The organism is Micromonospora qiuiae, assembly GCF_016863555.1.
Taxonomy (GTDB): domain Bacteria; phylum Actinomycetota; class Actinomycetes; order Mycobacteriales; family Micromonosporaceae; genus Micromonospora; species Micromonospora qiuiae.
Genome location: NZ_BOPC01000011.1, coordinates 1 through 114,136, shown reverse-complemented (window position 1 = coordinate 114,136; position 114,136 = coordinate 1). Strand labels below are relative to the sequence as shown.

Here is a 114,136-nt window from a genome sequence, read left to right as displayed (position 1 = left end):
CGATGCGACGCGGTGTTCGGGGCCGGCGGACGGTTCGAACGCATCCAGCGGCGGACCAGCCGGGAAACGGTGGTGCCGTGGTTCCGCGACTGGGCCCGCATCGAGCAGGAGGCGACGGCCCTGCGCTGGTTCGAGCCGGTCTACATGCCGGGCCTGCTCCAGACCGAGGGGTACGCCCGCGCGATCCTGACCGGTGCCGGGCTGTTCGGGGCGGACGAGATCGAGCAGCAGGTGGCCGCCCGGATCGACCAGCAGGGCGTGCTCACCCGTGACCGGCCGCCGCTGCTGAGCGCGGTCATCGACGAGCACGCGCTGCGCCGCCGCATCGGCGGCGCGGAGGTGATGCGCGAGCAGGCGCAGCACCTGGTGAAGCTGGGCTCGACCCTGCCCCGGGTCCGGATCCAGGTGGTGCCGCTCTCCGCCGGGGCCTACGCCGGGCTCGACGGTCCCTTCGTGATCGCCACTTCACCATCTGGTGAGGACGTCGTCTACTTGGACGGGCAGCGGCACGGGCAGGTGATCGATCGCGGCGACTACGTGCGGCAGATGGTCGAGGTTTGGGAGTCGATCCGGGGTGAGGCACTATCGCAACAGCAGTCCCTCGACCTGATGGCGGAAGTGGCGGAGACATGGACCTGACCGGAGCCCGGTGGCGCAAGAGCACCCGCAGCAACGGCAGCGGCGGCGCCTGCGTGGAGGTCGCCGACAACCTCTCCGGCCTGGTGGCCGTACGCGACTCGAAGGACCCGGCCGGGCCGGTGCTGGCCTTCGGGCCGGCGGCCTGGCGTGCGTTCGTCGCGGATGCCCCCGAGCGGCGGTAGCCGACGCCTATCGCATCACCGCCACCATGCCGCGCTGCAGCGCAACGGGCTGCCCTGGGCTTTGTAGGGGAGGTCGGCAATAGGTGGTGGCAACGAGGTGGGCGCTGCTTCTCCAGGCGTGGTGCCTGAGGTTATGGGCGGCGCGGGTTGCGGCGGTCGGGGTGCTGGGGTGCTTGGGCGGGCGCGGGTTGCGGGGTGTCGGGGTGTCCGGCCTCCTGAGTGGCGCGGGTTGCGGCATGTTGGGGTGTCCGGGCCGGTTGAGACCGCGAGTTGCGGAATCCTGTGGACAGGGCCGCGAGTGGGGGTCCGGTGCGCAGGAAGTTGCGGCGCCCTACGCGATGGTGCGGCCCACAAACTCACTACTACGGGTCAGGAGGCAGTGGAGGGGGTAAGGGCGGCGCTGACCCGTTCCCTTCGTCAGCGCCGTGGGCCGACGCCCTCCTCGACCGGCCGATGGTCTCCTGTTAGCGGCAGAACCAGTGGTCAGGTGTTAATAGGGGGCCCTTTCTCTACCGCAGGCGTTAATAAGGGGCCCTTCCTTCGCATGCGCCGTAGGGTGACCGGGGCTGTCGTACCGGTGCGGTAGGAAGGCCGGGTGGACGGGGGAGTGGCGTGACACAACTGACGCGGGAGCAGGCTCGGCCGGCCCTACCGCGAGTGCCGGCGCTGGCGGTGTTCGACTACCACCTGGTGGGCTATCGGCGCACCTGGCGGGCCGGGGCCTTCTCGTCCTTCCTGCTGCCGACGCTGACCGTGCTCGGTTTCGGGTTGGGCGTCGGGGCGTACATCGATCGGGGGGTCGGTGGCGTCTCCTACCTGGAGTGGATCGTCGGGGGGCTGCTCGCGTCGACGGCACTGCAGGTGGCGATCGGCGAGTCGACTTGGCCGGTGTTCGGCAGCCACCAGTGGACGAAAATCTACTTCGCGCAGCGTTCGGCGCCGTTGCGGGTGACCGACATCGTCGCCGGCCACCTGGCGTTCGTGCTGTTCCGGGTGCTGACCGCGATCGCGGCGTTCCTCCTGGTGACCGGCGTGCTGGGGGCACTGCGGTCGCCGTGGGCGGTGTTGGTGCTGCCGGTGGCGGCGCTGCTCGCCCTGGCCGTGGCGGCCCCCAGCTTCGCCTACGCGGCGGTGGTGGACACGGACAGTTGGCTCGCGATGCTCTCCCGGTTCGCCGTGATCCCGATGACCCTGTTCGCCGGGGTGTTCTTCCCGGTCGAGTCGCTGCCGCTGGTGCTGCGCTGGCTCGCGTACGCAACGCCACTCTGGCACGCCGTCGACCTGTGCCGGGCCGCGGTGCTCGGGGTCGCGCCGCAGTGGTCGGTCGCCGGTCATCTGGGCTACCTCGCCGCCTGGGCGGCTGTGGGCTGGTGGCTCGCTCACCGCGCCTTCACGCGCAGGCTCGTCGTCTAGGAGGAGTGTCGTGGTCAGTCTGGTGCTGCCCCGGCTGGTCGACATCTCCGCCGCGTCGCGGCGGTCGGCGTCGGTCACCGAACGCAACATCGCGGCGTTGAAGTCGGTGTACTGGTTGCTGCTCGTCTCCGGCTTCGTCGAGCCACTGCTGTACCTGCTGTCGATCGGCGTCGGGGTGGGTGCGCTGATCGGCGACCTGACGCTGCCCGGCGGCGAGGTCGTCACGTACGCGGCCTTCGTCGCCCCGGCCATGCTCGCCTCGTCGGCGATGACCGGCGCGCTCGCGGAGACCACCTTCAACTTCTTCGGCAAGATGAAGTACATGAAGCTGTACGACGGGGTGATCGCCACCCCGGTGCAGCCGTTCGAGATCGCCCTCGGGGAGTTGGCCTGGGCGATGCTGCGGGGCAGTGCGTACTCGGGCGCGTTCCTGGTGGTGATGGTGGTGATGGACCTGACCGTCCCCGCCCGCGCTCTCGCCGCGTTCCCGGCGGCGGTGCTGGTCGGCTTCGCGTTCGGGGCGCTGGGCATGGCGATCTCCACGTTCATGCGCAGCTGGCAGGACTTCGACCTGATGGGCTCGGCGCAGTTCGTCCTGTTCCTGTTCTCCGGCACCTTCGTGCCCGCCGAGGCGTACCCGGTGGTGCTGCGCTGGCTGGTCGAGTTGAGCCCGCTCTACCGGGCGGTGCACCTGATCCGCGGCGTGACCGTCGGCACAGCGGGCTGGGACTGGCTGCTCGACGTGCTCTACCTGATCGTGGCGCTGGCCGCCGGCCTGCTGATCGCGTCGCGCCGAATGGCCCGCCTGCTCTACCGATGAGCGAGACCGGCAATAGGGCGGGCGGGTCCAGGCACGTCAGGGGGCCGGGCGGGGATCAACACGAACAGGTCAGCCGCCCTGGTAATAGCGGGCGGCGCCGGGGTGCAGGGGGATGGGGTCGGTGGTGGCGGCACTCTGGCGGTCGAAGTTGCGGGCCTCGGGGTGGGCGGCGGCCAGGTCGGCCTGGTACGTGAAGAGCAGCCGGGTCAGGTCGTACGCCAACTGGTCGGGCATGTCCGCGCTGACCAGGATCACGTTGGCCACCGTCACGGTCGGGGTGCCCGCAGGCGTGTCGTACGTCTTGCGGGGCAGCTCGGCGGTGGTGTAGACCGATCCGTGCGTGGCGCTGAGCGGTTCGATCAGATCGGCGACCGGCAGCAGGGCGAACTGGTCCCGTGCGCCGTTGAGCAGGTCGGCGATGCCCGGGGTGGGCAGTCCGCCGGAGAAGAACATCGCGTCCAACGTGCCGGCCCGCATCCGGGCCACCGTCTCCGGCAGCGACAACCGCGCCCGGCGTACGTCCCGGTCCGGATCGAGCCCGGCGGCGGTGAGCAACCGGCCGGCGATGACGTCGGTACCGGACTTCGGTGAACCGGTGGAGACCCGCTTGCCGCGCAGCATCGCCAGGCCGGTGATCTGGGCGTCCACCCGGACGACCACGTGCGTGTAGTTGCTGTAGACCCGGGCCAGGGCCCGCACCGGCTGAGGCCGGCCGGAGAAGGCACCGCGTCCGGCGGTGGCGTCCGCCGCCGTGTCGGCCAGGCTGAAGGCGATCTCCATGTCGCCCTCGACCAGCCGGGTGATGTTCTCTCCCGAGGCGCCGGTCGGTTCGGCGCGGGCCTCGTAGCCGGACAGATGGCGGCTGATGATGTCGGCGTACCCGCCACCGAGCTGGTAGTAGACCCCGGTGGTGTTGCCGGTGGCCAGGAAGATCCGCCCGTCGTGCCACGGCCGGGCTTGCGGGGTCTGCTCAGTGCCGCAAGCGGCGACCAGTACGACCGCCAGCAGCATCGCCACCAATCCAAATCGCTTGCTCATGCGCGCACCGCCGGTTCAAGGGCTTCGGCGACCCGCTGGACCAGCGTGGCCGTCTCGTAGCCGATCTGGCCGAGGTCGCAGCCGGAGGCGGCCAGCACCCCGAGCAGGGCCCGGTCGCCGACCGCCATCACCAGCAGTACGCCGCCGTCCATGTCGACGATCTGCTGCCGGACCCGGCCGGCGGACATCAGGCGTGCGGCGCCTACGGTCAGGCTGGCCAGGCCGCTGATCACCGCGGCGAGCTGGTCCGCCTGGTCGGTGGAGAGACGGGGCGAGGCCGCCAGCCGCAGGCCGTCTCCGGAGACGGCGAGGGCGTGCGACACGTCGGGGACCTGCTCGGCGAAGTTCGCCAGGAGCCAGTCGAGGCCGTGGCTGACGTTGGTCATTTTTCGGGTCCTCCGGTGGGTTTCGTCTGGTTACTTCGCATCGCGGAGGCGACCCCGGCGGAGAGGGCGGACAACCGGGCCCGGACCACCTCGGGGTCGAGCAGGTCGGCGGGGGCCTGCTGGGTCGGCAGGTCGTGCAGTTCGGCCTGTAACCCGCCGCCGCGGATCCGCCGGGGCAGGCCGCCGGTGGTGGTCGTGCCGTGCTGTCGACCGCCGGGCGTCCAGCCCGGCTGACCACCGGTCCCCGGCCCGCTCGTCGCTGGTCCACCCGCCGCCGTGCTGTTCGCCGTCCAGGTCGCGCCCGTCTGGTCCGGACTCGGCCCGGACCAGGTGGCCGTTGCGGGGGTGCCGTTGCGCACCATCGGGAGGGTCATCGTTGGCGCCTGGTGGACGTTGAACCGTTTCGGCGGCGTGGCCACCAGGTCCAACCTGGGCGGCGCCTCAACCGACTCGGCGGCTCGCGGCCGGAACCAGGCACCGGCGGTCGCCGGAGCGGAGCGGGGACCGATCGTGGGCCTACCGTTGACCTCCTCGGCCCGGGTGAGCAGCACCTCCGGCACGTCCACCTGGGCCACCATGCCCGCGCCGGTGCTGTGCAGCCGTACCTGGATATCGTGCCGGGCGGCCAGGTGCGCCACCACGTGCAGACCCATGCTGCCGGCCGCCGCGCTGGAGAGCATGGCGGGCGCTCGCAGCCGTTCGTTGATTTCGGCGAGCCGGCGATCGCGTACGCCGATGCCCTGATCGTGCACGCGCAGGGTGAGCCCGTCGACCGTACGCCGTCCGTCCACGTGCACCGGCGCCTGTGGAGGGGAGTACGCGGTCGCGTTCTCCAGCAACTCGGCGAGCAGGTGCACCAGGTTGCCCACCGCCGACCCGTGCACTGCCACGACGGGCACGTCGATCTCGACCCGGGCGTACTCCTCGATCTCGGAGGCGGCGCCGCGTACGACGTCGGCCAGCAGGTGCGGTCCCTCGTGTGAACGGCCGAGTTCACCACCGGCGAGGACGAGCAGGTTTTCCCCGTTACGCCGCATCCGGGCGGCGAGGTGGTCGAGCGCGAAGAGCCGGGCCAGCGCGTCCGGATCGGTCTCCTCCCGCTCGAACTCGTCGAGCAGCCGCAGCTGCCGGGTGATCAGCGTACGGATCCGGCGGGCCAGCGCCTCCACCATCCGGGTCACGTCCATCCGCAGCTCGGCCTGCTCACCGGCGAGCCGCAGCGCGGCCCGGTTGACGGTGTCGAACGCCTCGGCCACCTGGGCGATCTCGTCCCGTCCGCGACTGATTCCCGCGGCGAGCTGCGACGCCGGTCCCTCCGCCCGGTTGGCGTCGCCGGCCGAGATCGCGGTGATCCGCTCGGGTAGTTCCCGGTGTGCCATGGTGAGCGCGGCCACCCGCAGCCGGCGCAGTCGGCGGCTGGTGCGCACCGCCAGCAGGGCGGCGGCGGCCAGCGAGGCAAGCGCCAGCGTGCCGGTGGACCCGCCGGTGACCAGTGCCCGCTGGCGGGCGTCGGCGGCCAACGCGACGGCGCGGCGGTCGAGTTCCTCGGAAAGTTCCCGGCCCAGCAGGTTGAGCCGGCGAATGGTCCCGCTCTGGGCCACGTACCAGGCGTCGGCGTCGGTGGCGAGCGCGGCGGGCTCGGCCTCGGCGTTCAACGCGCCTTCCCGCATGCGGCGGGCGGTGGAGACGTCGGTGCCGGCGTCCAGGCGGGTGAAGGCGGCTGCCGCGTCCTCCCCGGCGATCCGGGAGAACTCGGCCTGCCGCTGTTCCTGCGCGCCGCGCAGCCTGCCGAGCTGGGCGAGTTCGCCCTCGGCCAGGCTACCCCGACCGAAGACGGTACGGAGCAGGTCGCGTTCCAGCGAGGCCAGATGCTCCTGGGCGGCGACCGCGGCCACCTCACGGGCCCGGTTGGCCAGCTCGGGATCGCGCAGCTGGGCGGGTAGCGCGTCGGCGACGACCAGCAGCGACTCCGCCAGGGCCACGAAGACGCCGTCGGCGGTGTCGGTGCGCAGCGCGGTGCCCCGTGCCTCGTCGAGCTGGTCGAGGTGTTCGGTCACGCCGTTCAGGGGGCGATCCAGGTCGGGCGCCGCGCGGCGGGCGTCGGAGCTGGCGGCGCGGTAGCGTTCGGCGGCCTGGTCCACCCGCTGCCGCTGGGCGTCGACCAACGGCCGGCCGGACGTCCCGCCGCGTAGCCGCAGGGCGGCGGTCTCGCCGAGTTCCCGCTCCAGTTCGTGGACCAGGGACACGGTGGCGGTGGCGGTGCCGGCCAGGGTCCGGGCACGCTGCGCGTCGGCGGAGGCGGCGAGCGCGTTGCCGGTCTGAATCGCGCCCAGCACGACCAGACCGGCGGTGGCGACCAGGATCGGGGCGAGTAGTTGGGTACGCACAGACCACAGCCGGTCGGTGTGCCCGGACGGGCGGTTGTGCCGGCGTACGCGGGCCAGGGTGGACAGCGGCACGGGGTTCTCCCGAGGTCGGGGCGACCGGACCGAACGTCACCACCCGGCCCGGCCACCTTTGGTCAGCTCGCGCCGAGGTCCTGCAATGCCTTGACCGCGCCCCGGTGCAGGCCGACCGGGTCGGTCTTGCGGGCGCTGTCCAGGGCGATGCCGTTGGCAGCGGGGTTTGCCTGGGCCAGCGCGTCCTTGCGTTGGAACACGGTCCGGGTGATGGCGCAGGCCACGTTGGCGTCGAGGTCCTTGCGGACGAGCAACACGTTCGGGACCACGATGGTCGGGGTGTCCGCCGTGGTGGCGTAGACGTCCTTGCCGATCGTGCCGGCCTGGTACGCCGGGTTCAGCTCGCTCATCTTGGGCAGCAGCGGCGTGATGTCGATGAACTTGACCTTGTCCCTGGCGGTGGTGAACAGGTCGGTGACCCCGCCGGTGGGCAGGCCGCCGGACCAGAAGAAGCCGTCCAGGGTGCCCTCCTTGATGCCCTCGACGGTCTTGGTCAGGTCGAGCCGCTGGGCTTGGACGTCGGCGGCCGGGTCGAGGCCGGCGGCCTCCAGCAGGCGGTGGGCGATGACCTCGGTGCCGGACTTCGGGGAGCCGGTGGAGATCTTTTTGCCCTTCATGTCGGCGACCGAGTTGATGCCCGAGTCGGCCCGGACGACCACCTGGGTGTAGTTGTCGTAGATCCGGGCCAGGGCCTCGACCGGTTGCGGTGCGCTGAAACTGCCCTTGCCCTGCACCGCGTTGACCGCGGTGTCGAACAGGGAGAACGCCACGTCGTACTGGCCGCCGACGAGCTGTTCGATGTTCTGGACCGAGGCACCGGTCTCGGCCGCGGTGCCGGTCAGCCGGCCGCCGGTGCTGTCGGCGAGCTGGCCGGCCAGGGCGTTGCCGACCACGTAGTAGACGCCGGTGGCGTTGCCGGTGGCGATGCCCACCCGGGTGTTCTCGGCCACCTCGCAGGTGACGGCGCTCGCGGTGTCGTCCGTGGCCGCGGCGCCCTGACGACCCCCACAGCCAGCGGCTCCGGTCGCGACGAGGGCCAGTGCGCCCAGCCCTGCCGCGAACCGCACGTTGATCCGTCTCACACTTGCTCCTTCCTGAGTGGTGCCGGTGATCCGGCTCGCGTCCCGCCGGTGGGCCCGGCGGATCCGCGTCGTACGAGCACACCCACCGCCATGACGCCGGCCAGCACGGTGCCGATGGCGACGGGCACGGGTTGCAGCCAGAGCAGGGTCAGCCCGGCGACGGCCCCGAGCAGGCGTTCCGGCACCCCGGCCGGGCCGACGCCGGGCAGCCAGCCGCCGGCGGCGACGGCCAGCACCGCCACGCCGAGCGCGGTGATCATGGTGGCGACGACGATCCGCTGCGGGCTGCCGATGCCGAGCAGGCCGAGTCCGGTCGGTGTGATCACGAAGGCGAGCGGGATGAGGTACGCCGGCAGCGCGTACCGCAGGGTGTGCCACATCGTCGGCACGACCCGGCCGCCGGTCACCGCGGCGGCGGCGACCGCGGCCAGCGCGGTCGGCGGCGACACCTCGGACAGGACCGCGAAGTAGAAGACGAACATCGCCGCGGCCGGGGCAGTGACGCCGAGGCCGAGCAGGGCCGGCCCGATGATCACCCAACCGATCACGAAGGACGCGGTGACCGGTACGGCCAGGCCGAGCAGGCTGAGTGCGACGGCGGCGAGCAGGGCGGTGAGCGCGAGCACCACAGCCGGCTCGGAACTGACCGCGCCGGCGGCGTTGACCAGCAGCGCCGCGGTCTGCGGGCCGAGGCCGGTCTTCGTGGTGGTGGCGGTGATGATGCCCGCCGCCGCGCAGACCACGGTGACCGCGAGTACGCCGCGTACGCCGCCGGAGAGCGCGGCGACCAGTCGGGCCGGGGTGAGCCGGTGCTGCCGGTCCAGGATGGACAGGACGATCGCGAGCAGGGTGGCCAGCACCACGGCGCGGGTGGCCGACACGCCGACGACGAGGAGCCCGACGATGGCGAACAGCGAGGCGAAGTGGTACCCGGAGCGGGCCAGCAGCCGCCAGGCGGAGCCGGCCTGCAGGGCCGCCGGCCGTACGCCGGAGCGCCGCGCGTCGATCTCCACCGAGAGCACGATGCCGAGGTAGTAGAGCACGGTCGGCACCATCGCCCAGCCGAGCACCCGCAGGTAGGACACGCCGAGGTACTCGGCGATGATGAAGGCCGCCGCACCGAGCGTCGGCGGGGAGAGGATCGCGCCCACGCCGGCCGCGGCGAGCATCCCACCGGCGCGTTCCGCCGGGTAGCCGGCGCGGCGCAGGATCGGCCAGGTGACCGCGCCGATGCTGACCGTCGTCGCCGCCCCCGAGCCGGAGACGGTGCCGAGCAGGAAGCCGGAGGCCACCGCTGTGCGGCCGGCGGCGGTGCGGGAACGCCGGAACGCCGCGGCGGACAGGTCCACGAAGAAGCGACCCGCGCCCGAGAGGTCGAGCACCGCCCCGTAGATGGTGAACAGCACGATGTACGTGGCCGCCACGTCCAGCGGGGTGCCGTAGAACCCGCTGTCGGAGTTGTAGAAGGCGTCCACGAGCTGCCCGAAGTCCAGCCCGGCGTGGGCCACCGCCCAGTTCTGCGGCAGCAGGCCACCGTAGTAGCCGTACCCGAGGAAGAGCAGGCAGACCGCGGGCAGAATCCAGCCGGTGGTGCGGCGGCAGGCCTCCAACAGCAGGAACAGCAGGACGGTGCCCATCGCCACGTCCATGCCGACGAGCAGGCCCTGCCGGTCGAGGAAGGCGTCGTAGCCGCCGCCACCGCCGAAGAGGGTGACCGGCAGCACCGGGTAGAGGCAGCCGACCAGCGCTGCGGCGGCCAGGGCCCAGTCGAGGCGGCTCGGCCCGGACGGGTCCGGGGCGATCGGACCGTCCGACCCGGCGCCGTCGGTGCGGGGCCGGCGCAGGCGGCGGGGGAGCCGCAGGTCGGCCGGATAGGCGAGGAAGACCAGCGGGAGTACGCCGGCCAGGAAGTAGATCAGGTAGTACTTGCTGCCCTGGGCGAGTGGCCGGAACACCTGCCAGAGCGCCAGCAGGGCGATCGCCAGCGTCGCGGCGGTCAGGACGACAGCGACCGGGCCGGAGAGCCTCCGGCCGGGCTTCTCCTCCTCGAACCGGGCGGTCAGTTCGCGGGGATCCACGACCGGTACCGGTGACCGCTCGGCGCCGGTGTCCGGTGCCGCCGGACGGTCACGGCGCGGGGGCGTCGTCGCGGTGTCCCGGTCGATCTCCGCCACACCGGTGCGGGGGCGGTTCGGCTCGGGTCCGGAATCTTCGGTGAATCGGATAGCCGACACGAAGGGGGACGATACGCGAATTGACTCCGGGTTGGGAACATTGTCGATCATCACTTCGCTGAGTGACTTTCATTTTGTCTTAGTCGCTCAGCGAGGGGATTTTTCAGAATCTATTTCGCGGACCGCGGCGGACGTGCCGATTCAGCCTGCTCAACGGCTGAGACGATTGCCCACCTGGTGTCCGTTATGACCGCGTTGGCGGGCTTATTCGATGGAAGATCAGCGCCGCAATGAGTTGTTCTCATCGTAGCTCTCAGTAACCAAACCGCACCGAACGAGACCGCTGGCCACGACGACCCGCCCGGTTGATCAAGAAGTTTTGGTCAGGACGAGCGCCAATCATGACGCAAACTGCTTGATCAACGGGTCGGGCCGGGGGCGATGTCGAGAGCGACCGGCCGGAAGCCGACCGGGGCACTCCGGAGCGGCCGGCTCACCTGTTCGGCGGAGCGTGGGTGGCGACGCTGCGCCGCACGGCCGATCGCGGGCGGCTGCGCCCGGCCGACCAGGAGCCGTACGTCGAGCTGCGCGACGACCGTAAACTGCGCACGGAGGACGGGTGACACCGGTTCTGACCTCGGCGCCGGGTTTCAGATTTCAATATTGCCCGAGTTGTCGGGGAGGGGTGCTGACCTTTCTGCTGTTCCGGGTGGCAGTTTTATCCCGTGCTCGGGTGTGCGTATTTCGGCGACTGGAGTTACGGGAACACCGAGTGGCCCGGGAGGTGCGTCGCATGTTCCATCGCCGGATTTCGTGGTGGTGCGGCGGCGATTTCCGGCCGGTCTGGAAATGGCGGAAGGCGGGCTGCGGAGGCTGGCGCGGAACGGTTCAGGCGACCGAGGCGTGCGCGCTGAGCCGGCGGTAGATACCTGCGATTTCAGGGCTCGGGCCGACATCCATCTCACGGGTCAGGCGCCGGCGCAGTCTGCGGTAGACGTCCAACGCGTCCCGGTTCCTGCCGTCGCGGTCGAGCGCGAGCATGAGCTGACCGTGGAGTCGCTCGCGGGTGGGATACTCCGCGCACAGCTGGATCAGCTCACTCACGATCCGGCCGTGCCCACCGTGCCGGAGGGTCAGCTCGAAGCACTCCTCGGACGCGGCGAGCCGGAGTTCGGTGAGCCAGGCGGCTCGGGTGGTGAAGACGAGACTGTCCAGGTCATCGAGGACAGGACCGCGCCACATCTGCATCGCGGAGCGGTAGTGCGCGGTTGTCTCCTCGATCTGCCCGGTGGTCGCCAGCCGGCGGGCGGTCGCGACGCGTTCGACGAAGACGGTGGCGTCCAGGGTGCGTGGCTCGATGTTGAGCTGGTAGCCCTCCGGCCTGGTCTCGATCAGCGACTGTGGCGCGCCGGCAAGCACGAGCCGTCGGCGCAGTGCGGCGATGCAGTTCTGGACCTGTTTGCGGGCGGTGGTCGGTTGCTGTCCCTCCCACACCATTTCCCCTATTCGGTGAATGGATGTGCGACATTCGGGCGACAGTAGGAGAGCGGCCAGGACTTTCCGCTGTCGGGCTTCCGGAAGGGTGATGCGATGGCCGCCAACTGTTACCTCAAGCGGACCGAGGATTGAGAACTTCATGCTTGTCCCTCCCCCGGGTCACGGCTTTTGAACCGTGCCGGTGGACCCCGTGGTCGGTAAAGAACACCGATTCTGATCGATACCTCTGTATCAGTCAAGGTGCTGAGACGATGACACCGCAGTGACATCACGATGATCGGTTTTCCTAGTCTGGGCTCGTGTCGTGGCGGAACGGGGAGTGCTTAAGGTGATGTCGCCATACGAACTCGTGCTGGTCATGGTCAACAGCCTGGTGGCGGCGACGCTCATTCAAGCCGGACTCAGCAAGGCCGTGTCACCCGGTCAGCTGCGTGAGGCGTTGACCGAGGTCGGCGTGCCGCAGGTAGCCACCACCGACAGCGTCATCCGTGGATACGCGGTCGCCGAGTGTCTCGCCGGTGTCGCGTTGCTGTTCGCGGTGACTCGCCCCGCCGGTGTCGTCCTCGTCGCGTCGACCGGCCTGGGGATCGCCGGTCTCGGAGTGCTCGGCCTGGTACGCGGTAGCGCCGAGCCGTGCGGATGCTTCGGCAACCCGGCCGGAAGACCACTCGGGCTGCCTAACGTGGCGATCGGTGCGGGGTTGATCTCCGCCGCTGCGGCGAACGCGGCCCTGCCGGCACCGGCCGACCCGGCCGCGCTGCTCAGCGCCTCGCTTGCCCTACTGCTGCTCTGCCTGGCCGTCAACCGCTCCTGGGTCTGGCCGTTGATTCGTCTAGATAGGGGACCGTCACTGTGATCTTGTTCCTGAGTCTCGTCGTCCTCATCCTCACCGGTGCCGTGGTCGTCCTTTTCGCGATGCTCGGCGAGCTGTCGTCCCGGGTTCCCGCCGCGGACGAGGACGCGCGCCGCCGCCTGGAGGCGATCGAGACGGCACGGACCGGACGGCGGCCGGATTACTGGCCGGCCGAGTTGGCGCACGTCGCCGAGCAGGAGTACGCCCTGGTGCTCGTGCTCAGCTCAAGCTGTTCGAGCTGCGAGCAGATTGCCGGGCAGGTGTCGCGCCTGCTCGACCGGGGGCCGGCGAACGTCGCCGTGGTCGTCGCGTGTGGCGACCGCAGCCGAGGCGAGCAGTTCGCCCGTACCCACGGCATTGACCGGGGGGTGGTCTACATCGACGTGGAGGGTGCCTGGAGCACCGGCGAGTTCGGTATCGACACCAGCCCCGCGGCGCTGCTGATTCGGGACGGCCGACTGCAGTCGGCATTGCTGTTCTGGGATTTGCCTGCCGTCCTGGCGGCGGTAGGCGCGATGAGTGTCCCCGACAAGGAGGAGGTAGCGTGAAAAAGCAGTTGACCAAGCTACGCAGCAACCGACGGAGGTTGCTGGCCGGTGCCGGGGCGAGCGGCCTCGCCATGGCGACCGCGGTGTTCGGGCGAAGCACTCCGGCACATGCGGCGAACTGGGCGTGTTGCACTCTCTCCTTCGTACCACCGAACATCACCTACGCGAACTGCACCGGCAGTCCGCACTGGGTGTGGCAGTGCACCTTCGGCACAGTCGGGCCGGTGTACCGCTACAACTGCTGCGAGAAGTACAACGCCGCCAAGACGGCTTACGTCGGCTCCGCCACGAAGTACACCTGCATCTCGAACTGTGGCTGATCGATGTCGGTGATCATCGGGTTCGCGCTGCTCGGCGCGATCCTTCAGATGCAGAGCCCTTGAGGCACGTCGATGGCCGGGGTCTCCGGCCCGATGTTGCGGTACGACCGGGCAGGCGGTGTCCGGTTCCTGGTGGGGCTCCTGTTCGGCGGGTTGGTCGGATCGATGCTCCTCGCGGTCCCCGTCCTCCTGCTGGGCACGTTGGTCGTGTCACTGGTCGCCGACGAGGCACGCTGGCTCATCTTCGGCGTGATGCTGTTCGGATTCGGCATCGCCGACCTGACCCAGCGGACCCCGTTCCTGCATCGTCAGGTGCCGCAGTCGCTCGTGCGGATGCTGAAGCCGGGCAGGCTCGGGGTGGTCTGGGGGCTCGATCTGGCGTTGTTGTTCACCACGCAGAAGACCACGTCGCTGCTCTGGGTGACGCTGGCCGGTCTGGTGCTCGTCGCGCCGCAGGCGGCGCCGGTCGTCCTGCCGGCCGCCTGGACGGCGGCGGTACTGGCGATGGCCTTCCTCGCGGCGCGTAGCCCGACGCTGAACTCCATCGGAGAGGAGGGATTGACATGGCAGGATCTGGTGAAGATCCTCCGGCGCTCGTCAGGGATCGTGCTGATCGGCACGGCGGTGGTCGGCGGATTCGTGATGATCTGAGGGCCGACGAGATCCCTGCCCCCGACCCGGCGGAGGGTCAGGTCGTCATCACCCGGTTCGAGTGCCCGAACCTGGCGGTGCTGCTGTTCCTGGTGGCGCTGCACACGCACATCGGGCGGGACGTACGGCGGCTCGCGCCCGGCCTCGTCACCAGTCACGGCGCGGTGCTGTGGCGGGAACGTACCCTGCTCAGCATCTCGGTGTGGCGTGACCTGGACAGCGTCTACGGCATCGGCTCGGCGCAGCGGCACACCTTCGCCACCCGGTTGCCGATCCGGCTCGGTGTCGCGACGAGCAGCGGGGTCTTCTCGTTCACCGGTGATTCGCGGCGCGTGCTGTTCGGGTCGCCGGTCCCACCGCGCTCACCCCTGTCGCCCCTGAAACGTAACGGGAAGTAAGGAGAGGTTGGCATGCCAATACGAACAGTTCGTGGCCATGTGATCCTGACGGAGGACACCTCGGGCGAGCAGACCGTCATGGTCGGCACCAGCCTGACCGGTAACGAGGTGCAGAACGTGTGGGTTCGCAACGTCGGACCGCGCGCCGTCCGGGTGGACCGTCGGGTGCAGTTCGCCGACGGTCGGGTCGGTAAGCACAGCGTCGACGTCGTGGAGGTCAACTTCAGCCCGGACGGCCTCGTGGAGATCCGCAAGGTCGAGGCGTACGAGGATCTCCGGGCGAGTTAGTAGCTCCACCCCCACCAGGACCCGATCGCCGTTCTCGGCGGTCGGGTCCAGTCTTTGTCGGCCCGCCGCCCGCTGCCGTTCGTCCCGCTGGGCTGACGCTTTTCATGATCCACTACATCTTTCGTCGACAGGGACAAAAGTTGGCGGGATAGCGGCCGAAGCTCTGGACAGGCAGCGCGGAAGACGCCTACTGTGTCGGACACCACGCATCGGCACCTCGTCGATGTGAACGAGCCCGGTGGAGAGGTGAGCCGTGCAAACCGCCGACCCGCTGCACGTCCGGCTGCTGCGGCTGCTGCGCGACGAGGGTTCGTTGTCCCGGGCCGAGCTCGCCGACCGGCTGGAAATGCCCCGCCCCCGGTTGCTCGCCGAGCTGGAGCGGCTGGTCGCGCTCGGCTACGTGGCCGAGGCGGGCAAGGCGGCATCCCGGGGCGGGCGACGCTCCACTCTGGTCGAACTGCGCCCGCAACTGCGCTTCGCCGCCGTCGACCTGGGTGCCAGCTCCATCGACGTCGAGGTGGTCAACGGGCGGCTGGAGCCGGTCGCCGCGTACGCGGAGGCGGCCGACATCAGGTCCGGCCCCAAGGCCATCCTGCAACGGGTCAACGAGTTGCTGTACAAGGCCCGGACCGACGGGGTCTACGACCGGCTCGACGCGGTCGGCATAGGAGTTCCCGGCCCGGTCAGCTTCCGTGACGGGGTGCCGGTCTCCCCGCCGATCATGCCCGGCTGGGATCGCTTTCCCGTCCGTGAGCTGATCACCCGGGAGCACAGCTGCCCGGCGGTGGTCGACAACGACGTGAACATCATGGCCATCGGCGAGCGGCACGGCGGGGTGGCGCACTCGGTCAACGACTTCCTGTTCGTCAAGATCGGCACCGGCATCGGGTGCGGCATATACCTCAGCGGCGAGGTCTACCGGGGCACCGACGGTTGCGCCGGGGACATCGGCCACATCCAGGTCGACCCGCACGGGCCGATCTGCTCGTGCGGCAACGCCGGCTGCCTCGAGGCGCTGTTCAGCGGCGCGGCGCTGGCCAAGGAGGCCATGGCCGCGGCGCGCTCCGGCACCTCGCCGGCGCTGGCCGAACGGCTGGCTGCACAGGGCACGGTCACCGCCCTCGACGTGGCCGCCGGCGCCGGTGAAGGAGACGTGACCTGCATCCAGCTCATCCGCGAGGGCGGGCGCCGGGTCGGCAGCGTCCTGGCCGGGCTGGTCAGTTTCACCAACCCGTCAATGATCGTCATCGGTGGCGGGCTCGCCCAACTCGGGCACATCCTGCTCGCGGAGATCCGCAGCGTCGTCTACCGCCGCTCGCTGCCGCTGGCCACCGGCAACCTCCCGGTCGTGCTCTCCGAGCTCGGGTCGCGTGCCGGTGTGGCCGGCGCCGCCGTGCTCGCCAGTGACCTGGCCTTCGGCGAGGCGGCATGAACGAGCCTGCGCGAGTGAGTCACCAAAGTGGAGGAGCGTGATGAGCGAGCAGCCCGAGAGTGCTCCACTGGTCGAGGCACCCGCCGACACCGTCAAGGGCGAGGTGGTCCTGCGTCTGACCGACGTGGTGAAGACCTTTCCCGGCGTACGCGCCCTCGACGGCGTGCAGCTGGAGGTACGCGCCGGCGAGGTGCACTGCCTGCTCGGGCAGAACGGTGCCGGCAAGTCCACGCTGATCAAGGTGCTCGCCGGGGTGCACCGGCCCGACTCGGGGCTGGTGCAGTGGCGCGGTGAGCCCGTCGCCTTCGCCAACCCGCAGGCCGCCATGCGTGCCGGGATCGCCACCATCTACCAGGAACTCGACCTGGTCGAGGACCTCTCGGTCGCGGAGAACGCCTTTCTCGGCCACGAGCCGCGTGGCTTCGGTTTCATCCGTCGGGGCCAGATGGCCCGGCGCACCCGGCAGATCCTCGGCCGGCTCGGCCATGCCGAGATCCCGCCCAACCGGATGGTCCGGGCACTGCCCGCAGCCGGCAAGCAGGTGGTCAGCATGGCCCGCGCGCTCTCCCACGAGGCCCGGCTGATCATCATGGACGAGCCGAGCGCGGTGCTCGCGCACGACGAGGTGGGGAACCTCTTCCGGATCATCCGAGAGCTGACCGCACAGGGCATCGCCGTTATTTACATCTCCCATCGGCTGGAGGAGATCCGCGAGATCGGCGACCGGGTGACCGTACTCAAGGACGGCCGGACCACCGCGGCGAACCTGTCGGCCCGCGACACCCCGACCCGGGATCTGGTCTCCCGGATGACCGGCCGGAGCATCGAGTACGTCTTCCCGGACCGTCCCGACGACAGCGAGGTCGGCGCGGAACTGCTCCAGGTCGAGGGGTTGACCCGGGCCGGTGAGTTCGCCGACGTCTCGCTCACCGTCCGGGCCGGGGAGATCGTCGGCATCGCCGGGTTGGTCGGTTCCGGCCGCTCCGAGCTGCTGGAGACCATCTACGGTGCGCGTCGGGCCGAGTCCGGCACCGTGCGGATGTCCGGCAGGGCGCTGCGGCCGGGCAGCGTCGGCGCGGCGGTGAAGGCCGGCCTGGGCATGGCGCCCGAGGAGCGCAAGAGCCAGGCGCTGCTGCTCGGCGAGCCGATCTATCGCAACGTCACGCTGGCCACCTTCGGCCGCTACGCCCGATTCGGGTTCACCGACGCCACCCGGGAGCAGGCCGAGGCGGACCGGGTCGCCGAGAGCCTGGAGATGCGACCGCGCGACGTCCGCCGGGCGGTACGCACCCTCTCCGGTGGCAATCAGCAGAAGGTGGTGGTCGGGCGCTGGCTGCTCGGCGGCACGAAGCTGCTGTTGCTCGACGAGCCCACCCGGGGCGTGGATGTCGGCGCCCGGGCCGAGCTCTACCAGGTGATCCGGCAGCTGGCCGCCGAGGGCGTCGGGGTGCTGCTGGTCTCCAGTGAGGTGCCCGAGGTGCTCGGCCTGGCCGATCGGGTGCTGGTGATGCGGGAGGGGCGGGTCGTCCGCACTGCCCCGGCCGCCGAACTTGACGAAGACACCGTGCTCGACCTCGTCATGGCGGGGTCCCTGGAGGTGACGGCATGAGTGATGGCCCTTCGACCACGACCCAGTTGCCGGCGCAGTCGGCGCCGGTGGATCCGGCCGCGACCGAGGCGGCCGGGGGGCGGGCCGCCACCCCGGGCAGCGCCGGCCGGCTCTCCTGGTGGCACGGGGACGGCGGCGAGGGCGCGCGCCGCAACCTCGCCCTGATCGGGGTGCTGGTCGTGCTCTTCGTGATCGGGGCGGCCACCCGCTCGGATCTCTACTCCAACCCGGACTGGGTCTGGGCGAACATGCTCATCATCCTCAAGCTCGCCTCGGTGGCCGGCGTGGTCACCGTCGGGATGACCTTCGTGATCATCGGTGGCGGCATCGACCTCTCGGTCGGCGCGATCGTCGCGTTGGCCGGGGTCTGGTCCACCACGGTCGCCACCCAGAGCTTCGGCGCCGGCGGGATGATCTTCACTGCGATCGTGGTCGGGTTGGCGGTCGGCCTGGTCAACGGGACGCTCATCGCGTACGGGCGGCTGGTGCCGTTCATCGCCACGCTGGCCATGCTGGTGGCCGCCCGAGGACTGGCCGCCGAGATCTCCGACAAGCAGACCCAGATCTCGCAGAACACCACCATCAACGGCATCGCCAGCACCAATCTGCTCGGCATCCCGCTGTTGGTCTACATTCTCGCCGCGGTCGTCGCCGCCGGGTGGGTGCTGCTCAACCGCACCACCTTCGGCCGGCGTACGGTCGCCGTCGGCGGCAACCCGGAGGCGGCCCGGCTGGCCGGCATCGACGTCAAGCGGCACACCTTGATGCTCTACGGCCTCTCCGGACTGTGCTGCGGCATCGCCGCCATCATGCTCACCGCCCAGGCCACCTCGGCCCAGGCGGGGATGGCGAACCTCTACGAACTGGACGCCATCGCCGCAGTGATCATCGGCGGCACGCTGCTCAGCGGCGGGCGGGGCACCATCATCGGCTCCCTGCTCGGTGTGATCATCTTCGCCACCATCACCAACCTTTTCGCCATCAATGGTCTCTCCGTCGAGGCCCAGAACATGGTCAAGGGCGGCATCATCGTCGCCGCCGTCCTGATCCAGCAGGTCCAGTTCGGCACTCTCTCCCAGTTCTTCCGCCGCAATCGGCTGACCACCGGCTGAACACCGATACCACCGGGCCACCGAGCAACCGACGGTGGCCGGGCCTCGCACACCCAAATTTCCTCTCCACCACCGATAACCAGGAGGTCGTCATGACCCAGCACAGTCGCGACATGTCGCGGCGCAGGTTGCTCTTCGGCGGGGCGGCCGTCGGCGCCGGCGTACTGCTCGCCGGCTGCACCAGCAACGAGAAGCAGACGCCGACCGAGGCGCAGACCAAGGCGGCCGACGGCGGTGGCAACGCCGAGCCCGGCAAGCAGGTGACGATCGGTTTCTCCGCACCGGCCGAGAGCCACGGCTGGATCGCGGCGATCACCAACAACGCCAAGGCGCAGGCTGCGGCGTACTCCGATGTGCAGCTCAAGTCGGTCGAGGCGGGCGCGGACGCGGCGGCCCAGCGCGCGGCGCTGTCCACCCTGATCGCCGAGCGACCGGACGTGATCGTGCTGCTGCCGTTCGACGGCAAGGAGCTCAACTCGTTCGGCCTGGAGGCGATGAAGGCCGGCATTCCGGTGGTCAACCTGGACCGGGCCTTTCCGGACGCCAAGGCGTACCGGTTGCAGATCAAGGGCGACAACTACGGCATGGGCGTCGCCGCGGCCACCTTCATCGTCGAGCAGCTCAAGGCCAAGAACGTCAGCAACCCGGTGATCGCCGAGATCGCCGGCATGGACGAGCTGGAGCTGACTCAGGAACGGACGCAGGGCTTCAACGACACTCTGGCCCAGAATGGTCTGAAGGTGGCCAACCGCCGGGCGGCCCGGTTCACCATCGACTCCGGGCAGCAGGAGACCAGCCAGTTGCTGCAGGCCCTGCCGAAGATCGATGCGATCTGGAACCACGACGACGACCAGGGCATCGGCGTGCTGGCGGCGATCAACCAGGCCAACCGCAACGAGTTCTTCATGGTCGGCGGCGCCGGCTCGAAGAAGGCGATGGAGGACATCAAGGCCGACAACACGGTGCTCAAGGCCACAGTCACCTACAGCCCGTCGATGGCCTCCTCGGCCATCTCCCTGGCCCGCCTGATCGGTCAGGGGCGGGGCATGTCCGACCTGGTGGAACTCCAGGTGCCCAAGGAGATCATCCTGGCCTCCGAAACGATCACCAAGGAGAACGCGAGCGACTACCTCAAGCTCGGGTTCTGACACAACCGGGGGGAGACCCACTTGTCCACGAACGACAACCAACTGCGGGTCGGCATGGTCGGCTACGCGTTCATGGGCGCCGCGCACTCGCAGGCGTGGCGCACCGTGAACCGGGTGTACGACCTGCCGGCGCGGGCCCGGATGGCGCTCATCTGCGGCCGGGATCCGGAGAAGGTGGCCGAGGCCGCCGACCGGCTCGGCTGGGAGGAGCACACCACGGACTGGCGGGAACTGGTGACCCGGCCGGACATCGACGTGGTCGACATCTGCACACCGGGTGACAGCCACGCCGAGATCGCCCTGGCCGCGTTGGCCGCCGGCAAGCACGTACTGTGCGAAAAGCCGCTGGCCAACACAGTCGCCGAGGCCCGGGAGATGGCTGCTGCGGCGGCCACCGCCCGCGCCAGCGGGGCGCGGTCCATGTGCGGCTTCAACTATCGGCGGGTGCCCGCGGTGGCGCTGATGCGCCAGCTGGTCGCCGACGGTCGGCTCGGCGAGATCCGGCACGTCCGGGCCAGCTACCTGCAGGACTGGATCGTGGACCCGCAGTTCCCCCTGGTCTGGCGGCTCCGTAAGGAGGTGTCCGGCTCCGGCGCGCTGGGTGACATCGGTGCGCACATCATCGATCTCACCCAGTACGTCACCGGCCAGCGGATCACCGGCGTCAGCGCGGTGACCGAGACGTTCGTCAAGGAGCGGCCGTTGCCGAGCGAGTCGAGCGGACTGGCGGCGCAGGCCGACGGGGGCAGCGCCGCCACCGGTCCGGTCACCGTCGACGACGCGGCGATCTTCGTAGCCCGGCTGGAGGGCGGGTCACTGGCCACCTACGAGGCGACCCGGTTCGCCACCGGGCGTAAGAACGCTCTCCGGGTAGAGATCAACGGGTCGCTGGGCAGCGTCGCCTTCGACCTGGAGCGGCTCAACGAGCTGGAGTTCTACGACGCGACGCGACCCGCCGCCGAGCAGGGCTTCAGCCGGATCCTGGTGACCGAGAGCGAGCACCCGTACCTGTCGGCCTGGTGGCCGCCGGGCCACATCATCGGGTACGAGCACTCCTTCACCCACCAGATGCGCGACTTCATCGAGGCGGTGGCGACCGGGGCCGACCCGTCGCCGTCCTTCGCCGAGGCGTTGCAGGTGCAGCTGGTGCTGGACGCGGTGGTCCGGTCGGCCGAACTGGGGTCATCCTGGACCGAGGTGGAGCCGACACTGGCGACGGTCTCCGCCTGAGCCACCTCCGGCGCCGGCCGGCGAGGGCCGGCCGCGGTTGCGCCCCGCGGCCGGATACGGGTCGGGGCCGGAGGTCGTGCCACCGGTGGCACGAGCGGTTCCTCCGGTGTGGCCGGACCGGGATTCCCCGGCCGCACCGGAGGACCGCCACCCGGCGGCCCTCGGGCCGCACAGAGTCAGCCGCCTTCACGGCGGTCCACTTCCGACGAGTCGTCCGGTCCGGCGCGCAGGTCGCGATCGGCCGGATGCGGAGCAGGCAGGGGCGAGACGCCGACTGCCCCTGCCTGCCAGCCCCGTCCGACCGGACCCGCCCCGGGTCACCGGTGCGGCGGCGTCGCCGCCGACCTCGCCGCCGGCCGGTGAGTCGCAAGCCCTGGGCGGCCGGCGGACGGGGCGCATCCGCACAAAGGGTATCTTTCATAGCTATATCTGTTATATTCATGTAACTCGATGGCCGGATTCCCCGACCGGGAAGGAGCGCCATGCGTACGGGTGTCTGGCTGGTGGGGGCGCGCGGCTCGGTCGCGACCACCAGCATCGTGGGGGCACTTGCCCTGCGGGCCGGGTTGGCCGGGCCGACCGGGTGCGTCACCGAACTGCCCGAGGTGCGCGGTCCGGCCCTGCCGGCCTTCGCCGATTTGGTCTTCGGCGGGCACGACGTGATCGCCACCCCACTGGCCAAGCGCGCCGAGGCGCTCGCCGACGCCGGCGTGCTGCCGGCCCGTCTGGTCGCCGCGCTGGCCGAGGAACTGGCCGCCGTCGAGCGGGAGCTGCGCACGGCGCCGAGCGGCGGCAACCAGGCCGATCGGGCCTTCGCCATGGTCCGCGACCTGACCGAGTTCCGGGATCGACACCGGCTGGCCCGCGTCGTGGTGGTCAACGTGGCGGCCACCGAGCCGGCGTGCCGCCCGCACCCCGCGCACGCCGACCCGGACGCGCTGCACGCCGCCCTCACCGGCCCCGACGAGGTGCTGCCGCCCAGTTCGCTGTACGCGTACGCGGCGGTGACGGCGGGCTGCGCCTACGTCGACTTCACCCCCTCCACCGGCCTGCAGCTGCCGGCCCTGGCCGCGCTGGCCGACGCCCACCGCGTGCCGTACGCCGGGCACGACGGCAAGACCGGGGAGACCCTGCTCAAGTCGGTGCTCGCCCCGATGTTCGCGATGCGTCACCTCGCCGTGAAGTCCTGGTCCGGGATCAACCTGCTCGGCGGCGGCGACGGCGTCACGCTCGCCGAACCAGCGGCCAACGCCGCCAAGGTCCGCAGCAAGCAGCGGGTGCTCGACGAGACCCTCGGCTACCTGCCGCAGGGCGACACCCGGATCGATTACGTCGAGAACCTGGGCGACTTCAAGACCGCCTGGGATCTGATCACCTTCGCCGGCTTCCTGGGCACCGGGATGCGCCTGGAGTTCACCTGGCACGGCTGCGACTCGGCGCTGGCCGCCCCGCTCGTGCTCGACCTGGCCCGGCTCACCGCCGCCGCGCACGCCGCCGGCCACACCGGGCCGCTGACCGACCTCGCGTTCTTCTTCAAGGACCCGCTCGGCGACGGCACCCACTCGCTGGCCGAGCAGTGGACCCGGCTGCGCGCGTTCGCCCGGCGGCTGCACACCGGAGGTGCCGATGACCCGCGTGGCTGACCTCGTCGAGCTGGTCCGGGCCCCGGCCGCGCTTTCGGTGCCGGGTGACGTGGTGGCCGGTGCCGCGGCGGCGGGCGCGCTGGGTCCGCGTACGCCGGCACTGGCCGCATCGTCGGTGCTGCTGTACTGGGCCGGGATGGCCGCCAACGACTGGGCCGACCGGCGGCTCGACGCCGTCGAACGCCCGCAGCGGCCGATCCCCAGCGGCCGGGTCAGCCCCGGCCTCGCGGTCGGCCTCGCCGTCGGCCTCACCGCCGCGGGCGTCGGGCTCGCCACCGCCGCCGGCGGTCGGCGGGCCGCCGCCGTGGCGCTGCCGCTCGCCACGGCCATCTGGGGGTACGACCTGGCGGCCAAGAACACCGCCGCCGGTCCGGCCGTGATGGCCGCCTGCCGAGGGCTGGACGTGCTGCTCGGTGCCGCCGCCGGCCGCCCGGCGCGAGCGCTGCCGGCGGCGCTGACCGTCGCCGCACACACCTGGACCGTCACCGCGCTGTCCCGCCGCGAGGTCCACGGTGCCGACAGCGCGCTGCCGCTGCGTACCCTCGCCGGCACCGCCCTGGTCACCGCCAGCGCCGCACTCCCGGCCCGGCCGCGTCGGCGCATCGGCCCCGCTGCCGTCGGCCGGCCCGGCGATTCGACTGCCGTCGGCCGGCCCGGCGGCAGCGCGTCCGTTCGCACCGGCCGCGCCGATCCGGGCGGCCGACCCGGGGCCGGCCGCCGTGCGATCGGCGCCGTCGCGGTGGCGCTGCCCGCCGTTCTCGCCGGCTGGTACGCCGCCCGCTACGGCGGCGCGCAGGCCCGGGTGGTCGCCCGGCCCGACGCCGGCCGGGTTCGCGCGGCGGTCGGTGCCGGCATCACCGGCCTGCCCGCGTTGCAGGGTGCGTTGACCGCCCGCGCCGGATCCGGCCTGCTGGGGCTGGCGGTGGCGGCGGCCGCGCCACTGGGCCGGCGACTGGCTCGGAAGGTCTCCCCGACATGACCGCCGCGGCCAACACCGCAGTCCCCGGAGCGGGGGCGGGCGGCCTGCGGTTCGGGTACGGCACCAACGGCTTCGCCAACCACCGCCTCGACGACGCGCTCGCGGTCATCGCCGAGCTGGGCTACGCCGGTGTCGCGCTGACCCTGGACCACGCCCACCTCGATCCGTTCGCGCCGGGGTTGGCCCGGCGGGTCGACGCCGTGGCTCGTCGGCTGGCCGCGCTCGACCTCGCGGTGGTGATCGAGACCGGGGCCCGCTACCTGCTCGACCCCTGGCACAAGCACGCTCCGACGCTGCTGCACGACGACCCCACCCGCCGGGTGGAGTTCCTGCGCCGCGCGGTGACGATCGGTGCCGACCTCGGCGCCGAGGCGGTCTCCTACTGGGCCGGGGTCCGGCCGGAGGCCGTGCCACCCGCCGTGGCCTGGGACCGCCTGGTCGCCGGCTGCGCCACCGTGGTCGAGGCGGCCGACGCCGCCGGTGTGCGGCTGGGCTTCGAGCCCGAGCCGGGGATGCTGGTCGAGGACATCGCGGGCTGGCGCCGGCTGTACGCCGCCCTGGGCCGGCCACCGGCGCTGGGCCTCACCCTCGACATCGGACACTGCCGTTGCCTGGAGCCGCAGTCGGTGCCCGACTGCGTCCGCGAGGTCGGTGCGCACCTGGTCAACGTGCAGATCGACGACATGCGGCGGGGTGTGCACGAGCACCTGGAGTTCGGCACGGGCGAAATCGACTTCCCACCGGTGCTCGCCGCGCTGCGCGAGGTCGACTACCGCGGTCTCGTCGCGGTCGAGCTGCCCCGGCACTCGCACGCCGCCCCGGCCGTGGCCGCCCGCTCGCTGGACTTCCTCCGGGCCGCGCGGGAGCACTGATGGCAGCACAGGAAGGGCGGAGACGGGTGATGACACCGAACGAGCTGCGGGCGGCCCTGCGGGGCGTACCCGATCCGGAGTGGCTGGCGGCGGCGGTGCGTGATGTCGCGGCGCAGCCGGCGGCGATCGCCCGGTTCTTCCCGGCCGTCGGCCGGCGCTGCGGTCGGGCCGAGCTGCCCGACCTGCCCGGCTGGACCGCCGACGAGGCGGCCCGCGCGCTGCTGCTGGTCAGCATGACGGCCGACCAGGCCGAGTGGGCCGAGACCCTCTACCGCACCGGGGACGCCGCCGAGAAGCGGGCCGTGCTCAAGGCGCTGCCGCTGCTGCCGATCGGTGCGGTCGGGTTGCCGCTGCTGCACGACGCGCTGCGCACCAACGACACCCGGCTGATCGCCGCCGCACTCGGCCCGTACGCCGAGCATCTCGAACCGCCGGCCTGGCGGCAGGCCGTGCTCAAGTGCGTCTTCAGCGGCGTACCGCTGGCCATGGTGGCCGACCTCGACGCCCGCGCCGACGGGGAACTGGCGGCGATGCTCGCCGCGTTCGCCGCCGAGCGGCGGGCCGCCGGACGGACCATGCCCGCCGACGCCACCGAACTGCTGGACCGGCTCACCACCGCCGCCGGCCGAGAGCACCACAAGGAGGCGTGATGCGCATCTTCGACCCGCACATCCACATGACGTCCCGGACCACCGACGACTACGAGCGCATGGCCGCCGCGGGCGTGAAGGCGGTGGTGGAGCCGGCGTTCTGGCTGGGCCAGCCGCGCACCAACGTCGGCTCGTTCACCGACTACTTCGACTCGCTGGTGGGTTGGGAGCCGTTCCGGGCCGGACAGTTCGGGGTGCGTTATCACGCCACGGTCGCGCTCAACCCCAAGGAGGCCAACGACCCGCGCTGCCGGCCGGTGCTCGACGTCCTGCCTCGCTACCTGGACAAGGACGGGGTGGTCGCGGTCGGTGAGATCGGGTACGACTCGATGACGCCCGAGGAGGACGCCGTCTTCGCCGCCCAACTCGCTCTGGCCGTGGCGCACGACCTGCCGGCGCTGGTGCACACCCCGCACCGGGACAAGGTCCGCGGTGTCGAACGCAGCCTGGCCGTGGTCGCCGAGTCCGGCATCGAGCCGGGCCGGGTGGTGATCGACCACCTCAACGAGGTGACCGTGCAACTGGTCCGGGACACCGGCTGCTGGCTCGGCTTCTCCATCTACCCGGACACCAAGGTGTCCCCGCCCCGGTTGGTCGAGGTGCTCAAGGCGTACGGCACCGAGCGGGTCCTGGTCAACTCGGCCGCCGACTGGGGCCGCTCGGATCCGCTGCTCACCCGGGCCACCGGCGAGGCGATGCTGCTGGCCGGGTTCACCGACGACGACGTCGACCGGGTGCTCTGGCGTAACCCGGTCGAGTTCTACGGGCAGTCCGGACGGCTCGACCTCAGCGACGTCGACGCACCGGAGCCGACCTTCGCCGGCAACTCGATCCTGCGCGGCGGCAGCTGATGCGGCTGCGGCACGCCGGCGGGCGCACCGTGCACCTCGGCTACTGCACCAACGTGCATCCGGCCGAGGACCTCGCCGGTCTCCTCGACCAGTTCGACCGCTACGCGGTGCCGGTCCGCACCCACCTCGGCACCGACCTGCTCGGCCTCGGCCTGTGGCTGGCCGCCCCGGTCGCCGCCGAGCTGGCCGCCGACCCGGACGCCCGTCGCCGGTTGCGCACCGAGCTGTCGGTACGCGGCCTGGAGGTGGTCACTCTCAACGGTTTCCCGTACGCGTCCTTTCAGACGCCGGTGGTGAAGGGCGCGGTGTACCACCCGGACTGGACCACTCCCGACCGGCTCCGGTACACCCTGGACCTGGCTCGGGTGCTCGCTGACCTGCTGCCCGACGACGCCGCCCGGGGCTCGGTCTCCACCCTGCCGCTGGCCTGGCGGACGCCGTGGGACGCCACGCGGGCCGGTGCCGCCCGGCGTCGTCTCGACCAGCTCGCCACCGGGCTGGCCGCCATCGAGCGGGACACCGGTCGGCCGGTGCGCGTCGGTTTCGAGCCGGAGCCCGGCTGCGTGGTGGAGAGCACCGACCAGGCCGTGGCCCTGCTGTCCGGAGTGGACACCGCGCGGCTCGGTGTCTGCCTGGACCTCGCCCACCTCGCCTGCGCCTGGGAGGAGCCGGCTGCCGCCCTGGACCGGCTGGCGGCGGCCGGCCTGCCGGTGGTGAAGGTGCAGGTGTCCGCCGCGCTGGAGGCGGCCGACCCGGCCGGTGATCCGGCCGCGCTGCGCCGCTGGGTCGAGCCGCGTTTCCTGCACCAGACCCGCGCTGCCGGCTGCGCCGCCGCGGCGGACCCGGCGGACCCGGCCTGGGCTTCCGACGACCTGGACGCCGCGCTCGACGCGGAGCTGCCGGGCCCGTGGCGGGTGCACTACCACGTGCCGCTGCACGCCCCGCCCGAGCCGCCGCTGGGCTCGACCGTGCCGGTGCTGCGTGCCGCGTTGGCCGCGCTCCTCGCCGGCCCCGACGCGGGCTGCGACCACCTCGATGTCGAGACGTACACCTGGGGGGTGCTGCCGGCCGCGCGGCGCCCGAGCACCGACGCGGAGCTGGCCGCCGGGATCGCCGCCGAGCTGGGCTTCGCCCGAGACGAGTTGGTCGCCCTCGGGCTGACCCCGATCGAAACGGCGGTTATCCCGTGAGCGCGAGGAGTGAGCCGGTTTTGCGAGCCCCGCAGTCGCGAACAAAAGGTGATGCCGTGTGCGCGAGGAGTGAGCCGGTTTTGCGAGCCCCGCAGTCGTGAACAAAGGCGGTAAGAGCGTGAGTCAGAAACTTCTGGTGCTGGACGTGGTGGGGCTGACCCCGCGTCTGCTGGCGCACATGCCCCGGCTGCGGGCGCTGGCCGACGCCGGGTTCCGCGCCGAGCTGGGCACGGTGCTGCCGGCGGTCACCTGTTCGGTGCAGTCGACCTTCCTCACCGGGGCACTCCCCGCCGATCACGGGATCGTCGGCAACGGGTGGTACTTCCGGGACCTCGGCGAGGTACTGCTCTGGCGGCAGCACAACGCGCTGGTCGGAGGAGAGAAGCTGTGGCAGGCGGCCCGCCGGGTCCGGCCGGACTACACGGTGGCGAACGTCTGCTGGTGGTACGCGATGGGCGCGGACGTGGACTGGACCGTCACCCCGCGCCCGGTGTACCACGCCGACGGGCGCAAGGACCCCGACTGCTACACCGACCCACCGGAGCTGCACGACCAGCTCACCGACGCGCTGGGCACCTTCCCGCTGTTCAGCTACTGGGGGCCGGGGGCGGGGCTGGCGTCGTCGCGGTGGATCTGCCGGGCCGCCGAGCGGATCCTCGCCGAGCAGTCGCCGGACCTGACTCTGGTCTACGTCCCGCACCTGGATTACGACCTGCAACGCTTCGGTCCATCCTCGCCGCAGGCGGCCGCCGCGGCCACCGAACTGGACGGCGTGCTCGCCCCGCTGTTGGACGCTGCGCAGGCGCGGGACACGACGGTGGTGGTGCTGTCGGAGTACGGCATCACCGACGTCTCCCGGCCGGTCGACGTGAACCGGCTGCTGCGTTCCGAGGGGCTGCTGCGGGTGTACACCCAGGCCGGCATGGAGTACCTCGACCCGTGGACCTCGCGGGCGTTCGCGGTCGCCGACCACCAGATCGCCCACGTCTACGTGCGCGATCCGGCGGACGTACCGGCGGTGGCGAAGCTCTGCGCGGCGCTGCCCGGGGTGGCCGAGGTGCTCGACGCCGCCGGCAAGGCGGCCCACGGCCTGGACCACCCGCGCGCCGGTGAGCTGGTGCTGGTGGCCGAGCCGGACGCCTGGTTCACCTACTACTACTGGCTGGACGACGTCCGCGCACCGGACTTCGCGCGGCTGGTCGAGATCCACCGCAAGCCCGGGTACGACCCGGCGGAGCTGTTCTTCGATCCGGCCGCGCCGGGCGCGGCGAAGCGGCGCGCCGCTGTCGCGCTGGCTCGCAAGAAGCTCGGCATGCGGTACCTGATGAGCGTGGTCGGGCTGGACGCCGGGGCACGGGCGGTGCGGGGCTCGCACGGGCGGCTGCCGACCGACCCCGCCGACGCCCCGGTGCTGCTCTGCTCCGACGCGTCGGCGGCCCGGGATCGGATAGCCGCCACGGAGGTGAAGGGGCTGCTGCTGGAACTGGCCGGGTTGGAGAGGTCGTGACCGTCACGGCGGTGCCCACCGACGCGGGCGAGCTGCGTGCTCGGTTCGACGCCGAGCTGACCGCCTTCCTCGACCGTCAGGACCCGGACTGGCCGGACGGCGCGCCCAGGGGGGTGTTCACCACGCTGCACCGCTTCGTGCTGACCGGCGGCAAGCGGCTGCGCCCGCTCTTCTGCTACTGGGGCTGGCGGGGAGCGGGCGGCCCGGACTGCACCCCGATCGTGATCGCCGCTGCCGCGTTGGAGCTGTTCCACGCCTTCGCGCTGATCCACGACGACATCCTCGACGGCAGCGACCGCCGTCGGGGCGAGCCCTCGGTGCACCGGATCTTCGCCGATCTGCACGCCCGCTCGTCCTGGCGGGGCGACCCGGAGGCGTACGGGCGCAACACCGCCCTGCTCTGCGGCGATCTCTGCGCCGCCTGGGCCGATCAGATGTTCCACGAGTGCGGGCTGAGCACGGAGGCGGTGCACCGCGGGTACGGCGTCTTCGCGCTGATGCGTACCGAGGTGATCGCGGGGGAGTATCTCGACCTGGTCTCCGCGGTGGGTGACGGCTCGGTCGCCAGCGCGCTCACCGTGATCCGGATGAAGGGGGCGCGGTACACCGTCACCCGGCCGTTGCAGATCGGTGCCGCGCTGGCCGGGGCGCCGCGCGAGTTGATCGCGGCGTTGGCCGACTTCGGCGACCCACTCGGGGACGCCTTCCAGCTTCGCGACGACGTGCTCGGGGTCTTCGGCGACCCGGAGGTCACCGGCAAGTCCGTCCTGGACGACCTGCGCGAGGGCAAGCCCACGGTGATGATGGCGATGGCCCGCGACGCCGCCGACCGGAGCCAGAGCGCGCGACTGCGGGAGCTGTTCGGCAATCCCGACCTGGACGCGGCCGGCGGCGCCGAGCTGCGAAAGATCATCGAGGACACCGGGGCGCGGGCGAAGATCGAGCAGATGATCCAGGTGCGGGCCGACGCCGCCCTGGCCGCGCTTGAACAGACCGAGCTGGCCGAGGAGAGCCGGGCGGCGTTGGCCGCGTTGGCCGCCCAGGCGATCAACCGCCAGCAGTGAGCTGACGGCCTGCTGGACACGCAGACCGTGCCGGAGCCGGTGCGGCGTCGCCAACTTCCGATCAAATCGACAAAAGTCCATACCGTGTCGGCGGAAGGTATGGACACATAGACATATCTCATTTAGTGTCGTCGTCAACACCGAAATGTTTCGTCGAGGTGAACCGGCGGCGCGGGAACCCATCGACCGAACCCTCTCAACGGCATGGAGCCCGCGCCCTGGCAGAGGCTGCGATGCGGGGTTGAGCGGGTTCAACGGTGACCGCCGAGCATGTGGCCGCCGGCCGTCGGCGGTCACGGCCGACCGGGTGCTGCGCCCGGCGGCCGACGGCATCCCCTGGCACCCGGCGCGACGGCGCGCCCGCCCTGGCAGTCCTCGTCAGGAAGGGACGACAACCCAATGTCCACACCGGACTCACTCTCCCGCCGCACCACGCGGTGGTCCTCCGCCAGCTCGGCGCTACTCCTGGTCGCCACAGCCGGCACGGTCGCCCTCGCCACCGGCCCGGCCCCGCTCGGTGGCCCGACCCCGGCGCAGGCCCATCCCATCGTCGGCAGCGACTTCCAGCAGGTCACCCTCGCCAAGGGGGTCGCCGAGGTCGGGGAGCCGATGACCCTCGCGGTGCTGCCGGACCGCTCCGTCCTGCACACCGCCCGCAACGGGACGCTGCGCCGTACCGACGCGGCCGGCAACACCTCCGTGATCGGCAACATCCCCGTCTACACCCACGACGAGGACGGGCTGCAGGGCATCGGAGTGGACCCGAACTTCGCCACCAACCGGCACATCTTCCTCTACTACGCGCCGCCGCTGAACACCCCCGGCGGCGACGCCCCCGCCACCGGCTCCAACTGGTCCGCCTGGCAGGGCGTCAACCGGTTGTCCCGGTTCACCCTGAACGCCGACTTCACCCTCAACCAGGCCAGCAAGGTCGACATTCTCGATGTCGCCGCCGACCGGGGTAACTGTTGCCACGCGGGTGGCGACATCGACTTCGACGCCGCGGGCAACCTGTACCTGTCCACCGGCGACGACACCAACCCCTTCGCCTCCGGCGGGTACTCCCCGATCGACGAGCGGACCGACCGCAACCCGGCGTACGACGCACAGCGCAGCGCGGCCAACACCAACGACCTGCGCGGCAAGATCCTGCGGATCAAGGTCAACGCCGACGGGTCGTACTCGATCCCGGCCGGCAACCTGTTCGCCCCCGGCACCGCCCGGACCCGTCCGGAGATCTACGCGATGGGCCTGCGCAACCCGTTCCGGATGAGCGTCGACAAGGCCACCGGCATCATCTACGTCGGCGACTACGGGCCGGACGCGGGCTCGACCACCAACCGTGGCCCCAGTGGGCAGGTGGAGTTCAACCGGATCACCGAGCCCGGCTTCTACGGCTGGCCGTACTGCACCGGCACCAACACCGCCAACGAGACGTACGCCAAGTGGAACTTCGCCAACAACACCGCCGGCCCGAAGTTCAACTGCACCGGCGGCGCGACCAACAGCTCGTTCCGCAACACCGGCCTGACCACCCTGCCACCGGCCAAGCCGTCCTGGATCCGGTACGCCGGTGACGCCGGCAGCCCGCCGGAGTTCGGCAGCGGCTCCGAGTCGCCGATGGCCGGCCCGGTCTACCGCTACGACGCCGCCCTGAACTCGGCCACCAAGTGGCCGCAGAGCTTCGACGGGCTGTTCTTCGCCGGCGAGTTCGGCCGGGGCTGGATCAAGCCGATCCACGTCAACGCGAACGGCTCGATAGCCGGCATCGACGCCTCCTTCCCGTGGAACGGCAAGCAGGTCATGGACATGGCGTTCGGCCCGGACGGCGCCCTCTACGTGCTGGACTACGGCACCGGCTACTACAACGGCGACCACAACTCGGCCCTGTACCGCTACGACTACGTCGGCTCCGGCAACCGGGCGCCGACGGCGGTGGCCTCGGCCGACAAGACCTCCGGCGTCGCCCCGTTGACCGTGAACTTCTCCTCGGCCGGGTCGTCGGACCCGGAGGGCGGGGCGTTGACCTACTCCTGGGCGTTCGGCGACGGCACCACCTCGACGGCGGCGAACCCGACCAAGACGTACACCGCGAACGGCAACTACACGGCCACGCTGACCGTACGCGACCCGCAGGGCGCCACCGGCACGGCGAGCGTACGGATCGGGGTCGGCAACACCGCGCCGACGGTCACCATCACCAGCCCCGCCAACGGGCAGCTGTTCAGCTTCGGCGACACCGTGCCGTTCAGCATCACGGTCACCGACCCGGAGGACGGCACCATCGACTGCCGCAAGGTCAAGATGACCTACGTGCTGGGCCACGACAACCACGGTCACCAGATCACCTCGCAGAACGGTTGCTCCGGCACGATCGCCGTGCCGGTCGACGGCGAGCACGACGATGCCGCGAACATCTTCGGCATCTTCGACGCCGAATACACCGACGCCGGCGGCCTGACCACCCACACCCAGCACACCCTCCAGCCCCGCAAGCGGCAGGCGGAGCACTTCAAGACCGCCTCCGGCGTCGACACCTTCGACAAGACGGCCGCCGAGGGCGGCAAGACCGTCGGCAACATCAACAACGGTGACTGGATCGCGTTCGAGCCCTACCGGATCGGCAACGTCACCTCGTTCAGCGCCCGGGTCTCCTCGGCCGGATCCGGTGGCACCCTCCAGGTGCGGGCCGGCTCGGCCACCGGCACCGTGCTCGGCTCGGCGACCGTCCCGGTCACCGGCGGCTGGGACACCTTCACCACGGTCACCGGCAGCATCACCAACCCGCCCACCGGCACCACCACCCTCTACCTGACCTTCGCCGGCTCGGGCACCGGCTTCCTCTACGACCTGGACTCGTTCGCCTTCACCACCGGCAGCAACCCGCCGCCGAGTGGCGACCGCACCGGTCCGATCACCGGTCTGGCGGGTAAGTGTCTGGATGCGCGTGATGGTTCGTCGGCGGATGGTACGCAGATCCAGATCTGGACGTGTAACGGTGCCGCGGGCCAGACGTGGACGGTGACGCCGAACTCGACGATCCGGGCGTTGGGCAAGTGTCTGGATGTCAACGGTGCCGGCTCGGCGGATGGTACGAAGATCCAGTTGTGGACGTGTCACGGTGGCGCTGCGCAGGTGTGGTCGGCGCAGTCCAACGGCACGTTGCGTAACCCGAACTCGGGCAAGTGTCTGGATGTGTCGAACAACAGTTCGGCCGACGGGCAGGTCGTGCACCTGTGGACCTGTCACACCAACGCCAACCAGCGCTGGGTACTTCCGTAGATGCAAGGAAGGGCCCCTTGTTAACGCCTAGTGTTGTAAAAGGGGCCCCTCCTAACACAACGATCGTTGGGAGAGCGACATGCGCAGACTCCTCCGACCCACCCTCGGCCTGGCCACCGCCGTCCTCGCCGTCCTGGCCTGCACCGCACCGGCCACCCCCGCCAGCGCCGCCGACACCCCGTACGACGTGCTGGTCTTCTCCAAGACGGCCGGCTTCCGGCACGACTCCATCCCCGTGGGCATCCAGACCATCCGTGACCTGGGCGCGGCGAACAGCTTCACCGTCACCGCCACCGAGGACGCCAACGCCTTCACCACCGGCAACCTCGCCCAGTACGAGGCGGTGGTCTTCCTCAACACCACCGGTGACGTGCTCAACGCCAGCCAGCAGACCGCCTTCGAGTCGTACATCGGCGCCGGCGGCGGCTACGTCGGCGTGCACTCCGCCGCCGACACCGAGTACGGCTGGTCCTTCTACGGCAACCTGGTCGGGGCGTACTTCCGCTCGCACCCGGCCATCCAGCAGGCCCGGGTCCGGGTGGAGAACCGGGCCCACGCGGCCACCGCCCACCTGCCGCAGACCTGGACCCGCACCGACGAGTGGTACGACTACCAGACCAACGCCCGTTCGGGTGCCCGCATCCTGGCCAACCTCGACGAGTCGTCGTACTCCGGCGGCGTGATGGGTGCCGACCACCCGCTCGCCTGGTGCAAGACGTACAGCGGTGGCCGGTCGTTCTACACCGGCGCCGGCCATACCCAGGCGTCGTACTCCGACCCGGCTTTCCGGGCACACCTGCTCGGCGGCATCCGGTACGCCGCCGGCCGCACCAAGGCAGACTGCCGCCCGGAGACCGGCTACACCACCCTCTACAACGGCTCGACCACCGGCTGGTCCCAGGCCGGGCCGGGCAGCTTCACCAACTCCGACGCCACCCTGAGCTCGGTCGGCGGGATGGGGCTGTTCTGGTACAGCGCCAAGCAGTTCACCAACTTCTCGCTGAAGCTGGACTGGCGGATCCCCGGGGACGACAACTCGGGCGTCTTCATCGGCTTCCCGCCGTCGAGCGATCCGAACTCGGCGATCAACAGAGGCTACGAGGTCCAGATCGACCCCACCGACACGCCGGACAAGACCACCGGCGCGATCTACGGCTTCAAGGCCGCCGACATCGCCGCCCGGGACGCTGCGCTGAACCCGGCGGGGGAGTGGAACACCTACGAACTGTTGGTGGAAGGGTCGCGCCTGCAGGTCTTCCTGAACGGTGTGAAGATCAACGACTTCACCAACACCGACCCGAACCGGTCGCTCGCCGGCCACATCGGCATCCAGAACCACGGCACCGGCGACGACGTGTCGTTCCGCAACATCCGGATCAAGGAACTGGGTGGCACCAACCCGCCGCCGAGCGGCGACCGCACCGGCCGGATCACCGGCCTGGCCGGCAAGTGTCTGGATGTGCGTAATGGTTCGTCGGCGGATGGTACGCAGATCCAGATCTGGACGTGTAACGGTGCCGCGGGCCAGACGTGGACGGTGACGCCGAACTCGACGATCCGGGCGTTGGGCAAGTGTCTGGATGTCAACGGTGCCGGCTCGGCGGATGGTACGAAGATCCAGTTGTGGACGTGTCACGGTGGCGCTGCGCAGGTGTGGTCGGCGCAGTCCAACGGCACGTTGCGTAACCCGAACTCGGGCAAGTGTCTGGATGTGTCGAACAACAGTTCGGCCGACGGGCAGGCCGTGCACCTGTGGACCTGCCACAACAACGCCAACCAGCGCTGGGTACTTCCGTAGATGCAAGGAAGGGCCCCTTGTTAACGCCTGGCGTTGTACAAGGGGCCCTTTTTAACCGAGCGCCACCGGCCTAGAGTGAGGGTGGCGACCGTGAGGTGGCCGGTGAGTCGACGGGAGGCGCAACCCGTCGGCCCCAGGCGCGAGCGCGCCCACCGATCATCCTCGCCGGCCGTCCGCATCCGGCCCCCCTCGCCCCGGTCACGCAGGTACGGAATCCCCAACACGACAGGGGAAATGGACACATGGCGCGACCGATCACGTTGTTCACCGGCCAGTGGGCCGATCTTCCGTTCGAAGAGGTGTGCCGGCTCGCCGCCGAGTGGGGCTACGACGGCCTGGAGATCGCCTGCTGGGGCGATCACTTCGAGGTCGACAAGGCCCTGGCCGACGACTCGTACGTCGACCGGAAGCGGGAGACGCTCGCCAAGCACAACCTCCAGGTCTTCACGATCTCCAACCACCTGGTCGGCCAGGCGGTTTGCGACCACCCCATGGACGAGCGGCACCAGGGCATCCTGCCGGCCCGGATCTGGGGGGACGGCGAGCCCGAAGGGGTACGCCAGCGTGCCGCCGAGGAGATTAAGGACACCGCCCGCGCGGCGGCGAAGCTCGGGATCAACACCGTCGTCGGCTTCACCGGCTCGTCGATCTGGCACACCCTGGCGATGTTCCCGCCGGTGCCGCCATCCATGATCGAACGCGGCTACCAGGACTTCGCCGACCGGTGGAACCCGATCCTGGACGTCTTCGACGAGGTGGGGGTGCGCTTCGCTCACGAGGTGCACCCGAGCGAGATCGCGTACGACTACTACACCACCAAGCGCACGCTGGAGGCGATCGGGCACCGGCCCGCGTTCGGGCTGAACTGGGACCCGTCGCACTTCGTCTGGCAGGAGCTCGACCCGGTCAACTTCATCTTCGACTTCGCCGACCGGATCTACCACGTCGACTGCAAGGACGCCAAGGTGCGTACCGGCGACGGGCGGCGCGGCCGGCTCGCCTCGCACCTGCCCTGGGCGGACCTGCGGCGCGGCTGGGACTTCGTCTCCACCGGCCACGGCGATGTGCCCTGGGAGGACTGCTTCCGGGCGCTGAACGCGATCGGCTACGACGGGCCGATCTCGATCGAGTGGGAGGACGCCGGAATGGACCGGCTGGTCGGCGCCCCGGAGGCGCTCCAGTTCGTCCGACGGCTCGCCTTCGACGCTCCGGCCGCCGCCTTCGACGCGGCGTTCAGCAGCAAGGACTGAACCGACCGATCCCGGGGGTACGGCATCCGCCGGCCCCCGGGAGACCGGCGCGTAGCTGGAAGGGGCGCGCGGAAACTTTGCTCTGCTTCAACCGGCGCAACGTCCCGAAGAGTCAGCCGGCGCTGAAGACGTGCTCGCTGATCAGGCGGGCCGCGCCCACCAACCCGGCCCGGTCCGCCAGATCGGAGAGGACGACCGGCATGGTGCCGGTGGCCAGCGGTGCCGACCGCCGGTAGACCACGCCCCGGATCTCGGAGAGCAGGATGTGCCCGAGCCCGTCGGGAGCGCCGCCGATCACCACGATGCCGGGGTTGACGAAGCTGACCAGGCCGACGAGTACCCGACCGAGGTGACGGGCGGCGTCCCGGATCAGTACCGGCGCGGCCGGGTCGCCGGCGGCCGCAGCTGCGGCGATGTCCGGCACGGTCAGCGTCCCGGCCTCGGCCAGCCGGGCGGCCAGCGCGGCGGAGCGACCCGACCGGGCGATCGCCAGCGCCGCCCGGACCAGCCCGGCGTCGCCGCAGTACGCCTCCAGGCAGCCGACCTCCCCGCAGGCACAGACCGGCCCGTTGTCGTCGAGTGGCAGGTGCGCGATGTCGCCCGCGCCGCCGGTCGAGCCGTGGTGGAGCGAGCCGCCGAGGACCAGCCCGCAGCCGATCGCGGTGCCGAGCTTCAGGTAGAGAAAATCATCGAAGGTACGGCCGATCCCGGCGTGCTGCTCACCGAGCGCGAACACGTTGGCGTCGTTGTCGACCCGTGCCGGGCAACCCAGCTCGGTGGCGAAGGCGTCCTGGACGGGGAAGCGCTGCCAACCGGGCAGCACCGCCGGCGCGACGGAGACGCCGCCGCTGACCGAGCCGGGCAGGGCGACGCCGACTCCGGTGACCTCGGTGACGCCCAGGTCGGCGCGGAGCTTCCCGATCAGCTCGGCAGCGCGGCCGATCACCGGTTCGGGCCCGGCGCGGACGTTCATCGGCTCGCCCGCCTCGGCCAGGACGTTCAACTCACCGTCGGTGACCGCCACGCGAATCCGGTCCGCCGCGACGACGACGCTGGCGAAGCGTACGCCGGCGGCGAGGCGCAGCAGCGAGGACCGGCGCCCGCCGCGGGAGGCCGCCGGTCCGGCGATCTCGACCAGCCCGCGCGCGACGAGCCGGTCCAACTCGGCGGTGAGCGTCGACCGGGACAGCCCCAGATGGTCGCCCAGCTCCACCCGGGACCGGGGGCCGTCGTCGCGCAGCATCCGGACCAGCCGTGCCTGATGCGGGCTCTCCGGTCGGAGCAGCGTCATCACCATCACCTCCGGTCGCGAGTTTTCCACGCCGGTGTTTCGCGCCGACAGCCGGCAGGGGCCGCGCCCGGTGACGGACGCGGCCCCTGCGGTGTGCGAGTTCGGGTCCGTCAGCTCCGCGGACCCGCGGGATGCTCAGCCCCGTAGGCCGGACATGTGCTGGTAGCTCACCTCGGCGTACCGCAGCGAGCGGCCCGGGTCGGCGGCGCCGCCGGGCGCGTTGTCCTGCTCCCACATCGGGTTGTGGTAGCCCTTCGCGCCCATGTTCGCGAAGAAGTTGAGGTAGTCGATGTCGCCTTCGCCGAGCGGCACCATCTCGTAGCCGTTGGTGACGTTCGGGTTGAAGGCGCCGTCCTTCGCGTGGAACAGCGGGAACCGCATGGTCCGGGTGGCGACGGTGGCCAACGGGTCGAAGATGTTCGTCTGCCGGTTGCCGTCCGGGTCGGTGTAGGTGTGCCACCGGTGCTGGGCCACGTGCGCCCAGTAGATGTCCATCTCGAAGTAGACCTTGTCGGCCTCGGTCAGGTCGAAGAAGTACTCCAGCTTGCGGATGCCCGAGGACCGGGTCGGGCGACCCAGGCCGTCCAGCGGCCCGCTGTCGAGCAGGAAGTTGTACGCCGCGTCGTGGTTGTGCGTGTACAGCTTCAACCCTCGGGCGGCGGCCATCTCACCGAACAGGTTCCACCGGTCCGCCGCGGCGTCCCAGTCGGCCTTGTAGTTGCTGTTCGTCGGGTCGCTGCCGGTGCCGATGTGCTGCATGCCGAGGATCTCGGCGGTGTCGAGGGTCTGCTCGAACGCGGCGATGGTGTTCGGCGTGACGGTGCCGGGGATGGAGGTGTGCGAGCCGTTGGCGCGCAACCCGTTGTCGTCCAGGATCTTCCGGAGTTCCACCGGGGTGATCTGCCGGCCCAGGATTCCGGTGTTCTGGGTGTATCCGGCGAATTCGACCTCCTTGTAACCGATCTCGGCGAGCCGGGCGAGCACCCGCTCGAAGCCGTACGGCACACCACTGGTGTCCGGGGCGGCGGTGATCCGGTCCCGGACGCTGTAGAGGATGATGCCGCGCTTGCCGGGCGGCACGAGCACGCCGTTGGCCTTGCCCTTGCCGCTGGCGGCTGCCGCGGAACCGAAGCCGGCGGCACCGATGGCCGCGGCGCCGGCAGCGCCGGCGATGGCGCCGAGCATCCGGCGGCGGCTCATACCGTGCTGACTGTCGTTCATGTTCTGCTGCCTTTCTCGGTGGTGCTGTGAGGTGGTGGGCCGGGGCCGCCGCGCGGCGGCCCCGGCCGGTGGTGGTGCTGGCTAGGGGGCGACGCCGATACCCGCGCCGTTGAACCGAACCCAGTTGAGGTTGCCGAAGCCGCCGGCCGGGCCGCCCGCAACGGTGGTGAACACGAGGTAGAGCCGGAACGTGCCCCCCGGGTCGGTGATCGGCACGGTGGTGCTGGTGAAGGCGTTGTTGCCGGTGGTCGCGTTCACCGTGGCGGTGCTCAGCACCGGCCCGGTCGGCGAGTCCTTGCGGAACTCGACCTTGAACCGCGGCTGCCCGGCCGTGGCCGCACTGCCCCCGGAGGTGCGCAGGGTGACCGAGTCGATGTTCGTCAGGTTGACCGTGCCGTTGATCGCGATCCAGTCACCGTTGTCGAGGCTGCCGCGCTGCTGCCCGCCGCCGGTGTCGGCGCTGTTGCCGACGGTGGTCCCGGACTGGTCCCGGGCGAACTCCACCTGCTGCAACTTGTCCTGGATGACCTGCTGACCGATGGTGGTCAACGGCGGCTGCCCGTTGGCTCCGTTGTCGGTGTAGGTCGCGCTGATCACGCCGTAGATGTAGCCGCCGTGTGAGGCGTCGTCAGCGACCGTGGGCAGCACCCCGGAGCAGCCGAGCTGGTTTGCCCCGCCGTGCCCGTGGTCGTCGTGGCCGAGCACGAAGGTCACCTCGACCCTGCTGCAGTCGATCGGCCCGTCCTCCGGGTCGGTGACCGTCACCGACCAGGGGATGTCGTCACCCCAGCTGAAGAAGCCGCCCTCGATCGGTACGTCCACCCGGACCGTCGGGGCCGTGTTGCCGACCGTGATGGTGGTGTTCGCCGTCGCGGTCTTGCCACTGGAGTCGGTGACCGTCAGCCGCGCCGTGTAGACGCCGTTGACGGTGTACGTGAACGTCGGGTTCGGGTCGACGGAGTCGATCGTGCCGTTGCCGTCGAAGTCCCAGGCGAACGAGATGGAGTCCGCCGGGTCCGGGTCGCGTGACCCATCGCTTGAGAAGGCCACGGTCAGCGGGGCACGGCCGTTGGTCGGGGTCGCGTTCAGCACCGCCGTCGGCGCCCGCAGGCCCTTGACGTAGCTGAACTTCACCATCGCCGCGTCGGGGTTGATGTTGAAGAACCCGTCCCCGTACGTCAGCAGGTAGAAGTTGCCGTCGGGGCCCCACATCATGTCCATCGGGTTGTCGCAGAGGAAGGGTCGGGCCGGGGTGACCGGTCCGCCTCCGCAGCTCAACAAGTCGTTGATCTTCAGGATCTCGCCCTGCGAGTCGAGCCGGATCTCCCGCAGGTAGTCCCGGGTGAACTCGCCGAAGAAGATCGCGCCGTCGTAGTACGCGGGGAACTTCGTCTCCGACCTCAGCTCCGGGTCGTAGTCGTACTTCGCCGCGCCGTGCGGACCCACACCACCGGTGCCGAGTTCCGGGAAGAGCACCGGGCAGGTCTGGGTCGGGGTGGACAGGTAGGACTCCGGGCACGGGGTCGGGGCCTGGAACGAGTACCAGAGCTCCGACTTCTCCACCGGCGGCAGGTCGACCAGGCCGGTGTTGTGCCGGGAGGTGTTCTGCGGCGCCGCGCAGTCGAACGGCGCGATCGGCGAGATGGGGCTGGTGGTCCAGTTCATCTCGATGTACGGCAGGTCAGGCTGCACACACATCGGCCAACCGTAGTTAGCCGGCTTGTCGACCACCATCATCCGTCCGGTGCCCGCAGGCCCCCGGCCGACCGCCGCGGTCGAGGAGTCGGGGGAGTAGTCGGTGACGTAGGCGACGTCGTTCTTGTCCAGGGTGATCCGGAACGGGTTCCGCAGCCCCATCGCGTAGATCTCCGGGCGGGTCTTGTCACCCGGGTACTGCGCCTCGGGGAACAGGTTCCCCTCGGGGATCGTGTAGCTGCCGTCCGGCTGCACGCTGATCCGCAGGATCTTGCCGCGCAGGTCGTTGGTGTTGGCGGAGCTGCGCCGGGCGTCCACGAACGGCGCCTGGTAGACGCCGCTGGCGCTCACCGAGTCGTTGTGCGGGGAGAAGCCGCCCGAACCACCGCCGCCGGCCGGGGTGTCGTCCCCGGTGACCAGCCAGAGGTTGTTCTCCGAGTCGAAGGCGATGTCGCCGGCCACGTGGCAGCAGGCTCCCCGGTCCACCGGCACCTGCATGATCTTCTGCTCACTGGCCACGTCGAGCGAGGGGTTCTCCCCGTCGACGAACTTGAACCGCGACAACTGGAAGTAGCCCTTCCACCCGTCCCACGCGTTCGGGTTGGTGCTGGTGGCCGGGGCGGCACCGGTGGGGGTGTCCAACGGTGGCGCGTAGAAGAGATAGACCCACTTGTTGGTGGCGAAATCCTTGTCGATCGCCGGTCCGTACATCCCGTCCTCGCTGTGGGTGTAGACCGGGATCTGGGCCAGCAGGGTGGTCCGGTTGCCGTCCGGTTCGTGCAGCCGTACGCCGCCGCGGCGGTCGGTCTGGATGACCCGGCCGTCGGGCAGCACGTCGAAGCCGATCGGCTCGCTGACGTTGGGCTGCGCGCCGATCACGGTCATCTGGTAGTTGGCCAGCACCGTCGCGCCGCAGTCGCCGTCGGTGACGCCGGCCGCCCACTGGATCGCGCCGCCCAGGTGGGCGCGCAGGTCGGCACCGTCGAAGCTCGCCGCGGTCGCGCCGAGTCCGGTGTAGAAGGAACGGCCGCCCTGGTAGTCCTTGCACCAGGTGATCGGGTGGTCGAAGCCCATGGTGCCGCCGCTGTACGTCTTCTCGTCCACCGTGGCCAGGACGTGCGAGACGCCCCGGACGTTGGCCGCGAAGTTGTACCACCGGTCGGTCGTGGTCCATCGCTCGGGCAGGCTGGCCGAGGCCGGGTGCACCCGGTCGGCCACGGTCACCCTCGCCTCGCTGGCGGGCGTGGCAGCGCCGACGGCTCGGGTGCCGAGGACCTCGTCGAGGAAGGTCCAGCCCGGCTCCGCCTCGATCGCCGAGTGCACGCCGACGAAGCCGCCGCCGTCGCGGTAGTACCGCTCGAACGCTGCCCGCTGGGCGTCGTTCAGCAGGCTGCCGGCGGTGTTGAGGAAAACCACCGTGCGGAACTGCTTGAGATGCGGCTCGTCGAACTTACGCGCGTCGTCGGTGACCGAGACGGAGAACCGGCGCTCCTTGCCGAGTTGTCTGATCGCTTCGACGCCGGCCGCGGTGGCGGGGTGGCTGCCGTCGGCCGACCGGGTGAAGACGAGGACCTTGTACTGGTTGCCGTTGCTGTGCGGCGCCGGCTCCCCGGACAGGGGCGCGGCCTGTACTGGTGCGGCCTGTTGCGGCTCGGTCGCGACCAGCGTCGCGCCGACGAGGGTGAGAAGACTCAGGTAGGTGAGGGCTCTTCGTCCGAACGGTCTGTGCATCGAACCTCGCTCTGATCGGTCAGGTCCGCCCCGCCGCCGGCAGGGCGGCGAGGTGGTGGGGGATACCAAACGAGCCTGGCCAGGTCTAACGAGGACGATATTTGTGATCGACATCAAAGAGAAGAGGCTGGCGGTCGAAGTTTTAGTCAGAGCGGTCAGACTTTTGCTCAATCCAGGCGAAAGTCCCCTCGTTGGGTCTCCCCCCTCCTTGACCTGGGCACACGGAACGGGCCCGGCGCCAGTTGGCGCCGGGCCCGTTCCGTGTAACTCAGAGGGCGGTGCTGGTGCCGGAGCTGGACGGCTTGCTGCGGGGGGTGGTCGAGCTCGAGGAGCCGGAGCCCGACTTGGCGCTGGCCGTCGCGGGCGTACCGGCGAAGGTGTCGTCGGCGGGGGTCACCCCCTGCTTGCCGTTCTGGCTCAGCTTCTCGCCCAGCTTGGAGTGGCCGAGCTTGTCCTTGCCCTCGTTGTAGAGCCGGCTCGCCTGGGCCTGCGCGACCCCGGCCGCCTCCTGGACGGTCGGGTGGTCGAGCACCTTGCGGCCCCGGACCACCAACTCCTCGTACTTCTCCCGGCCGGCACGGGCGCCCAGGACGAACCCTGCAGCCAGCCCGCCAAGGAACATGATCTTTCCGCGCATGGCGGCTCCTTTCGTACCTGACGCGCCGTCGCCCCGCCCCCGTGTCCGTGGGCGGGACCGACCCGTTCGCGCCTGCGTCCTGTCGTCGGCAGCTAACTACCCATCCTGCTCTCCGCTCATACCTCCTGGTGCCGGGATGGTGATTTGTCCGGGTAATCCTGTCTTCTTGATCTCGGACGGGATGGGTAACCCCCTGGACCAAGACCCCCCGGAGTCCTGTACTCTTGTCCCCGTCGCCTGGTGCGGAGAGATCCTCGCCGGGTGCGGATGATGCGGTCCCCCGTAGCTCAATTGGCAGAGCAGCCGGCTGTTAACCGGCAGGTTTTTGGTTCGAGTCCAAACGGGGGAGCTTCCCCTCATCATGACGCCCATCGCAATCCGGTGGGCGTTTCTCGTGCCTCCGTCTCCTGGCCGGTGTCGCGTTGCCCATCGCGCTCCTGGTGGGGACGATGCCGGTAAAAAAGAGACCCTGGCGCTGTTCGGTGATCAGCCGAGCGGGATAAAATTCCGCCCGGTGCCGGGGCGGTAGCTCAGCAGGTTAGAGCAGGGGACTCATAATCCCTCGGTCGCGGGTTCGAGTCCCGCCCGCCCCACCTGTCGCACGTGCCGGATCGGAGCTGGCGGATGCGGGCATCTGTCGTGTTGGCGGTTCATGATTCCATGTGGACGTGCACAACGATGTCGGACTTACCGCGTACCTGGTCAACGAATCACGAGCGCGACGGGAGGACCTCGCGGCCGATCCGCTGGCGCGAGAGTGGATTTCCGACGAGCAACGCGGCGCGGTTCGACACATGTGGAACGAGTTCGCCGAATCGGTGTATCCGCATGACGACCTGGTCGTGTCATTGCGTGGCCGCATCATCCTGGAAACCCTGACCCAGGCCTTGGAGAAGCGCAGCGACACGGTGCTGGTGGTGTGCGGCGCCGGTTTCTCCTCGTACCCGTGGCTGCTGCCGTTCGCTGCAGCGATGGAGGTCGATCTGCCCGACATCGTGGCGGCCAAGCGGCGACGAGCTGCCGAGCTGCGGGCAGCCGGCCTGCTCGATCAACGAGAGGTCGAGCATGTCGCGGCGGATCTCAACGAGCCGGAGTCACGTCGCCGTCTCCTGGACCGCATCCGGCAGTTCGCCGCCGGGCGGCCCGTCGCGTACGTGGCCGAGGGGCTGGTCTTCTACCTGCCTCCGGATGACGCCAGGGCGGTCATCGGGCTGGGGGTATCGGCGGCACCGGACACCCTGACGGTGGTCAGCTACTGGCCGCTCTCCACTGCGGATCACCCGGTGCTGGCGGCGCAACGCCGGTGGTTCCGGAAGCGGTCGGTGCCCGAGGACGCCACCTATCTGACGACCGGTGACATTTCGACCATCGTGGGCGGCCCGGTGGAGAACCACAGCCCCGAGGACCTTCAGCGCCGGTACCTCGGTGAGGTCGTCGTACCCGAGATCGAGCTGATCCCGGAGCATGTGGCGGTGGCCGGGCCGTGATCGATGTGCTGCACGTCCAGAGCAGGGCCTACCCCCTGCACTACGCGCTCGACCGTGGGGTGAAGCGGGTGGTGCTGCCGGGACGGGGCGAATTGCACCCCGTCCCGGGAACGCTCACTTCGGTGGCCTACAACTCCGAGGAGACGCTCGAGGTCGATCTCACGGACACCGTCCGGGCCGCGGTCAGCCTGCCCGAGGCAGCGATCGTCAGCTGTCGGATCCGGATCCTCCCCGCCGGTGCCGTGCTCGTGGCGTACGCCCTGCACCACCCGACCGATCTCCGCAAGCGCGACGCGCAGGAGTTGGCCGCGCTGGACGCGACGATCAACCGCAAGCTTCGCGAGGCCGACCGAGCGTTGCTGGGGGAGGTGCTGGCCGGCGCGAAGCAGTCCGGGCTTCTCACGCACCTGGTGGTACCGCCCGGCGGGGCCGAGGCCTCCGACTGGACGGAGGTCGACCCCCGCGCCGTTCGATACAACTGCCACTTCATCGCCCGGGAGCCCGCCTGGGAGTCGGATCCTCGGGTGCCCAACCTGGTGCTGGGCCCCCACTGCCAGATCCTGCTGCCATACACCTACGCCTGGGACAGTGATCCGTCCCCGGAACGCATGGACGACATCCTGGCGATGCTGGAACCCGCCGATATCGCCGTCGCGCAGCAGTCGGTGCTGGTCGGCGCCAGCGTCGGCGGGCTCCGGATCCTGACCGAACTGGCCCGCGCGGCCCGCGGACGGCTCGAGGGCCCGGAGTTTCGGCGTTTCCTCGACAGCGTCTGGGCCGACTACCACCGGCTCGACGCCTACCGCGTCGAGTCCGGCCAGGACCACCGCGCCACCTACATCGCCGCCCGCGAGACCATCGGGCTCGACGGTACGCACGAGCGTGCGGAAAAGCTGCTCACCCACGTGAACGCCTCGTTGCTCGCCGAGTCGTCCCTGCGCAGCGCACAGCTGGACGGGCGGCTCAACCGGGTCGCCGCCGCGCTCACCGTGGTCGCGTCCGCGGCGTTCCTGCTGGACATCGCCGCCTTCCTGATGCCGGACGTGAGCGGACAGACCAAGGCGGTGACGGTCTCCGGGGTGACCCTGCTGGCCGCCGGCCTGCTGGGCGCGACGATCTTCTGGTCCCGAAAACGGGACGGCGACGGAAGACAGGGTTCGCAGCGGGAGGCGTGACAGCACGCAGCAACGGTCAGCCGGGTCGCGCGGTGAGTTTGGCGCGTACCGGATCCGCGTCCGGGTGACCGAGTCGATCGAGGATCTCCACGGCCCTCTGCCAGGCCTGGTGGGCGGCTCGGCAGTGACCCGCATCGTGGTGAGCGTCCCCGAGATCGGCCAGGGTGAGGGCTTCGTTGTAGTTGTCGGTGAGTTCTCGGTACAGGCCGACGGAACGTTCATAGCAGGTGACGGCCTGCCGATAGTTGCCGAGGTGGCGGTGGGCGTAGCCGAGGCTGTCCCAGGTGGCGGCTTCGTTGTTCCGGTCGTTGAGCCCCTGGGACACGTCCAGTGCCCGTTCGCAGTAGGTGACAGCCAGCTCGTGTTCGCCGAGCAGTGCGTGGCACCAGCCGACGCCGTTGAGGAGCCTGACCGCCGCGTACCGGTGCTCTTCGGCACCGACGAGCTCCAGGCCGCGTTGCATCATGCTGAGTGCCTCGGCGAGGCGACCCTGCCGCTCGGCAAGCCATGCCAGACCCTCCAGGGCGGTCGCCTGCCCGGCGGGATCGCCGACCGTTTCGAACAGCTCGGCGGCTTGCTGCAGACATGGCAACGCGCTGTCCATCTGACCCGATCGGGAGTAGCCGATACTGAGGTTGAGCAGGGCATTCGCCTGGCCGGTGAGGTCACCCGCGCGGCGTGCGGCGGCCAACGCGGTGGTCTGGGCGGTTACCTGATCGGGCCAGAACCCCTGCCGGACCAGGAAGGTGCTCAGCGCCCAGGCGAGTTGCCACGCATGCGCACCGAAACCGGCTTCGGCGGCGTACTCGACGGCGGCCAGGAGCACGACGCGCTCGGCGGTGAACCAGGCCAGCGCGGCGTCGTCGTCAGCGTGTTCCTCGGTGGTGATGCCGGCCGGCAGCGGCGCCGGGCTGATCGGCGGGGCCAGGCTCGGGCCCAGGAGTGCCGTGGCGGCGTGCGCGGCATGCAGGTAGTGGTCGAGGATCCGGTTCAGCGCGGCCCGTCGGGTGTCCTCGTCGTCGAGGTCGTAGGCCTGTTCTGCGGCGTAGACCCGGAGCAGATCGTGGAAGGTGTAACGGCCGGGGCTGCGCTCGGTGAGCAGGTGTGCGTCGACGAGTTCGGCCAGCAGCAGGCGCGCCGGTTGTATCGGAATGCCGGCCAGGCTGGCCGCGGCCGGTGCGGTGAGGTCCGGTCCGGGGTGTAGACCCAACAGCCGGAACAGCCGTGCGGCGTCCGGGCTCAGCGTGCGGTAGGACCAGGAGAACACCGTCCGGATATCGGTGGCGGCGTCACCACCGCGCAGCGCGTCCAGGTGACCTGCGGTGTCGCGTAACTGGGCGGCGATCGCCGCGAGGGAGAAGGTGTGCTGCGTTGCCGCGCGGGCCGCGGCCACGGCAAGGGCGAGAGGAAGACCGGCGCAGCGGGCGACGATGTCGTCGACGGCCTGCGACTCCGCGGCGATCCGATCGGCGCCGAGACGGCCGACCAGGAGTTCCCGGGCCTCTGCCGGGGACAGCAGGTCCAGGGCCAATGAATGGGCACCCTCGGTCGCGACAAGCGGGGTGAGCCGGTTGCGGCTGGTGATCAAGACCAGGCATCCCGGCGAGCCGGGCAGCAGTGGGCGGACCTGCTCGACGTCGCGGGCGTTGTCCAGCAGAACCAGTACCCGCTTGCCGGCGAGAGTGCTGCGGTAGAGGCTGGCCTGGGCATCCAGATCGGCCGGAATCTGCTGCACCGGTATCCCGAACGCGTCGAGGAACGAGCGGATCGCGGCGGCAGGGTCCAGGACCGACGCGGCGGGGTCGAACCCGCGCAGGTTCACGTAGAGCTGGCCGTCGGGGAAACGTGCCGCGACCCGATGGGCCCAGTGCACGGCGAGAGCGGTCTTACCTATCCCCGCGGTCCCGGAAAATGCAGAGATCACCACGGCCTCCGGGCGCGTCGGGTCCGCCTCAGCCATCTTGTCCAGGATCGCGTCCAGGTGCGCGAGTTCTGCGGTACGGCTGACAAACGTCCGCGTCGCCAGGGGAAGTTGCGCCGGGACGGCCCGGTCGGGTGGGGGAGTCGCCACGGTGATCACCCGTGGCTGGGGATCGAGACCGGGATCCTGGCGCAGGATGGCGACTTCGAGCTGCCGCAACGTAGGGGTCGGTGCGATGCCGAGATCCTCCGCGAGTCGCTCCCGCAGGCGCTGATACGTCGCGAGCGCTTCGGCCTGTCGGCCAGCGCCGTACAACGCGATCATGAGCTGTCGGTGAAGGCCCTCGTCGTACGGCTGCTGTGCGGTCAAACGCTGCAGCTCCGGCACCAGATCGATGTGTTCCCCCATGGTCAGGCGGACCTCGATCAACGCGTGTGCGGCCTCCCGCCGCAGATGCGTCAGGCGTTCCGCCTGTGCCTCCAACCACCCGACGCCGCCGACATCCGCCAGTGCCGGGCCACGCCACAGGGCGAGGGCGGCCCGAAGCCCGGACGCGACGCGGTCAGGGTCCGCCGAGCGCTTGGCTTGCCCGATCAGGCGTTCGGCGGCTGCGGCGTCGGTGGCCTCGGGGCCGATCTGCAGTACGTAGCCGGGCGGCCGGGCCACGATCGCCTCCCGCCCGCCGATGACCTTGCGAAGGTACGACACGTGAGCTTGCAGAGTGTTGCGGGCCGTTGCGGGTGCCCGATCACCCCAGAGGATGTCGATGAGGCGACCCGTGCTCACGATCTCGCCCGCGTGTAGGGAAAGGACCGCGAGCACGGCTTTGCGGCGTAGGCCGGGGACCGACCGCGCGACCGCGCCCACGGCCACGTCGACCGGCCCGAGAAGCCGTACCTGCATACATCCCTCCACCGGTGAGCGGACGGCTCCGGGTCGAGCTTAGGGCCGGATCACGCGTGGCCGACCGTCTGTCGGAACCTCGACCCGACCATGTTCCACGACACTGTCGTCCGCCTGACATCGGCCCCGGGACCACCGTCTTTCAGCTTCGTTTCAGCGCCGCTGCGGTGTGGACCACCACGCTTCAGGAGTCAGTCTCGATCGAGGATTGGAGCGCTTGATGAGGCGCATGACGTACCGATCGGCGGTGCTCGGGGTGGTCAGCGGCATGGTCCTGGCCATGCCCGCCGTCGCCGTGGCCCGGCCCGACGAGCCGCGAAAGGGGGGAACCGACTGTGTCGTCCAGTACCTGAACGAGCGCGGCGAGGTCATCAAGACCGCCACCGAGCCTGAGCGCACGGTGCACAGCCAGTTCCGCTGCGTCGGCGGGCAGTGGGAGTTCGCGTGGGCGCCATCCGACCGAGCGGACGCCATCACCGCCAGTGAAATCCAGATCGATCCGACCGGCAACGTCTCGGTCCGGCAGTTCGCGGGCTCCGCGTTGGCCGGCAAGCTCACGATGGCCGAGATCGCCGGCATCACCGCGGCCCTCACCGGCGAAAAGGAACTGATCATCGACCGCGCGGTCGTGGTGGTCGACGACGGCCGGAAACGAACCCCCGAGGAGATCGAGGCGCTCCTGGCGGGCAAGGACACCACCGGCGCCAAGGTGCTGAAGGTCGTGGACCGGCCCGATCCCGCGAAGACGATGGACGACATCATCGCCGACGTCGGCACGAAGGAGCCGACCGTGGTCTATCTGAGCTTCTGGGGCGCCATCAAGCGGGCCATCGCGTGGGTCGTCGGCGTGCTCGAAGAACTCGGTGAGGTGGTGCGGGACCACTGCCGCTTGGTGCCCGTGCCCGGGCCCAGCCTCAGCGTGGTGTTCACCTGTGAGTGGCGGTTCTGATGAGAGCAGCGTGGAAGGTAGCCGCCAGGCGGGCCGCGATCGTGGCCGCCGTGACGGCAGTCGCACTGGCGGTCGCCTCCGTTCCCTCGGGTGCCGTCGAAACCGTCGTCCCCACCGTGACGGTCACCGACCAGCCCGGTGCTCCCGGGCAGATGCTGTACGAGATGGAGCGGCTGACCGGCAAGCCCCTCGGTGGCCTGGACCAGGTCACGGCGGTCGAGACCGAGGGTAAGGGCCTGACCGTCGACCAGCTGATGGCGCTAGCCGCCGGCGACGATGTCAAAGGCGTCAAGCTGCTGGGCGTGATGCCGGGCGGCAAGGAACTCCTCAACACGACGATGGCCGACCTCGCCGACGGCAGGTACGACGGTTCCCCCACCGACGGGAAACCCACGTCGACCCTGGTCTTCGCCAACTCCGTTCCGGATGGCCGCGACTGGTGCACGACACTGTGCACCGATTACATGGGCAGGTGGATTTGCCCCCAGCCCGTCCGTAGCACGGGCCTCGACCTGTTCGGCCACACCACCTTGGGAGCGGCGAGGACGACCGCCGAGAAGGCCAGCGACGTGTCCCTCGAGGACCTGGAGATGGTGGAGGTTCTCGGCGGCGACAGCGAGCTGTCGGCGGCGGACGCCAGGCGGTTCTTCCTCGGCGGGCGCGTCGACTCGCTCAAGAGCGTGGCCGTGCTGAAGCAGCCGGATCCCGACTGGACCCTTGCCGACCTCGATCACAAATCCGGCGTGAAGTACGGGAAGACCAAGGCCCACATCTACACCTTCAAAGTTCCCTTCCTCGGGAAGTTCCTGATGCGATGCATCTCCCAGGATGGTGGGAAAACCTACGAGTGCTCGGCGAGCGTGTGGAACGGGTTCTAGCTGTCGTCGACAGCTGACCAATCTCGCTCTCCCCGATGGGAGTCCCGCGCGGCCGGACAGTCCGGCCGCGCGGGGCCCGTCAGCGTGGCGATCGGGTCTTCGGCAGGTCGAGCCGGTCGACGCGGCGGCAGTCGCGCTGGTTGCCGATGGCGTCGGGCCCCAGCCGGTCGAGCACCGACCGGGCCCGGTCGCGGCCCAGGTTCCAGGCGTACCACGGGTCCGGCTCGGCCAGGTCGTCGGCGATCCAGCTCAGCGTGCAGCGGCGTACCGGATCGGGCAGCGCGGCCAGGGCCGGCGTGGCGTCGGCGGAGAGGGCACGCAGGTACCAGGCGTCGATCCGTCCGGTCTGCTCGTACCGGGCCACGTTACGCTGGGCCGCGTAGTCTTCCGGATTGAGCACCGCCAACCCGAGCAGCATCGCCACCCCGAGCGCCGCGGCCAGTCGCGGGATCCACCCGCCACGCCAGCGTACGCCGGCCACCAGGATCATCAGGAAGACGGCACCGAGCAGCAGCTCGAACGCCATCACGAAGATCCGCTCACCGGTGAAGCTGTACACCTTTTGGTACGTGTACATCCGGGACAGCGCCGACACCACGATGACCACGCTCAGCGCGCTGAGCAGGCCGAGCAGGACCCGCAGCAGCACCCGGTCGAGCTGACGGTCCCGACGGGCCCACCGGGTCACCGCGCCGAGCACCGCCAGGGTCAGCAGGGTGACGACGACCAGTTGCCAGAAGCCGCTGCGGGCGTACTCGGCGTAGCTGAGGCCGGTGGTCTTCAGCACGTGCCGCTGCCCGCCGAAGAGGACGGTGAACTGCACCGCGACGAAGCCGCCGAACAGGAGCACGAGAGTGGCGATCGGCGGCGCCCACTCGACCAGGCCGAGGCGGCGGCTGGTGGGCCGGTCCAGCGCCGCCAGGTTCGGCGGCGCGGCGATCGTGTAGACGGCGGCCACCGCGACCAGGCCGCCCACGGCCGCGAGGAACAGCCAGCGGAACACGCCGCTGACGCTGATCTCCGGGATGACCGCACCGAGGACCCGGGAGAAGGCGGCGTCGGCGGAGGAGAGCAGCGTACCGAAGACCACCAGGACGACCACGGTGGCGGCGACCGACCAGACGACGCGGCGTGCGGCGCCGGGGCTGCCGGGCGCCCGGACGTGGGTACGCACCCAGGGCAGACCGCGGAACCCGGCGAGCGGGGCGGCGAACAGGCTGAACAGGATCGACCGGAGTCGTCGACCGCCGACGATCGCCAGTGCTGCGCAACCCAGCGCCCCGAGCACGCAGAACGTCACCAGCCACCAGGCGTTGCGGAAGCCGAGCACCGCGAGCAGCGCCAGGGCGCCGCCCGCCCAACCGGCCCGGACCCAGCGCTCGGCGCGGGGCAGCGCGTCGGTGTGGCGCCGTACCGCCATGGTGACGGCGGCGGTGAGCACCAGCCAGCCGAGGAACCAGCCGATGCCGGTGCGGCCGAGCGGCACGAACGCCGCCACGCCCAGCGCGCTGGCCAGGACGGCCAGTACGCTGCCCCGGTCGCCGCCGTCCGGCGCGGGTCCAGGCCACACCCGATCGAAGAACGACGGCGGTGGCGGTGGCCGCCGGAAATCGTACGGCGAGTGGGGCAGCCCGTAGCCAGGCGGCACCGGCTGCGGTCCGCCTGTCGCCGATACCGCCCCGGCCCCAACCGCCACCGGCGTTGTGCCCACCAGCGTTGTGCCGGCTGGCGTCGTGCCCGCTGTCGGCGTGCCGGCCGGCGTTGTGCCGGTTGGCGTTGTGCCGGCCGTTGCCGTGCGGGCCGGTGGCGTGCCCGCCGGCTTCGTCTCCACCGTTGCCGTGCCGGCCGGCGCTGCCGTCGTGTCGGTGCCGGCCCGTGGCGGTGCCGCCTCGGTGGCCCGCGGTGCTGGTGGCGGCGGCGTTTCGGTCCGCTGTGCCGGTGGCGTTTCGGTGGTCGGCTGTGGCGGTGGCGTTTCGTCGGCCCGCTGTGCCGGTGCCGGTGGGGTTTCGGTGATCGGCTGTGCCGGCGGGGGTGGTGCCTCGGCGGTCCGCTGTGCCGGTGGCGTCGCCTGCGCCGAGCCGGGGACGGGCACCGTGACCGTGATCGGCCGGCCGGGTCCCGCCGCCGGCACCGGCGGGGCTTGCGGGGTGGCGGCCGGCTCGGCGCCGGCCGCCACCAGCGGGAGGAAGATGGCGTAACCCCTGGTGCCGGGCGGAAGGGACACCGGAATGGCCCAGGCGGGCTGGTCGGCCGGACCGGGCCAGACGATGGGCGACAGCCCGGCGGTGGCCGGCATGACCAGTAGTTGTGGTGTCGTCTCCTCCGCCGTTGTGCCGGCTTCAGTGGGGACAGACATCTCGCCGGGGTCGCCCGTGCTCGGGGAACGCTCGGCGGGTGGCGGCTCCGACACCGCACCTCCTAGGTCGAAAGGCTGCCGTCACTCTAGGGCTGGCGGCCCGTTCGCGTTGCCCCCTGTCGGCGTCGGCGGTACCGCCGTGCCGGCGGGGTTGTTAAGAAGGGGCCCTTTTACTACGCGAGGCGTTAAAAAGGGGCCCTTCCTTGCGTCCTTCCTTGCGTTCTTACAGCTTTCCGTCTCCGGAGCCGCGGTCGTCGAGAGTCAGGGGGGTGCGGCCGTGCACGGTGTAGCGGAGGTGGGTGACCTGCGGGTCGGGCACGACGCGGGTGGGGGTCAGCTCGATCCCTTCGAACTCGTCGAGGCCGAGGTCGGCGTCGAACAGGCGCATCCCAGTGCCGAGCACGACCGGCACCACGTGCAGTTCCAGTTCGTCGAGCAGTCCGGCGCGCAGCACCTGCCGGACCAGGCTGCCGCCGCCGGCCACCGCCACGTCCTTGCCGCCCGCCGCGGCCCGGGCCTGCGCCACCGCGCTCTCCACGCCGTCGGTGACGTAGGTGAAGCTGGTGCCGCCCTGGCGTACCAGCCGTTCGCGGGGGCGGTGGGTCACCACGAAGACCGGGGCGCGGAACGGCGGTTCGTCGCCCCAGGGCACCTCACCGCCGTCGGCCATCCGGCGGCCCATCACGTACGCCCCGGCCGCGTCGAATGACTCCGCGATGATGTCGGAGTTGACGTCCTGTCGGCCGCCGGCGAATCCCTGCCGTTCCCGCCAGGCCATCGCCTCGGTGATCCACCGGGTCACCCGGAAGAAGCCGTGGCTTTCCGCCGACGCTATCCAGTCGCCGTCGCCGTCGTGCCGTGGGCCGGCGTAGAAGCCGTCCAGCGACACCGACAACTGCGCGGTCACCTTGGTCATGTCCGTACCTCCCGGATCCTGCGGCACCCACGCCGGGTGCCCGCTCACCGGTGGATCGGAGCCGGGCCGGTCGCTTCTACCGGAAGCTGTTGTGACCCCGATCACTCGCAGCGGGCGGCTCGGCGCAGCAGGTGCCGCCGTTCGGGTTCGCTGCCGGCGAGATCGGCCGCCTGCCGCCAGGTCGCTGCGGCGGCGGCCCGGTCACCGGCCAGCTCCAGCAGGTGTGCCTTGACGGCGTGCCGCCGGTGGTGCCCGGCGAGCAGGCCCGATTCCAGCCCGGCAAGCAGGGCCAGCCCGGCGGCGGGCCCGTGCACCATGCCCACCGCCACCGCCCGGTTCAGCGTGGCCACCGGGTTGGGGGCCAGCCGCTCCAGCAGCTCGTAGAGGGCGAGGACCTGCGGCCAATCGGTGGCCTCGGCACTCGGCGCCTCGGCGTGCACCGCCGCGATCGCGGCCTGCACCTGGTACGGGCCGGGCGGCGAGGTGGACAGGCTGTGCGTGACCAGTGCGCAACCTTCGGCGACGGCCGCCCGGTCCCACCGCCGCCGGTCCTGCTCGGCCAGCGGCACCAGTTCGCCGTCCGGGCCGACCCGGGTGGCGGCCCGCGCCTCGGTCAGCAGCATCAGGGCCAGCAGCCCCGTCGTCTCCCCGTCGTCGGGCAGTCGCTCGTGCAGGCGGCGCGTCAGCCGCAGGGACTGCCGGGTCAGGTCGGGCCGGAGCAGTTCGGGGCCGCTGCTGGCGGTGTAGCCCTCGTTGAACATCAGGTACAGCACTTGGCGGACCACCGCCAGCCGCGACCCCCGCTCCGCCGCTGGCGGCAGCACGAACCGGGCGCCCGCCTCCCGCAGCCGCTGCTTGGCCCGGAAGATCCGCTGCCCCATGGTCTTCTCGGGCAGCAGGAAGGCCGCCGCGACCTCGGCGGTGGTCAGCCCGCCCACCGCCCGCAGAGTGAGGGCCAGCTGCGCGGGGGCGGGCAGCGCGGGGTGGCAGCAGAGCAGGAACAGCTCCAGCAGGTCGTCGCGGGGCCGCTCGGCGTCGGGCGGCGGCGCGACCAGCGCGTCGCGCGGGGTGGTGTCGAGCACCGTACGCTCCCGGCGCGCCCGCGCGGCCTCGGTGCGCACCTGGTCGATGTAGCGGCGGCTGGCCACCGTGTGCAGCCAGCCCGCCGGATGCTCCGGTACGCCCTCGCGTGGCCATGTCTCGACGGCGGCGACCAGGGCATCCTGCACCGCGTCCTCGGCCTGGGCGAAGTCGCCGTGGCGGCGTACCAGCGCACCGAGCACCTGGGGCGCGAGCCGACGCAGCAGGTCGACGGCGGCCTCGTCGAGGCTCAGCGCTCTGCTCCGCTCGACGCCATCAGCGGCCACATCTCGATGCCGCCGGCACCGAACCGCAGGCCCGGGTACGACCGGGCGATCTCCAACGCCCGCTGCTCACTGCTGACGTCGACCACGAAGTACGAGCCGACGTACTCCTTCGCCTCCAGGTACGGCCCGTCGGTGACCACGGGAGTGTCGTCGACGACGCGCACCGCCCTGGGGCGGGTGTCGAGCCCTTGCGAATCCACCAGCTCACCGGAGGTGCGCAGCGTCTCGTTGAAGGCATCGACCTCGCCGATCAGGGTGGTCAGATCACCGGCGGGGAGGCTGCCCCAGATCTCCTCGTTGCCGTAGATCAACATCAGGTACTTCACGTGGCGCTCTCCAGCAGGGTCGTGGTGTCTGGCAGGGACCAGGATGACAGGCCCGTCGCGCGGCATCGTCTTGACATCGCCCCCACACTGGTTGCATGGTTAGTTACATGAGTAGCGAACCAGTGAGCCAGGTAGGCGAGCAGCCGTGATGGAGGATGGGCGGCCGATCTTCCTGCAGATCGCGGAGCTGCTGGAGAACTCGATCCTGGACGGGACGCTGGCCGAGGAGGGGCAGGTGCCGTCGACGAACGAGTTGGCGGCCTTCCACCGGATCAATCCCGCGACGGCCGCCAAGGGCGTCAACAAGCTGGTCGACGACGGAACGCTCTACAAGAAACGAGGCATCGGGATGTTCGTCTCCGCTGGCGCCCGCGCCAAGCTGCGCGGCCGGCGCCGTGACGAGTTCGCCCGGCAGTACGTCCAGCCCCTGCTGGCCGAGGCGCGCAAGCTCGGCATCGACCCGGCCGAACTCAAGCACATGATCGACACCTGGGAGGAGACCCGATGAGCCCGGTCGTCGTCACCGTCGCCGACCTCACCAAGCGGTACGGAGATGTCACCGCACTCGACGGGGTCAGCTTCTCGCTCGGCGAGAACCGGATCTACGGCCTGCTGGGACGCAACGGCGCCGGCAAGACCACCCTGATGCAGATCCTCACCGCACAGCAATTCGCCACCTCCGGCGAGGTCGCGGTCTTCGGCCAGCACCCGTACGAGAACGAGTCGGTGCTCTCCCGGATCTCCTTCATCAAGGAGAGCCAGACCTACCCGTCGAACCTGCGGGTGCACCATGTGCTGCGCGCGGCCAGCCTGGTCCATCCCCGTTGGAACGAGGAACTGGCCCAGCAGTTGGTCGACGACTTCCGGCTGCCGCCGCGACGCAACGTCCGCAAACTCTCCCGGGGAATGCTCTCCGCGCTCGGCATCATCGTCGGACTGGCCTCGCGGGCCCCACTGACCTTCTTCGACGAGCCGTACCTCGGTCTGGACGCCGTCGCCCGGCAGATCTTCTACGACCGTCTGCTGGCCGACTTCACCGAGCACCCCCGCACCATTGTGCTCTCCACCCACCTCATCGACGAGGTCAGCGACCTGATCGAGCACGTCCTGCTGATCGACAAGGGGCGGCTGCTGCTGGACGTGGAAGCGGAGGCGCTGCGCGGTCAGGTGCTCACCGTTGCCGGCCCGGTCGCGGCGGTGGACGAGTTCGCCCGGACCGGCGCCGAACTGCACCGGGCGCTGCTCGGCGGGACGGCCCGCGCCACCGTACGCGGCGACTTCGGTCCGGCCGACCACGACCGCGCCCGGGCCCTGGGCCTCGATTTGGAGGCCTCCTCCCTCCAGGACATCGTCGTGCGCCTGACCACCGCCACCAACGGCTCCGCGCCGTCCACCCCCGGTGTCACCCGCAAGGAGGTTCTCCGATGAACCGCGCCCTGACCGTCGCCCGACTGCAGTCCGTCGCCTGGCCCAGCGTGGTCGGCTGGTCCTGGGGAATCCTCGCCTCCAGCTTTCTGATCAACCTGGCGATCTTCGCCACGATCAGAGATGCCGATCTCGAACCCACCACCGGCGGCCTGGCCAGCATCTACATCGTGATGTTCATCGCCTGCATCAACGTGATCACCCAGGACTTTCCGTTCGCGATTGGGCTGGGCATGTCCCGTCGCAGCTTCTATCTCGGCAGCGTGATCCACTTCGGAGCGCAGGCGATCGGCTACGCGGGGGTGCTTTACCTGCTCTCCGTCCTCGAGGAGGCGACCGGTGGCTGGGGTGTCGGCCTGCGCTTCTTCGGCCTGCCGTTCTTCCTGGTGGAGAATCCGGTGCTGCGGTACCTCGCCTTCGCGATCCCGTTCCTGCTGCTCGGCTTCATCGGTTTCGCGATCGCGCTGGTGTTCAAGCGGTGGGGCGTCAACGGCATGCTCACCTTGGGCACCGTGGCACTGGTCCTGTTCGGTGGGGCGGCCGTCCTGGCGACCTGGCAGCGTTGGTGGGCGGCGATCGGCGACTGGTTCGCCGACCAGTCCGGAGGTGCCCTGCTGGTGGGCTGGCCGGCGCTGCTCACGCTGCCGCTCGCTGTCGCCAGCTGGCTCATCATCCGCCGCGCAACCCCTTGAAAGGAAGGGCCCCCTATTAACGCCTGGTGTAGAGCAGGGGCCCCTTGTTAACACCACGACGGGGCGCGTCGCAACGGGGGCGGCCCCTCCCGATCGGGTAGCGGGAGGGGCCGTACGGCACGGTGGCGGGATGCCGGCCACGCTGCCGTACGCGATCCCAGGCCGACCACGGTGACGGCGATTTCCGACACCGCGCCACCCTGGATCCGGGCGACAAAGCCACCGGCTTCCTATGCTCGACCCCATGGAACTGCGGATCTTCACTGAACCTCAGCAGGGTGCCAGCTACGACGATCTCCTCGCCGTGGCCCGCCGCGCCGAGGAAACCGGCTTCGGCGCCTTCTTTCGCTCCGACCACTACCTGAAGATGGGTTCGGTCAGCGGTGATCCCGGCCCCACCGACGCCTGGACCACCCTGGCCGGGCTGGCCCGCGACACCCGGTCCATCCGGCTCGGCACGCTGATGACCGCCGCGACGTTCCGGCTGCCCGGCCCGCTGGCCATCAGCGTCGCCCAGGTCGATCAGATGAGCGGTGGCCGGGTCGAGCTGGGCATCGGCGCCGGCTGGTACGACGCCGAGCACCGCGCGTACGGGATCCCGTTCCCTGGGCTGGGGGAGCGGTTCGACCGGCTGACCGAGCAGCTGGCGGTGATCACCGGTCTGTGGCGGACCCCGGCGGGCGACACGTTCGACTTCGCCGGCCGCCACTACCAGGTCAGCGACTCGCCCGCGCTGCCCAAGCCGGTGCAGCGGCCGCACCCGCCGATCCTGATCGGCGGGATGGGCGCGAAGCGTACGCCGGCGCTGGCCGCCCGGTACGCCGACGAATTCAACCTGCCGTTCGTCTCGGTGGACGACACGGTCGCCCAGTTCGGCCGAGTGCGCGCAGCGTGCCAGGCGATCGATCGGGACCCGGCCGAGCTGACCTGGTCCAACGCGCTGGTGCTCTGCTGCGGGCGGGACGACGCCGAGGTGGCCCGGCGGGCCGCGGCGATCGGCCGGGAGCCCGACGAGCTGCGCGAGAACGGGCTGGCGGGCACGCCCGCCGAGGTCGTCGACAAGATCGGCCGGTACGCGGAAGTCGGCAGCCAGCGCATCTACCTTCAGGTGCTCGACCTGAGCGACCTGGACCACCTGGACCTGGTCGCCGGCGAGGTGATGCGGCAGCTCTGAGGAGTCGCTCGCCGCCCCGGCCGCGGGTTCGCCGCCCCCGGCCGCGGGTTCGGTGTCTCGGTCGAGCGAGCCCGCCCAGGTCACCGTGTCAGTGGGCCGGGGCGTCCATGTGCCGGCTCACGATCGAGCGGGCACCTGTGCCGACCCGGGGCGGCGGGCCGGGAGTGGGCGGGGGTGCGGGTGCCGGTCCAGGCGCGGGGTTCGGCTGCGGGCCGGGCTGGCTGGCGCCCGCACCGCCCGGCAGACCGGCGTACGCTCCGGCCGGGCCGCTGGCCGGCTCCACGCCGATGCCGGTCGGATCGATCTCCTCTTCGGACGGGTAGACGTCGCCGCGAGGGGCGGGATCACGGTAGCTGCTCATCGGCGTAGGGTTCCCCGACAAAGCCGACGGTAACCGTCGGCGCGGAGAGGGGGATCGCAGTGTCGACGCACCGCAACTGGGCGGGCAACGTCCGCTACGCCGCCCGGGCGTACCACCGGCCGTCGTCCATCGACGATCTGCGCGAGCTGGTCGCCGGCAGCGACCGGGTCCGGGCGGTGGGCAGCGGGCACTCGTTCAACCGGCTCGGCGACACCACCGGGGACCTGGTCACCCTGGCCGGACTGCCGGCCACCGTGCGTTTGGACGAGCAGCGCCGGCTGGTCGATGTGCCGGCCGCGATGCGGTACGGAGATCTCGCGACCTGGCTGCACGAGCGGGGGTACGCCGTGGCCAACCTGGCCTCGCTGCCGCACATCTCGCTGGCCGGCGCGGTGGCCACCGGCACCCACGGCTCCGGCGAGACCATCGGCAACCTGGCCACCGCGGTCGCCGGCATGGAACTGGTGACCGCCGCGGGCGAACTGCTCACCGTGGACCGCGACGACCCCGACTTTTCCGGCATGGTCGTCTCTCTCGGCGCGCTGGGCATCGTCACCCGGCTCACCCTGGACGTGGTGCCCACCTTCGACATCCGCCAGTACGTTCACCTCGACCTGCCTCGCGCCGCGCTCGACGAGGCGCTCGGCTCCGCGTACAGCGTCAGTGTCTTCACCGACTGGCGCTCCACCCGCGGCACCCAGGTCTGGTGCAAGCAGCTGGCGGATCAGAGCCCGCCCCCGGCGGGCTGGCTCGGCACGACGGCGGCCGACCGGCCCTGGCATCCGGTGCCCGGAATGCCGGCGGTCAACTGCACCGAGCAGCTCGGCGTCGCCGGCCCCTGGCACGAGCGGCTGCCGCACTTCCGGCTCGGCTTCACCCCGAGCAGCGGCGAGGAGTTGCAGTCCGAGTACCACCTGCCCCGAGCCGTGGCCGCCGACGCGCTCGCCGCGCTGGACGAGATCGCGCACCTGATCGCCCCGGTGTCGCAGACCAGCGAGTTGCGCACCGTCGCCGCCGACGAGCTGTGGCTCAGCCCGAACCAGGGCCGCGACACCCTCGCCGTCCACTTCACCTGGATCGCCGACGCGGCGGCGGTGCTGCCGGTGGTGGCCGAGGTCGAGCGGGCCCTCGCCCCCTTCGCCCCCCGTCCCCACTGGGGCAAGGTCTTCACGCTCACCCCGGAGGCGATCGCTGCCACCTACCCGCACTGGCCCGACTTCGCCACCCTCCTGCACCGCCTCGACCCCACCGGCAAGTTCCGTACCGAGGAGCTGAACCACCTCTTCCCCAACTGACCGGTCTGCTTCCGCAGCCGCCGGTCAGGCGGTGAGTTCCCTGACGATCGTGCGCAGCGCCCGAATCAGATCCTGGGCGGACGGCACGCTGTCCGGGTCAATCAGCCACTGGGCCGCCAGACCGCCGAGCAGCGCCTGATGGACGGCACCCAGCTTCAGCGCGTCCGCCTCGTTCGCGGTGGGATCGAGGCGGTGGAATATCTCGACCAGCCCGAGGCGGGCCTGGTGATTGGCGGCGGCGAAGGCCGAGCGCAACTCCGGGGTCCGGTCCATCTGGGCGAGCAGCTCGAACTGGATGGCCCAGAGCGGCCGTAGCCGGGCGAACGAGTCGATGACCCGCGCCCAGGCCGCCTCGAACCGCTGCTCCGGCGGGTGAGTCGGCGCGTTGTCCGCCGCCAGCGCCTGTTGCAGCTCATCGCCCCACTCCGCCATCGACTCGACCAGCGCCTCGTTGAGCAGGGCTCTGGTGGTGCGGAAGTGGTAGCCGATGGCCGCCAGGCTGGTGCCGGAGGCGGCGGCGATGTCCCGGGCGGTGGTAGCTGTATATCCCTTCTCCAGCAGGCACCGCTTCGCGCCCGAGAGCAGGTCTTCCCGATTCCCCATGCCCGGCAGTCTATCCGAGCCTTTGAACAGATGTCTTGCACAAACGTCTAAAACGTTTGTACGCTACCGGCATGGCGAACATTCTGATCTCCGGTGCCGGCGTCGCCGGATCCGCACTGGCCTGGTGGCTGCGCCGACAGGGATTTCGTCCGACCGTCGTCGAGCGCGCACGCGAGCTGCGCGACGGCGGCTACAAGGTGGACATCCGCGGCGCCGCTCTCGAAGTGATCGACCGGATGGGCCTGCGCGAGCAGGTGCGGCGGCGCGACACCGGCATGCGGCTGGCGCGATTCGTGGACGTCGAGGGCCGCCAACTCGCCACCATGGACGCCCAGCTCTTCGGCGGCCGGGAGGGCGACGACGTGGAGATCATGCGTGGCGACCTGGCCCGGATCCTCGCCGGCGCCACCGACGACGTGGAGTACGTCTTCGGCGACTCGATCGCGACGCTGACCCCGACCGGTGACCGGGTCGAGGTGGCGTTCGAGCGTGGCAAGCGCCGGACGTTCGACCTGGTGGTCGGCGCGGACGGGCTGCACTCGACCGTCCGTCGGCTGGCCTTCGGGCCCGAGTCCGCCCACCTACGGCCACTCGGTCACCACATCGCGATCTTCTCCGTGCCGGCGGAACTGGGTGAGGAGGGCGTCGAGCTGATGCATCCGGCCCCGGGTCGCAGCGTCGGCGTCTACCGTACGGCCGGCGCAGCCCAGTCCCGGGCCCTCTTCCTCTTCCCCTCGCCGACGGACGAGCCCGACCACCGGGATGTGGCCGGGCAGCAGGCGCTGCTGGCGGAGACGTTCAGCGGGCTCGGATGGCAGGTGCCGCGACTGCTCGACGCGATGCCCGAGGCTCCGGACTTCTACCTCGACTCGATGAGTCAGGTGCGGATGGACCGCTGGTCGATCGGGCGGATCGGGCTGGTCGGCGACGCGGCGTACGCGCCGTCACCCGCGTCCGGGCAGGGCACCAGCGTGGGCCTGGTCGGCGCGTACGTGCTGGCCGCCACGCTGACCGAGGCGCAGGGCGACCCGGTGACCGGGCTCGCCGCCTACGAGCGGCGGATGCGCCCGTTCGTTTCGTTGAACCAGCAACTGGCCGAGCGCAACCTGAAGGGCATGGTGTTGGGCTCGGCGGCGCAGATCCGGTTCCAGACGCTGATGCTGCGGATGATGCCGCATCTGCCGGGACGGGAACGCCTGATCCGGCGAGTGACCGAGCCGATTCGGAAGGCGGCCACGGCGATCACCCTGCCGGAGGCGCCGGCCCAGGCTCGTTGAGCCGGCTAACGCCCGGCCACCTGGTCGCGCAGGTGGCTGCGTTGGACGGCGCGGCTGATGTCGCTGGGCGAGACGATGCCGACCAGGTGGCCCTCGGCGACCACCAGCGCCCGGCCGTCGGCGCACTCGCTGAGCCGGGGCAGCAGGTCGATCAGCTGCTCGTCGGGGGAGGCGAGCACCAGGTCGTCGGCCCGGCAGGCCACCGCCTCGAGCGTGGTGCTGGCCCGCTGATCGCTCGGGACGCCGCGTACCCGGTCGAGCGTGACCAGGCCGACCGGCCGCCCGTCCTCGGTGAGCGGCAGCGCCGTGTGCCGGTACGCGAACAGGTAGTTGTCGACGAAGTCGGCCACCGTCATTTCGCCCGAGGCGGTCTGCGGCTGCGGCGTCATCACCTCGGCGACCCGGAGCCCACGCAGCGCGCTGCCCATTCGCGCCTGTCGTTCCTCCAGGCTGGCGGCACCGATCAGGAACCAACCGATCAGCGCCAGCCATAGCCCACCGACGCCGGCGCCGGTGAGGAACCGCCACAGCCCGAACCCGATCAGCACCACGCCGAATATCCAGCCGGCCCGGGCGGCCACCACCGACGCCCGGGTCCGGTCCCCGGTGGCCTTCCACACCGCCGCGCGCAGCAGCCGACCGCCGTCGAGCGGCGCCGCCGGCAGGACGTTGAAGATCGCCAGCAGCAGGTTGATGCCGGCGAGCCAGGCCATCGCGCCCAGCAGCAGCCCGTGCACCCCGGCGAGACCGAGCAGCATCGCGATCGCCCCGAAGAAGACACCGATGATCAGGCTGACCAGCGGACCGATTCCGGCGATGCGCAGTTCCGCACCCGGGGTCCGGGCCTCGCCGCGCAACCGGGCGACCCCACCGAAGAGCCAAAGCGTGATGTCCTCGACGCCCAGCCCGTTGCGCTTGGCCACCACCGCGTGGGACACCTCGTGGGCGAGCAACCCCAGGAAGAAGACCACCGCCGCGGCCAACCCCGCGAGAAGGTACGCGACTCCCGACCGGCCGGGGTACGACCGGGGAAACAGGTTGGCCGACAGCCCCCACCAGATCAGCGCGAAGATGACCAGGACACTCCAGTTGACCCCGACCGGTACGCCCATGATCCGGCCGAGCCGGAAACTCGCCCTCATGTCTCGGTCATACCCCCGCAGCCGGTTCCCATGCCAGGGCGAAGGCCCAGATCAGCCGTCTGCCCCCACCACTCCACGTCCACGACACGCTCTGCTGCTTCAGACGACTCCGGGTAGGTGACTATTGTTTGCTGCGCATCGGAAGCCGGACCGGGCGAGAGGGATGGATGTGGCCAAGCTTGCCCTGACCGAGGCCGAGGCGGCGCTGTACGAGATCGTCGGGACCGGGACCTTCGTCCGTGCCCGGCAGCACCTCGAAGCTGGAGACCTGGTGAAGGTCCGGTGGGATGGCGCCGCCGGTCGAGGGGAATGCGGGCTCGCCGGCCGACGCGACAACTCGGTGACCGCGGCGGTGACCACGGACGCCGACGGCCGTATCACGGCGATGGACGGTTCGTGCACGTGCGGACAGGCCGAATGTGCCCACCCCACGGCGTTGATCCTCGCGGCGCTGCCCGATGCCGGTCGGCCCGATGCCGGCCGGCCCGCCGTCGCATCTCCCGCGCCGCCTCGGGTGCGTAAGGCGGCGAAGCAGGAGTGGGAGAAGGCGCTCTCCAAACTGGTACGCGATGTCACCGTGCCTTCGGTCGCCCCCGACCCGGAACCGGTGGGTGTCGGTCTGCAGTTCGAGGTCGTCCCGTCCAGCTCGGACGCCGACGGCTTCCGGGTGGCGCTGCGGCCGGTGGTGCCGGGGCGGACCGGCTGGATCCGTACCGGGATCAGCTGGTCGAGCCTGAGTTACGCGAACATCGGCAGATCCAAGCGGGTGGAGCGGCACCGCCGGCTGCTCAGCGAGATCGTGCGGCTGGCCGCCCCGGCTCACGACCCGTACGGCTACTACTACGGCGGGCACCGACAGGCCGTCTTCCTGGACGAGTTCGAGTCCCGGCGGATCTGGGACCTGCTGATCGAGGCCGACGAGGCCGGCTTGGCGCTCGTGCAGCCGGGCAAAAACCCTGCGCCGGTGGTGATCAGCAGGATGCCGGCCCGGCTCTCGTTGCGGGTCGACCGAGCCGAGGACGAACTCGTGCTGGAACCGGCGCTGTCGGCCGACGGCACGCCGATCCGAGCCGCGCAGCTGGCCTTCGTCGGTCAACCGGCGCACGGCGTCGCCTGGTGGGGAGAGCCGGATGCTGCCACGCCCCGACCCGGGAAGCCGGCATTGCGGCTGGCTCCGTTGGCCGGGCCGCTGTCGCGGGGCATGACACGGACGTTGTCCCGCCCGGCGATCCGCATTCCGGCCGCCGAGGAGGAGCGCTTCTTCGACCGGTTCTATCCGGACCTGCTCCGCCAGGTGGAGGTGCTGCCGGCCGGTCCGGCGGTCCGCCTCCCGGCGGTCGGTCCGGTCACGTTGGCGATGACGATGACTCCTGAGGCAGGACATCGCCTGCGGGTGGAGTGGGAGTGGCATCGGGTCGTCGGTGGCCGGCGTCATCCCGAACCGTTGCGGGCCGGTGGCCCCGACGCCCATCGCGAGGAGGTGCTCCGCCGGGCCGTCGAGCTGGTCGCCAAGCCGGCACCCGAACTCCTGGAACCGTCGCCGGCCGGGCCCCAGCTGGCCACCACGGCCACCGTCGCCGGCGACGCCATGATCCGTCTCCTCGGCGACGTCGTGCCGAGGCTCGCCGAGCTCGACGACGTCGAGGTGATCGCACCGCCGGACGCGGCGCTGCCCGACTATCAGGAGACGTACGAGGCGCCGGCCATCACCTTCGCGGGCGGCGGCGACTCCGACGAGCGCGACTGGTTCGACCTGTCGGTGCGGGTCAGCGTCGGCGGCGAGCCGGTCGACTTCGCCGAGCTGTTCGCCGCGCTCGCGCAGGACCAGCAATACCTCATTCTGCCCAGCGGCACCTATTTCGCGCTGGACCGTGCGGAGTTCCGCCAGCTCCGGGAACTGATCGCCGAGTCGCGCGCGCTTGCAGACGCCCCGCCCGGAAAACTGCGGGTCGGGCGGTTCCAGGCCGGGCTCTGGGACGAGCTGGCCGACCTGGGGGAGATCACCGGCCAGGCCGCCGTCTGGCAGCAGTCGGTGCGCGCGCTGAGCGAAGCGGACCCGGCCGTCGAGCAACCGGTCCCGTCGGGCGTACGCGCAGAGCTGCGGCCGTACCAGCGCGACGGCTTCCGCTGGCTGGCGACCCTGCACGACCACGGTCTCGGCGGAATCCTCGCCGACGACATGGGGCTCGGCAAGACACTGCAGGCGTTGGCGCTGATCTGCCACGCCCACGGGGAGCAGCCGTTTCTCGTGGTGTGCCCGGCCAGCGTGGTGGACAACTGGGCCCGTGAGGCGGCCCGCTTCACACCGGACCTGGTCGTCCGGGCGATCACCCAGACAGCGGCGCGGCGCGGCGACGCGCTCGGCGAGGCGGTGGCCGGGGCACAGGTCGTCGTCACCTCGTACACCCTGTTCCGGCTGGAGTACGACGACTACCGCACGCTCGACTGGGCCGGTCTGATCCTCGACGAGGCGCAGTTCGTCAAGAACAGCCAGTCCCAGGCGCACCGCTGCGCGAAACTGCTGCCGGCCCCCTTCAAGCTGGCGATCACCGGGACCCCGATGGAGAACAACCTCGGCGAGCTGTGGGCGCTCTGCTCGATCACCGCGCCGGGGCTGCTGCCGCGGGCCGACCGGTTCACCGAGTACTACCGCAATCCGATCGAGAAGGATCGCGACCCGGACCGGCTCGCCCAGCTACGCCGCCGGATCCGCCCGCTGATGCTGCGCCGCCGCAAGGCCGACGTGGTTGCCGACCTGCCGCCCAAGCAGGAACAGGTCCTGGAGATCGAGCTGGACCGCCGGCATCGGCGGGTGTACCAGGCGTACCTGCAACGGGAGCGGCAGAAGGTCCTCGGCCTCCTCGGCGACCTGGAGAGGAACCGCTTCGAGATCTTCCGGTCGCTCACCCTGCTGCGGCAGGCGAGCCTCGACGTCACCCTGGTCGACCCGAATCAGCGTGTGCCCTCGACCAAGCTGGACGTACTCACCGAACGGATCTCGGACCTGGTCGCCGAGGGCCATCGCAGCCTGGTGTTCAGCCAGTTCACCCGCTTCCTCGGCCAGGCCCGGCAGCGCCTCGAACAGGCTGGCATCGGGTGCAGCTATCTCGACGGCAGCACCCGCGACCGGGCCGCCGTGATCGACGAGTTCAAGCAGGGCATCAACCCGGTCTTCCTGATCAGCCTCAAGGCCGGCGGGTTCGGCCTCAACCTCACCGAGGCCGACTACTGCCTGCTGCTCGACCCGTGGTGGAACCCGGCCGCCGAGAACCAGGCCGTCGACCGGGTGCACCGCATCGGCCAGACCCGCAACGTCATGGTGTACCGGCTGGTCGCCAAGGACACCATCGAGGAGAAGGTGATGGCCCTGAAGGCGCGTAAGGCGGAACTGTTCGCCAGCGTCCTCGACGGCGGCGAGTTCGCGTCCGCCCAGCTCACCGCCAACGACATCCGCAGCCTGCTGGAATAGCCGCCGGCTGGACAATTCGTCGAGTACTGGTGCGACGGCCGGTCAAAATTCCTCCAGTTCATGCGGCGATTCCACGGTGATATCAACTTTCCTGATCTTGATATCTGGTTCCTTACTCCGGTGTTGAGGTAAGGAGGGGTCCATGGAACATGAAAGCCATCGACCGGGTCGACACGATCCAGCGCCTCGTCCCACCCGAATAGATTGTTGACGGCTCAGCAGCCCGTTCGTCGGTGTGTCGAGTCGCTGAGCCGTCAACGATCGGGGTCAACGCAGTTCCGACACCGTGGTGAAGTGGTAGTTGCTCTCGCCGACCGAGCGGTTGAGGGTGCGGATGATCCGCTCGGGATTGTCGTGGGGACCCTGCTGGAAGTAGGGCTTGCCGTTCAGGCCGACAGTGATCCGGCTCGGCGGCTCCCAGGTGCCGAGGTACGGCGCGGCGCTGTAGAAGTCACGATGCGGGTCGAAGCCGAGGCCACGGGAGTAGTCCACCGCTCCGAAGATCAGGTGCCGGGCGAGGTCGAGGGGAGCCTGAAGCGGCTCGGCGTCGTACGCGGCGAAGAACTCCGCCACGGTGTCCGCCATTCCCTCCGGCTCGGTGGTTATCGGCGGCAGCGCGCGGTCACCTCGTCGGCCTGGTCCTCCACGGCAACCAGGTCTGATCCGCCGGTCGGTCGCTGCTGTGTTTCGCCCCCGCAGACCACCGCCGCCACCGGCACGAAATCTGCACCGAGCACCGGCAACGCGAGTGCATCCTGGCTGCCATCGAGGTCACCATCGGCTGCCCCGGCGGCGGCGCATGACTCCCACGCCCGATGAACATCAGGCGACCGAAGAGACCGTTGCAGGCTGTCCGAGGCGTGGCCGGCAGGTGCCGTTCCGGCGCAGCCGGCCACCAGCACCACCAAACCGACGAGTAACGCTGCTGCCCGCCCGCCCATCGCAACCCCCAGGCTCGTCGACACCGTCACCGCGTCCAACGCGCATCCGCCGCCTCGGGTTCCGACCGGGTTCCCTCACCCTCAGCGCGCTGGCCTGTAGCAGCAGCAGAATGGGATGGGCTTGCGAGGCTCCGGACCTACATGTACTCCGCAGCGGTCTGTTCTGCTTCGGCGACGAAGGCGTCAAGTTCCTCCTGCGTCAAGCTGACCTTCTGCAAGAGCCGGGTAAGGACGAACAACTCAGAGCCCAACGCAACGTCCGGAGTTATGTTGCCGGCTAGTTCAGGCTCGCCAAGGGCGGCACGGATCAGCCCTTCCATTTCAAGCGCGGGAAGGCTGTCACCCCCGTCGTAGCTCGCCCGAGCTGTGGCCACGAACTTAGCGATGCCGGCAGGTGTGGCGTCCGCTCCGAAGCGTCGGTTGACGGCGATAGCGAAGGCGGCACCGATCACCTGGAGGCCGCCAGCCCATTCGCCGCTCCGGGTTCCCGCACTGTCGCCGATCGGCAGGCATACGTCAGATGCTGGCGCGATAGCCGCTGATGGTGTCGGTGCAGTTGCCGAGCAGACCGGACGAGTCGTGTACGAGACCGCGGGCCGCCGACAGTTGGGCGTCCAAGGCCCGGACCACCTCCGGTCGCCCACCGGCAAGGACCGCGTTGAGCGCGTTCTGACTCGCCCACATCGTCCGGTGAATCTCGGCGAGCTGGCGTGACGCCCGACTGAGCTGAGCCACTACGTTGTCCAGCCCACCAATCACTTGTCCGGCGATGCTGGCTGATGCTCTGGGACGCGATATGGGCGGTAGAGCAGAGCCAGTGCTGCTGCTTCCGCTCTGATGCCGCCAGCTTCGGACAGGTCTGGCACGAGACGCGGTACGGGCACTTCGCTGTTCCCGCCGCTCGCGAAGGTGGTCGAGCCCGGCCGTGACGAAGCCCTTGCCGACGCTACCAATCGCGCCGCCGACGACGGCGCCAGTGACGACTGAAGCAGACGGGGGAAGACCCCAGCGACTGCCGAGCAGACCCACCAGTGCGCCGAGCGCTGCGCCGGCCTGTTGTAGCAGCGTTCCGCCGCCTTCCTTCGCTGTCTCGAAGCCAACCCGGCGGGCGAAAGATCGGTCCGGCGCGGATCGGCGTTGGCCGGAACGGCGGTATCTCATGCGCTCACGGGCTGGTCGAGAAAGCCGCAGCCGGTGGCCACCAGCAACGGAATGTTCTGTGCAAGCTCACCGGCCATCATCTGGGGTGTCAGGCCAAGTGGCTCGCCGCCTTCAGCGATCAACTCCGTGTCGTCCACGTAGTAGACGCATGCCTCCCAGAGATTGGGGTGCAGCGAAGAGAAGCTCCACAGCATGTAGGCGTCGCTACTCAGGGCCAGGATTGGTTGGTTGGCGAGGCCGACGCGGTGGAGGTGGGGTTCCTCAGGGGTGGAGCCGAGTCCTTGACCGAGGGGGAGGAGTTTGTGGCGGCGGAAGACTGGTTCGAGGTCGCCGTCGGTGTCGAACTCGACGAGGAGGCCGCGGGCGATCAGACTGTCGACCAGACGGGTGGCCTGGGGTTCCGGATTCGGGGCGGTTTCCAGGAGCCGGATCAATGACTCTCGATTGACTTCGAGTTTGGCGTGCCGTTCGGCGTCCACGAAGGCGGCTGCCCAGACCGCCGCCTCGGTCTCGGTCAGCTCGATCAGGTCGTCGCCGAGGTGGATTTCGTAGCACTCGGGGATCGGGTCCGGCGGGCGGATGTAGCGGTAGCGCGGACCCATGGACAGCCCGACCGGGACGATGACGCGTGGCATGGGGACCTCTCGGGTGTCAGAAGCCGGCGGCGTATCGCCTGGTGGTGTCGACCGCGCCCAACGCGAGCTGGGATGCCTCGTTGAGCTTGCCCTTGACCTGCTCGATCTGGCTGATCGCCTGGCCGACGGCCGGGTGGTTGGTGCCGGCGGTGACCGCCTGCAACAGCGCGAGGCTCTGCTCCAACGAGTCGTGCACCGCGCGAAGCTGCACGACGCTCTGCTGGGTCTGCTGGCCGAAACGGTTGATGCCGGCCTTGATCTCCTCAATCGACGCCACCGCGACGACTCCTCCCCGTGAGGCATCGAGACATGTCCGCAGGCGACCGTACCGGATCGTGTACGTTCCGTCAGCCCTCGGTCGCTCATCGGTCACGGGCTGGCGCTGTCAGAGAGGGCCGTCGCGGCGAGTGAGGCGTCGGAGGTGATGAACTGTTCGAGCTTCATGTCACTGTGAAATAAGAGCGGTCGGCAATAGGCGAGGTGGTCTGGTGATGCTGTCCCTAGGGAAGGGGCGGCGCGGGTTACGGCATGTCGGGGTGTTCGGGCCGATCGGGTAGGCACGAGCTGCGGCGTGTCGCGGTATCCCGTCCGGTGCGCGGCACGAGTTGCGGCATGCCGGGGCATCCGGGTCCGCTGAGGCCACGAGTTGCGGCATCTCGTGCGAGAACCACGAGTTGCGGCATCCAGCGCGACGATGCCGGATGAGAGCGCCTCAGGCTGATCGGCCGGTCGCTGCACGGGCCAAGGTCCGCCACCGCCCCTATTGCCGGACTCACTAAATATGTCTCTGTGACATCAAGCTCTCGACTGGTTGAGGGCGCGGGCCTGCTCGCCGTAACCGCGGGGTGCTGACCCGCGCCCACCCGCTCAGTCGCCGAAGGTCTCCCGCTTCACGCCCACCAAGAAGGCGGCCCAGCCCGCTGGGCTGAACGTGAGGACCGGTCCGCTCGGATCCTTGCTGTCTCGCAGCCCGACAACGCCGGGCAGGTTGTCCGCCACCTCGACGCACTCGCCGCCGTTATTGCTGCGGCTTGACTTGCGCCAGACGGCACCGGTCAGATCAGGCACGGGAGTACTCCTCTGCGACTTGCTGGATCAGGCTCTTGGACTCGGACTCGTTGAGGGCGCGGCCCGCCATGTCAGCCCAGATCGTGTTGTAGGCGGCGGTCTCGTGCGGCTTGTCGAGATAAATCGCTCCGGTCGCGGCCTCCAGGTATGCCACCGGCGGCTCCACCTCCTTGCCCTTGCTGTCTTCGGGAAATTCGATGATCGAGAAGGCTCCGGACATGGCTCCAGCGTGTAGGCCGGCCGAAAATTGCAGCACGCGAACGGTTACGTTGGGTAGCTCCATTGCCTTCAAGATCTGGTGGAGCTGTTCGGGCATGACGGCCCCGCCGCCGACTGGTCGACGCAGGACCGCTTCGTTAAGTATCACGCTCAGTTGTGGAGCCGCGAAGCGGGTGAGAAGCGCCTGCCGATCGATGCGGAGCTGGATGGCTCGCTCTCGCTCCTCGTCGGCGTCCGCATCGACTGCTCCGCCGGGCATGGCGAACACCTGCGAGGCGTAGGCCCGGGTCTGCAGAAGGCCCGGAACCAGTTCGGGGCGGTAGTGGCGGATGTTGGCCGCTGCCTCTTCGAGTCCGATGTAGAGCTGGAACCAGCGAGGTAGGCCGGAGCCGATGTAGTCGTGCCACCAGTTCTTGTTCTCGCGTGTGGCGGCGGTCATCGCCAGCAGCAGTTCGGTGTCCTCGCCTGACGCGCCGTAGAGGTTGAGCATCTCTTTGACGTCGGCGGCGCGGAAGCGGACGTTCTCGGCGCCGTTCTCGATGCGGTGCAAGGTCGCACGAGCGCGGTCCAGTTCCTCGGCGGCCTGCTCCATCGTGAGGCCGGCTGCCCTGCGTAGCGATTCGAGCTTGCGGCCGATCTGTCGTCGCAACATCGTCGTCCCGGTTACCGCCTGTGACACTCCGCGCCTCCGCTGTCGTGGCCATTGTCGACGTGCCTCTGAGTAATTAAACAGCCACGATGTATAAAAAACAATAGACATTTCACAAGGCGTGTTCGCGTCGCAGTCATCGTTGATCAAGCGTCGATTGTTAGACGTTGCATTTCGCTTTGGCCGGTGCTTCACTCTCCTCACGGCCACTGTGGAAGTGCTGGTCAGGGGCCGTGTCTGCCCTGGTGCCGTACTGCGATGAGGGCTGCGGTGGCAGGTGCGTGGCGGGTCCGTCGGTGCGCGGCGGGCCGATGGGCCCGCCGTTTTCATCGCCCACGCTGACGAGAGCGAGGTCTGTCATGCGCATCCCTTTTCGGCGGCGGCGAGCCGGGCGGTACGACGCCCGGCACACCAGGCAGGCCGCAGAGCACACGAGGCAGGCTGCGGAGAACGCCGGGCAGCTCGACGGGCAGCGAGGCGAGCAGCGTGGCGAAAGCTACGGAATCGGTACCTGTTATCGGGCGGCGAGCTATCGGCCGTGGCAGGTGCGGGATCGACGGTTCCGGTTGGGGCGGCGTGGCTACGACCCGGCGGAGGTGACCGAGTTCCTTGGCCGGGTAGCCGACGACCTGGAGGCCGCGTACCGGCAGGTGGCCGAGTCGCACCGGGAGGCGGCCCGGGTCCGGGACGCGTTGCGGCGGTGGCAGTCCGAGTGGGGCCAGGGGCGGCAGGGCGGCGCGAACCAACGCCCGGCGTACCACCGGCCCGTGGATCAGCGGCCGGTGAACCAGGGGGTGTGGCGGTGAACGGGCGGTATGTGGTGCATCTGCCGGTGGAGGCGGCCGACCTGCTCGCGGCGCAGCGGTTGGCGCGGGTGGTGGCCCGGTGGGCGCGGATGCTGCCGCAGGCCGATCCGGGGGAGACCACCGTGTCGGCCGAGGACGAGCAGGGCGTACGGCATCGGGTTTTCTGCGATCTTCTGCTGCCCGGCGGCGGAAGGTGCCTGCTGCGGGCCGACCACGACGGTGGCTGCGCGCGGCGGTTGGGCGGGCGGCCATGAGCCTCACGGTGGACTGCGACGACTGCGGCGGGCTGGGCTTTCGGGTGCGGCGGTGCGAGTGCACCTGGGGTGGCGACCGGCTCATCGTGGAGGGCGGTGAGTACCGCGACGAGGCGTACGCCGATTGCCGGCTCTGTCAAGGGGACGGCAGCGTGGCCGAGCCGTGCCATCGGTGCGGGCGTGGTGGGCGGCGGCGGGCGCAGCTGGTGGTGACGGTGGTCAACCTGGACACCGGGGCGGCGGCGTCGCGGCGGCTGGTGCCCGGCCGGCTCGACCCACCGCCAGATCGGGAGCGGGTCGGCCGGGCCGGGAAGCTGGTCGCGCGGCTCTGTGACGCCGTCGGGGTACGCGGGCTGCGCCCACGCTGGGGGCGGCGTTCCGCGGAGGAGACGCTGTACTGGCTGCCGCCGCAGTGGCGGCCCGAACTGGCCGCGCGAGAACGGTGGGCGCTGGAGGCCGAAGCGCTCGCCCGGCACGACTACGACCCCTGGTGGGTCTTCGTCGGCCGCAGCAGTGAGACATCGCCGCCGCCCGACCCGCGGGCTGAGCTGTCGCGGCTCTGCGCGTTGGCCGACCTGCTCCAGCTTGACCTGGTGGTGGAGGCTCGCCGCCGCAGCTACCACGAGGTGGTCTGGGACATCCGGTACGAGCTGCCGGGCAGCCCGGTGCCGCTCGACCCGCAGGTGCACGCCCACGCCTGGGATTTGCCCTCGGCGATCGCCGACACGAGTTTCCGGTCCGCCATGTGCGGGCTGGACGAACGAGGGCGGCATGCGCCGCTTCATACGGTGCGACCGGTGGCGGCTGCCGGCGTACCCCCGGAGGTTGACCTTGACCGGCTTGGCCGGGCCGTGCTCGCAGAGCTGGTCGGCGATGCGCCCGGCGCGCAGGCGATCTGGCGGGACGGGCGCTGGTGGAACACGGCGCTGCACCCGACCGGCAGCGTCGAGACCCTGCACGAGCGGGAGACCGGCCAGATCGTCCGGTACGTGGCGGAGTCGCTGCGGCGGGCCACGGAACCACCCGACCCGGCCTGGTGGGGTGAACCGATCCCGCACCGGCCCTGCCCGGACTGCCGGCCCGGCAGCCGGCTGCGTCGCTGCGACTGCCGGCGCGGCGCGTCCGGGCCCGACCCGAAATGCCCGGACTGCTCCGGTGCCGGCCTGGCCCCCACCGGGCGGTGCTGCTCGACCTGCCGGGACAGCGGCCGGATTCCGGCCGCGGTGGCGGTGACCGTGACCGACCTGCGCCGGGTGAGCCACGAAACCTGGCGGCCCGACGTTGACGAGGCCGCCCCGGTGGTCACCCATCAGCCCAACGGCAAACCGGTGCATCAGCTTGGCCCGCACCGGCGGCTGGCCCGCTACGCCACCACCTTCGGGGTACGCCCCGCCGACCTCACCCGTCTCGACTCGGACTGGCCGGTCGACCAGGACCTGCTCGACGGGATCGTGACAGTCGATGAGCCCGGCATCGACCCCGCGCACCGCCACGTCGAGCAACTCGCCGCCAGGCTGCCCGGGGCGCGGCTGTTCGTGCTGGCCGCCGTGCCGGACGCACCGCCGCTGGCCGACCTGCTGCGGCTCGCCCACGCCCTCGACCTGACCGCCGTACTCACCTACCGCGACCACCGGCTCGACGCGGGCGACCCGCTGAAGATCCAGGGAGAGCGGTGGCGCATCCGGCTCGCCGCCCGGGACGCGCAGGTCGGGGCGGAGTTCCCGTTCGGCGCCAGCGTCGAGGCGGCCGTGGCCCGCTGCGTCGAGCACCTCGACAGCCACCTCCTCGCTGCCGTGCCCCGGGAGCCGGACCGGCCGGTGCCGGCCCCGCAGGCCGCGCCCTCGCCGCCGGTGCCGGACCCGGCCGAGCTGCTGCGCCGCGTCGGCCGGCACTACGCGGGGCAGCCGGTGGTGGCGGCCTTCGACCGTACGGGTTGCCGGCTCTGGCTGACCGAGGAGAGCGGCGTCGTACCGCTCGCCCAGGCCGCCACGATCGACGACGCCGTCTCTGCCCTGCGGCTGTGACCCGCCCCGATGCGTCAGACGGCGGTGGTTATCGACCCCGCCCGAACCCGGTCAGGTGTCCGGAATCCGCGTGGCTGGTGTCGCTGAGCATGCCACCCTCGGGCCAGGATGCGCGCACCTCAGCGGGAGGCGGAAGCCACGACCGGGTCAGGCGGTCGGGGGTGGGGTGGGCAACTCGTCGACGACCACGACGGGGGTGCCCGGGTGCAGCTGCTCCAGCAGGAGCCGCTGGCCGCTGCTGGTCAGCCGGATGCAGCCGTTGGTGGTCGACCGGCCCAACTCGCCGTCGTGGTACCAGGTGTGGATGCCGATGTGCGCGCCGCGTAGACCGGTGGGTACGGCGTCGGGATCGTCGGGGACCGCGCCGAGGGCGAAGATGTCCACGCCGCCGTAGACCGGTTCGGGTGGCGGGGTACGGCCGAGGATGAAGGTTCGGCCCAGCGGCGTCTCCTGGCCGGGCTGGCCCAGACTGAGTCGCCAACTACTGTTCGCAACTCCGTCGCGGTACCAGGTCAGCCGGTATGGCCGCCGTTCTACCACGATCTGGTCGTGCAGCGGGACCGTGTGGAAGCCGCCCGGTGGCAGCCAGGCCAGTTTGCGGTTTGCCGAGGGGAGCAGCACCGCCGTCCAGCCGGCCTCGCGTCGCGCGACGGGAACGGTCAGCTCCACTCCGCTGATGGCCGGCATCAGGAAGGCCAGCGGCCGACCACCGGGCGCGTCGTAGGCGGCGAGCCGGCGCTCGGGGCGCAGCCCCTGGGTCAGCGCCGTGGTGTCCAGGGTGTCCGGGTCCTCGGGGAAGCCGGCGGGTGCCGGGTCGTAGTCGATCTCCGGGAGGTCGTCCGGCGCGGGCGCTGCGGGCCTGACACTTTCCGCCTCGGCGGCGCCGGGCCTCGGCACCTCGGCCGCCGACTCTCCCGTTGGTTCGTTCGGCCCGACCACCGGCACCGGCCGGGACGCGGAAGTGCCGGCCCACCCGGTGTACGCCGCCGAGCCGCCCGCCAGTACGGCCAAGCCCACGGCCATGCCAACCCACCACCGCCCGGTCCCACCCCCACCCAAAAACCTCACCCACCCACCCTAACCCCCCCACTCAACACCAAACCCCCCAAACCACCCCCACCCCGACAGGCCCACCCGCGTTGATCATGAAGTTATTGCCCTCGTCGATCTCTAAAACCGACAACAACTTCATGATCAACGCGGGTCGGCGGGGGTGGGCGCGGGTGGGGTGGGTGGGGGGTGGGGTGGGTGGGTGGGGGGTGGGGTGGGTGGGGGTTAGGGGAGGCGGGCGTTGGTGTGGAGGGCCAGGGCGTCGCGGGCGGGGACGGTGGCGGAGAACCAGCCGTTGGCGTCGACCGTGATGACCGGGCCGGAGCAGGTGTTGTTGGTGAAGGTGCCGTGGATGATGTCGCAGTAGCGGCCGGCGGGCAGGCCGGTGTAATAGGAGCGGCCGGTGATCGCGTACGACTCGTTGTTGATGGTGATGTAGCCCTTGCCGGTGCGGCTGAAGGCGATGTGCTGGTAGCCGTTGTCGTACCAGTTGCTGACCCCGGTGCCCTCGGTGGCGTTGCGGAAGCCCACCATGTTCGCGATCACCGGCCAGCGGTGCTCGCACTCCCAGCCGGAGTAGCAGACCGCGTTGAGCGTCCTGTTGTTGCCGTCCGACGGCGGGCCGGCGTCGCGGCTGCTGTAGGTGTAGCTCGACATCACCGTCGGCGAGCCGTACGGCCAGGCCAGCATGAAGGCGTTGGCCAGCGCGTAGGTGCCCCGGTCGCGGTAGGTGAGCACCCCGGCGTCGTCGCGCTGGGTGTCGTGGTTGTCGATGAAGACCGACGCCCGGCCGGTGGGCAGATGGCCCCAGCCTTCGCCGAAGTTGCGCAGGTAGGCCAGCCGCTCGGAGCGGAAGACGCGGGCCAGGTCCTTGCCGTAGCGGAACTCGTGCACGTCGCCGTTGCCGGTGTACTCCTCGGGCCGGATCGGCTCACCGGCGCCGTAGATGACCTCCTGCACGACGTACGCCGGGCGGCTCAACCGGCCGAGGATGGCGGCGATGTCGGCGGCCGGCATGTGCTTGCTGGCGTCCAGCCGGAAGCCGTCCACGCCGAGTGAGAGCAGGTCGTTGAGGTACGCGGCGAGCCGGGACCGGACGTAGTCCGACTCCGTCTTGAGGTCGGCGAGGTTGACCAGCTCGCAGTTCTGCACCTCGTACCGGTCCTGGTAGTTGACGATGTCGTTGTTGCCGTTGCGGCCGCAGTAGTGGAAGTCCTGCGCCTGGTAGATGCCCGGGTAGACGTAGTGCTGGTACGACGATCCGGCCCAGCCGGTGCCGCCGTTGTCCTGCCCGGACATGTGGTTGATGACCGCGTCCACGATCACTTTGACGCCGGCCGCGTGGCACGTGTTCACCATGGACCGGAACTGCTCCCGGGTGCCCTTGCGGGACTCGATCCGGTAGCTGACCGGCTGGTACGCCACCCACCACTGGTTGCCGCGGACGTGCTCCTGCGGGGGTGAGACCTGGACGTAGCCGTAGCCCTTCGGGCCGAGGGTGCTGGTGCACTCGCTGGCCACCGAGGGCCAGTTCCACTCGAAGAGATTGGCGATGACCTTCTTGCCGCCCGTCGGCGCGGCCACGGCCGGGGGCGCCGCCACGAGGGCGGGGGTGAGGAGGCTGGCGATCGTGGCGAGCGCGACGATCGCCGGGCGGAGTCGACGTCGGTGCATCGGGTGCTCCTGGGGGTGCCGGGGGACTGGGGGTGGTGGTCCGCTGCCCAGATCTTGCAATCGGGGCTGAAAGATTTCGGAAAGATTACAAGCGGATTTCATCGACTGTCAATGTATGGGCATGGGTGACTGTTCGCGGCGCCTTTACACGCGCCGGGTGGGAGGACGGTTCGACAACCTGCTGAGATTTTTTCGCCGCAGCTGATCCGCCCGGGGCTCGCAGACGTACTGGTGTGGGGAACAGGGTCGGCCGGCGGTGCGCCGCCGCGAGACGATCGAGGAGCACATGGCCCGGGCTACGCAGAACGAGAAGCCGCCTGCCGTCCGTACCAGCGTCAGCAGCAGAGGGATCCGGGTGCGGTCCCGCGCCCAGATCCTGGCGCTGTCCGCGTGCGGACTCGCCGTGCTGTGGGCACTGATGATGCTCACCACCGGTGGCCAGAAGATGTACGCGATGGGCTTCTTCTTCACGGAGTTCTTCGCCGGAGTCGTCGCGCTCGTCGCGCTGAGCATCACCGTGATGCTGGGGCTGGTCTCCACCGACCGGCTGGTCCTGATGATCCGGCACCGGGTGCTGATGCAGTCCGCGCACCGGGCCACCGGTATCCTCGGCGTCGCCGGCCTGGGCTTCCACGTGATCACGAAGATCGCCAGCGGGCGGGCGGGCGTGACCGACGCCGCCGTGCCGTTCGTCGGTGGCCGGGGCCTCTACGTCGGGCTCGGCACCATCGCCGCGCTGCTCATGGTCGGTGTGCTGTGGACCGGCATCATCCGGGCCCGGTTCGCCGACATCGGTCCGAAGTGGGTGTGGCGGGCGCTGCACTCCATGGCGTACGTCTCCTGGCCGTTCGCCATCTTCCACGGTCTGCTCGCCGGCCGCGCGCCCGCCGGCTGGGTCACCCTCAGCTACTTCCTCTGCGTGGTGCTGGTCGTGGTGGCGCTGCTCGTGCGCCTGTCGGTGACCCTGCAACGGCGCAGCCGCGAGCAGCACCAGGCCGCGGCCCTCAACGAGGCGATGACCGGCAAGGGCAGCGACGAGACCCGGAGCAGGTCGCTGCTCGCCACCCTGACCAGGCGAGGCGGCGAGAACGAGCGGGCCCGCCGCGACATCAGCTGGGCCGACAGCACCTCCGGCACCTGGGCCAGCCCCACCATCCGGCGCAACGACCCGGAGCGCTTCACCGTGCCCGTGGTCCCGGAACCCGGCTCCCTGCGCGACCAGCTCCGACCGGGCCGCACCCGCCGCGACGAGGAGTTGGAGCCGGTCGTCCGGCGGGCGTCGCGCCGCGACGAGGAGGAGTTGGAGCGGGTCGTACGCCGGGAGACCGAGATGCTCGAGCCGGTGGCACGCCGCCGCCGGGACGATGAGCCGGTCGGCCGGCGGACCAGCCGCCGCGACGAGGAACTGGAGTTGGACTGGCGGTCGGCGCGGGTCGAGGACGATCTGGAGCCGGTGAGCCGGCGCACCCGCCGTGACGAGGAACCCAGCTGGCGGCGAGCCTCCCGGCGGGAGGAGGAGCGTGAGCCGGTGAGCCGCCGCTCCACGCGCCGCCGTGAGGAGGAGGAACTGCTGTTGGACGCCGATCGTGAGCCGGTCGGCCGGCGCCGCCGCGACGACGAGGAGTTCCGCTCCCGGCGGTCCCGCGTCGCCACCGACGCCCGCAGCCGCTACTCCGCCCCGCCCCAACGGGTGAACGACGAGGCGGAGGAGCCGTGGGACAGCCCGCGCCGGTGGGAGTCGATTGCCCCGGTCTCCGCTGACCCGGTCTCCGGCGCCCCGATCTCCGGTTCGCCGATCTCGGCGGCACCGCGCAGCGGCGGTGGACGGCACAGCGCCGAGGACGACGTGCCGGAGGCCGAGACCGACTACTGGCGCCCCCCGGCGCGGTACACCCCCGACGACGTACCCGACGACGACACCCCGACCCTGGTCGACCTCGCCTCCCGGCGGGCCCGCCGGGCCTCCTCGGCCGAGAGCCGGCGTCGTCGCCGGGCCGACCCGGACAGCGTCGACGGTGCCTACTGGGCCGGCCTGCGGGGTGAAGCCAAGTGACGATGCGTACCACCGTTCCGCCGGTGGCCTGCATCGGTGAGCCCCGACTCACCGCCGGGTTCGCCGAGTTCGGTCGGCTCGACCTGCGCGCCCACGAGATGGTGCACGGCCCGATCAGCCCGATGGAACCCTCCGCGCTGCTGGGTCTCGCCGAGGGCATCCAGCTCAAGGGCAAGGGCGGCGCCGGCTTCCCGTTCGCCAGGAAGCTGCGCGCGGTGCTGGAGTCCTGCGAACGGCAGGACCTGCCGCCCGTGGTGGTGGTCAACGCCACCGAGGGCGAGCCGGCCAGTTGGAAGGACAAGGTCATCCTCACCCGGGCCCCGCACCTGATCCTCGACGGTGCCGCCCTGGCCGCGTTCGCGCTCGACGCCGAGGAGATCGTGCTCTGCGTGGCCGACGACCTGATCGGCCGGGACTCCCTGATGGAGGCGCTGGAGGAGCGCCGGATGCCGGTGCCGACCAGTGTGGTCACGGTGCCGCACCGGTTCATCAGCGGCGAGGGCGGCGCGCTGGTCAACGGGATCAACGGGTTGCCGCACATCCCGCCCGGCACCAAGAAGCGCTCCAGCGACTCCGGGGTGAACAATCTGCCCACCCTGCTGTCCAACGCCGAGACGTACTCCCAGATGGCGATCGCCGCCCGGCTCGGCCCGTACGAGTACGCGGCGCTCGGCACCGACGACGAGCCCGGCACCGTGCTGCTCAGCGTGACCGGCGCGGCGAAGCGGCACGCGGTGGTCGAGTGCGCCGCCGGCACCCCGCTGCAGGAGATTCTCGAACTCTGCGAGGTGCCCGAAGGGCCGGGCATCCTGATGGGCGGCTACCACGGCAAGTGGATCACCTGGGAGGCGGCGAACAAGGCCGAGGTGTCCCGCAAGGGGCTGGCCGCGGTCGGTGGCACCCTCGGTGCCGGCATCATCGTCCCGCTCGCCAACGACACCTGCCCGCTCGGGGAGGCCGCCCAGGTGGTGCGCTACCTGGCCGGCGAGTCCGCCGGGCAGTGCGGCCCGTGCAAACGGGGCCTGCCCGACCTGGCCCGCGCCGTCGACCTGGCGGTCTCCGGCAGCGCCCCGGTGGAGGTGGTCCGGGCCGCGGCCGGCGACGTCAAGGGACGCGGTGCCTGCAGCCACCCCGACGGCACGTCCCGCTTCGCGCTCTCGGCCATGGAGGTCTTCGCCGACGACCTGAAGAAACACACCACCGGCGAGGGCTGCGGTCGGCGGGTCAAGGGCGTGATGGGGCTGCCCGGCGCCCCCGACCCGGACCCGCAGAAGCTGGTGCTGGACTGGTCGCGGTGCGACGGGCACGGCCTCTGCGCCCACGTGGTGCCGGACTTCATCCGGCTCGACCACAACGGATATCCCGCCTTCCCGTCCACTCCCGTGCCGACCTGGCTGCGGGAGGGCGCGACGAAGGCGGTCAAGGTCTGCCCGGAACTCGCGCTGCGGCTGACCAAGGCTTGAGTGTGCCGCCGGGCGGCCCGATCGGCTGCCGCCCGGCCTGAGCGAACCGAAGGAGACGCGGATGGGGTCGGCAGGTACGACGAGACGGTCCACCGGGGCGCTCGCCGCCGCACTGCTCGCCGGGGTACTGGCCATCTCCGGGTGCGGTCCCGTCCCGGGCGCCGAATCGGCCCCCGGCACCTCGACCCCGGCGCTCGGTGCCGCCGCGTCGCCGCCGGCCGGCCCGGCGCCGGACACCCTCCGGTTCACCGGAAAGACCCTGGAGGGCGCGGCGTTCGACGCCGCCACCCTCGCCGGCCGGCCGGTGGTGCTCTGGTTCTGGGCGCCCTGGTGCGCCGCCTGCGCCAGCCAGGCGTGGACCGTGGCCGAGATAGCGCCCGGCTTCCGGGACAGCGTGCCGATCATCGGCGTCGCGGGGCTCGGCGAGCAGCAGGCGATGAAGGAATTCGTCACCGAGTTCGAACTCGAGCCGGTGCCGCAGCTCGACGACCGGGAGGGGGTGCTCTGGCGGCGCTTCGAGGTCGTCGAGCAGAGCACCTTCGTGATCATCGACCGAGAGGGGCGGGTGATCCACCAGGGTTGGCTGGACGGGGAGGACCTCACCCGTCGGGTCACCGAGTTGGCCGCCTGATGGCGGGGCCGCAGCCCGTCGGCCAACGGGCATCACCGCCGGCGAAGGTCGGCTGATGGAGGCCCCGCTGCTGCTCGCGCTGACCGCCGGCATGCTCGGCGCGGTCAACCCGTGCGGCTTCGCGATGCTGCCGGCGTACCTGTCGCTGCTGGTCGCCGGGGCCGCCGACACCCGGGGCGCGGTGCGGCGGGCGCTCACCGCCGCGGGTGCGCTCACCCTGGGGTACGTCGTGGTGTTCGGTGCCTTCGGACTGGCGCTGGCACCGCTCGCCGGCTGGCTGCGGCCCCGGCTGCCCTGGTTCACCGTCGGCCTGGGACTGCTGCTGGTGGTGCTCGGCGGCTGGCTGCTCGCCGGCCGGCGGCTGCCCACCCCGCGTCCGCTGGCCCGGGCGCCGCGACTGACCCGCACGCTGCCGTCGATGGTGCTGTTCGGCATGGCGTACGCGGCCGCCTCGCTGGGCTGCGCCATCGCGCCGTTCCTGGCCACCGTGGTTACCAGCCTCCAGGCCGGCTCGGCGCTGCGCGGGTTGGCGCTGTTCGGCGCGTACGCCCTCGGTATGGGGCTGGTGGTGGCGGTGGCCGCGCTCGGCGTGGCGCTGGTGCGCGGCGAGGTGGTGGCCCGGCTGCGTGGCGCCGGCGCCTGGGTGCCCCGGCTCAGCGGCCTGGTGCTGCTGCTCGCCGGCGGCTACGTCGCCTGGTACGGCTGGTACGAGGCGCGGCTGGTCGCCGGCCGCCGAGACGCGCTCACCGACCCGGTGGTGACCGCCGCGGCTGGGATCCAGCGCTGGTTGGCCGGCGTCGTCGACACCGCTGGCCCCGCCACCCTCGCCGCCCTGCTCGCCGCCCTCCTCCTCACCGCCCTGCTGCTGCGAAGGAAGGGCCCCCTTTTAACGCCTGCGGTAGAGGAAGGGCCCCCTTTTAACACCGAGCCAGCGGACGCCGAGACGATGCGCACCGAACCGGCGCACGCGGAAGCGCCGCGTGCCGGAACGCCGCGTGCCGGAACGCCGCGTGCCGGAACGGTGCGTGCCGGAACGCCGCGTGCCGAAGCGCCGCGTGCCGGAACGCCGCGTGCCGAAGCGCCGCGTGCCGGAACGGTGCGTGCCGGAACGGTGCGTGCGGCGCCGCGCGGCGCCGGGTCGGTCAGCGGGGGGTGAGGCGGTCGGTGCCGAGCCGGTCGCGGAGCACCTCCGGCACCAGCACCGAGCCGTCGGGCTGCTGGAACTGCTCCAGGATGGCCGGGAAGAGCCGGCTGGTCGCCAGCGCCGAGCCGTTGAGGGTGTGTACGAAGCGGGTCTGCTTGCCGCCCGGCTCGCGATAGCGGATGGCGGCCCGGCGGGCCTGGTAGTCACCGCCCCAGGAGACCGAGGAGACCTCCTTGTACTTGCCGGTGCTCGGCATCCAGACCTCGATGTCGAGGGTCTTGCGCATCGCGGCACTGGAGTCGCCGGCCGCGAGCAGGCTGCGCTGGTAGTGCAGGCCCAGCCCTTCGACCAGGCTCTCCGCGTGCGCGACCATCTGCTCCAGCGCGGCGTCGGCCTGCTCCGGCAGGGTGAACTGGAAGATCTCCACCTTGTTGAACTGGTGGCCCCGGACCGTGCCGCGCTCATCGGAGTGCGAGCCGGCGGCCTCGCGGCGGTAGCAGGGGGTGTAGGCGAACACTTTCAGCGGCAGCTTCGCGGTGTCCAGGATCTCGTCCTGGTAGGCACCGAGGATCGCCGTCTCCGCGGTGGGCAGCAGGAACTGCCCGCGGGGGGCAGATTGCCGGTCCAGGTGGTAGACGTCGTCGTGGAACTTGGGGAACTGGCCGGCGGCGAAGCCGGCGGTGTCCAGCAGCAGGTGCGGCGGGAGGAGAAATTCGTACCCGGCGTCGATGTTCCGCTCGATCAGCCAGTTGATCAGCGCCCACTCCAGCCGGGCACCGATGCCCGTGTACATCCAGAAACCCGAGCCGCCGAGCTTGACGCCGCGCTCGTGGTCGACCAGACCCAGCATCCGGCTCAACTCGACGTGGTCGCGGACCTTCTCGATCGGCGGCGGCTCGCCGAAGGTCTTGACCACCCGGTTGGCCTCCTTGCCGCCGGGCAGCACGTCGTCGGCGGGCAGGTTGGGCAGTTCGCTCATCACGGTACGCAGCCGTGACTGCACTTCGTCGAGCTCGGCCTCAAGTTCGGCGACCTGCTTCCGGCCTGCCTCCGAAGGGGGCACCTGCGGCTCGACACCGGCCCGCTTGGCCTGTGCGTACGCCCGGGCCTCGGCCTTTCGGCGCTGACGCTCCCCGTCGATCTCACTGATCAGCCGGCGGCGCTCCCGGTCGAGCTGCTGGATGTCGTCCAGCACCCGGTCGACCTCGGCGGCGTCCAGCCGCTTCGCCAGCGCGGTCGCCACCGTGTCGCGATCCTTCCGGATCAACTCCATGTCGAGCATGCTGCTCCGTACGCTTCAGGTCAGGCTGACTCGATGATGCTACCGGCGAGCCCACGGCGCGCCGCCTCGGCGTACCCGGCACTGGCGGAATCCAGGGTCAGAGACGGATCGGCATCAGGATGGAGAGGGCGACCTCGTCGTCCGGCGGGCGGATGGCCAGCGGAGCGGCTGGGCCGTTCGACTCCAGCACCAGCCGCGGGCGGCCCGCCGCGTCCAGCGCGTCGAGCAGGTAGTCGCCGTTGACGCCGACGTACAGCTCGGTGGGGTCGGCCCGGGCGAGATCGTCGGGGCCGAGCAGGCGTACCGCGTCCGGGCCGCGCAGACCGAGCACGGTCACCGGCAGCGGCCGGCCGGCGTACTCGCGGGTCAGCGTCGGTTCGCCGGCACGCAGCGCGGCGACCAGCCGCTCGACGTCGACGCAGACGCGGCGGGCCGCCCCGCCGTCGCCCGGGCCCGGCAGCAACGCGTGGTAGTCCGGAAAGTCGTGGGGCAGCGGGGTGATCGACAGTTGATCCCCGGCGACGTCGGCGACGACCTGCGGCCCGAGCATCGTCAGCCGCACCTCGGGAACCTCGTCGCTCGGGCCCAGCCGCCGGCGTGAGGGGGCCTCGTCGGGCGGGCCCAGCCGCTGGCGTAATTCGTCCACGGCGGCCACCGGCAGCAGCGCGCGTACCGTCGGGCCGCGCACCGCCGCGTCGGCCCGGGTCACCGCGAGCCGGTGCCGGTCGGTGGCGACCAGCCGTACGCCGTCCTCCGCCACGTCGAACAGGACACCGTTCAGTGCAGGCAGGTCCGGGTCGGTGCCGACGGCGAACCGGACGGCGTCCACGGCGGCGGCCAGGTCACCACCGGCCAGGACCAGCCGGGTGGCCCCCGACGGCTGATCGGCGGGCAGCAGCGACCGGATCCGGGAGACCTCCCGCCGCGCGTCGGCCAGGCCGTTCGCCAGGCGACGCAGGTGCGCGTCGAGCAGCCGGTGTACGGCGGCAGGTTCGGCGCGTACCGCCTGGGCGATCTCGGCCACCGGCATGCCGACCCGGCGTAGCCCGGCGACCAGCCGGGCCGGCGCCACCTGATCGTCGGTGTAGCGGCGGTAGCCGGTCACCGGGTCGACCGAGGCCGGCACCAGCACCCCGGCGGCGTCGTAGAACCGCAGGGCGCTCACCGTCAGCCCGCTGGCCCGGGCCAGCTCACCGATGCTGCGCAGGTCGCTCTCCACCCCCAGGATCCTGCCGCCTCGACCTGGTCGAGAGTCAAGCCGTCCGCCCGTACCGGCGCCGGATGCGGTGTTGGTGCTGCTGTTAAGAAGGGGCCCTTTCTCTACCGCAGGCGTTAAAAAGGGGCCCTTCCTTCATCCAGCACACGGAAGGTGATGCCGGCGGTGGTGAGGCGGTGCAGGAGGGCGTCGCCCATCGCGGCGACCGGGGTGAGCTGCCCTGCGGTGGCCGGCAGGTCGTCCAGGGCCAGGCAGAGGGCGGACTCGGCGAGAATCTTGGCGGTCTCGTCGTAGCCGGGGTCGCCGCCGGCCACCTCGGTGATCACCCGCCGGTCGCCCCCGGTGCCGACGAAGCGGATCCGGAACCACGACCTGGCCCGCCGCTCGGCGCTCGGCCCCTGGCCGGAGGCGAGCCGGCCGAACAGCCAACGCCGGGTCGGTGGCAGCGTCACCAGCCCGACCAGGGCAACCAGGCCGGCACCGGCGGCCAGCACCGTCGACAATCGGCGCATCGCGGCGAAATTGCGGTAGCGGAAGTCCGGCCCGTACTCCGGGCGGGCCGCCGCGGAGCGGGTGACCACCTGCGGGTCGATGGTGGGCAGCGGTACCGACCAGACCGACAGGTCCCGCGACCGGGCCAGCCGGCCCGACCCGGCGCGGACCTGCCGGTCGGTCGGGCGAGGTTCGACCGCCCGGCGTTCGCGGGCGGCGCGGGATGTCTCCCGGGTACGGGAGAAGGCGGTGAGCACCGAGTGGTACGTGCCGGCGGAAAATCTCGCGTCCGCCTGAACGTGGCCGTCCACCGTGATCGGCACGCCGGCGGGCAGTTGCTTGATCGTGAACCAGACGCCCAGGTCGTGCGGGACGGAATCGAAGCCGCAGGAGTGCAACAGCCGGGCGCCCGTGCGTACCGCCTCGGCGTGGTGGCGCAGATACATCAGGTCGACGAACTCCGGCTCGCCGGCGAGGTCGAGGTAGTCGGTGCCGGCGGCGGCGCAGGCGGCCACCAGCGGTTCCCCATGATGGATGTACGGCCCGACGGTGCTGGCCACCACCCGGGCGTCGTCGGCCACGGCCCGCAGCGACGCCGGATCGGTGACGTCGGCGATGAGCAGCGGCAACCCGGCCAGGGCGGGGTCGATGGCCGTCAACCGCTCGCGGACGGCGGCCAGCTTGTCCGGGTTGCGCCCGGCGATCGCCCAGCGCAGCCCGGGTGGGGCGTGTCGGGCCAGGTATTGCGCGGTGAGTTCGCCGGTGAACCCGGTCGCCCCGAACAGCACGATGTCGTACGCCCGATCCGTAGCCATCTGTCGATCATTCCATCCCGGTGCACCGACCGCCTGCGATGGCGGTCGGCCCGGCGATGAGCAGGCCGAGCGGTCGCGCACTCGGGGTGATTCGGCTTCGCCGTGGGAACCGGCTCTCCCCCGGAAGGGGTGAACCGGTCCGGGTGGGGTAACCGCCGGCGCAGGATCGGGGGAGCGATCGCGTCCGTGGGGGTGGGCCGGATGCCGGATGACCGCAGCGCCGTCCGGGCCGCGACGGCCCGGCGACCGGTCGGCCCGCCCCTGCTGCCGTCCCGGCTCACGCCCGCCGTGCCGCCCGAGCCGGTCGTGCTGCGGCCCCGCTTGACCCGGTTGCTGGACGAGGGGGTGGCCCGTCCGGTCACCCTGCTCCGTGCGCCGGCGGGCTGGGGCAAGACGACGCTGCTCGCCGCGTGGCGGCGGGCGGTCGTCGAGGCCGCCCCGGCCGCCCCGGCGCCGGCCTGGCTCTGCGTGGAGTTCGGTGACGACAGTGACCGGCTCTGGACCTACCTCGCGGCGGCGCTGCGCTCGGTCGCCGACCCCGACGGGGAACCGGCCGCCGCGGCGTCGGTGCCCGACCGGGCCCCGCGACCGGACGAGCTGGAGGTGCTCGCGGCGGCGCTCGCCGCCCGGGAACGGCCGGCCGTGCTGATCCTGGACGACCTGCACCGGATCACCGACCCGGCGGCGTTGGCCGGCCTGGAGTTCCTGTTGCGCCACACCGAACAGCGGCTGCGCCTAGTGGCGGCCGGGCGCTCCGGCCTGCCGTTGGCCGTGCAGCGGCTGCGGCTGGCCGGGGAACTGACCGAGATCGGTCCGGATGAACTGGCTTTCACCGGTGACGAGATCGCCGACCTGCTGACCGCGCACGGCGTGGCGGTGCCGGCCGCTGCGGTGCGACGGCTGCGGCAGCGTACCGAGGGGTGGGCGGCGGCGTTGCGGATCGTCGCGCTCGCGTTGCGCGACCAGCCGGACCCGCAGCGCTGGATCGCCGGACTCGGCGCGGACCAGCCGGAGATCGCCGGCTACCTGCGCGAGGAGGTGCTGGCCAGCCTGGAAACGCCGGACCGCGAGCTGCTGCGCCGGGCGGCGATCGCGGAGACGGTGTGTGCCGGGCTTGTCGACGCGCTGACCGGCGGCACGGACGCGGAGACCCGGCTGAGTGCTCTCGCGGAGAACGCCGGCCTGCTCCACCACGACGGTGGCCGCCCGGCGTGGTACCGGTGCCCGCCGCTCCTGGCCGACCTGCTGCGGCGCGAACTGGGCCGGCTGCCGGCCGAGGAGTTGCGTGACCTGCACCTGCGCGCGGCGGGCTGGTACGGCGGCAACGGCCGGCCGGTCGACGCGCTGCGTCACGCATTCGCCGGTGGCGACTGGGTGCGGGCCACCGACCTGTTCGTGGCCCGATGGCCGGATCTCGTGCCGTACGACCGGATCGTCCACACCGCCGCACCGCCCGCGCTGCCCTCGGCCGAGGTGGTGGCGGGTGACCCGGAACTGGCGCTGGCCGCTGCCGTCCAGCGGGCGCTCGACGGCGATGCCGACGCGGCCCGGGAGCACCTGCGGCTGGCCACCGCGCACGCGCACGCCCTGCCGGAACCGCGCCGGGCCCGGTTCGGGCGGCTGGTCGCCGTGGTCGAACTCATCCAGGCCCAACTGGCCGACGACGCCGAGGCGGTACGCGTCGCCGCCGCCCAACTGCTCGCCACCCGGAGCGTCGCTCCGGCCGCCGGGGCGCCTCGGGCCGACGCGGGCGGGGACGCCGACGTGCGGGCGGTGGGCGGCACCGCGCTGGCCCTGCTCGCGCTGGGCGGGGGCGATCTGGCCGGGGCGACGGCCGGATTCGCGGCGGCGCTGACCGCGGCGCGGGAGGCGGGACGTCCCCGCACCGAGTTGGTCTGTGCCAGCCGGTGGGCCCTGCTCGCGGCGGTACGCGGAGAGCTGCGGGCGGCCGAGGAGGCGGCTCGCGCCGCCCTGGCCCTGCCGCCCTGCCAGGGCTGGTCGGCGCAGGTCGACTGCGGGTACGCCTATCTGGCACTGGCCCTGGTGGCACTGCACCGGGACCAGCCGACGGAGGCGGAGGCGAACCTGACGCTGGCGGCCGCGGCCAGGCGGGAGCCGCCGGCCGGCGCGGTGGCGGCCTGGTGCGCTGCTCATCTGCGCTACGACGCCGGTGACCTGGCCGCCGCCCACCGGGTGCTGGTGGCGGCCCGCGCCCAGTGGTCGGACCGCTCCGGCGAACCGACCGCTGCGGCGAATCTCCGCGCTGAGGTCGACATGTGGCTGCTCGCCGCCGAGGTGGACCTGCACAGCGCCCGAGGTGACACCCGGACCGCCCGCGAGCTGGTCGCCGCCGCGCCGCCTGCACCACCGCCCCGGCCCGACACCCCGCTGCCCCGCCCGGGTGGGGCGGTGTCGAGGTTGGACGCGGCGTTGGCCGTCGCCGCGGCCCGGGTCGAGTTGCGGGCCGGTGATCCACGCGCCGCGGCCCGCCTCCTACCGGACTGGAGCGCCGCGTCGGCGGAAGCCTGGCCGCTGCCCGTACGCCTCGACGCCGCCCTGCTGGACGCGCTGCTCGCCGCACGCGACGGCGACGACCGGCGTGCCGGTCGGACCCTGGAGCGAGCGCTCGACCTTGCCGCCCCGGACGGTTACCGCCGGCCGTTCACCCGAGGCGAACCAGGGCTGCGAGACCTGCTGGCCGCTCGGTTGGACGCTGGTACGGCGCACTGGTCGATGGTCAGCGACCTGGTGCGAGCCGTCGAGGTACCGGCCGAACCGGCCCCGGCCGGCGCGTCGGTGGCACCGCTCGACGAGCCACTGACCGAGCGGGAGTTGACCATCCTGCGCTACCTGCAGAGCATCCTGTCCAACGTGGAGATCGCCGCCGAGCTGTCCGTCTCGGTGAACACCGTCAAGACACACGTCCGCAACATCTACCGCAAGCTCGACGCCACCCGCCGACGCGACGCCGTCCGCCGCGCCCGCGACCTCCACCTCATCTGACCGCCCGGAGGGTCAGGGGGTGGAGGTGGTGTCGATGGTGGTCAGGAGGGTGGTTGGGGCGAAGCCGCCGTTGTGGAGGGTGCCGTTCACGAAGAGGGTGGGGGTGGCCTTCACCCCGCTGCGGATGCCGCCGACCACGTCGCGCCGGATCCGGTCACCGCCCGCGTGCCGCCCGATCTCCGCAGCTACCTGCGCGGCGGGCAGGCCGAGCTGCTCGACGCCGAGCGCCAAGCGCGCCGGGTTCAGCTCGTCCTGGTGGTCGTACAACCAGTCGTGCATCTCCCAGAAGCGGCCACGCCGTCCGGCTGCCTCGGCCGCCTCGGCCGCTTGTTCCGCGTACGGGTGCACGTCCGCGTCGGGGAAGTGGCGGTGGACCAGGCGCACCAAGTCGGCCCGCTGCCGCAGCACCTCCCGAAGGTTGGCGTGCGCGAGGCGGCAGAACCGACACTGGTAGTCGCCGTACACGACGAGCGTCACGGGCGCCTCCACCGGCCCTCGGACGTGGTCGTCCTCGATGACCGGGATGCGGAGCCGCGCAGTGCCCGGTGGCCGGATGGTCAGTCGATCGGTCATACCGGCCAGCGTCGTACCCGGCCGGGTGAGCGCGGCTCACCCGACCCGGGCGGTCCGACCCGGCCTCAGCGCAGGACCGGGGCGACCGCGATGTGGTTCTGCACTTCCCGGATGCCCGGGGCGGACCAGGCGACCTGCTCCACCTCGGCGCGTTCGGGCATCGAGTGCACCAGCCCGCCCAGCAGCACCGTGTCTCCGTGTACACGTACGGTGATCCGCTCGACGTCGGTGGCCCGATGGCGCGCCAGGGCGTCGACGATGTGCTGGGCCAAGCGGCCGCCGTCCGGGCGTACCGCCGGCCGGACGGTGATGCCGTTGCTGATTCCGCGTACGCCGGTCAGCTGGCCGATCGCCTGTTCCGCGGCGCGGCGCTGGTACTCCCACTCGACCTGGCCGTGCAGGGTCACCCAGCCCTGGGAGACCGTGATCTCCAGCTCCTCGACCGGCACGAACGCGTGCCACTCCAGAGCGTGTCCGACCGCCGCGGCGATTTCCGGGTCGGCCCGTTCCGCGCCGGTCGACAGTCGTACGGTCAGGTCGTTGGCGACCGCGCGGACCTGCCCGACCCGGTGCGCGGCCCGCTCCGCCGCCCACTTCTTGGCGTAGCTGTCCACCCGCCCGGTCAGCGTCACCACGCCCTCGGCGACGGTCACCCCGATCTCGTGTGGGCGTACCCGGGGCTCCCAGTCGAGTTCGTCGAGCACCGCGGATCGGATTTCCTGGTCGATGCGGTTGATCGTCGAGATGTCGGCCATCGCCTCGCTCCTTCCTCGCCGGGCGGGGCCGGCGTCCGGGTCGAGTCGTCCGGTGGCGGACCAGGATTCGGATCCGCCGCAAGCGACGCTGGTGGCCGTTCGGGTGAGTCGGCCTCACCCGGATCGGGCGAAGGCGCGACAGCTCAGGGGCCGTGCCCGCGTCAGCGGTCGGTCTCGGCGGGGGAGTCGGGGCGCTGCACGTCGACGAACTCGATGTCGTCGTGGGCGCGGTCGTGGCTGCCGGCGGCCCGCGCCGCGGTGCCCGCGGCCCAGCCGATCACGGCACCGACCAGGGCCGCACCGATCAGCAGCGTCCAGGGTAGTGCGGGACGGTGCCCGGCCAGCGCGTCGAAGGCGCGGGTGGCCCGGCGGCGGGCCTCCTCGGCCGCCGATCCCACCAGGTTACCGGCGTCGTCGGCCAGGTTGGCGGAGGTGTGCCGGGCCGAGCGGGCGGTGTCGCGGATGCTGTCGCCCGCGGTGTTGACGGCCGAAACGAGGTGTTGCCAGGCCTGGTCGGCGATCCGCTCCGGCTTGGTGCGGCGCTCCAGCAGGTTGGTTCCGAACATGGTGGCTCCCTCCTCGACAGTGCCGAGGTCGGTGCCCACATCAGACCTCCTCGGCGGCGTGCCCGGGTGCGGCGGGGCTCGCCGTGGCAACCTGTGCCCCGCCGGGCGCCGTCGCAAACCCGGGCAGCGGTCAGCGGGGCCGGCGAGGTCGACGCGGGCGCGGCGGGGCGGAGATCAGCCAGGGCCGGGGATGGAGGCGGCGCCCGGCGGTCACGTCACCCTTTCGTGGGCGCGGTCATCCGTGATGCCAGGCACACCGGGCCGGCCCTGCCCGTGGTCACCGGGCTGCCGGGCCGGGCGTCGGGCACGCCGGTACGTCGGATCGCTGCCCGGGCGGCCTCGGCCCGCTACCCTGATTCGGCGGCCTGGGCGACCCGCCTGGCGTCGAGTACATTGGTCCTGGAAGGTCCGGATATGGAGCTTTTGGCGCGTCCATGTCCGCGAATTGCTCATCCCGAGGGGTGGCGACCGAGGTGGTTGGAGGAATACCCTCGGTCGCGGCCCGCGTACTGATGAGGTGCCCGTCGGACGGGCGAGTGGAGGTGCTCGCGTGAGCCTGTCGATCCTGCAGACGGTTCGGCCCGGTGGTGTCATCGAGATCGCCCCTCGGGGCGAGATCGACGTCGACACCGCGTACGAGGTGAAGGAAGCCATCGCCGAGGTGCTGGCCAAGGGCCGCCCGGCCCGGATCGAGCTCAACATGCGGCTGGTCACCTTCATCGACTCGGTGGGCATCAGCGCCATGGTCGCCGGCTTCCAGACCGCCGAGGTCAGTGGCGTGAAACTGGTCGTCACCGAGCCGAGCCGGTTCGTGCACCGGCAGCTCTGGGTGACCGGCCTGCTCGGCCTCTTCGGCGCGCCCGAGCCGTACTACGCCGGTGCCGCCGCCACCCCCGAGGTCCTGCCCGGCGCCTGAGCTCTCAGCCTGCGCCCAGGTCCGACAGGTCGACGTCGGTCGCCTCGGTCACGGCCCGGACCGCCGTCACCGAGGCGTAGCCCTCGGCGAGCAGGGCCAGGTCGGTGCCGGGCTGCACCGTCTCACCCGCCTCCTCCAGCGAGGTACGCACGAAGCCGTGGCCGGACTCGGCGACGGTCATCTGCACCTGGCCGAAGGTGGCCAGGGTGCCCCGCCGGACCCCGCGCAGCCGCTCGAACGGCAGGTCCGGCGCGTTGACGTTGAGCACGCTCTCCACCGGCCCGGTGGTCAGCCGCGGCAGCAGGTCCAGGGCGACCCGGGCGGCGGTCGCCCAGTGCCGGTCGGCGTCGCGTACCCGGGCGGCGGCAGCCACCGCGGCACCTCCGCTGGCCGCGGTGGCCTCACCCACCGACAGCACGTCCAGCGACACGGCCATGGCCCGACAGCCGTTGGCGGCGGCCGTGAACGCCGCGCCCACGGTGCCGGAGTGCAGCACCGCGCGACCCGCGTTGGCGCCTCGGTTGATGCCGGACAGCAGCACCGCCGGTGGCGGCCCGAAGGCGCCGTGCACGGCGATGAGCGCGATGAATCCGGGGGAGCCGCCCACCCCGAAAGCCGGCACCCCGTCCAACTCCGGCAGCAGCTGCTCGCGGACCACCACCTGCCCGTCCCGCTCCAGAGCGCTCATCGCGGCGCTGGTTCCGCTCGCCTCCTCCAGCGGCGCGGCGACCACCACGTCGTACCCGCGGTCGACCGCCGCTCGGGCCAGCGCCTGGATGCCGGGGGCGTCGATGCCGTCGTCGTTGGTGATCAGCATTCGCACCGTCATCGTCCCGCCGCCCGCTGGGCCAGCTCGTCCGGGGTGGTGCGCTGATGTGGAAGGACGCCCGCCGGCTCCAGTCGAACCCGGTCGACCAGACCGTTGATCGAATCGAGCCGCCCGGTGCCCAGACCGTGCCGGGTGACGTTCAGCGCGCCGGCCGCCGCGCCGGTGCGGATCGCGGTGCGTACGTCGCCGCCCCGGGCCACCACGGCCGCCACGCTGGCCGTCATCGAGTCGCCTGCCCCACGCGGATCGGCGGTCTCCAAGCGCGGCATCCGCACCTCGAACGCCTCCCCGTCGACCAGCGCCAGCGCCGGTTGGTCGGCCCGGCTGACCACCACGTTCTCGGCGCCGGCGGCGTGCAGCTCGTGCATCGCACGGGTGAGCTGCTCCGCCCCGTCGCCGGCGGCCCGCCCGTCGGCGATCAGCTCCTCGTGGCTGACCTTGAGGAAGAAGACGCCGCCGTCCAGTACGGCGGTCAGGTGCTCGCCACTGAGGTCGACCACCACCCGACTGCCGTTGGCGCCGAGGTCGGCGGCGAAGCGCCGGTAGAGGTCGGGCGGGACCAGTGAAGGATCGTTCGGGCCGCTCAGTATGCTCACCGCCGCGCGCAGCCCTTCGCCCAGCGCCAGGTTGTACAACTCGTCCAGCTCGTGTCGACTCAACGGCTGGCCGGTCACGTCGACGATCTCGTGCCGGGTGCCCTCGCGGCGATCGTGCACGTACCCGCCGCTGCCGCCCGAGTCGCGCGCCACCACCTTGAGGTCGACTCCCTCGCTGACCAGCAGCGGCTCCAACACCTGCCCGATCTCGCCACCGAGCGCCGTGCAGAGCACCACGTCGATGCCGTGCGACAGCACCATCCGGGCCTGCCAGACGCCCTGGCCGCCGGGATGCAGGTGCAGCTCCGGGGCCTCGTTCGGCTGATCGATCGTGACGGTGAGCAGTGGTGTCGGCGCGAAGACCATCACCCGGCCGCTCATGGCTGACACCTGCCCATGATCGTCCCTCCCGCCCGCGACAAAATGTCCGCTTACTGGTTGGACCGTAACGAAGGTGGTGCGAGGGCGCACGGCGACGGGCGAGGGCGGCGACGCCGACCCACGCTCGGCGGAGGGTGCGGAAACGACAGCGGGGTGAGCCGCCTCACGGCGACCCACCCCGCTGTGTCGTTCGGCTAGTACACCGACAGGTGGACGTGGTTGGTGTGGTCGCTGGACGGATCGCCACGAGCGCCGCTGTACGATTTCCACCCGCTGCTGGGCAGCCAGATCTGCTTGTACCAGATCACGTAGAGCACGGCGAGCCGGTCGGCATTGTTCACGAAGTACGCCGCCAGGTTGTTGCCGTACGTCCGGTCACCGCCGGTGGCCGCCCCGCCGAAACCGTTCTTCTGTGCCGCGAAGTCACAGGCCCGACCCTTCGGGTGCTCACCCGAGCCGCCCGATCGGTAGCAGGAGACGTACCGGGTGAAGCCGGCCGCCTTGGCCTGCTGCAAGGCGTGCAGCGTACGCGGGGTGATGCAGCCGTTGGCCGGAGTGGGGTCGTTCACGCTGCACGATTCCGCCGGCCAGGAGCCGTTGGAATTGCGCGGCGCGGGCTTGGCGGTGGCGCTGGACGACCGACCGCTGCTCGTCGGTGCCCGGTTGGCGGCGGCGGCGCGTTCGGCCCGTTCGGCCGCCTCAGCCCGCTCGTTGGCGACGGTCAGCGCCCGCTCGGCCTGTTCCTTGCGCTTGGCCATCACGGCCACCTGCTTGCGCTGCTCCTGGACCTCCACGTCCAGGGCCTGCTTGGTCTTGCGGACCTCGTCGCGGGTGGCCTGGAGCTCGCGTATCGCGCGGTCCTCGTTGGCGGCCACCGCGTCCAGCGCCGCCGCCCGGTCCATGAAGCCGGCCGGGGAGCCGCTGTTGAGCAGCGCCGACGCGGCGCCGAGTCGCCCGCTGCGGTAGGCCTGCGCGGCGATCTCGGCGACCTTGGCGGACCGCTCGCCGAGTTGCTCCTCGGTGCTGCTGAGCTGGTCGGCCAGTTGCTTCTGCCGCTTGATCGAGCGGTCCAGCGCCGCCTTGGCGTCGAGATAACCCTTGCTGGCGGCTTCCAGTTGGGCGCGTAGCGCCGGGGTGCCACCCTCGTCGTCCACGTCGCTGGGGGCTGCCGCGCGCAACCCCTGGGGCGCGGCGGTCGCGGGGCGCAACGGTGCGAGCGCGACGGTCAGCGCGAGAATGAGCACCGCGGCGATCAGGGCCGCCATTCGGGCGGCCGGTCTCACGGTTGCCACTGCTGGCATGCACATGTCCTTCCGTCAGCCGCCGACCGGGTTAGCTGACGGGTTCGGGACGGAAGATCCCTACCGCGTGCGCGGATGCACCCCAGGAACGTGGTTCCCCGGCTCGCCCTGACGGGCGATTAGGCGGCGACCACCGCCGGCACCGGTGGGTGCCGCCTGGCGGAGGCCGGATCCGAGCCTACCGGGGCTGCTGTGACTCATGCAGCCGGTGTGACTCGTGGTAATCGGTCACGTACCAGTGAATCAGACATAAGCGGTCAATACTCTATTTTGCCGATGTCCCCGCTACCACTCGACCGCCCCGCAGGCCCCGGGGTTCGCGCCCGGTTCGATCTGCAGGGTCGCGTGCTCGATGTGAAAGTCCTCGTGCAGCGCCGCCCGGGCGGCGGCCAGCACCGCGCCGACCTCGGCGCCGGGCGCCATGGTCAGGTGCGCCGAGGCCACCTCCATGCCGGAGGTTAGCGTCCAGACGTGCAGGTCGTGGACGCCGGCCACGCCGGGCACCGCGGCCAGCCGGTCGTGCACCGCGGTGACCTGGAGGTGCTCCGGAGCGGCCTGCACCAGGATCCGTACCGCCGCCCGACCGAGGCGCCACGTCCGGGGCAGGATGAACAGACCGATCGCGACCGCCACCAGCGGATCGGCCCACCACCAGTCGGTCACCGCGATCACCAGCGCCGCCGCGATGACCCCCAGTGAGCCGAGCAGGTCGGCCAGCACTTCCAGGTACGCTCCGCGCAGGTTGATGCTGACCTTCGCCCCGGACCGCAGCAGCGCGAACGCGGCCAGGTTGGCGAACAGGCCCAGCGTGGCCACCACCAGCACCGGCCCGGCGAGCACCTCGGGCGGGTGGCCGAACCGGCGTACCGCCTCGACCAGGACGTAGACCGCGACGCCGGCGAGCAGCACGGCGTTGGCCAGTGCGGCGAGCACCTCCAGGCGGTAGAGCCCGAAGGTGCGCTGCGGGTCGGCGCCGGGGCGGCGGGTGGCGGCGACGGCCGCGAGGGCCATCCCGATGCCCAGCACGTCGGTGAACATGTGGCCGGCGTCGGAGAGCAGGGCCAGCGAGCCGGTCCGCAGGGCGGTCACCGCCTCGACCACCATCAGGACGCCGAGCAGGGCGAACGCCGCCCACAGCCGGCCGGAGTGGCGGTGCGCGGCGGTCGACACCGCGGCGTGGTGATGGTCATGGCCCGCGCCCACGCAGACACCTTCCGCCGTCCGCCGGATCGGCGGCGAATCTATGCCAACATCGCTATGTGTGCAATCGTCGGCGGCGGACCGGCTTGTGCCCTCGGCTCAGCCGGTCGGATCGATCGTGGTCAGCCGCTGGGTAGCCCGGGACAGGGCGACGTAGAGGGTGCGTACGCCGGCACCGGGCTCCGCGCGGATCTCGCTCGGCGCGACCAGCACCACCCCGTCGTACTCCATGCCCTTGGCCTCCAGGCTCGTCACCACCTGAAGGCGATCCGCACCGAGCCCGCCGAGCCAGGCCGCGACCTCGTCGCGCCGCGGCACCGGAGTGATCACCCCGACGGTGCCCTCGACCTCGTCGAGCAGGGTGCGTGCCGCCGTCGCGACGGTGCCCGCCAACTCCGCCGCCGGCACCGCCAGCCGGACCGGGTCGACCCCGGTGGTGCGGACCGCGGTCGGCAACTCCAGATCCGGGTACGCCCGGCGGATCTCGGCCGCCGCCACCGCGAAGATCTCCGCCGAGTTGCGGTAGTTGGTGGTGAGCGTGAACCGGTGCCGGCGGCGCCGGCCCAGCGCCTGGTCCCGGGCCCGCGCCAGTTCCTGCGGATCACCCGTCCAGGCGGTCTGCGCCGGGTCGCCGACCACGGTCCAGGAGGCCAGCCGCCCGCGTCGGCCGATCATCCGCCACTGCATCGGCGAGACGTCCTGCGACTCGTCGACCACCACGTGTGCGTAGTCCCGGTAGTCCTCCGGGCGTTCGCGGGCCGCCTGCCGGGCGGCCCGTTGCCGGTCGGCGAAGGTGCTCAGCTCACGCACCCCGCCAGCCAACTGGAACGGATCCCGCTTCCGGCGGGCCGGGCGCATCGGCTTGCCGAGCAGCGCGTCCAGTTCGTCGAGCAGCGCCACGTCGGCGACGCTCGGCCCGTGCTCGGCCGACTCCCGGTACGCCTGGCTCAGCAGCCGCGTCTCGGCGCCGGAGAGGAGACCGGCGGTGTAGCGGCGCAGCCGCTCCGGACGCGCCAGCCAGCCCAGCACGTGCCGGGGATGCAACCGGGGCCACCAGGCCTTGAGGAAGTCCCGGAAATCCGTCCGGTCGATCAGCTCGTCCTCGAAGGCGCGCTGCTCGGGCAGACCGGAGATGCCCAGCCGGCGAGCCTGCGCCCAGAGCGCGGCGAGCACCCCGTCGAAGCCGGCCCGGCGTACCTCGTTGCGGCGGGCGCCCCGAGGCAGCGCCCGGTCGCGGATGGTGTCCAGTTCGGCCCGCTCCAGCCGCAGCAGCTGCCCCCGGTAGAGCAGGCGCAGCTCGGTCGGCGAGTCCGGCACCGCGTCCCGGGTCGCCCGCTCCAGCACCCGGCGCATCCGCAGCGAGCCCTTGATCGCCGCCACCTCGGGCAGATCGGTACGGGTGGCGGTCACCCCGGGGAAAAGGCTGCCCAGCGAATGCAGGGTGGCGGTCTCCTCGCCCAGCGACGGCAGCACCGAGGCGATGTACTCGACGAAGACCGAGGACGGGCCGATCACCAGGATGCCGCCGCCGGCGTACCGGCTGCGATCGGAGTAGAGCAGGTACGCGGCCCGGTGCAACGCCACCGCCGTCTTGCCGGTGCCCGGACCGCCGGAGACGAGGGTGACCCCCGAACCGGGGGAGCGGATCGCCTCGTCCTGCTCGCGCTGGATGGTCGCCACGATGGCGCGCATGCCCCGGCCGGTGGCCCGCGACAGGGTGGCCAGCAGCGCGCCGTCGCCCACCACGGGCATGTCCGGCGGCGCGGCCTCCGGGTCGAGCAGGTCGTCCTCGATCCGGATGACCCGCTCGCCACTGGACTGGATCGTCCGGCGTCGCACCACGCCGAGCGGCTCGGCGGGGGTGGCCCGGTAGAACGCGGCGGCGGCCGGGGCCCGCCAGTCCACCACCAGCGTGCTGGCGTCCTCGGCGCGGATGCCGAGCCGCCCGACGTGCAGCACCTGCCCGTCGCGCAGGTCGAGCCGGCCGAAGACCAGTCCCTCGTACTCGGCGTCGAGCAGGTGGCGTCGCTGGGCGGCGTGGAAGACCATCGCGTCGCGCTCCACCAGCGCGCCGTAGTTGCCGACCCGGGCCAGCCGGTAGCCCTCCCGTTCGGCGCGTACCGCGTCGCGGCGCAGCTCGGCCAGTCGCGCGTACACCCGGTCGAGATGCCGTTGCTCGACGGCGATCTCCTGATCCAGGGTGCTCTGATCCACTGCTCGCATCTCCTCGTGACGCCGCCCGGCTAATCGCACGAGATTACAGGTGCAAGGAAGGGCACCTTCTTAACGCCTGCGGTAGAGGAAGGGCCCCTTGTTAACAGGACGCCCCGGCCGGGCGGGCGGCGCGGGCCCGCGTGGCCTCGAGGACCTGGCGCAGCACGCCGGAGAGGGCGGCGTTGACCGCGCCCCGGCTCCGGTGGTTTCGGCCGGCCGGATCCGCCGGGCGATTCGCGGGGACAGGCCGTAGACGTTGTGCGTGTGCCCTTCGGCGGTGGTGGAGACGAAGACCAGCCCGGCCACCCGACGGGCGAAATGGTCGGGGTGACGGTGGGCGTTACTCCATGATGGTCATGCCGCCCATCGAGTGGCCGGCCAGGACCACCCGGCCGGTGGATGCGACCATGTCCAGCACCGCCGCCAGGTCGTCGCCGAGCTGGGCCAGGGTGGCCGTGGGCAGCGCCATGCAGCTGGAACGGCCGTGCCCCCCGCGCGTCGTAGGCGATCACCCGGACCGACCCGAAAGTTTCCCGCAGCGCGGTCAGCGCCGATGCGTGACACCGCGGATGTGGGGAGGGTGAACGCCCGCCGGACGACCCGGCGGACGTTCGCGACGCTGCCGGGAGGGAGGGCGCGCGATGCTGGAGGGAAAAGGTCAGCTCTCGAAGACGCCGGCCTCGACCAGCCGCTTCTCGGTGGCGTCCCAGCCGTCGCCCGGGTGGGCGGCGTTGAGGCTGTTGATCTCGGCCCGGATCTTGGCGGCGTGGCCGGCGGCAGCCAGCGTCCGGATCTCCTCGACGAAGGCCTCGGAGTCGGTGCGCAGGTGCACGGTCATTCCGTTGGTGAGGTTCCGCACGTAGGCGTGCTTGCCGCCGTTGAGCGGGATGAGGTACTTGAATTCGCCCAGCACGCTGAGGGCGCCACCCTGGCCTGCCTGGCCTGCCCGGACGGACGCGCGCGCGGTCTTTGAGGTGTTGCTTGCCACGGAGGGACTCCTTGGAAGACGTACGAAGGACGGGACGTCCGGGGGCTATGCGGGATGGATGACCCCGCGAAGGCGTTAAGCGGCACAGGCCGCCGAGGGAACTTTACACCTACGATCCTGGCTGGTCATCGCGGGCGCCGGGAGGTGGAACTGCCGTCACCTGTCCGGGTATTCCGGGCGACGGATTTCCCGATTCCCTGGCGCGCCATCCGCTAGACCAGTCATCATGTGTTCCAGCAACGGGCCCGGACAGGGCGAGGTCGTAGGGGAAGACGCACCTCGCTCTCCGGGAGGTCTCCGTGCCAACGCGTGGCGTCGTATACGTCCACTCGACCCCGCTCGCCGTGTGCTCACACGTCGAGTGGGCGATCGCGCGCGTCCTCGCCGCGCCGGTCAACCTGAAGTGGACTGCTCAGCCCGTCGACCCCGGCGCCCGCCGGGCCGAGTGCGGGTGGTCCGGTCGTCCGGGGACGGGCGCCGAGCTGGCCGCTGCCCTCCGGCAGTGGCCCATGATTCGTTTCGAGGTCACTGAGGAACCCAGCCCGGGCGCCGACGGTGAGCGTTTCATGTACGTCCCGGGGCGGGGACTGTTCCGCGCCACCGTGGGTGCCGCCGGTGACATCCAACTCGGCGAGGATCGACTGCGCAGCATCATGGCCGCCGCGCGGGCCCCGGAGGCCCTCGCGCACGCCCTCGACAAGGCACTCGGCACCGCCTGGGACGCCGAACTGGAGCCGTACCGCTACGCCGGGGACGGGGCTCCGGTGACCCTGCTCACCCGGGTGGGCTGACGGGCTGCCAGGCCCAAGGCCGAGTTGCCCCGATCCACGGTGGGCTGGTGGGATGGGCCGCGTGTCGACCACCACCCGGCGGGTCGCCGCCGCCCTCGTCGCCTGCACGCTGCTCGTCTCCGGCTGCACCGGACCCGGACAGCGCCCGGAGCTGGCCCCGGCCTCCGCCCCGGCCGATCCGGCGCCGCCGTCGAGCGCCGCGCCGGCCGATCCGGCTGCCCGGGCCGCCGCCCTGGTCGCCGAGTTCGCCGACGAGGACCTGGTCGGCCAGGTGCTGATGCCCTACGCGTACGGCGACCGGGCGACCAAGGTCTCGGCCGGCTCGGTGGCCGGCAACCAGGCCCTGGCCGGCGTCGACACGCCCGCCGAGATGATCGAGAAGTACCGGCTCGCCGGGCTGATCCTGGTGGGCTTCAGCGCCGACGACCCCACCCAGGGCAACCAGGAGACCACCAACGTCGACAACCCGAAGCAGGTCCGGGAGTTGACCACCGGGCTGCACGAGGCCGCCGGGAAGCTGCGCGCCGGCTCGGCGCCGTTCCTCATCGGCACCGACCAGGAGTACGGCGTGGTCACCCGGATCACCGACGGGGTCACCATGCTGCCCAGCGCGCTCGGCGCCGGGGCGGCCGACGATCCCGCGCTGACCGAGGCCGCCTGGCGGGCCGCCGGCACCGAACTGGCCGCGATGGGGATCAACGTCGACTTCGCGCCGGTCGCCGACGTGCTGGTCACCCGGAGCGCGGTGATCGGGTCCCGGTCCTTCGGCGCCGATCCGAAGCGCGCAGCGGCGCAGGTCGGTGGCGCGGTACGGGGCCTGCAGGCCGCCGGGGTGGCGGCCACGCTGAAACACTTCCCGGGGCACGGGCACAGCGCCGTCGACTCGCACGAGGAACTGCCCGTGATCGGCCAGTCCCGCAAGAAACTGGCGGCCGAGGCATGGCCGCCGTTCAGCGCCGGCATCGAAGCCGGCGCGCTCGCGGTGATGTCCGCCCACCTCGACGTACGCTCGGTCGACCCGGGCGTGGCCGCGACCTTCTCCCACAAGTTGCTCACCGAGGTGCTGCGCGGGGAACTCGGCTTCCAGGGCGTGGTGATCACCGACGGCATGAACATGGCGCCGGCCCGCCGCTGGTCACCGGGGGAGGCTGCGGTACGCGCGCTCAAGGCCGGCAACGACCTGATCCTCATGCCGCCGAACGTCAGCCAGGCGTACGACGGGCTGCTCGCGGCGCTGCGGGACGGCTCACTGCCTCGGGCCCGCCTGGTGGAGGCGGCCACTCGCGTGCTGACCATGAAGTTCACCCTGGCCGGTGGCGAGGCGCCGGAGTTGTCCACGCTGAACGCCCCGGCGCACCGCGAGGCGGCCCGCGCCCTGGCCGGTGCCGCGATCACCGTGCTGCGCGGCCGGTGCGACACCACCGGCGTGCGTGGCCCGGTCACGGTCACCTCCTCGGGCGGGCGGGCGCACACCCGGGCCGCGCTGACCGAGGCGCTGACCGAGGCGGGGGTGACGGTGGTGCCCAGCGGCGGCACCGTCGTCCACCTGGTCGGCTACGGCGACGGCGCCGACGACCTACGCGCCGACGCGGCCGTCACGGTCGCGATGGACACACCGTACGTGCTGGCCCGGGCGGCCTCGCCGACGCTGCTGGCCACGTACTCGTCGAGCCGGGCCTCGATGGCCGCGCTCGCCGACGTGCTGGCTGGCAAGGCCGCCCCGCGGGGGCGTTCCCCGGTCAAGGTGGCCGGACTGCCCGCCACCACCTGCGCGGGCTGACGCTGCGGGTCAGGCCTGGCCGGCGAGGGTGTCGCGGGCCAGCCGGTACGCCGGCAACACGTCGACCGGCTCGCCGAAGCTGGTGCTGCTCGCCTCGACCAGCACTGTCCGGTCACCCACCTGGACGGCCAGCGCCCACTCCCGGACGTCCTCGTCGGTCAGTACCCGCCGGCTCAACCACGTCGCCTCCACCACGTCAAGGTCGCCGGCGCGGGTCTGGCGGTACTGCGGCTCGGTCAGCCCTTCCTCGGCGTCGACGAACGCCTCCAGCGCCTGTCGCGCCGGGGCGCCGGCAGCGTCGACGGTCCACACACGCAGGAATCCCGCGGTCGCCGGCCGGCCGTCCAACTCGCAGCGCACGGTCGACCCTCCGCGCCGGGTGAGCGCCTCGGCCACCGCGTTGCCCAGCTCGTCGCCAGGATCCGGCGCCTGCACCGCCTTGGCCCGCCACCCCTGCGCCAGGTCGAACGTGACCGGCAGCGGACAGGGGCCGCCGACACCTACCGGGCCGGCGGCCCCTGCCACAGTCACCTCGTCGTACCACGGCTCGCCGGTCGCGGCCCTACCACCGTCGCGTCCCCCGCCGGCGGTGCACCCGGCGAGCAGCCCGAGGGCGAGCGCCACGAACGCGAGGACCGGTCGTTCCACGATGCCCGCTTCCTGTCGCCGGGGCGCTTCAGGCCCGGGTGAAGACGAGCGCCACATTGTGACCGCCGAAGCCGAACGAGTTGTTCAGCGCGGCGGGGATGTCCAGGTGGCGGACCTTGTTGGCGGCAACGTCGAGGTCGAGACCGTCGTCCGGGTCGTCCAGGTTGATCGTGGGCGGCACCACACCGTCGCGGATCGCCAGGATCGTCGCGATCGACTCCAGCGCGCCGGCCGCGCCGAGCAGGTGCCCGGACATCGACTTGGTGGCGGTCAGCACCGGGTGGTCGCCCAGCGCGTGGTGCAACGCCTTGATCTCGGCCAGGTCACCGACCGGGGTAGACGTGGCGTGCGCGTTGACGTGGACGATGTCGGTCTTGGCCACGTCCGCGTCGGCGATCGCCTTCGCGATGGCCCGGATCGCGCCCGCCCCCTCCGGGTGCGGCTGGACGATGTCGAAACCGTCGGAGGTGATGCCCGACCCGGCCAGCTTCGCGTACACCCGGGCACCCCGGGCGGCGGCGTGTTCGGCCCGCTCCAGCACCACGATGCCGGAGCCTTCGCCGAGGACGAACCCGTCGCGGCCCTTGTCCCACGGGCGGGAGGCCCGTTCCGGCTCGTCGTTGCGGGTAGACATGGCCCGCATCGAGGCGAAGCCGGCGATCGGCAGCGGGTGGATCACCGCCTCGGTACCGCCGGCCACCACCACATCGGCCCGGCCGGCCCGGATCATGTCCAGGCCGAGCGCGATCGCCTCCGCGCCGGTGGCGCAGGCACTGGCCACCGAGTGCACGCCCGCCTGCGCGCCGAGTTCCAACCCGACCCAGGCGGCCGGACCGTTGGGCATCAGCATCGGCACGGTGTGTGGGGACACCCGACGTGGGCCGGAGGCCTCCAGGATGTCGTCCTGGGCGAGCAGGGTGACGGCGCCACCGATGCCGGAGCCGATGCTGACCCCCAGCCGCTCCGGGTCCAGCCCCGAGTCGGCCAGGCCGGCGTCCGCCCATGCCTGGTGGGCGGCGATCAGCGCGATGGCCTCCGAACGGTCCAGCCGGCGCAGCTTGACCCGGTTGAGCAGGGTGGCCGGATCCACCGCCAGTTGGGCGGCGATCCGGACCGGGAGTTGCCCGGCCCACTCCTGGGTGAGCGCACTCACCCCGGAGCGGCCGTTGAGCATGGCGTCCCAGGTCGACGCGACGTCCCCGCCCAGCGGGGTGGTCGCGCCGAGCCCGGTGACGACGACGTCGGTGCGACTCATGATCAGGACTGCGCCTCGATGTAGCTGACGGCGTCCCCGACGGTCTTGAGGTTCTGCACCTCGTTGTCCGGGATCTTGACGCCGAACTTCTCCTCGGCCGCGACCACGACCTCCACCATGGAGAGCGAGTCGACGTCCAGGTCGTCAGTGAAGGACTTCCCCTCGGCCACGTCGTCCGGGCTCACCCCGGCAACCTCTTCGAGGATCTCGGCGAGGCCGGCGGTGATCTCGTCACGGGTCATTGCGGTGGGTTCCTCTCATCGGGTTCTCTCGACGGCGGCGACGCCGCCCGTCGCTCCTCGGCTCGACGCGCCGAGAGGTTTCAGGGGCAGCGGACGACCTGACCGGCGTAGGTCAGGCCGCCACCGAAGCCGAACAGCAGCACCGGCGCGCCCGAGGGCACCTCGCGGCGCTCGACCAGCTTGGACAGGGCCAGCGGAATGCTGGCCGCGGAGGTGTTGCCGGACTCGACGATGTCCTTCGCGATGATCGCCTGCGGGATGTTCAGCCGCTTGGCGATGCCGTCGATGATCCGGGAATTGGCCTGGTGCGGAACGAACGCGGCCAGCTCGGACGGGTCCACCCCGGCCCGTTCGCACGCCTGCGACGCCAGCGGGGCCAGCGCGGTGGTGGCCCAGCGGAACACCGCCTGGCCCTCCTGCGCGACGTAGGGGCGCCAGCCCTCGATGCGTACCGCGTCACCGCGCTCGGGCACCGAGCCCCAGACCACCGGGCCGATGCCCGGGGCCTCGTCCTCGGCGGTGGCGGTGACCACCGCGGCGCCCGCGCCGTCGCCGAAGATGATGCAGGTGGAGCGGTCGGTCCAGTCGGTGAACTCGGAGAGCTTCTCCGCGCCGATGACGATCGCGTTGCGGGCGGCGCCCGCGCGGATCGCGTGGTCCACCGTGCTCAGCGCGTACGCGAAGCCGGAGCAGGCGGTGTTGACGTCGAACGCCGCAGGAGCGGCGATGCCCAGCTTGGCGGCGACCCGGCAGGCCACGTTCGGGCTGCGGTCGACCGAGGTGCAGGTGGCGACCACGACCAGGTCGATGTCGGCGGCGGTCAGACCCGAGTTGGCCAGGGCCTTGTCGGCGGCTGCTGCGGCCATGTCGGCGACTGTCTCGTCACCGGCGATGCGCCGGGTGACGATGCCCACCCGGTCCCGGATCCACTCGTCGTTGGTCTCCACCAGCTGGGCGATCTCGTCGTTGGTCACCACCCGGGACGGCTGGTAGTGCCCCAGGGAGAGAATTTTGCTACCGCTCATGACGAGCCTTCCCCACGGTCGGTCTCGGCACGAGACGCGTTCGGATTGAGCTTGCTGGTTCGTTCGTCGCCCCGGCTCAGGCGGGCGATCAGGTCCCGCGCGGCGGGCAGGTCGTCCGGGGTGTTCAAGGTGACGAGCTCCGGGGCGCCGGTAGCCTTGAGCTCGCGCTTGATCAAGCCGGCGAGCGTCCCGGCGGGCGGCAGTTCGATCACCCCGGTGACACCGAGCTCGGCCAGGGTGGCCATGCAGAGATCCCACCGGACGGGGGCGGTGACCTGGTGGACCAGGCGCCGCATCAGCTCCGGTCCGTGCGCGACCGCTGTGCCGTCGAGGTTGGACAGCAGGATCCGGCCCGGATCGCCCGGGACGATCCCGGCCGCCACCGTGGCCAGCGCCGCCTCCGCAGGTGCCATGTACGGAGTGTGGAACGCGCCGGCCACCTTGAGCCGGATGACCCGGGCCCGGGCAGGTGGCTCGGCGGCGAGCTTCTCCAACTCGGCGACCGCGCCAGCGGCCACGACCTGGCCGGCGCCGTTGCGGTTGGCGGCGTGCAGCCCGTGCCCGCTGATCACGGCGACCACGTCGTCCGGGTCGCCACCGAGCACCGCCGCCATGCCGGTCGGTTCCAGCGCGCAGGCGGCCGCCATCTCCCGGCCGCGTACGCCGGCGAGGGTGACCGCCGCCTCGGGCGACAGCACACCGGCCAGCGTCGCCGCGCCGAGCTCGCCGACGCTGTGCCCCGCCGTGATCGAAACGTCGTCCATCGGGAGGTGCTCGGCGGCGAGCAGCGCCGCGGCGACCAGCAGTGGCTGGGTGCGAGCCGTGTCTTGGATCTCGTCGGCGTCGGCGGTGGTCCCCAGCCGCACCAGGTCGACGCCGGCCAGCGCCGACCACCAGCGCAACCGCGCCTCGGCGCCGGTCAGGTCGAGCCAGGGGGCCAGGAAGCCAGGTTTCTGCGAACCCTGGCCGGGGCAAAGTACGGCGAGCACGCCTATGACTCTCCCGGATGCCCACCGGTCGCGCTGTGTCGGCTGCCACCAAACCGTACTAGAACCTTTGACGGTTTCCTACAAAGATTGGCGCTGATCGTCATCCTTCTGTGACCTTTTGCCGGCAGCTGGGACCATTGTCTGGGTCGGCACCACCGGATCCAGCCGACCCACGGTCAGCGCGACTCGCAGCGCGAAGGCGTCCCGGGGAGCCAGCGGACTGAAACCGGTCACCTCGGCGATCCGCCGCAGCCGGTAGCGCACGGTGTTCGGATGCACGAACAGGGCCCGCGCCGCGCTCTCCAGCGTGCCGCCGGCGGCGAAAAAGGCGTCCAGTGTCTCCAACAGTTCGCCGCTGGCGCGCACGAGTGTCGCGTACACGTCGTGCCGCAGCCTCCGGCGGGCCTCGGCGTCGCCGGCCAGTGCCCGCTCCGGCAGCAGGTCTCCCGCGTGCACCGGGCGCGGCGCGGCCGGCCAGGCCGGCGCCGCCCGGTAGCCGGCCAGTGCCGCCCGGGCCGACTCGGTGGCCTCGTCGAGGCTCGGCACCGCCGGACCGACCACCACCGGCCCGTCGCCGAAGGCGGTCAGCAGCTTGCCGGTGGCCGCGACCGGGTCGGCGGCCCCGCCGAGCACGATCACCAGCCGGTCGCCGTGCACACCGCCGATCACCTCGACCCCGATCCGCCGGGCCTGGCGGTAGACCGTGTGCAACACGACGGAGACCTCCCCACCGGGCGAGGGGCCGACGGCCACCGACACCGGCGGTGCGTCCGTCCAGCCCAGCGCGGCGGCGCGGCTGGCCAGCACATCCGGGGAGTCGCCGCGCAGCAGCGCGTCCACCAGCAGGGCCTGGAGCCGGGCGTCCCAGGAACCGCGCGACTCGGCGGCCCGGGCGTACACCCGGGCGGCGGCGAAGGCGATCTCCCGGGAGTACCGCAGCACCGCCTCACGTAGCTGCGGCTCCTCGCCCGGGGCGGCGAGGTCGCCCACCTGTTCCTCGACCACGTCGATGGTGACCTTGATGAGCGCGACAGTCTGCTGGAGGGTGATCGAGCGGGCGAGCGCCTGTGGCGCGGTGGCGAACACCTCGTCGGAGACCTCCTGGGTCCCCTCGGTGGCCCCGCCGCCGGAGCGCAACCACTGCACCAGGGAGCGGGCGCCGGCCTGGGCCACCAGCATCACCCACGAACGCTGGTCGGCCGGCAGCTCGCGGAACCAGGGCAGCGTCTCGTCCATCCGGCTCACGCTGGCGGTGGCCAGCGCCCCGGCCGCGCGTTCGATCCGGCGCAGCGTGGCCGTCAGATCCGTCCCGCCCGATTCGCTCACCCACCTAGCCTGACATGCCCTGACCTGGACCCCCACGGCAGCCGTCGGCGGGCGTGCGGACGCCGGAGCCGGGTACGCGCTGCGCGGTCCGTCGGGACCGGCCAGTACGGTGAAGTCCTCGACGGTGACCACGATTCGGCGTGCCACGGCCGGGCACATCGGGTGGGCACCGACGGGTGAGGGCGAGAAGGCGAGGAGGGGCCGATGGCGTACGGGGAGGCCGAGCACGGTTGCGCCCAGGGGGAGCCGTGCCGACCAGGCCCGCACGAGCAGCCGGCCGTCGCCAAACACCACCGTCGGCTCACCGGCTTCACGCATCCGGTCGAGCCGGCCCCCGGTTGGCTGCCCGAGCGTCCCGAGGACGATGTCCTGCCCGCCGGCTCCCGTGCCCCCGAGCCCGGTCTACCGCATCCGCGCGCCGCCGACTCACCAGCGCCGGAACCGGAGCCCACCGCCTGCCGTAGCCAGATTCCCGGCTGGGCCGGCGCCCATCGGCACGCTCCGGTCCGTCCGGCGCAGCGGAACGTCCGCCGGGAGCGCCCACCACGCCGCTGGTGCTGACCGCCTCGCCGCTGCTGACCGCCTCGCCGGTGGCCTTGAGCCGTCGGTGCTGGCCGTCTCGGCGGTGCTGTCCGCCTTGCCGGTGGCCTGAGCCGTCGGTCAGCGGGTCCGGCGGCGGATCAGCAGGGCGATCCCGGCGAGCCCGCTCGTGATCACCAACATCACCGCGACATTCAGCAGGAGCAGGTGACGCAACTCGCCGAAGGCCTCGTTGATGTCCTGAGCGGGGTTCAGCGCATCCTCGGGGATGATTCGTTCGCCCCCGCCGGCCCCGCCGCTGATCGTCTCGAACGTGCGCTCCAACGGCACACCTGCGGTACGCAGCGTCTCGGACATGCTGATCCGGCCGAGAAACCAGGCGGCGTTGGCCTTGCGGCCGTCCGGCTGCTTGGCCGGCCGGTGGATCCGCGGTCCGCCCGTCGCCGTCGGATAGAGGTCGTACGTCTGCTTCGGAACGTCGCCGGCGAACACCACGACGGTGTACTTCGGACCGAGGTCGGCCGCCTTCGGCTTGGCCGACTGGCGGACCAGTTCCCGGAGGTTGACCTGCTCGATGAGGGCGTTGACGTGCTCGGGGTGGGTATCCGCCCGCAGCCGCAACGGCTCGGCCAGCCCGTGCCCGGTGATTTCCACCCCCGCCGGTGGCTTCGGCGTCGCCTTCGCCGGCTCGGCGAAGGCGAGTCCCAACACCATGGTCACCATGCCACCCAGCGCCACTGCGGCCAGTCGCCTCATTCGTCGGACCATGCCGCCTCCTCGCCCCGTCGATGGGTGGCTGTGCTGCACAGGTCACGCGACGGAAGATCGGCGGTGGTGACCGTGCCCACAGGACGGGTACCTACCTCAAAGACTCCGCGTAACGTCGATCGGTTGCAGCTGATGGAACACTAATCGGAACTATCTGCGATCGCGACTCGACCAACGAGCGGTCGTGGACCAGCGGCCGGATCGTACCTTGCGGAGGCAACACCGGGGGACGCGATGTGCGGCCCCCCGGCCGGCCCTCGGCACCCGCAGTCCCGGCCTCAAAAGAGACGGACGCGGGCCGCGCGCAGCCGGGTGAGGGTGCGCTCGGCTCCGAGCACCTCCAGCGACTCGAACAGCGGCAACCCCACGGTACGGCCGGTGACCGCGACCCGCACCGGAGCCTGCGCCTTGCCGAGCTTGAGGCCGCGTCGGGCGCCGACCGCCTCCAGGGTGGCCTTCAGCGTCTCCGCGTCCCAGGACGACACCGCCTCGAAGGCGGCGATGGCGTCGTCCAGCAGCTCCGCCGAGCCCTCCTTCATCGCCTTGACCCAGGCCGCCTCGTCGATCAACGGCGAGGCGACGAAGAGGAAGTCGACGTTGGGCACGATCTCGCTGAGCACGGTGATCCGGGTCTGGGCCAGCGGAGCCACCGCGGCGAACGCCGCCGGGTCGAACTCCTCCGGCTGCCACGGCGGCGGCGCGATCGTGCCGGTGCCGGTCAGCCACGGCTGGCAGGCCTCGACGAACTCCTCGACCGGCAGCGCCCGGATGTACTCCCCGTTGAACGCGCGCAGCTTCTTCTCGTCGAAGAAGGCCGGGGACGGGTTCACCTCCTCCAGCCGGAACTCGTCCTCGATCACCGACCAGGGCACGATCTCCCGGTCACCCGAGGGGGCCCAGCCGAGCAGCATCAGGTAGTTGCGCATCGCCTCGGCGAGGTAGCCCTCGTCCCGGTAGGCCTCAAGGGCGACCTTGTCGCGTCGCTTGGAGAGCTTCTGCCGCTTCTCGTTCACCACCACCGGCACGTGTGCCCAGATCGGTGGCTTCACGCCGAGGGCGTCCCAGAGCAACTGCTGCTTCGGGGTGTTGGGCAGGTGCTCCTCGGCCCGGATCACGTGGGTGATTCCCATGCTCATGTCGTCCACGACGTTGGCCAGCAGGAAAACCGGGGAGCCGTCGCCCCGGGCGATGACGAAGTCCTCGATGAGCTTGTTCTCGAAGCTCGGCTCGCCCCGGATCAGGTCGGTGACCACCGTCGTACCCTCGTCGGGGGTGCGGAACCGCAGCGCCCGCCCTTCGCCGGGCGGCAACCCCCGGTCGCGGCAGTACCCGTCGTAGCCGGTGTACTGGTTTCCGGTCCGGGCCTGCACCGCCTCTCGGGTGCAGTCGCAGTAGTACGCCCGGCCCGACTCGTGCAGCCGGCGGGCAGCGGCCCGATGCTCACCGGCGTACGAGGACTGGAAGTACGGCCCCTCGTAGCTGCCCCGCTCGATGCCGATCCAGTCCAGCGCCGCCAGGATGCCCTCGGTCCACTCCGGCTTGTTGCGCGCCGCGTCGGTGTCCTCGATGCGCAGCACGAACACCCCGCCCTGCTGCTTGGCGTAGATCCAGTTCTGCAGCGCCGAGCGGGCGCCGCCGACGTGGAACATACCGGTCGGGGAGGGGGCGAAGCGCACACGTACCGTCACGGCCCCCAGCCTACGACCGCCGCCGCTGATGCAAGGAGGGGCCCCTTCTTATCGCCTCGTGTATTAAAAGGGCCCCCTCCTAACACCTCCTGACACCGCGGCGAGCGCCCTGATCGTCACGGCACGGAGCGGATCTTCAGCACCAGCACGCTGCCGAGGAGGGTCACCACGGCTGTGATCGCGTACAACGTCGGGTAGCCGCCGAGATGCACCACGATCGGGGCGGCGATGGCCGGGCCGAGCACCTGGGGTGCCGAATTCGCGATGTTGATCACGCCGAGGTCCTTGGCCCGGTCGGTGGCTCTGGGCAGCACCTGGGTGATCAGGGCGGCGTCGACCGACAGGTACACCCCGTAGCCGGCCCCGAGCACCAGCGCGGCGGACACCGCCATCGGCCAGGTGGGCGCGGCGGCCAGCAGCAGCGCCGCCACCGCCATCACCACGCCCGCGGCGATCACGAAGACCTTCCGCCTGCCGGAGCGGTCGGAGAGCCGGCCGGCGAGCACCGCGGTGGCCATCAACCCGACGGTGTAGAGCACGATCAACACCAGCAGCCCGCTCTCGGGGTCGGCCACCCGCACCCCGTCGGTGAGGAAGTAGAGTAGGTAGAGGGTGCCGAAGGCGTTGCCGAGCTGGACCAGGAAGCGGGTGATCCAGGCCCAGCCGAAGTCGGGGTGGCGGCGCGGGGACACCCACATCCCGGCGAGCAGACCGCGCAGCGCCGGCCGGTGCGGGCGCGGCAGCGGGTCGTCTCGCGTACGCAGGGCGAACGGGAGCGCGAGCAGCGCCACGGCTGCGGCGACCGCGAGGTAGCCGGCGGCGTTGCCGGTGACCACGACTGTGACCAGCACCACCCCGAGCACCAGCCCCAGCGTCTGCGGGATGCCCACCCAACCGGAGACCGCGCCGCGTTGCGCCACCGGCACCCGGTCCGGCACGGCGGCGGTCAGGCTGGCCAGCATCGCGTTGAAGCAGACCTGCGCGGCGACCCAGCCGACCGTGACCCCGAGCACGGTACGCGCCTGCGCGAGCAGCACCAGGGCCAGCGCGCCGAGCAGCGCGCCCCCGAGGGTCCAGACGTGGCGACGGCCGAAGGCCCACCGGCCCAGCCGCAGGCAGGTCCGGTCGGACAGCGCCCCGGCGAGCGGGTTGGCGATCACCGCGGCCAGCGCGCCGAATCCGGTGACCACCGCCAGCATGTTCTCCTTGTGCGTCGGCGCGATCTGCCCGATCTGCTGGGGCAGCAGCACCTGGATCGGGGTGAAGAACGCCATCCAGACGCCGAGGTTCGCGGCGAACAGCAGCGCGATCCAGCCCCGCCGCACCGGCACCGTCGGCTCGGCCAGCGCCGCCGGCAGCGAGGCAGGGGCCGGGTCGACGGTGGTCACCGGGGAGTTTCCCGCCGCGCCGTCGCGATGACGTCACGCAGCCAGGCGTACGACGACTTGGGCGTCCGCCGCCCGGTGGGGTAGTCGACGTGCACCAGACCGAAGCGCTTGGTGAAGCCCTCGGCCCACTCCCAGTTGTCCAGCAGTGACCAGACGAAGTAGCCGGTCACGTCGACTCCGTCGGCGATGGCGGCATGCACCGCCCGGAGGTGACCGTCGAGGTAGACGATCCGGTCCGGGTCGTGCACCCGGCCCTGCGCGTCGGGCTGGTCGTCGTAGGCGCAGCCGCTCTCGGTGATCTGGACGGGCGGCAGGTCCGTGCCGTACCGGTGGCGCAGCCAGCCGAGCAGATCGCGCAGCCCGTCCGGGGCCACCGGCCAGTCGAAGGCGGTACGCGGGTAGCCGTCGAGCGGCACCAGCTCGAACGGCAGCGGAGAGCCTTCCTCGGGTGCCCGTACGCCGGTCGGGTTGTAGTAGTTGACCCCCAGCACGTCGATCGGGGCGGCGATCACGTCGAGGTCGCCGTCGCGTACCACGGCGTCGTCGAAGCCCAGTTCCGCCGGGTACCCGTGGCCGAGCAGCGGGTCGGTGAACAGCCGGTTGTGCAGCGCCTCGTAGGCCGCCGCGGCGGCGAGGTCGGCCGGATCGTCGCCGACCCGCCGTACCGGCGAGTAGTTGTTGGCGATGGCGACCGGGCTGCCGCTGCGGGCGCGCAGCGCGGCGACCGCGAGGCCGTGAGCCAGCAACTGGTGGTGGGCGACCGGGAAGGCGTCGAAGAGCAGCGCCCGGCCCGGAGCGTGTACGCCCATGCCGTGACCGAGGCTCATGTGGATGAACGGCTCGTTGAGCGTGATCCACATCTTGACCCGGTCGCCGAGGCGGGCGGCGACCAGGTCGGCGTACTCGGCGAAGCGGTACGCGGTGTCCCGGTTCAACCAGCCGCCGTCGTCCTCCAGTGACTGCGGAAGATCCCAGTGGAACAGGGTGGCGACCGGATCGATGCCGTGCGCGAGCACTGCGTCGACCAGCCGTTCGTAAAAGTCCAGCCCGCTCGTGTTGACCGTGCCGGCTCCGGTGGGAAGCACCCGGGGCCAGGACACCGAGAACCGGTACGCGGTGATGCCCAGCCCGGCCATCAGGGCGATGTCCTCGGCGTACCGGTGGTAGTGGTCGCAGGCCACGTCGCCGCTGCTGCCATCGGCGATCCGGCCGGGTGTGCGGGCGAAGGTGTCCCAGATGGACACTCCGCGCCCGTCGGTGTGGGCGGCGCCCTCGATCTGGTACGCCGACGTGGAGACGCCCCAGCGGAATCCGGTGGGGAACCTGGGCATCGGTGCGTGCGGCATACGCCCTCCCAACGAAACGCGAAACGTGCTCGGGACTCTAGGGGGCGCAGGGCATCCGGTCCATAGGCCGAACTGCAGCCAGAATCAATACCTTTCGGCGTGTCTTTGCTAACCCGTCCACATAAGTCCGTTTTTGTGCATACAGTGCCGATATCGTGGGATGTCCTCACTGGAGGAAGACGGAAATGATCCTCGTGGAACGCAGCGCGCACGTGGCGGCGCCAGTCGAAGCGGTCTGGGATGTGGTGCAGCGGGCCGAGCAGTTGCCGGCCTGGCTGGCCGGGGTCCGTGCGGCCGAGGTCCTCTCGGGGGAGGGCTTTGGTCGGCGGCAGCTGGTCCAGGCCGGACGCGGGGCCGCGCATGAGGCCGAGGTGATCGCCTACCAGGAGCCGACCCTGATCGGCTGGCGCGAACGCGCCAAGGGCGCCGGTGCCCGAGCGGAGGCGCGCACCGAGATATATGTCCAGCTCACCCCGGACGAAGAGGCGGACGGGACCGTCGTGCGGCTCATCGTCGTACGCTGGCCGGCTGGACCGGTCAAGGCCGCCCTGCTCCGCCTCGGCCTGCGTCGGGTCGGCGCCGACCTGGAGGACTCGCTGGCCCGGCTGACCGACCTGGCCGCCGTCGGCTGACGGGTCGCGTCCTGGCGCCACCCGCGAACGGTGGTGGCCCGGGTGCCCCTACCAGGTGCACCCGGGCCGTCATCGCTTCGGCTGCTTCGCCTGTCGGCTGCTTCGCCTGTCGGCTGCTTCGCCTGTCGGCTGCTTCGCCTGTCGGCTGCTTCGCCTGTCGGCT

101 protein-coding genes, 2 tRNA genes, 1 pseudogene and 1 riboswitch (1 of these 105 cut by a window edge) are annotated in these 114,136 nt (G+C 71.3%); of the genes and pseudogenes, 52 read left to right on the top strand and 52 right to left on the bottom strand.

Going from position 1 to position 114,136, the window contains the following annotated elements:
• On the bottom strand, positions 1 to 44 hold the beginning of the coding sequence (locus Vqi01_RS04115) for a hypothetical protein (RefSeq protein ID WP_204033098.1). Its footprint begins 145 nt before the window's first position; the window shows 44 of its 189 coding nt (coding positions 1–44); it begins with the start codon at positions 42 to 44; the stop codon falls past the left edge of the window.
• A 28-nt stretch (positions 45 to 72) separates the two neighbouring features.
• On the opposite strand from Vqi01_RS04115, the gene Vqi01_RS04110 reads away from it, so the two are divergent.
• From Vqi01_RS04110 to Vqi01_RS04095, 4 genes are all read left to right on the top strand, one after another.
• Positions 73 to 639 carry a DUF5753 domain-containing protein gene (locus Vqi01_RS04110; RefSeq protein ID WP_204033097.1) on the top strand — a complete coding sequence of 189 codons (567 nt, stop codon included), beginning with the start codon at positions 73 to 75 and terminating at the stop codon, positions 637 to 639.
• Positions 630 to 821, top strand: coding sequence for a DUF397 domain-containing protein (locus tag Vqi01_RS04105; protein WP_204033096.1), 192 nt, complete (start codon positions 630 to 632; stop codon positions 819 to 821). The genes Vqi01_RS04110 and Vqi01_RS04105 overlap by 10 nt, the downstream gene beginning before the upstream one ends.
• A 612-nt stretch (positions 822 to 1,433) precedes the next feature.
• On the top strand, positions 1,434 to 2,234 hold the full coding sequence (locus Vqi01_RS04100) for an ABC transporter permease (protein ID WP_204033095.1): 801 nt from the start codon (positions 1,434 to 1,436) through the stop codon (positions 2,232 to 2,234).
• A 10-nt stretch (positions 2,235 to 2,244) separates the two neighbouring features.
• Positions 2,245 to 3,054: an ABC transporter permease gene (locus Vqi01_RS04095; RefSeq protein ID WP_204033093.1), complete on the top strand. Its 810-nt coding sequence runs from the start codon at positions 2,245 to 2,247 to the stop codon at positions 3,052 to 3,054.
• Positions 3,055 to 3,123: 69 nt separating this feature from the next.
• On the opposite strand, the gene Vqi01_RS04090 is transcribed toward Vqi01_RS04095, so the two are convergent.
• The 6 genes from Vqi01_RS04090 to Vqi01_RS04065 form a co-directional block, all read right to left on the bottom strand.
• Entirely contained in the window at positions 3,124 to 4,092 is a 969-nt protein-coding gene (locus tag Vqi01_RS04090) for a TAXI family TRAP transporter solute-binding subunit (protein ID WP_204033092.1), read from the bottom strand.
• Positions 4,089 to 4,478, bottom strand: coding sequence for a roadblock/LC7 domain-containing protein (locus tag Vqi01_RS04085; RefSeq protein ID WP_204033091.1), 390 nt, complete (start codon positions 4,476 to 4,478; stop codon positions 4,089 to 4,091). The genes Vqi01_RS04090 and Vqi01_RS04085 overlap by 4 nt, the downstream gene beginning before the upstream one ends.
• Positions 4,475 to 6,937, bottom strand: coding sequence for a sensor histidine kinase (locus Vqi01_RS04080; RefSeq protein ID WP_204033090.1), 2,463 nt, complete (start codon positions 6,935 to 6,937; stop codon positions 4,475 to 4,477). The genes Vqi01_RS04085 and Vqi01_RS04080 overlap by 4 nt, the downstream gene beginning before the upstream one ends.
• Positions 6,938 to 6,999: 62 nt before the next feature.
• Complete coding sequence (locus Vqi01_RS04075; protein WP_204033088.1) at positions 7,000 to 8,019, bottom strand: TAXI family TRAP transporter solute-binding subunit; 1,020 nt, start codon at positions 8,017 to 8,019, stop codon at positions 7,000 to 7,002.
• Complete coding sequence (locus Vqi01_RS04070) at positions 8,016 to 10,097, bottom strand: TRAP transporter permease (protein WP_239098167.1); 2,082 nt, start codon at positions 10,095 to 10,097, stop codon at positions 8,016 to 8,018. Before Vqi01_RS04070 ends, Vqi01_RS04075 begins: the two co-directional genes overlap by 4 nt.
• A gap of 984 nt (positions 10,098 to 11,081) precedes the next feature.
• A complete protein-coding gene (locus tag Vqi01_RS04065; protein ID WP_204033087.1) occupies positions 11,082 to 11,690 on the bottom strand; it encodes an AfsR/SARP family transcriptional regulator in 609 nt (202 codons plus the stop codon).
• 331 nt (positions 11,691 to 12,021) lie between these two features.
• On the opposite strand from Vqi01_RS04065, the gene Vqi01_RS04060 reads away from it, so the two are divergent.
• The 22 genes from Vqi01_RS04060 to Vqi01_RS03955 all read left to right on the top strand — a co-directional run bounded on the left by Vqi01_RS04060 (position 12,022) and on the right by Vqi01_RS03955 (position 36,365).
• Entirely contained in the window at positions 12,022 to 12,546 is a 525-nt protein-coding gene (locus Vqi01_RS04060; RefSeq protein WP_372444302.1) for a MauE/DoxX family redox-associated membrane protein, read from the top strand.
• Positions 12,543 to 13,091 (top strand): hypothetical protein, encoded by a 549-nt coding sequence (locus tag Vqi01_RS04055; RefSeq protein WP_204033084.1) that lies wholly within the window; start codon positions 12,543 to 12,545, stop codon positions 13,089 to 13,091. Before Vqi01_RS04060 ends, Vqi01_RS04055 begins: the two co-directional genes overlap by 4 nt.
• The gene (locus tag Vqi01_RS04050; RefSeq protein ID WP_204033082.1) at positions 13,088 to 13,411 is read left to right on the top strand and encodes a hypothetical protein; all 324 of its coding nucleotides are present in this window, start codon (positions 13,088 to 13,090) and stop codon (positions 13,409 to 13,411) included. Before Vqi01_RS04055 ends, Vqi01_RS04050 begins: the two co-directional genes overlap by 4 nt.
• Before the next feature lie 72 nt (positions 13,412 to 13,483).
• Positions 13,484 to 14,062, top strand: a complete 579-nt coding sequence (locus tag Vqi01_RS04045) for a hypothetical protein (RefSeq protein WP_204033080.1) — start codon at positions 13,484 to 13,486, stop codon at positions 14,060 to 14,062.
• Positions 13,975 to 14,460 carry a hypothetical protein gene (locus Vqi01_RS04040; protein WP_204033079.1) on the top strand — a complete coding sequence of 162 codons (486 nt, stop codon included), beginning with the start codon at positions 13,975 to 13,977 and terminating at the stop codon, positions 14,458 to 14,460. Before Vqi01_RS04045 ends, Vqi01_RS04040 begins: the two co-directional genes overlap by 88 nt.
• 12 nt (positions 14,461 to 14,472) lie before the next feature.
• Positions 14,473 to 14,748, top strand: a complete 276-nt coding sequence (locus Vqi01_RS04035; RefSeq protein WP_204033077.1) for a hypothetical protein — start codon at positions 14,473 to 14,475, stop codon at positions 14,746 to 14,748.
• A 253-nt stretch (positions 14,749 to 15,001) separates the two neighbouring features.
• A complete protein-coding gene (locus Vqi01_RS04030) occupies positions 15,002 to 16,180 on the top strand; it encodes an ROK family protein (RefSeq protein WP_204033075.1) in 1,179 nt (392 codons plus the stop codon).
• Positions 16,181 to 16,220: 40 nt separating this feature from the next.
• Complete coding sequence (locus tag Vqi01_RS04025) at positions 16,221 to 17,789, top strand: sugar ABC transporter ATP-binding protein (RefSeq protein ID WP_204033073.1); 1,569 nt, start codon at positions 16,221 to 16,223, stop codon at positions 17,787 to 17,789.
• On the top strand, positions 17,786 to 18,901 hold the full coding sequence (locus tag Vqi01_RS04020; protein ID WP_204033071.1) for an ABC transporter permease: 1,116 nt from the start codon (positions 17,786 to 17,788) through the stop codon (positions 18,899 to 18,901). The genes Vqi01_RS04025 and Vqi01_RS04020 overlap by 4 nt, the downstream gene beginning before the upstream one ends.
• A 92-nt stretch (positions 18,902 to 18,993) precedes the next feature.
• Positions 18,994 to 20,049, top strand: coding sequence for a substrate-binding domain-containing protein (locus Vqi01_RS04015; protein ID WP_204033069.1), 1,056 nt, complete (start codon positions 18,994 to 18,996; stop codon positions 20,047 to 20,049).
• Positions 20,050 to 20,103: 54 nt separating this feature from the next.
• Positions 20,104 to 21,279 carry a Gfo/Idh/MocA family protein gene (locus Vqi01_RS04010; RefSeq protein WP_372444301.1) on the top strand — a complete coding sequence of 392 codons (1,176 nt, stop codon included), beginning with the start codon at positions 20,104 to 20,106 and terminating at the stop codon, positions 21,277 to 21,279.
• A gap of 482 nt (positions 21,280 to 21,761) precedes the next feature.
• The gene (locus Vqi01_RS04005; protein ID WP_204033065.1) at positions 21,762 to 22,922 is read left to right on the top strand and encodes an inositol-3-phosphate synthase; all 1,161 of its coding nucleotides are present in this window, start codon (positions 21,762 to 21,764) and stop codon (positions 22,920 to 22,922) included.
• Positions 22,906 to 23,901 (top strand): SCO3242 family prenyltransferase, encoded by a 996-nt coding sequence (locus Vqi01_RS04000; protein ID WP_204033063.1) that lies wholly within the window; start codon positions 22,906 to 22,908, stop codon positions 23,899 to 23,901. Before Vqi01_RS04005 ends, Vqi01_RS04000 begins: the two co-directional genes overlap by 17 nt.
• Positions 23,898 to 24,773: a sugar phosphate isomerase/epimerase family protein gene (locus Vqi01_RS03995; protein ID WP_204033061.1), complete on the top strand. Its 876-nt coding sequence runs from the start codon at positions 23,898 to 23,900 to the stop codon at positions 24,771 to 24,773. Before Vqi01_RS04000 ends, Vqi01_RS03995 begins: the two co-directional genes overlap by 4 nt.
• Before the next feature lie 29 nt (positions 24,774 to 24,802).
• Entirely contained in the window at positions 24,803 to 25,423 is a 621-nt protein-coding gene (locus Vqi01_RS03990; protein WP_204033059.1) for an EboA domain-containing protein, read from the top strand.
• On the top strand, positions 25,423 to 26,274 hold the full coding sequence (locus Vqi01_RS03985; RefSeq protein WP_204033057.1) for a TatD family hydrolase: 852 nt from the start codon (positions 25,423 to 25,425) through the stop codon (positions 26,272 to 26,274). The genes Vqi01_RS03990 and Vqi01_RS03985 overlap by 1 nt, the downstream gene beginning before the upstream one ends.
• On the top strand, positions 26,274 to 27,464 hold the full coding sequence (gene eboE / locus Vqi01_RS03980) for a metabolite traffic protein EboE (RefSeq protein WP_204033055.1): 1,191 nt from the start codon (positions 26,274 to 26,276) through the stop codon (positions 27,462 to 27,464). Before Vqi01_RS03985 ends, eboE begins: the two co-directional genes overlap by 1 nt.
• A 118-nt stretch (positions 27,465 to 27,582) precedes the next feature.
• Positions 27,583 to 28,971 (top strand): alkaline phosphatase family protein, encoded by a 1,389-nt coding sequence (locus Vqi01_RS03975; RefSeq protein ID WP_204033053.1) that lies wholly within the window; start codon positions 27,583 to 27,585, stop codon positions 28,969 to 28,971.
• The gene (locus tag Vqi01_RS03970; RefSeq protein WP_204033051.1) at positions 28,968 to 30,035 is read left to right on the top strand and encodes a polyprenyl synthetase family protein; all 1,068 of its coding nucleotides are present in this window, start codon (positions 28,968 to 28,970) and stop codon (positions 30,033 to 30,035) included. The genes Vqi01_RS03975 and Vqi01_RS03970 overlap by 4 nt, the downstream gene beginning before the upstream one ends.
• 399 nt (positions 30,036 to 30,434) lie before the next feature.
• Positions 30,435 to 33,317 carry a PQQ-dependent sugar dehydrogenase gene (locus Vqi01_RS03965; RefSeq protein WP_204033049.1) on the top strand — a complete coding sequence of 961 codons (2,883 nt, stop codon included), beginning with the start codon at positions 30,435 to 30,437 and terminating at the stop codon, positions 33,315 to 33,317.
• A gap of 79 nt (positions 33,318 to 33,396) precedes the next feature.
• Positions 33,397 to 35,115, top strand: a complete 1,719-nt coding sequence (locus Vqi01_RS03960; RefSeq protein WP_204033047.1) for a ThuA domain-containing protein — start codon at positions 33,397 to 33,399, stop codon at positions 35,113 to 35,115.
• Between the two features lie 242 nt (positions 35,116 to 35,357).
• Positions 35,358 to 36,365 (top strand): sugar phosphate isomerase/epimerase family protein, encoded by a 1,008-nt coding sequence (locus Vqi01_RS03955; protein WP_204033045.1) that lies wholly within the window; start codon positions 35,358 to 35,360, stop codon positions 36,363 to 36,365.
• A 112-nt stretch (positions 36,366 to 36,477) separates the two neighbouring features.
• On the opposite strand, the gene Vqi01_RS03950 is transcribed toward Vqi01_RS03955, so the two are convergent.
• From Vqi01_RS03950 to Vqi01_RS03935, 4 genes are all read right to left on the bottom strand, one after another.
• Positions 36,478 to 37,656, bottom strand: a complete 1,179-nt coding sequence (locus Vqi01_RS03950; RefSeq protein WP_204033043.1) for an ROK family transcriptional regulator — start codon at positions 37,654 to 37,656, stop codon at positions 36,478 to 36,480.
• Positions 37,657 to 37,791: 135 nt separating this feature from the next.
• Complete coding sequence (locus Vqi01_RS03945) at positions 37,792 to 38,877, bottom strand: sugar phosphate isomerase/epimerase family protein (RefSeq protein ID WP_239098162.1); 1,086 nt, start codon at positions 38,875 to 38,877, stop codon at positions 37,792 to 37,794.
• An 81-nt stretch (positions 38,878 to 38,958) separates the two neighbouring features.
• A complete protein-coding gene (locus tag Vqi01_RS03940; protein ID WP_204033041.1) occupies positions 38,959 to 42,303 on the bottom strand; it encodes a ThuA domain-containing protein in 3,345 nt (1,114 codons plus the stop codon).
• A 268-nt stretch (positions 42,304 to 42,571) separates the two neighbouring features.
• Entirely contained in the window at positions 42,572 to 42,940 is a 369-nt protein-coding gene (locus tag Vqi01_RS03935; protein ID WP_204033040.1) for a hypothetical protein, read from the bottom strand.
• A 276-nt stretch (positions 42,941 to 43,216) separates the two neighbouring features.
• Here Vqi01_RS03935 and Vqi01_RS03930 point away from each other — a divergent pair.
• The 4 genes from Vqi01_RS03930 to Vqi01_RS03915 all read left to right on the top strand — a co-directional run bounded on the left by Vqi01_RS03930 (position 43,217) and on the right by Vqi01_RS03915 (position 45,602).
• Positions 43,217 to 43,289: transfer RNA gene (locus Vqi01_RS03930), tRNA-Asn, on the top strand.
• A 170-nt stretch (positions 43,290 to 43,459) separates the two neighbouring features.
• Positions 43,460 to 43,533, top strand: a tRNA-Ile gene (locus Vqi01_RS03925).
• A gap of 75 nt (positions 43,534 to 43,608) precedes the next feature.
• A complete protein-coding gene (locus Vqi01_RS03920) occupies positions 43,609 to 44,427 on the top strand; it encodes a class I SAM-dependent methyltransferase (protein ID WP_204033038.1) in 819 nt (272 codons plus the stop codon).
• Positions 44,424 to 45,602, top strand: coding sequence for a hypothetical protein (locus Vqi01_RS03915; RefSeq protein WP_204033036.1), 1,179 nt, complete (start codon positions 44,424 to 44,426; stop codon positions 45,600 to 45,602). The genes Vqi01_RS03920 and Vqi01_RS03915 overlap by 4 nt, the downstream gene beginning before the upstream one ends.
• Positions 45,603 to 45,618: 16 nt before the next feature.
• On the opposite strand, the gene Vqi01_RS03910 is transcribed toward Vqi01_RS03915, so the two are convergent.
• Complete coding sequence (locus tag Vqi01_RS03910; protein WP_204033034.1) at positions 45,619 to 48,426, bottom strand: AfsR/SARP family transcriptional regulator; 2,808 nt, start codon at positions 48,424 to 48,426, stop codon at positions 45,619 to 45,621.
• A 295-nt stretch (positions 48,427 to 48,721) separates the two neighbouring features.
• Between Vqi01_RS03910 and Vqi01_RS03905 the strand changes: the two genes are divergently transcribed.
• Together Vqi01_RS03905 and Vqi01_RS03900 are read left to right on the top strand one after the other, a co-directional pair.
• Complete coding sequence (locus Vqi01_RS03905) at positions 48,722 to 49,375, top strand: hypothetical protein (protein WP_204033032.1); 654 nt, start codon at positions 48,722 to 48,724, stop codon at positions 49,373 to 49,375.
• Positions 49,363 to 50,253 (top strand): hypothetical protein, encoded by an 891-nt coding sequence (locus tag Vqi01_RS03900; protein WP_204033030.1) that lies wholly within the window; start codon positions 49,363 to 49,365, stop codon positions 50,251 to 50,253. Before Vqi01_RS03905 ends, Vqi01_RS03900 begins: the two co-directional genes overlap by 13 nt.
• A 79-nt stretch (positions 50,254 to 50,332) precedes the next feature.
• Here the strand turns inward: Vqi01_RS03900 and Vqi01_RS03895 are convergent, their stop codons facing one another.
• The 4 genes from Vqi01_RS03895 to Vqi01_RS03880 form a co-directional block, all read right to left on the bottom strand.
• Positions 50,333 to 52,663: a DUF4153 domain-containing protein gene (locus tag Vqi01_RS03895; RefSeq protein ID WP_239098161.1), complete on the bottom strand. Its 2,331-nt coding sequence runs from the start codon at positions 52,661 to 52,663 to the stop codon at positions 50,333 to 50,335.
• Between the two features lie 169 nt (positions 52,664 to 52,832).
• Positions 52,833 to 53,525, bottom strand: a complete 693-nt coding sequence (locus tag Vqi01_RS03890) for a dihydrofolate reductase family protein (protein WP_204033028.1) — start codon at positions 53,523 to 53,525, stop codon at positions 52,833 to 52,835.
• A gap of 101 nt (positions 53,526 to 53,626) precedes the next feature.
• Positions 53,627 to 54,892, bottom strand: coding sequence for an RNA polymerase sigma factor (locus Vqi01_RS03885; RefSeq protein ID WP_239098160.1), 1,266 nt, complete (start codon positions 54,890 to 54,892; stop codon positions 53,627 to 53,629).
• Positions 54,856 to 55,218 (bottom strand): YciI family protein, encoded by a 363-nt coding sequence (locus tag Vqi01_RS03880; protein WP_204033026.1) that lies wholly within the window; start codon positions 55,216 to 55,218, stop codon positions 54,856 to 54,858. The genes Vqi01_RS03885 and Vqi01_RS03880 overlap by 37 nt, the downstream gene beginning before the upstream one ends.
• Positions 55,219 to 55,366: 148 nt before the next feature.
• On the opposite strand from Vqi01_RS03880, the gene Vqi01_RS03875 reads away from it, so the two are divergent.
• From Vqi01_RS03875 to Vqi01_RS03860, 4 genes are all read left to right on the top strand, one after another.
• Entirely contained in the window at positions 55,367 to 55,726 is a 360-nt protein-coding gene (locus Vqi01_RS03875; RefSeq protein WP_204033024.1) for a GntR family transcriptional regulator, read from the top strand.
• A complete protein-coding gene (locus Vqi01_RS03870; protein WP_204033022.1) occupies positions 55,723 to 56,646 on the top strand; it encodes an ABC transporter ATP-binding protein in 924 nt (307 codons plus the stop codon). The genes Vqi01_RS03875 and Vqi01_RS03870 overlap by 4 nt, the downstream gene beginning before the upstream one ends.
• Complete coding sequence (locus Vqi01_RS03865) at positions 56,643 to 57,335, top strand: ABC transporter permease (protein WP_204033020.1); 693 nt, start codon at positions 56,643 to 56,645, stop codon at positions 57,333 to 57,335. The genes Vqi01_RS03870 and Vqi01_RS03865 overlap by 4 nt, the downstream gene beginning before the upstream one ends.
• A 244-nt stretch (positions 57,336 to 57,579) precedes the next feature.
• The gene (locus Vqi01_RS03860; RefSeq protein ID WP_204033019.1) at positions 57,580 to 58,509 is read left to right on the top strand and encodes an LLM class F420-dependent oxidoreductase; all 930 of its coding nucleotides are present in this window, start codon (positions 57,580 to 57,582) and stop codon (positions 58,507 to 58,509) included.
• An 88-nt stretch (positions 58,510 to 58,597) separates the two neighbouring features.
• On the opposite strand, the gene Vqi01_RS03855 is transcribed toward Vqi01_RS03860, so the two are convergent.
• Positions 58,598 to 58,870: a hypothetical protein gene (locus Vqi01_RS03855; protein ID WP_204033017.1), complete on the bottom strand. Its 273-nt coding sequence runs from the start codon at positions 58,868 to 58,870 to the stop codon at positions 58,598 to 58,600.
• A gap of 59 nt (positions 58,871 to 58,929) precedes the next feature.
• On the opposite strand from Vqi01_RS03855, the gene Vqi01_RS03850 reads away from it, so the two are divergent.
• The gene (locus tag Vqi01_RS03850) at positions 58,930 to 60,165 is read left to right on the top strand and encodes a D-arabinono-1,4-lactone oxidase (RefSeq protein WP_204033015.1); all 1,236 of its coding nucleotides are present in this window, start codon (positions 58,930 to 58,932) and stop codon (positions 60,163 to 60,165) included.
• Positions 60,166 to 60,189: 24 nt separating this feature from the next.
• Here the strand turns inward: Vqi01_RS03850 and Vqi01_RS03845 are convergent, their stop codons facing one another.
• Complete coding sequence (locus Vqi01_RS03845; RefSeq protein ID WP_204033014.1) at positions 60,190 to 60,768, bottom strand: TetR/AcrR family transcriptional regulator; 579 nt, start codon at positions 60,766 to 60,768, stop codon at positions 60,190 to 60,192.
• A 71-nt stretch (positions 60,769 to 60,839) separates the two neighbouring features.
• On the opposite strand from Vqi01_RS03845, the gene Vqi01_RS03840 reads away from it, so the two are divergent.
• The gene (locus Vqi01_RS03840) at positions 60,840 to 62,045 is read left to right on the top strand and encodes an FAD-dependent monooxygenase (protein ID WP_204033012.1); all 1,206 of its coding nucleotides are present in this window, start codon (positions 60,840 to 60,842) and stop codon (positions 62,043 to 62,045) included.
• Positions 62,046 to 62,050: 5 nt separating this feature from the next.
• On the opposite strand, the gene Vqi01_RS03835 is transcribed toward Vqi01_RS03840, so the two are convergent.
• Positions 62,051 to 63,187, bottom strand: coding sequence for a site-2 protease family protein (locus Vqi01_RS03835; protein WP_204033010.1), 1,137 nt, complete (start codon positions 63,185 to 63,187; stop codon positions 62,051 to 62,053).
• Between the two features lie 169 nt (positions 63,188 to 63,356).
• On the opposite strand from Vqi01_RS03835, the gene Vqi01_RS03830 reads away from it, so the two are divergent.
• Positions 63,357 to 66,656, top strand: a complete 3,300-nt coding sequence (locus Vqi01_RS03830; protein WP_204033008.1) for a DEAD/DEAH box helicase — start codon at positions 63,357 to 63,359, stop codon at positions 66,654 to 66,656.
• 267 nt (positions 66,657 to 66,923) lie between these two features.
• Here the strand turns inward: Vqi01_RS03830 and Vqi01_RS03825 are convergent, their stop codons facing one another.
• From Vqi01_RS03825 to Vqi01_RS03790, 8 genes are all read right to left on the bottom strand, one after another.
• The gene (locus Vqi01_RS03825; protein WP_239098159.1) at positions 66,924 to 67,241 is read right to left on the bottom strand and encodes a hypothetical protein; all 318 of its coding nucleotides are present in this window, start codon (positions 67,239 to 67,241) and stop codon (positions 66,924 to 66,926) included.
• A gap of 17 nt (positions 67,242 to 67,258) precedes the next feature.
• Positions 67,259 to 67,636 (bottom strand): hypothetical protein, encoded by a 378-nt coding sequence (locus tag Vqi01_RS03820; protein ID WP_204033006.1) that lies wholly within the window; start codon positions 67,634 to 67,636, stop codon positions 67,259 to 67,261.
• 98 nt (positions 67,637 to 67,734) lie between these two features.
• Positions 67,735 to 68,049, bottom strand: coding sequence for a hypothetical protein (locus Vqi01_RS03815; RefSeq protein ID WP_239098158.1), 315 nt, complete (start codon positions 68,047 to 68,049; stop codon positions 67,735 to 67,737).
• 64 nt (positions 68,050 to 68,113) lie between these two features.
• Positions 68,114 to 68,332 carry a hypothetical protein gene (locus Vqi01_RS03810; protein WP_204033126.1) on the bottom strand — a complete coding sequence of 73 codons (219 nt, stop codon included), beginning with the start codon at positions 68,330 to 68,332 and terminating at the stop codon, positions 68,114 to 68,116.
• A 422-nt stretch (positions 68,333 to 68,754) separates the two neighbouring features.
• Positions 68,755 to 69,393, bottom strand: a complete 639-nt coding sequence (locus Vqi01_RS03805) for a hypothetical protein (protein ID WP_204033004.1) — start codon at positions 69,391 to 69,393, stop codon at positions 68,755 to 68,757.
• A gap of 16 nt (positions 69,394 to 69,409) precedes the next feature.
• Positions 69,410 to 69,670: a hypothetical protein gene (locus tag Vqi01_RS03800; protein WP_204033003.1), complete on the bottom strand. Its 261-nt coding sequence runs from the start codon at positions 69,668 to 69,670 to the stop codon at positions 69,410 to 69,412.
• A 590-nt stretch (positions 69,671 to 70,260) separates the two neighbouring features.
• Positions 70,261 to 70,461, bottom strand: coding sequence for a DUF397 domain-containing protein (locus Vqi01_RS03795; protein WP_204033001.1), 201 nt, complete (start codon positions 70,459 to 70,461; stop codon positions 70,261 to 70,263).
• A complete protein-coding gene (locus Vqi01_RS03790; protein ID WP_204033120.1) occupies positions 70,454 to 71,332 on the bottom strand; it encodes a helix-turn-helix domain-containing protein in 879 nt (292 codons plus the stop codon). The genes Vqi01_RS03795 and Vqi01_RS03790 overlap by 8 nt, the downstream gene beginning before the upstream one ends.
• A 500-nt stretch (positions 71,333 to 71,832) precedes the next feature.
• On the opposite strand from Vqi01_RS03790, the gene Vqi01_RS03785 reads away from it, so the two are divergent.
• The 3 genes from Vqi01_RS03785 to Vqi01_RS03775 are packed head-to-tail and all read left to right on the top strand — an operon-like array spanning position 71,833 to position 74,413.
• Positions 71,833 to 72,135: a DivIVA domain-containing protein gene (locus Vqi01_RS03785; protein WP_239098166.1), complete on the top strand. Its 303-nt coding sequence runs from the start codon at positions 71,833 to 71,835 to the stop codon at positions 72,133 to 72,135.
• A complete protein-coding gene (locus Vqi01_RS03780) occupies positions 72,132 to 72,389 on the top strand; it encodes a hypothetical protein (protein WP_204032998.1) in 258 nt (85 codons plus the stop codon). Before Vqi01_RS03785 ends, Vqi01_RS03780 begins: the two co-directional genes overlap by 4 nt.
• Positions 72,386 to 74,413, top strand: coding sequence for a hypothetical protein (locus tag Vqi01_RS03775; RefSeq protein WP_204032996.1), 2,028 nt, complete (start codon positions 72,386 to 72,388; stop codon positions 74,411 to 74,413). Before Vqi01_RS03780 ends, Vqi01_RS03775 begins: the two co-directional genes overlap by 4 nt.
• 147 nt (positions 74,414 to 74,560) lie before the next feature.
• On the opposite strand, the gene Vqi01_RS03770 is transcribed toward Vqi01_RS03775, so the two are convergent.
• Positions 74,561 to 75,436 carry a L,D-transpeptidase gene (locus Vqi01_RS03770; protein WP_204032994.1) on the bottom strand — a complete coding sequence of 292 codons (876 nt, stop codon included), beginning with the start codon at positions 75,434 to 75,436 and terminating at the stop codon, positions 74,561 to 74,563.
• Between the two features lie 252 nt (positions 75,437 to 75,688).
• Positions 75,689 to 77,137 (bottom strand): alpha-amylase, encoded by a 1,449-nt coding sequence (locus Vqi01_RS03765; RefSeq protein ID WP_204032992.1) that lies wholly within the window; start codon positions 77,135 to 77,137, stop codon positions 75,689 to 75,691.
• Between the two features lie 256 nt (positions 77,138 to 77,393).
• Here Vqi01_RS03765 and Vqi01_RS03760 point away from each other — a divergent pair, with 256 nt between their 5' ends.
• The 4 genes from Vqi01_RS03760 (at position 77,394) to Vqi01_RS31760 (ending at position 82,440) form a co-directional block, all read left to right on the top strand.
• A complete protein-coding gene (locus Vqi01_RS03760) occupies positions 77,394 to 79,190 on the top strand; it encodes a ferric reductase-like transmembrane domain-containing protein (protein WP_239098157.1) in 1,797 nt (598 codons plus the stop codon).
• A 2-nt stretch (positions 79,191 to 79,192) separates the two neighbouring features.
• A complete protein-coding gene (locus Vqi01_RS03755) occupies positions 79,193 to 80,653 on the top strand; it encodes an NADH-quinone oxidoreductase subunit NuoF family protein (protein WP_204033118.1) in 1,461 nt (486 codons plus the stop codon).
• A 61-nt stretch (positions 80,654 to 80,714) separates the two neighbouring features.
• The gene (locus Vqi01_RS03750; protein ID WP_204032991.1) at positions 80,715 to 81,284 is read left to right on the top strand and encodes a redoxin domain-containing protein; all 570 of its coding nucleotides are present in this window, start codon (positions 80,715 to 80,717) and stop codon (positions 81,282 to 81,284) included.
• 55 nt (positions 81,285 to 81,339) lie between these two features.
• On the top strand, positions 81,340 to 82,440 hold the full coding sequence (locus Vqi01_RS31760) for a cytochrome c biogenesis CcdA family protein (RefSeq protein ID WP_239098156.1): 1,101 nt from the start codon (positions 81,340 to 81,342) through the stop codon (positions 82,438 to 82,440).
• Here the strand turns inward: Vqi01_RS31760 and serS are convergent.
• From serS to Vqi01_RS03725, 3 genes are all read right to left on the bottom strand, one after another.
• Complete coding sequence (serS, locus tag Vqi01_RS03735; protein ID WP_204032989.1) at positions 82,427 to 83,710, bottom strand: serine--tRNA ligase; 1,284 nt, start codon at positions 83,708 to 83,710, stop codon at positions 82,427 to 82,429. The two genes, Vqi01_RS31760 and serS, sit on opposite strands and share 14 nt — an antisense overlap.
• Before the next feature lie 97 nt (positions 83,711 to 83,807).
• Entirely contained in the window at positions 83,808 to 84,929 is a 1,122-nt protein-coding gene (locus tag Vqi01_RS03730) for a DNA polymerase III subunit beta family protein (RefSeq protein ID WP_239098155.1), read from the bottom strand.
• Positions 84,930 to 85,042: 113 nt separating this feature from the next.
• Positions 85,043 to 86,233: a saccharopine dehydrogenase family protein gene (locus tag Vqi01_RS03725; protein WP_204032987.1), complete on the bottom strand. Its 1,191-nt coding sequence runs from the start codon at positions 86,231 to 86,233 to the stop codon at positions 85,043 to 85,045.
• Positions 86,234 to 86,362: 129 nt separating this feature from the next.
• Here Vqi01_RS03725 and Vqi01_RS03720 point away from each other — a divergent pair, with 129 nt between their 5' ends.
• On the top strand, positions 86,363 to 89,236 hold the full coding sequence (locus Vqi01_RS03720) for a winged helix-turn-helix domain-containing protein (protein WP_372444299.1): 2,874 nt from the start codon (positions 86,363 to 86,365) through the stop codon (positions 89,234 to 89,236).
• 12 nt (positions 89,237 to 89,248) lie between these two features.
• Here Vqi01_RS03720 and Vqi01_RS03715 read toward each other — a convergent pair whose 3' ends face one another.
• From Vqi01_RS03715 to Vqi01_RS03705, 3 genes are all read right to left on the bottom strand, one after another.
• Complete coding sequence (locus Vqi01_RS03715; RefSeq protein WP_204032984.1) at positions 89,249 to 89,809, bottom strand: DsbA family protein; 561 nt, start codon at positions 89,807 to 89,809, stop codon at positions 89,249 to 89,251.
• Positions 89,810 to 89,874: 65 nt separating this feature from the next.
• Positions 89,875 to 90,564: a BON domain-containing protein gene (locus Vqi01_RS03710; RefSeq protein ID WP_204032982.1), complete on the bottom strand. Its 690-nt coding sequence runs from the start codon at positions 90,562 to 90,564 to the stop codon at positions 89,875 to 89,877.
• A gap of 161 nt (positions 90,565 to 90,725) precedes the next feature.
• Positions 90,726 to 91,169: a hypothetical protein gene (locus tag Vqi01_RS03705; protein ID WP_239098154.1), complete on the bottom strand. Its 444-nt coding sequence runs from the start codon at positions 91,167 to 91,169 to the stop codon at positions 90,726 to 90,728.
• A 511-nt stretch (positions 91,170 to 91,680) separates the two neighbouring features.
• Between Vqi01_RS03705 and Vqi01_RS03700 the strand changes: the two genes are divergently transcribed.
• A complete protein-coding gene (locus Vqi01_RS03700; RefSeq protein WP_111218982.1) occupies positions 91,681 to 92,046 on the top strand; it encodes an STAS domain-containing protein in 366 nt (121 codons plus the stop codon).
• 4 nt (positions 92,047 to 92,050) lie between these two features.
• Here Vqi01_RS03700 and surE read toward each other — a convergent pair whose 3' ends face one another.
• From surE to Vqi01_RS03665, 7 genes and pseudogenes are all read right to left on the bottom strand, one after another.
• Positions 92,051 to 92,875: a 5'/3'-nucleotidase SurE gene (gene surE / locus Vqi01_RS03695; protein ID WP_204032980.1), complete on the bottom strand. Its 825-nt coding sequence runs from the start codon at positions 92,873 to 92,875 to the stop codon at positions 92,051 to 92,053.
• Entirely contained in the window at positions 92,872 to 93,852 is a 981-nt protein-coding gene (locus Vqi01_RS03690; RefSeq protein WP_204032979.1) for a 1-phosphofructokinase family hexose kinase, read from the bottom strand. The genes surE and Vqi01_RS03690 overlap by 4 nt, the downstream gene beginning before the upstream one ends.
• A gap of 194 nt (positions 93,853 to 94,046) precedes the next feature.
• Complete coding sequence (locus Vqi01_RS03685) at positions 94,047 to 95,135, bottom strand: coiled-coil domain-containing protein (RefSeq protein ID WP_204033114.1); 1,089 nt, start codon at positions 95,133 to 95,135, stop codon at positions 94,047 to 94,049.
• 22 nt (positions 95,136 to 95,157) lie between these two features.
• A riboswitch (cyclic di-AMP (ydaO/yuaA leader) is annotated at positions 95,158 to 95,289 on the bottom strand.
• Positions 95,290 to 95,438: 149 nt separating this feature from the next.
• Positions 95,439 to 96,356: a cation diffusion facilitator family transporter gene (locus Vqi01_RS03680; RefSeq protein WP_204032977.1), complete on the bottom strand. Its 918-nt coding sequence runs from the start codon at positions 96,354 to 96,356 to the stop codon at positions 95,439 to 95,441.
• A gap of 96 nt (positions 96,357 to 96,452) precedes the next feature.
• On the bottom strand, positions 96,453 to 98,567 hold the full coding sequence (locus tag Vqi01_RS03675) for a HelD family protein (RefSeq protein ID WP_239098152.1): 2,115 nt from the start codon (positions 98,565 to 98,567) through the stop codon (positions 96,453 to 96,455).
• A 141-nt stretch (positions 98,568 to 98,708) separates the two neighbouring features.
• Positions 98,709 to 99,115: pseudogene (locus Vqi01_RS03670) on the bottom strand (alpha/beta fold hydrolase); the annotation flags it as partial.
• 110 nt (positions 99,116 to 99,225) lie between these two features.
• Positions 99,226 to 99,555 (bottom strand): hypothetical protein, encoded by a 330-nt coding sequence (locus Vqi01_RS03665; RefSeq protein WP_204032973.1) that lies wholly within the window; start codon positions 99,553 to 99,555, stop codon positions 99,226 to 99,228.
• A 299-nt stretch (positions 99,556 to 99,854) separates the two neighbouring features.
• Between Vqi01_RS03665 and Vqi01_RS03660 the strand changes: the two genes are divergently transcribed.
• Positions 99,855 to 100,346: a DUF3145 domain-containing protein gene (locus Vqi01_RS03660; RefSeq protein WP_204032972.1), complete on the top strand. Its 492-nt coding sequence runs from the start codon at positions 99,855 to 99,857 to the stop codon at positions 100,344 to 100,346.
• A gap of 52 nt (positions 100,347 to 100,398) precedes the next feature.
• Entirely contained in the window at positions 100,399 to 102,126 is a 1,728-nt protein-coding gene (locus Vqi01_RS03655) for a glycoside hydrolase family 3 protein (protein ID WP_204032970.1), read from the top strand.
• 9 nt (positions 102,127 to 102,135) lie between these two features.
• Here the strand turns inward: Vqi01_RS03655 and Vqi01_RS03650 are convergent, their stop codons facing one another.
• The 6 genes from Vqi01_RS03650 to Vqi01_RS03625 all read right to left on the bottom strand — a co-directional run bounded on the left by Vqi01_RS03650 (position 102,136) and on the right by Vqi01_RS03625 (position 107,647).
• Positions 102,136 to 102,774 (bottom strand): lipoprotein, encoded by a 639-nt coding sequence (locus Vqi01_RS03650; RefSeq protein ID WP_204032968.1) that lies wholly within the window; start codon positions 102,772 to 102,774, stop codon positions 102,136 to 102,138.
• Positions 102,775 to 102,802: 28 nt separating this feature from the next.
• Entirely contained in the window at positions 102,803 to 104,029 is a 1,227-nt protein-coding gene (fabF, locus tag Vqi01_RS03645) for a beta-ketoacyl-ACP synthase II (RefSeq protein WP_204032966.1), read from the bottom strand.
• A gap of 2 nt (positions 104,030 to 104,031) precedes the next feature.
• The gene (locus Vqi01_RS03640) at positions 104,032 to 104,271 is read right to left on the bottom strand and encodes an acyl carrier protein (protein ID WP_013735281.1); all 240 of its coding nucleotides are present in this window, start codon (positions 104,269 to 104,271) and stop codon (positions 104,032 to 104,034) included.
• An 80-nt stretch (positions 104,272 to 104,351) separates the two neighbouring features.
• A complete protein-coding gene (locus Vqi01_RS03635; RefSeq protein WP_204032965.1) occupies positions 104,352 to 105,296 on the bottom strand; it encodes a beta-ketoacyl-ACP synthase III in 945 nt (314 codons plus the stop codon).
• Complete coding sequence (locus Vqi01_RS03630; RefSeq protein WP_204032963.1) at positions 105,293 to 106,285, bottom strand: ACP S-malonyltransferase; 993 nt, start codon at positions 106,283 to 106,285, stop codon at positions 105,293 to 105,295. The genes Vqi01_RS03635 and Vqi01_RS03630 overlap by 4 nt, the downstream gene beginning before the upstream one ends.
• A 78-nt stretch (positions 106,286 to 106,363) precedes the next feature.
• Complete coding sequence (locus tag Vqi01_RS03625; RefSeq protein ID WP_275408704.1) at positions 106,364 to 107,647, bottom strand: PucR family transcriptional regulator; 1,284 nt, start codon at positions 107,645 to 107,647, stop codon at positions 106,364 to 106,366.
• Positions 107,648 to 107,815: 168 nt separating this feature from the next.
• On the opposite strand from Vqi01_RS03625, the gene Vqi01_RS03620 reads away from it, so the two are divergent.
• The gene (locus tag Vqi01_RS03620; RefSeq protein WP_204032959.1) at positions 107,816 to 108,172 is read left to right on the top strand and encodes a hypothetical protein; all 357 of its coding nucleotides are present in this window, start codon (positions 107,816 to 107,818) and stop codon (positions 108,170 to 108,172) included.
• Positions 108,173 to 108,271: 99 nt separating this feature from the next.
• Here the strand turns inward: Vqi01_RS03620 and Vqi01_RS03615 are convergent, their stop codons facing one another.
• From Vqi01_RS03615 to Vqi01_RS03600, 4 genes are all read right to left on the bottom strand, one after another.
• A complete protein-coding gene (locus Vqi01_RS03615; RefSeq protein WP_204032958.1) occupies positions 108,272 to 108,919 on the bottom strand; it encodes a hypothetical protein in 648 nt (215 codons plus the stop codon).
• Positions 108,920 to 109,197: 278 nt separating this feature from the next.
• Positions 109,198 to 110,607, bottom strand: coding sequence for a glutamate--tRNA ligase (gene gltX / locus Vqi01_RS03610; protein WP_275408702.1), 1,410 nt, complete (start codon positions 110,605 to 110,607; stop codon positions 109,198 to 109,200).
• Between the two features lie 116 nt (positions 110,608 to 110,723).
• Complete coding sequence (locus tag Vqi01_RS03605; RefSeq protein ID WP_204032956.1) at positions 110,724 to 111,995, bottom strand: MFS transporter; 1,272 nt, start codon at positions 111,993 to 111,995, stop codon at positions 110,724 to 110,726.
• On the bottom strand, positions 111,992 to 113,341 hold the full coding sequence (locus Vqi01_RS03600; protein ID WP_239098151.1) for a GH1 family beta-glucosidase: 1,350 nt from the start codon (positions 113,339 to 113,341) through the stop codon (positions 111,992 to 111,994). Before Vqi01_RS03600 ends, Vqi01_RS03605 begins: the two co-directional genes overlap by 4 nt.
• Before the next feature lie 185 nt (positions 113,342 to 113,526).
• Between Vqi01_RS03600 and Vqi01_RS03595 the strand changes: the two genes are divergently transcribed.
• A complete protein-coding gene (locus Vqi01_RS03595) occupies positions 113,527 to 113,973 on the top strand; it encodes an SRPBCC family protein (RefSeq protein WP_204032954.1) in 447 nt (148 codons plus the stop codon).
• Positions 113,974 to 114,136 lie beyond the last annotated feature (163 nt).

What these genes read in the sequence shown, in the direction of transcription:
- Vqi01_RS04105 (WP_204033096.1), top strand. Translation starts at nt 630, where the DNA reads ATGGACCTGACCGGAGCCCGGTGGCGCAAGAGCACCCGCAGCAACGGC.
- Vqi01_RS04090 (WP_204033092.1), bottom strand. Translation starts at nt 4,092, where the DNA reads ATGAGCAAGCGATTTGGATTGGTGGCGATGCTGCTGGCGGTCGTACTG.
- Vqi01_RS04085 (WP_204033091.1), bottom strand. Translation starts at nt 4,478, where the DNA reads ATGACCAACGTCAGCCACGGCCTCGACTGGCTCCTGGCGAACTTCGCC.
- Vqi01_RS04065 (WP_204033087.1), bottom strand. Translation starts at nt 11,690, where the DNA reads ATGGTGTGGGAGGGACAGCAACCGACCACCGCCCGCAAACAGGTCCAG.
- Vqi01_RS04060 (WP_372444302.1), top strand. Translation starts at nt 12,022, where the DNA reads ATGTCGCCATACGAACTCGTGCTGGTCATGGTCAACAGCCTGGTGGCG.
- Vqi01_RS04045 (WP_204033080.1), top strand. Translation starts at nt 13,484, where the DNA reads ATGGCCGGGGTCTCCGGCCCGATGTTGCGGTACGACCGGGCAGGCGGT.
- Vqi01_RS04040 (WP_204033079.1), top strand. Translation starts at nt 13,975, where the DNA reads ATGGCAGGATCTGGTGAAGATCCTCCGGCGCTCGTCAGGGATCGTGCT.
- Vqi01_RS04035 (WP_204033077.1), top strand. Translation starts at nt 14,473, where the DNA reads ATGCCAATACGAACAGTTCGTGGCCATGTGATCCTGACGGAGGACACC.
- Vqi01_RS04025 (WP_204033073.1), top strand. Translation starts at nt 16,221, where the DNA reads ATGAGCGAGCAGCCCGAGAGTGCTCCACTGGTCGAGGCACCCGCCGAC.
- Vqi01_RS04020 (WP_204033071.1), top strand. Translation starts at nt 17,786, where the DNA reads ATGAGTGATGGCCCTTCGACCACGACCCAGTTGCCGGCGCAGTCGGCG.
- Vqi01_RS04015 (WP_204033069.1), top strand. Translation starts at nt 18,994, where the DNA reads ATGACCCAGCACAGTCGCGACATGTCGCGGCGCAGGTTGCTCTTCGGC.
- Vqi01_RS04010 (WP_372444301.1), top strand. Translation starts at nt 20,104, where the DNA reads ATGGTCGGCTACGCGTTCATGGGCGCCGCGCACTCGCAGGCGTGGCGC.
- Vqi01_RS04005 (WP_204033065.1), top strand. Translation starts at nt 21,762, where the DNA reads ATGCGTACGGGTGTCTGGCTGGTGGGGGCGCGCGGCTCGGTCGCGACC.
- Vqi01_RS04000 (WP_204033063.1), top strand. Translation starts at nt 22,906, where the DNA reads ATGACCCGCGTGGCTGACCTCGTCGAGCTGGTCCGGGCCCCGGCCGCG.
- Vqi01_RS03995 (WP_204033061.1), top strand. Translation starts at nt 23,898, where the DNA reads ATGACCGCCGCGGCCAACACCGCAGTCCCCGGAGCGGGGGCGGGCGGC.
- Vqi01_RS03990 (WP_204033059.1), top strand. Translation starts at nt 24,803, where the DNA reads ATGACACCGAACGAGCTGCGGGCGGCCCTGCGGGGCGTACCCGATCCG.
- Vqi01_RS03985 (WP_204033057.1), top strand. Translation starts at nt 25,423, where the DNA reads ATGCGCATCTTCGACCCGCACATCCACATGACGTCCCGGACCACCGAC.
- eboE (WP_204033055.1), top strand. Translation starts at nt 26,274, where the DNA reads ATGCGGCTGCGGCACGCCGGCGGGCGCACCGTGCACCTCGGCTACTGC.
- Vqi01_RS03965 (WP_204033049.1), top strand. Translation starts at nt 30,435, where the DNA reads ATGTCCACACCGGACTCACTCTCCCGCCGCACCACGCGGTGGTCCTCC.
- Vqi01_RS03960 (WP_204033047.1), top strand. Translation starts at nt 33,397, where the DNA reads ATGCGCAGACTCCTCCGACCCACCCTCGGCCTGGCCACCGCCGTCCTC.
- Vqi01_RS03955 (WP_204033045.1), top strand. Translation starts at nt 35,358, where the DNA reads ATGGCGCGACCGATCACGTTGTTCACCGGCCAGTGGGCCGATCTTCCG.
- Vqi01_RS03950 (WP_204033043.1), bottom strand. Translation starts at nt 37,656, where the DNA reads ATGACGCTGCTCCGACCGGAGAGCCCGCATCAGGCACGGCTGGTCCGG.
- Vqi01_RS03945 (WP_239098162.1), bottom strand. Translation starts at nt 38,877, where the DNA reads ATGAACGACAGTCAGCACGGTATGAGCCGCCGCCGGATGCTCGGCGCC.
- Vqi01_RS03940 (WP_204033041.1), bottom strand. Translation starts at nt 42,303, where the DNA reads ATGCACAGACCGTTCGGACGAAGAGCCCTCACCTACCTGAGTCTTCTC.
- Vqi01_RS03935 (WP_204033040.1), bottom strand. Translation starts at nt 42,940, where the DNA reads ATGCGCGGAAAGATCATGTTCCTTGGCGGGCTGGCTGCAGGGTTCGTC.
- Vqi01_RS03910 (WP_204033034.1), bottom strand. Translation starts at nt 48,426, where the DNA reads ATGCAGGTACGGCTTCTCGGGCCGGTCGACGTGGCCGTGGGCGCGGTC.
- Vqi01_RS03890 (WP_204033028.1), bottom strand. Translation starts at nt 53,525, where the DNA reads ATGACCAAGGTGACCGCGCAGTTGTCGGTGTCGCTGGACGGCTTCTAC.
- Vqi01_RS03875 (WP_204033024.1), top strand. Translation starts at nt 55,367, where the DNA reads ATGGAGGATGGGCGGCCGATCTTCCTGCAGATCGCGGAGCTGCTGGAG.
- Vqi01_RS03870 (WP_204033022.1), top strand. Translation starts at nt 55,723, where the DNA reads ATGAGCCCGGTCGTCGTCACCGTCGCCGACCTCACCAAGCGGTACGGA.
- Vqi01_RS03865 (WP_204033020.1), top strand. Translation starts at nt 56,643, where the DNA reads ATGAACCGCGCCCTGACCGTCGCCCGACTGCAGTCCGTCGCCTGGCCC.
- Vqi01_RS03860 (WP_204033019.1), top strand. Translation starts at nt 57,580, where the DNA reads ATGGAACTGCGGATCTTCACTGAACCTCAGCAGGGTGCCAGCTACGAC.
- Vqi01_RS03855 (WP_204033017.1), bottom strand. Translation starts at nt 58,870, where the DNA reads ATGAGCAGCTACCGTGATCCCGCCCCTCGCGGCGACGTCTACCCGTCC.
- Vqi01_RS03845 (WP_204033014.1), bottom strand. Translation starts at nt 60,768, where the DNA reads ATGGGGAATCGGGAAGACCTGCTCTCGGGCGCGAAGCGGTGCCTGCTG.
- Vqi01_RS03840 (WP_204033012.1), top strand. Translation starts at nt 60,840, where the DNA reads ATGGCGAACATTCTGATCTCCGGTGCCGGCGTCGCCGGATCCGCACTG.
- Vqi01_RS03835 (WP_204033010.1), bottom strand. Translation starts at nt 63,187, where the DNA reads ATGAGGGCGAGTTTCCGGCTCGGCCGGATCATGGGCGTACCGGTCGGG.
- Vqi01_RS03825 (WP_239098159.1), bottom strand. Translation starts at nt 67,241, where the DNA reads ATGGCGGACACCGTGGCGGAGTTCTTCGCCGCGTACGACGCCGAGCCG.
- Vqi01_RS03805 (WP_204033004.1), bottom strand. Translation starts at nt 69,393, where the DNA reads ATGCCACGCGTCATCGTCCCGGTCGGGCTGTCCATGGGTCCGCGCTAC.
- Vqi01_RS03790 (WP_204033120.1), bottom strand. Translation starts at nt 71,332, where the DNA reads ATGTTGCGACGACAGATCGGCCGCAAGCTCGAATCGCTACGCAGGGCA.
- Vqi01_RS03775 (WP_204032996.1), top strand. Translation starts at nt 72,386, where the DNA reads ATGAGCCTCACGGTGGACTGCGACGACTGCGGCGGGCTGGGCTTTCGG.
- Vqi01_RS03770 (WP_204032994.1), bottom strand. Translation starts at nt 75,436, where the DNA reads ATGGCCGTGGGCTTGGCCGTACTGGCGGGCGGCTCGGCGGCGTACACC.
- Vqi01_RS03765 (WP_204032992.1), bottom strand. Translation starts at nt 77,137, where the DNA reads ATGCACCGACGTCGACTCCGCCCGGCGATCGTCGCGCTCGCCACGATC.
- Vqi01_RS03755 (WP_204033118.1), top strand. Translation starts at nt 79,193, where the DNA reads ATGCGTACCACCGTTCCGCCGGTGGCCTGCATCGGTGAGCCCCGACTC.
- Vqi01_RS03750 (WP_204032991.1), top strand. Translation starts at nt 80,715, where the DNA reads ATGGGGTCGGCAGGTACGACGAGACGGTCCACCGGGGCGCTCGCCGCC.
- Vqi01_RS31760 (WP_239098156.1), top strand. Translation starts at nt 81,340, where the DNA reads ATGGAGGCCCCGCTGCTGCTCGCGCTGACCGCCGGCATGCTCGGCGCG.
- serS (WP_204032989.1), bottom strand. Translation starts at nt 83,710, where the DNA reads ATGCTCGACATGGAGTTGATCCGGAAGGATCGCGACACGGTGGCGACC.
- Vqi01_RS03725 (WP_204032987.1), bottom strand. Translation starts at nt 86,233, where the DNA reads ATGGCTACGGATCGGGCGTACGACATCGTGCTGTTCGGGGCGACCGGG.
- Vqi01_RS03715 (WP_204032984.1), bottom strand. Translation starts at nt 89,809, where the DNA reads ATGACCGATCGACTGACCATCCGGCCACCGGGCACTGCGCGGCTCCGC.
- Vqi01_RS03710 (WP_204032982.1), bottom strand. Translation starts at nt 90,564, where the DNA reads ATGGCCGACATCTCGACGATCAACCGCATCGACCAGGAAATCCGATCC.
- surE (WP_204032980.1), bottom strand. Translation starts at nt 92,875, where the DNA reads ATGACGGTGCGAATGCTGATCACCAACGACGACGGCATCGACGCCCCC.
- Vqi01_RS03690 (WP_204032979.1), bottom strand. Translation starts at nt 93,852, where the DNA reads ATGAGCGGCCGGGTGATGGTCTTCGCGCCGACACCACTGCTCACCGTC.
- Vqi01_RS03655 (WP_204032970.1), top strand. Translation starts at nt 100,399, where the DNA reads ATGGGCCGCGTGTCGACCACCACCCGGCGGGTCGCCGCCGCCCTCGTC.
- fabF (WP_204032966.1), bottom strand. Translation starts at nt 104,029, where the DNA reads ATGAGTCGCACCGACGTCGTCGTCACCGGGCTCGGCGCGACCACCCCG.
- Vqi01_RS03640 (WP_013735281.1), bottom strand. Translation starts at nt 104,271, where the DNA reads ATGACCCGTGACGAGATCACCGCCGGCCTCGCCGAGATCCTCGAAGAG.
- Vqi01_RS03635 (WP_204032965.1), bottom strand. Translation starts at nt 105,296, where the DNA reads ATGAGCGGTAGCAAAATTCTCTCCCTGGGGCACTACCAGCCGTCCCGG.
- Vqi01_RS03620 (WP_204032959.1), top strand. Translation starts at nt 107,816, where the DNA reads ATGGCGTACGGGGAGGCCGAGCACGGTTGCGCCCAGGGGGAGCCGTGC.
- Vqi01_RS03615 (WP_204032958.1), bottom strand. Translation starts at nt 108,919, where the DNA reads ATGGTCCGACGAATGAGGCGACTGGCCGCAGTGGCGCTGGGTGGCATG.
- Vqi01_RS03600 (WP_239098151.1), bottom strand. Translation starts at nt 113,341, where the DNA reads ATGCCGCACGCACCGATGCCCAGGTTCCCCACCGGATTCCGCTGGGGC.
- Vqi01_RS03595 (WP_204032954.1), top strand. Translation starts at nt 113,527, where the DNA reads ATGATCCTCGTGGAACGCAGCGCGCACGTGGCGGCGCCAGTCGAAGCG.